The 115,067-nt window shown below is 29.7% G+C and carries 114 protein-coding genes; 59 read left to right on the forward strand and 55 right to left on the reverse strand.

Translation table 11 applies throughout. The features are described 5' to 3' along the window. Positions 1-3,215, reverse strand: a 3,215-nt coding sequence (locus ACWYN7_RS10855) for an immunoglobulin domain-containing protein (protein ID WP_462859963.1), incomplete at its 3' end; no start/stop codon positions are given. 244 nt (positions 3,216-3,459) lie between these two features. On the opposite strand from ACWYN7_RS10855, the gene ACWYN7_RS10860 reads away from it, so the two are divergent. The 23 genes from ACWYN7_RS10860 to ettA all read left to right on the forward strand — a co-directional run bounded on the left by ACWYN7_RS10860 (position 3,460) and on the right by ettA (position 23,635). Then, positions 3,460-4,806, forward strand: coding sequence for a microtubule-binding protein (locus tag ACWYN7_RS10860; protein ID WP_462859964.1), 1,347 nt, complete (start codon positions 3,460-3,462; stop codon positions 4,804-4,806). A gap of 227 nt (positions 4,807-5,033) precedes the next feature. Then, a complete protein-coding gene (locus ACWYN7_RS10865) occupies positions 5,034-5,279 on the forward strand; it encodes a CopG family ribbon-helix-helix protein (RefSeq protein ID WP_462859965.1) in 246 nt (81 codons plus the stop codon). Continuing rightward, positions 5,279-5,611, forward strand: a complete 333-nt coding sequence (locus ACWYN7_RS10870) for a type II toxin-antitoxin system PemK/MazF family toxin (protein ID WP_462859966.1) — start codon at positions 5,279-5,281, stop codon at positions 5,609-5,611. The genes ACWYN7_RS10865 and ACWYN7_RS10870 overlap by 1 nt, the downstream gene beginning before the upstream one ends. Positions 5,612-5,613: 2 nt before the next feature. Then, the gene (locus ACWYN7_RS10875) at positions 5,614-6,657 is read left to right on the forward strand and encodes a hypothetical protein (protein WP_462859967.1); all 1,044 of its coding nucleotides are present in this window, start codon (positions 5,614-5,616) and stop codon (positions 6,655-6,657) included. A 40-nt stretch (positions 6,658-6,697) separates the two neighbouring features. Further along, complete coding sequence (locus ACWYN7_RS10880) at positions 6,698-6,928, forward strand: four helix bundle protein (RefSeq protein WP_462859968.1); 231 nt, start codon at positions 6,698-6,700, stop codon at positions 6,926-6,928. A gap of 243 nt (positions 6,929-7,171) precedes the next feature. Beyond that, positions 7,172-9,133 carry an AAA family ATPase gene (locus ACWYN7_RS10885; protein ID WP_462859969.1) on the forward strand — a complete coding sequence of 654 codons (1,962 nt, stop codon included), beginning with the start codon at positions 7,172-7,174 and terminating at the stop codon, positions 9,131-9,133. Then, on the forward strand, positions 9,123-9,713 hold the full coding sequence (locus ACWYN7_RS10890) for an NUDIX domain-containing protein (RefSeq protein ID WP_462859970.1): 591 nt from the start codon (positions 9,123-9,125) through the stop codon (positions 9,711-9,713). The genes ACWYN7_RS10885 and ACWYN7_RS10890 overlap by 11 nt, the downstream gene beginning before the upstream one ends. Then, positions 9,710-10,162, forward strand: a complete 453-nt coding sequence (locus tag ACWYN7_RS10895; RefSeq protein WP_462859971.1) for an RDD family protein — start codon at positions 9,710-9,712, stop codon at positions 10,160-10,162. Before ACWYN7_RS10890 ends, ACWYN7_RS10895 begins: the two co-directional genes overlap by 4 nt. Positions 10,163-10,256: 94 nt before the next feature. Next, positions 10,257-11,492 (forward strand): DUF6638 family protein, encoded by a 1,236-nt coding sequence (locus ACWYN7_RS10900; protein ID WP_462859972.1) that lies wholly within the window; start codon positions 10,257-10,259, stop codon positions 11,490-11,492. Between the two features lie 218 nt (positions 11,493-11,710). Beyond that, positions 11,711-12,238 carry a hypothetical protein gene (locus tag ACWYN7_RS10905; protein WP_462859973.1) on the forward strand — a complete coding sequence of 176 codons (528 nt, stop codon included), beginning with the start codon at positions 11,711-11,713 and terminating at the stop codon, positions 12,236-12,238. A gap of 4 nt (positions 12,239-12,242) precedes the next feature. Then, on the forward strand, positions 12,243-12,638 hold the full coding sequence (locus ACWYN7_RS10910; RefSeq protein ID WP_462859974.1) for a hypothetical protein: 396 nt from the start codon (positions 12,243-12,245) through the stop codon (positions 12,636-12,638). Positions 12,639-12,649: 11 nt separating this feature from the next. Beyond that, the gene (locus ACWYN7_RS10915; protein ID WP_462859975.1) at positions 12,650-14,338 is read left to right on the forward strand and encodes a DUF4199 domain-containing protein; all 1,689 of its coding nucleotides are present in this window, start codon (positions 12,650-12,652) and stop codon (positions 14,336-14,338) included. A gap of 346 nt (positions 14,339-14,684) precedes the next feature. Then, the gene (locus tag ACWYN7_RS10920; protein WP_462859976.1) at positions 14,685-15,044 is read left to right on the forward strand and encodes a DoxX family protein; all 360 of its coding nucleotides are present in this window, start codon (positions 14,685-14,687) and stop codon (positions 15,042-15,044) included. Further along, on the forward strand, positions 15,037-15,444 hold the full coding sequence (locus ACWYN7_RS10925; RefSeq protein WP_462859977.1) for an OsmC family protein: 408 nt from the start codon (positions 15,037-15,039) through the stop codon (positions 15,442-15,444). Before ACWYN7_RS10920 ends, ACWYN7_RS10925 begins: the two co-directional genes overlap by 8 nt. Positions 15,445-15,560: 116 nt before the next feature. After that, positions 15,561-16,094 carry an NADPH-dependent FMN reductase gene (locus tag ACWYN7_RS10930; protein ID WP_462859978.1) on the forward strand — a complete coding sequence of 178 codons (534 nt, stop codon included), beginning with the start codon at positions 15,561-15,563 and terminating at the stop codon, positions 16,092-16,094. A 2-nt stretch (positions 16,095-16,096) separates the two neighbouring features. Continuing rightward, a complete protein-coding gene (locus ACWYN7_RS10935) occupies positions 16,097-16,345 on the forward strand; it encodes a glutaredoxin family protein (RefSeq protein ID WP_462859979.1) in 249 nt (82 codons plus the stop codon). A gap of 105 nt (positions 16,346-16,450) precedes the next feature. After that, entirely contained in the window at positions 16,451-16,888 is a 438-nt protein-coding gene (locus tag ACWYN7_RS10940) for a MarR family winged helix-turn-helix transcriptional regulator (protein WP_462860092.1), read from the forward strand. A gap of 88 nt (positions 16,889-16,976) precedes the next feature. Continuing rightward, on the forward strand, positions 16,977-17,846 hold the full coding sequence (locus tag ACWYN7_RS10945) for a pirin family protein (protein ID WP_462859980.1): 870 nt from the start codon (positions 16,977-16,979) through the stop codon (positions 17,844-17,846). A 136-nt stretch (positions 17,847-17,982) separates the two neighbouring features. Beyond that, complete coding sequence (locus ACWYN7_RS10950) at positions 17,983-18,687, forward strand: pirin family protein (RefSeq protein ID WP_462859981.1); 705 nt, start codon at positions 17,983-17,985, stop codon at positions 18,685-18,687. A gap of 121 nt (positions 18,688-18,808) precedes the next feature. Then, on the forward strand, positions 18,809-20,833 hold the full coding sequence (locus tag ACWYN7_RS10955; RefSeq protein ID WP_462859982.1) for an FAD-dependent oxidoreductase: 2,025 nt from the start codon (positions 18,809-18,811) through the stop codon (positions 20,831-20,833). A 78-nt stretch (positions 20,834-20,911) separates the two neighbouring features. Further along, positions 20,912-21,529, forward strand: a complete 618-nt coding sequence (locus ACWYN7_RS10960) for a hypothetical protein (protein ID WP_462859984.1) — start codon at positions 20,912-20,914, stop codon at positions 21,527-21,529. A gap of 178 nt (positions 21,530-21,707) precedes the next feature. Further along, positions 21,708-21,890, forward strand: coding sequence for a CAL67264 family membrane protein (locus tag ACWYN7_RS10965; protein ID WP_462859985.1), 183 nt, complete (start codon positions 21,708-21,710; stop codon positions 21,888-21,890). A 53-nt stretch (positions 21,891-21,943) separates the two neighbouring features. Further along, entirely contained in the window at positions 21,944-23,635 is a 1,692-nt protein-coding gene (ettA, locus tag ACWYN7_RS10970; protein WP_462859986.1) for an energy-dependent translational throttle protein EttA, read from the forward strand. Between the two features lie 536 nt (positions 23,636-24,171). Here the strand turns inward: ettA and ACWYN7_RS10975 are convergent. From ACWYN7_RS10975 to dnaN, 17 genes are all read right to left on the reverse strand, one after another. Then, positions 24,172-25,980, reverse strand: a complete 1,809-nt coding sequence (locus tag ACWYN7_RS10975; RefSeq protein WP_462859987.1) for a sodium:solute symporter family protein — start codon at positions 25,978-25,980, stop codon at positions 24,172-24,174. Positions 25,981-26,027: 47 nt separating this feature from the next. Next, entirely contained in the window at positions 26,028-26,903 is an 876-nt protein-coding gene (locus ACWYN7_RS10980; protein WP_462859988.1) for a sugar phosphate nucleotidyltransferase, read from the reverse strand. Between the two features lie 5 nt (positions 26,904-26,908). After that, positions 26,909-27,985, reverse strand: coding sequence for a mevalonate kinase family protein (locus ACWYN7_RS10985; RefSeq protein WP_462859989.1), 1,077 nt, complete (start codon positions 27,983-27,985; stop codon positions 26,909-26,911). Between the two features lie 8 nt (positions 27,986-27,993). Then, positions 27,994-29,625, reverse strand: coding sequence for a beta-N-acetylhexosaminidase (locus ACWYN7_RS10990; protein ID WP_462859990.1), 1,632 nt, complete (start codon positions 29,623-29,625; stop codon positions 27,994-27,996). A 36-nt stretch (positions 29,626-29,661) separates the two neighbouring features. Beyond that, complete coding sequence (locus ACWYN7_RS10995; RefSeq protein WP_462859991.1) at positions 29,662-31,188, reverse strand: hypothetical protein; 1,527 nt, start codon at positions 31,186-31,188, stop codon at positions 29,662-29,664. Between the two features lie 9 nt (positions 31,189-31,197). Further along, a complete protein-coding gene (locus ACWYN7_RS11000; protein ID WP_462859992.1) occupies positions 31,198-33,489 on the reverse strand; it encodes an FdhF/YdeP family oxidoreductase in 2,292 nt (763 codons plus the stop codon). Continuing rightward, the gene (gene fdhD, locus ACWYN7_RS11005; protein ID WP_462859993.1) at positions 33,482-34,288 is read right to left on the reverse strand and encodes a formate dehydrogenase accessory sulfurtransferase FdhD; all 807 of its coding nucleotides are present in this window, start codon (positions 34,286-34,288) and stop codon (positions 33,482-33,484) included. Before fdhD ends, ACWYN7_RS11000 begins: the two co-directional genes overlap by 8 nt. Positions 34,289-34,466: 178 nt before the next feature. Next, positions 34,467-35,663, reverse strand: coding sequence for a class I SAM-dependent methyltransferase (locus ACWYN7_RS11010; protein ID WP_462859994.1), 1,197 nt, complete (start codon positions 35,661-35,663; stop codon positions 34,467-34,469). 7 nt (positions 35,664-35,670) lie between these two features. Continuing rightward, the gene (locus tag ACWYN7_RS11015) at positions 35,671-36,753 is read right to left on the reverse strand and encodes an AI-2E family transporter (protein WP_462859995.1); all 1,083 of its coding nucleotides are present in this window, start codon (positions 36,751-36,753) and stop codon (positions 35,671-35,673) included. Further along, positions 36,753-38,030, reverse strand: coding sequence for a hypothetical protein (locus ACWYN7_RS11020; protein ID WP_462859996.1), 1,278 nt, complete (start codon positions 38,028-38,030; stop codon positions 36,753-36,755). Before ACWYN7_RS11020 ends, ACWYN7_RS11015 begins: the two co-directional genes overlap by 1 nt. A 49-nt stretch (positions 38,031-38,079) precedes the next feature. Further along, positions 38,080-38,736 carry a pyridoxamine 5'-phosphate oxidase family protein gene (locus ACWYN7_RS11025; protein WP_462859997.1) on the reverse strand — a complete coding sequence of 219 codons (657 nt, stop codon included), beginning with the start codon at positions 38,734-38,736 and terminating at the stop codon, positions 38,080-38,082. Positions 38,737-38,739: 3 nt separating this feature from the next. Then, positions 38,740-39,030: a DUF1272 domain-containing protein gene (locus ACWYN7_RS11030; RefSeq protein ID WP_462859998.1), complete on the reverse strand. Its 291-nt coding sequence runs from the start codon at positions 39,028-39,030 to the stop codon at positions 38,740-38,742. A gap of 93 nt (positions 39,031-39,123) precedes the next feature. Then, complete coding sequence (locus tag ACWYN7_RS11035; protein WP_462860000.1) at positions 39,124-39,999, reverse strand: RluA family pseudouridine synthase; 876 nt, start codon at positions 39,997-39,999, stop codon at positions 39,124-39,126. After that, positions 39,999-40,418: a VOC family protein gene (locus ACWYN7_RS11040; protein WP_462860001.1), complete on the reverse strand. Its 420-nt coding sequence runs from the start codon at positions 40,416-40,418 to the stop codon at positions 39,999-40,001. The genes ACWYN7_RS11035 and ACWYN7_RS11040 overlap by 1 nt, the downstream gene beginning before the upstream one ends. 93 nt (positions 40,419-40,511) lie before the next feature. Continuing rightward, complete coding sequence (gene ggt, locus ACWYN7_RS11045) at positions 40,512-42,209, reverse strand: gamma-glutamyltransferase (protein WP_462860002.1); 1,698 nt, start codon at positions 42,207-42,209, stop codon at positions 40,512-40,514. An 83-nt stretch (positions 42,210-42,292) separates the two neighbouring features. Further along, positions 42,293-42,886 carry an acyl carrier protein phosphodiesterase gene (locus ACWYN7_RS11050; protein ID WP_462860004.1) on the reverse strand — a complete coding sequence of 198 codons (594 nt, stop codon included), beginning with the start codon at positions 42,884-42,886 and terminating at the stop codon, positions 42,293-42,295. A gap of 113 nt (positions 42,887-42,999) precedes the next feature. After that, a complete protein-coding gene (dnaN, locus tag ACWYN7_RS11055; protein ID WP_462860005.1) occupies positions 43,000-44,118 on the reverse strand; it encodes a DNA polymerase III subunit beta in 1,119 nt (372 codons plus the stop codon). Between the two features lie 303 nt (positions 44,119-44,421). Here dnaN and ACWYN7_RS11060 point away from each other — a divergent pair, with 303 nt between their 5' ends. The 3 genes from ACWYN7_RS11060 to ACWYN7_RS11070 all read left to right on the forward strand — a co-directional run bounded on the left by ACWYN7_RS11060 (position 44,422) and on the right by ACWYN7_RS11070 (position 49,815). Beyond that, the gene (locus tag ACWYN7_RS11060) at positions 44,422-46,914 is read left to right on the forward strand and encodes a PIG-L family deacetylase (RefSeq protein ID WP_462860006.1); all 2,493 of its coding nucleotides are present in this window, start codon (positions 44,422-44,424) and stop codon (positions 46,912-46,914) included. A 214-nt stretch (positions 46,915-47,128) separates the two neighbouring features. After that, positions 47,129-48,841: a sodium:solute symporter family protein gene (locus ACWYN7_RS11065; RefSeq protein ID WP_462860007.1), complete on the forward strand. Its 1,713-nt coding sequence runs from the start codon at positions 47,129-47,131 to the stop codon at positions 48,839-48,841. Between the two features lie 2 nt (positions 48,842-48,843). Beyond that, entirely contained in the window at positions 48,844-49,815 is a 972-nt protein-coding gene (locus ACWYN7_RS11070) for a Gfo/Idh/MocA family protein (protein WP_462860008.1), read from the forward strand. Positions 49,816-49,823: 8 nt separating this feature from the next. Here the strand turns inward: ACWYN7_RS11070 and ACWYN7_RS11075 are convergent, their stop codons facing one another. Beyond that, on the reverse strand, positions 49,824-50,000 hold the full coding sequence (locus ACWYN7_RS11075; RefSeq protein WP_462860010.1) for a cupin domain-containing protein: 177 nt from the start codon (positions 49,998-50,000) through the stop codon (positions 49,824-49,826). A gap of 367 nt (positions 50,001-50,367) precedes the next feature. Between ACWYN7_RS11075 and ACWYN7_RS11080 the strand changes: the two genes are divergently transcribed. Beyond that, the gene (locus tag ACWYN7_RS11080) at positions 50,368-52,203 is read left to right on the forward strand and encodes a sulfatase-like hydrolase/transferase (RefSeq protein ID WP_462860012.1); all 1,836 of its coding nucleotides are present in this window, start codon (positions 50,368-50,370) and stop codon (positions 52,201-52,203) included. A gap of 179 nt (positions 52,204-52,382) precedes the next feature. On the opposite strand, the gene arsB is transcribed toward ACWYN7_RS11080, so the two are convergent. The 3 genes from arsB to ACWYN7_RS11095 all read right to left on the reverse strand — a co-directional run bounded on the left by arsB (position 52,383) and on the right by ACWYN7_RS11095 (position 55,150). Next, positions 52,383-53,432, reverse strand: coding sequence for an ACR3 family arsenite efflux transporter (gene arsB, locus ACWYN7_RS11085; protein WP_462860014.1), 1,050 nt, complete (start codon positions 53,430-53,432; stop codon positions 52,383-52,385). A gap of 3 nt (positions 53,433-53,435) precedes the next feature. Continuing rightward, complete coding sequence (locus tag ACWYN7_RS11090) at positions 53,436-54,068, reverse strand: arsenate-mycothiol transferase ArsC (protein WP_462860016.1); 633 nt, start codon at positions 54,066-54,068, stop codon at positions 53,436-53,438. A 233-nt stretch (positions 54,069-54,301) separates the two neighbouring features. Beyond that, complete coding sequence (locus tag ACWYN7_RS11095) at positions 54,302-55,150, reverse strand: DUF2911 domain-containing protein (RefSeq protein WP_462860017.1); 849 nt, start codon at positions 55,148-55,150, stop codon at positions 54,302-54,304. Positions 55,151-55,261: 111 nt separating this feature from the next. Here ACWYN7_RS11095 and ACWYN7_RS11100 point away from each other — a divergent pair, with 111 nt between their 5' ends. After that, complete coding sequence (locus ACWYN7_RS11100) at positions 55,262-56,026, forward strand: NAD(P)H-binding protein (protein ID WP_462860019.1); 765 nt, start codon at positions 55,262-55,264, stop codon at positions 56,024-56,026. A gap of 105 nt (positions 56,027-56,131) precedes the next feature. Here the strand turns inward: ACWYN7_RS11100 and gldG are convergent, their stop codons facing one another. Genes gldG through ACWYN7_RS11125 form a run of 5 tightly spaced genes read right to left on the reverse strand, consistent with a single transcriptional unit; the run spans position 56,132 to position 60,205 of the window. Next, on the reverse strand, positions 56,132-57,772 hold the full coding sequence (gldG, locus tag ACWYN7_RS11105; RefSeq protein ID WP_462860021.1) for a gliding motility-associated ABC transporter substrate-binding protein GldG: 1,641 nt from the start codon (positions 57,770-57,772) through the stop codon (positions 56,132-56,134). Beyond that, a complete protein-coding gene (gene gldF, locus ACWYN7_RS11110) occupies positions 57,765-58,484 on the reverse strand; it encodes a gliding motility-associated ABC transporter permease subunit GldF (RefSeq protein WP_462860023.1) in 720 nt (239 codons plus the stop codon). The genes gldG and gldF overlap by 8 nt, the downstream gene beginning before the upstream one ends. Then, entirely contained in the window at positions 58,485-59,009 is a 525-nt protein-coding gene (locus tag ACWYN7_RS11115) for a GNAT family N-acetyltransferase (protein WP_462860025.1), read from the reverse strand. It lies immediately after the preceding gene. A 33-nt stretch (positions 59,010-59,042) separates the two neighbouring features. Beyond that, positions 59,043-59,339 carry a putative quinol monooxygenase gene (locus ACWYN7_RS11120; RefSeq protein ID WP_462860027.1) on the reverse strand — a complete coding sequence of 99 codons (297 nt, stop codon included), beginning with the start codon at positions 59,337-59,339 and terminating at the stop codon, positions 59,043-59,045. A 5-nt stretch (positions 59,340-59,344) separates the two neighbouring features. Further along, complete coding sequence (locus ACWYN7_RS11125; RefSeq protein WP_462860028.1) at positions 59,345-60,205, reverse strand: SAM hydrolase/SAM-dependent halogenase family protein; 861 nt, start codon at positions 60,203-60,205, stop codon at positions 59,345-59,347. Between the two features lie 126 nt (positions 60,206-60,331). Here ACWYN7_RS11125 and ACWYN7_RS11130 point away from each other — a divergent pair, with 126 nt between their 5' ends. The 6 genes from ACWYN7_RS11130 (at position 60,332) to ACWYN7_RS11155 (ending at position 65,071) form a co-directional block, all read left to right on the forward strand. Beyond that, the gene (locus ACWYN7_RS11130; protein ID WP_462860029.1) at positions 60,332-61,285 is read left to right on the forward strand and encodes a PhoH family protein; all 954 of its coding nucleotides are present in this window, start codon (positions 60,332-60,334) and stop codon (positions 61,283-61,285) included. Next, positions 61,282-61,902: a hypothetical protein gene (locus ACWYN7_RS11135; RefSeq protein WP_462860030.1), complete on the forward strand. Its 621-nt coding sequence runs from the start codon at positions 61,282-61,284 to the stop codon at positions 61,900-61,902. The genes ACWYN7_RS11130 and ACWYN7_RS11135 overlap by 4 nt, the downstream gene beginning before the upstream one ends. 43 nt (positions 61,903-61,945) lie before the next feature. Continuing rightward, entirely contained in the window at positions 61,946-62,896 is a 951-nt protein-coding gene (locus tag ACWYN7_RS11140; RefSeq protein ID WP_462860031.1) for a phosphoribosylaminoimidazolesuccinocarboxamide synthase, read from the forward strand. Between the two features lie 55 nt (positions 62,897-62,951). Next, on the forward strand, positions 62,952-64,139 hold the full coding sequence (gene fabV, locus ACWYN7_RS11145; protein WP_462860032.1) for an enoyl-ACP reductase FabV: 1,188 nt from the start codon (positions 62,952-62,954) through the stop codon (positions 64,137-64,139). 87 nt (positions 64,140-64,226) lie between these two features. Further along, the gene (locus ACWYN7_RS11150; RefSeq protein ID WP_462860033.1) at positions 64,227-64,706 is read left to right on the forward strand and encodes a hypothetical protein; all 480 of its coding nucleotides are present in this window, start codon (positions 64,227-64,229) and stop codon (positions 64,704-64,706) included. Beyond that, positions 64,703-65,071, forward strand: coding sequence for a glyoxalase (locus tag ACWYN7_RS11155; RefSeq protein ID WP_462860034.1), 369 nt, complete (start codon positions 64,703-64,705; stop codon positions 65,069-65,071). Before ACWYN7_RS11150 ends, ACWYN7_RS11155 begins: the two co-directional genes overlap by 4 nt. Before the next feature lie 187 nt (positions 65,072-65,258). Here the strand turns inward: ACWYN7_RS11155 and ACWYN7_RS11160 are convergent, their stop codons facing one another. The 4 genes from ACWYN7_RS11160 to ACWYN7_RS11175 all read right to left on the reverse strand — a co-directional run bounded on the left by ACWYN7_RS11160 (position 65,259) and on the right by ACWYN7_RS11175 (position 68,583). Further along, on the reverse strand, positions 65,259-65,816 hold the full coding sequence (locus tag ACWYN7_RS11160; protein ID WP_462860035.1) for a fasciclin domain-containing protein: 558 nt from the start codon (positions 65,814-65,816) through the stop codon (positions 65,259-65,261). A 154-nt stretch (positions 65,817-65,970) separates the two neighbouring features. Further along, a complete protein-coding gene (locus ACWYN7_RS11165) occupies positions 65,971-66,765 on the reverse strand; it encodes a TerC family protein (protein WP_462860036.1) in 795 nt (264 codons plus the stop codon). Between the two features lie 73 nt (positions 66,766-66,838). After that, positions 66,839-67,606 (reverse strand): sulfite exporter TauE/SafE family protein, encoded by a 768-nt coding sequence (locus ACWYN7_RS11170; protein WP_462860037.1) that lies wholly within the window; start codon positions 67,604-67,606, stop codon positions 66,839-66,841. A 62-nt stretch (positions 67,607-67,668) separates the two neighbouring features. After that, the gene (locus ACWYN7_RS11175) at positions 67,669-68,583 is read right to left on the reverse strand and encodes an AraC family transcriptional regulator (protein WP_462860038.1); all 915 of its coding nucleotides are present in this window, start codon (positions 68,581-68,583) and stop codon (positions 67,669-67,671) included. A gap of 177 nt (positions 68,584-68,760) precedes the next feature. Here ACWYN7_RS11175 and ACWYN7_RS11180 point away from each other — a divergent pair, with 177 nt between their 5' ends. The 5 genes from ACWYN7_RS11180 to ACWYN7_RS11200 all read left to right on the forward strand — a co-directional run bounded on the left by ACWYN7_RS11180 (position 68,761) and on the right by ACWYN7_RS11200 (position 75,361). Beyond that, positions 68,761-70,257, forward strand: a complete 1,497-nt coding sequence (locus ACWYN7_RS11180; protein WP_462860039.1) for an aldehyde dehydrogenase family protein — start codon at positions 68,761-68,763, stop codon at positions 70,255-70,257. Positions 70,258-70,325: 68 nt separating this feature from the next. Continuing rightward, positions 70,326-70,682: a DUF779 domain-containing protein gene (locus tag ACWYN7_RS11185; RefSeq protein ID WP_462860040.1), complete on the forward strand. Its 357-nt coding sequence runs from the start codon at positions 70,326-70,328 to the stop codon at positions 70,680-70,682. A 33-nt stretch (positions 70,683-70,715) separates the two neighbouring features. Continuing rightward, complete coding sequence (gene acs / locus ACWYN7_RS11190; RefSeq protein ID WP_462860041.1) at positions 70,716-72,623, forward strand: acetate--CoA ligase; 1,908 nt, start codon at positions 70,716-70,718, stop codon at positions 72,621-72,623. 122 nt (positions 72,624-72,745) lie between these two features. Beyond that, positions 72,746-74,512, forward strand: coding sequence for an ABC transporter ATP-binding protein (locus ACWYN7_RS11195; RefSeq protein WP_462860042.1), 1,767 nt, complete (start codon positions 72,746-72,748; stop codon positions 74,510-74,512). 81 nt (positions 74,513-74,593) lie between these two features. After that, entirely contained in the window at positions 74,594-75,361 is a 768-nt protein-coding gene (locus ACWYN7_RS11200) for a DUF6503 family protein (RefSeq protein WP_462860043.1), read from the forward strand. An 89-nt stretch (positions 75,362-75,450) separates the two neighbouring features. Here ACWYN7_RS11200 and ACWYN7_RS11205 read toward each other — a convergent pair whose 3' ends face one another. The 5 genes from ACWYN7_RS11205 to ACWYN7_RS11225 are packed head-to-tail and all read right to left on the reverse strand — an operon-like array spanning position 75,451 to position 79,984. Continuing rightward, positions 75,451-76,113 (reverse strand): 3'-5' exonuclease, encoded by a 663-nt coding sequence (locus tag ACWYN7_RS11205; protein WP_462860044.1) that lies wholly within the window; start codon positions 76,111-76,113, stop codon positions 75,451-75,453. Between the two features lie 9 nt (positions 76,114-76,122). Beyond that, on the reverse strand, positions 76,123-78,033 hold the full coding sequence (locus ACWYN7_RS11210; RefSeq protein WP_462860045.1) for a DUF294 nucleotidyltransferase-like domain-containing protein: 1,911 nt from the start codon (positions 78,031-78,033) through the stop codon (positions 76,123-76,125). Positions 78,034-78,051: 18 nt separating this feature from the next. Continuing rightward, positions 78,052-78,834: a hypothetical protein gene (locus tag ACWYN7_RS11215; protein ID WP_462860046.1), complete on the reverse strand. Its 783-nt coding sequence runs from the start codon at positions 78,832-78,834 to the stop codon at positions 78,052-78,054. Next, positions 78,831-79,382: an NUDIX hydrolase gene (locus tag ACWYN7_RS11220; RefSeq protein ID WP_462860047.1), complete on the reverse strand. Its 552-nt coding sequence runs from the start codon at positions 79,380-79,382 to the stop codon at positions 78,831-78,833. Before ACWYN7_RS11220 ends, ACWYN7_RS11215 begins: the two co-directional genes overlap by 4 nt. Before the next feature lie 11 nt (positions 79,383-79,393). Then, positions 79,394-79,984: an acyl-CoA thioesterase gene (locus ACWYN7_RS11225; protein ID WP_462860048.1), complete on the reverse strand. Its 591-nt coding sequence runs from the start codon at positions 79,982-79,984 to the stop codon at positions 79,394-79,396. A gap of 216 nt (positions 79,985-80,200) precedes the next feature. Here ACWYN7_RS11225 and ACWYN7_RS11230 point away from each other — a divergent pair, with 216 nt between their 5' ends. Together ACWYN7_RS11230 and ACWYN7_RS11235 are read left to right on the forward strand one after the other, a co-directional pair. Further along, positions 80,201-80,980: a choice-of-anchor V domain-containing protein gene (locus ACWYN7_RS11230; RefSeq protein ID WP_462860050.1), complete on the forward strand. Its 780-nt coding sequence runs from the start codon at positions 80,201-80,203 to the stop codon at positions 80,978-80,980. 100 nt (positions 80,981-81,080) lie between these two features. Then, positions 81,081-82,256: a GlmU family protein gene (locus tag ACWYN7_RS11235; protein ID WP_462860052.1), complete on the forward strand. Its 1,176-nt coding sequence runs from the start codon at positions 81,081-81,083 to the stop codon at positions 82,254-82,256. A 96-nt stretch (positions 82,257-82,352) separates the two neighbouring features. Here ACWYN7_RS11235 and ACWYN7_RS11240 read toward each other — a convergent pair whose 3' ends face one another. The 5 genes from ACWYN7_RS11240 to ACWYN7_RS11260 form a co-directional block, all read right to left on the reverse strand. Next, the gene (locus ACWYN7_RS11240; protein WP_462860053.1) at positions 82,353-83,087 is read right to left on the reverse strand and encodes a head GIN domain-containing protein; all 735 of its coding nucleotides are present in this window, start codon (positions 83,085-83,087) and stop codon (positions 82,353-82,355) included. Between the two features lie 25 nt (positions 83,088-83,112). Continuing rightward, positions 83,113-84,195 carry a hypothetical protein gene (locus ACWYN7_RS11245; protein ID WP_462860054.1) on the reverse strand — a complete coding sequence of 361 codons (1,083 nt, stop codon included), beginning with the start codon at positions 84,193-84,195 and terminating at the stop codon, positions 83,113-83,115. After that, positions 84,179-84,703 (reverse strand): hypothetical protein, encoded by a 525-nt coding sequence (locus tag ACWYN7_RS11250; protein ID WP_462860055.1) that lies wholly within the window; start codon positions 84,701-84,703, stop codon positions 84,179-84,181. The genes ACWYN7_RS11245 and ACWYN7_RS11250 overlap by 17 nt, the downstream gene beginning before the upstream one ends. Then, positions 84,693-85,259, reverse strand: coding sequence for an RNA polymerase sigma factor (locus ACWYN7_RS11255; RefSeq protein WP_462860056.1), 567 nt, complete (start codon positions 85,257-85,259; stop codon positions 84,693-84,695). The genes ACWYN7_RS11250 and ACWYN7_RS11255 overlap by 11 nt, the downstream gene beginning before the upstream one ends. A gap of 99 nt (positions 85,260-85,358) precedes the next feature. Continuing rightward, entirely contained in the window at positions 85,359-86,303 is a 945-nt protein-coding gene (locus tag ACWYN7_RS11260) for a hypothetical protein (RefSeq protein ID WP_462860057.1), read from the reverse strand. Positions 86,304-86,504: 201 nt separating this feature from the next. On the opposite strand from ACWYN7_RS11260, the gene lon reads away from it, so the two are divergent. Continuing rightward, complete coding sequence (lon, locus tag ACWYN7_RS11265) at positions 86,505-88,958, forward strand: endopeptidase La (protein ID WP_462860058.1); 2,454 nt, start codon at positions 86,505-86,507, stop codon at positions 88,956-88,958. A gap of 85 nt (positions 88,959-89,043) precedes the next feature. Here the strand turns inward: lon and ACWYN7_RS11270 are convergent, their stop codons facing one another. The 4 genes from ACWYN7_RS11270 to ACWYN7_RS11285 form a co-directional block, all read right to left on the reverse strand. Further along, positions 89,044-89,469, reverse strand: a complete 426-nt coding sequence (locus ACWYN7_RS11270; RefSeq protein ID WP_462860059.1) for a hypothetical protein — start codon at positions 89,467-89,469, stop codon at positions 89,044-89,046. A 174-nt stretch (positions 89,470-89,643) separates the two neighbouring features. Next, a complete protein-coding gene (locus tag ACWYN7_RS11275; protein WP_462860060.1) occupies positions 89,644-90,516 on the reverse strand; it encodes a DUF5777 family beta-barrel protein in 873 nt (290 codons plus the stop codon). A 28-nt stretch (positions 90,517-90,544) separates the two neighbouring features. Then, positions 90,545-91,093: a YceI family protein gene (locus tag ACWYN7_RS11280; RefSeq protein ID WP_462860061.1), complete on the reverse strand. Its 549-nt coding sequence runs from the start codon at positions 91,091-91,093 to the stop codon at positions 90,545-90,547. After that, positions 91,086-91,523: an OB-fold protein gene (locus ACWYN7_RS11285; RefSeq protein ID WP_462860062.1), complete on the reverse strand. Its 438-nt coding sequence runs from the start codon at positions 91,521-91,523 to the stop codon at positions 91,086-91,088. Before ACWYN7_RS11285 ends, ACWYN7_RS11280 begins: the two co-directional genes overlap by 8 nt. 134 nt (positions 91,524-91,657) lie before the next feature. On the opposite strand from ACWYN7_RS11285, the gene ACWYN7_RS11290 reads away from it, so the two are divergent. From ACWYN7_RS11290 to ACWYN7_RS11315, 6 genes are all read left to right on the forward strand, one after another. After that, positions 91,658-92,743, forward strand: coding sequence for a LytR/AlgR family response regulator transcription factor (locus ACWYN7_RS11290; protein ID WP_462860063.1), 1,086 nt, complete (start codon positions 91,658-91,660; stop codon positions 92,741-92,743). Positions 92,744-92,881: 138 nt separating this feature from the next. Then, entirely contained in the window at positions 92,882-93,235 is a 354-nt protein-coding gene (locus tag ACWYN7_RS11295) for a c-type cytochrome (protein ID WP_462860064.1), read from the forward strand. Between the two features lie 11 nt (positions 93,236-93,246). Next, on the forward strand, positions 93,247-93,657 hold the full coding sequence (locus ACWYN7_RS11300; RefSeq protein WP_462860065.1) for an OB-fold protein: 411 nt from the start codon (positions 93,247-93,249) through the stop codon (positions 93,655-93,657). A 21-nt stretch (positions 93,658-93,678) separates the two neighbouring features. Next, positions 93,679-94,224: a YceI family protein gene (locus ACWYN7_RS11305; RefSeq protein WP_462860066.1), complete on the forward strand. Its 546-nt coding sequence runs from the start codon at positions 93,679-93,681 to the stop codon at positions 94,222-94,224. A gap of 9 nt (positions 94,225-94,233) precedes the next feature. Next, positions 94,234-95,103, forward strand: coding sequence for a DUF5777 family beta-barrel protein (locus tag ACWYN7_RS11310; RefSeq protein WP_462860068.1), 870 nt, complete (start codon positions 94,234-94,236; stop codon positions 95,101-95,103). 12 nt (positions 95,104-95,115) lie between these two features. Next, positions 95,116-95,538 (forward strand): thioesterase family protein, encoded by a 423-nt coding sequence (locus tag ACWYN7_RS11315; protein WP_462860070.1) that lies wholly within the window; start codon positions 95,116-95,118, stop codon positions 95,536-95,538. 38 nt (positions 95,539-95,576) lie between these two features. Here ACWYN7_RS11315 and ACWYN7_RS11320 read toward each other — a convergent pair whose 3' ends face one another. Genes ACWYN7_RS11320 through ACWYN7_RS11340 form a run of 5 tightly spaced genes read right to left on the reverse strand, consistent with a single transcriptional unit; the run spans position 95,577 to position 99,236 of the window. After that, positions 95,577-96,185, reverse strand: coding sequence for an IMPACT family protein (locus ACWYN7_RS11320; RefSeq protein WP_462860071.1), 609 nt, complete (start codon positions 96,183-96,185; stop codon positions 95,577-95,579). Next, positions 96,185-97,048 (reverse strand): EamA family transporter, encoded by an 864-nt coding sequence (locus ACWYN7_RS11325; protein ID WP_462860072.1) that lies wholly within the window; start codon positions 97,046-97,048, stop codon positions 96,185-96,187. The genes ACWYN7_RS11320 and ACWYN7_RS11325 overlap by 1 nt, the downstream gene beginning before the upstream one ends. Continuing rightward, complete coding sequence (locus ACWYN7_RS11330; RefSeq protein ID WP_462860073.1) at positions 97,049-97,654, reverse strand: HAD family hydrolase; 606 nt, start codon at positions 97,652-97,654, stop codon at positions 97,049-97,051. Then, complete coding sequence (gene ribD, locus ACWYN7_RS11335) at positions 97,647-98,735, reverse strand: bifunctional diaminohydroxyphosphoribosylaminopyrimidine deaminase/5-amino-6-(5-phosphoribosylamino)uracil reductase RibD (RefSeq protein ID WP_462860093.1); 1,089 nt, start codon at positions 98,733-98,735, stop codon at positions 97,647-97,649. The genes ACWYN7_RS11330 and ribD overlap by 8 nt, the downstream gene beginning before the upstream one ends. A gap of 36 nt (positions 98,736-98,771) precedes the next feature. Then, entirely contained in the window at positions 98,772-99,236 is a 465-nt protein-coding gene (locus ACWYN7_RS11340) for an LEA type 2 family protein (RefSeq protein ID WP_462860074.1), read from the reverse strand. Positions 99,237-99,288: 52 nt separating this feature from the next. Between ACWYN7_RS11340 and ACWYN7_RS11345 the strand changes: the two genes are divergently transcribed. From ACWYN7_RS11345 to prmC, 3 genes are read left to right on the forward strand one after another with little or no spacing between them, the layout of a single operon-like run. Further along, the gene (locus tag ACWYN7_RS11345; protein WP_462860075.1) at positions 99,289-99,783 is read left to right on the forward strand and encodes a GNAT family N-acetyltransferase; all 495 of its coding nucleotides are present in this window, start codon (positions 99,289-99,291) and stop codon (positions 99,781-99,783) included. A gap of 1 nt (position 99,784) precedes the next feature. Continuing rightward, positions 99,785-101,206 (forward strand): cardiolipin synthase, encoded by a 1,422-nt coding sequence (cls, locus tag ACWYN7_RS11350; RefSeq protein ID WP_462860076.1) that lies wholly within the window; start codon positions 99,785-99,787, stop codon positions 101,204-101,206. A 5-nt stretch (positions 101,207-101,211) separates the two neighbouring features. Continuing rightward, positions 101,212-102,075: a peptide chain release factor N(5)-glutamine methyltransferase gene (gene prmC / locus ACWYN7_RS11355; RefSeq protein WP_462860077.1), complete on the forward strand. Its 864-nt coding sequence runs from the start codon at positions 101,212-101,214 to the stop codon at positions 102,073-102,075. A gap of 8 nt (positions 102,076-102,083) precedes the next feature. On the opposite strand, the gene ACWYN7_RS11360 is transcribed toward prmC, so the two are convergent. Next, complete coding sequence (locus ACWYN7_RS11360) at positions 102,084-102,482, reverse strand: acyl-CoA thioesterase (RefSeq protein ID WP_462860078.1); 399 nt, start codon at positions 102,480-102,482, stop codon at positions 102,084-102,086. Positions 102,483-102,658: 176 nt separating this feature from the next. Between ACWYN7_RS11360 and dnaA the strand changes: the two genes are divergently transcribed. From dnaA to ACWYN7_RS11375, 3 genes are read left to right on the forward strand one after another with little or no spacing between them, the layout of a single operon-like run. Beyond that, positions 102,659-104,086 carry a chromosomal replication initiator protein DnaA gene (gene dnaA / locus ACWYN7_RS11365; RefSeq protein ID WP_462860079.1) on the forward strand — a complete coding sequence of 476 codons (1,428 nt, stop codon included), beginning with the start codon at positions 102,659-102,661 and terminating at the stop codon, positions 104,084-104,086. A gap of 14 nt (positions 104,087-104,100) precedes the next feature. Continuing rightward, on the forward strand, positions 104,101-104,553 hold the full coding sequence (locus ACWYN7_RS11370; protein WP_462860080.1) for a low molecular weight protein-tyrosine-phosphatase: 453 nt from the start codon (positions 104,101-104,103) through the stop codon (positions 104,551-104,553). A gap of 34 nt (positions 104,554-104,587) precedes the next feature. Beyond that, positions 104,588-105,295, forward strand: coding sequence for an SAM-dependent methyltransferase (locus tag ACWYN7_RS11375; protein WP_462860081.1), 708 nt, complete (start codon positions 104,588-104,590; stop codon positions 105,293-105,295). A gap of 24 nt (positions 105,296-105,319) precedes the next feature. Here the strand turns inward: ACWYN7_RS11375 and ACWYN7_RS11380 are convergent, their stop codons facing one another. The 4 genes from ACWYN7_RS11380 to dapF form a co-directional block, all read right to left on the reverse strand. Continuing rightward, entirely contained in the window at positions 105,320-105,916 is a 597-nt protein-coding gene (locus tag ACWYN7_RS11380; protein ID WP_462860082.1) for a peptidoglycan-binding protein LysM, read from the reverse strand. A 197-nt stretch (positions 105,917-106,113) separates the two neighbouring features. Further along, positions 106,114-107,139 (reverse strand): endolytic transglycosylase MltG, encoded by a 1,026-nt coding sequence (mltG, locus tag ACWYN7_RS11385; RefSeq protein ID WP_462860083.1) that lies wholly within the window; start codon positions 107,137-107,139, stop codon positions 106,114-106,116. Positions 107,140-107,170: 31 nt separating this feature from the next. Then, complete coding sequence (locus ACWYN7_RS11390; protein WP_462860084.1) at positions 107,171-107,695, reverse strand: GNAT family N-acetyltransferase; 525 nt, start codon at positions 107,693-107,695, stop codon at positions 107,171-107,173. Continuing rightward, positions 107,695-108,465 (reverse strand): diaminopimelate epimerase, encoded by a 771-nt coding sequence (gene dapF, locus ACWYN7_RS11395; protein WP_462860086.1) that lies wholly within the window; start codon positions 108,463-108,465, stop codon positions 107,695-107,697. The genes ACWYN7_RS11390 and dapF overlap by 1 nt, the downstream gene beginning before the upstream one ends. A gap of 130 nt (positions 108,466-108,595) precedes the next feature. Between dapF and ACWYN7_RS11400 the strand changes: the two genes are divergently transcribed. The 5 genes from ACWYN7_RS11400 to ACWYN7_RS11420 all read left to right on the forward strand — a co-directional run bounded on the left by ACWYN7_RS11400 (position 108,596) and on the right by ACWYN7_RS11420 (position 114,943). Continuing rightward, positions 108,596-109,969 carry a trypsin-like peptidase domain-containing protein gene (locus ACWYN7_RS11400; RefSeq protein WP_462860087.1) on the forward strand — a complete coding sequence of 458 codons (1,374 nt, stop codon included), beginning with the start codon at positions 108,596-108,598 and terminating at the stop codon, positions 109,967-109,969. Between the two features lie 132 nt (positions 109,970-110,101). Continuing rightward, complete coding sequence (locus tag ACWYN7_RS11405; protein ID WP_462860088.1) at positions 110,102-111,544, forward strand: glyceraldehyde-3-phosphate dehydrogenase; 1,443 nt, start codon at positions 110,102-110,104, stop codon at positions 111,542-111,544. Positions 111,545-111,842: 298 nt separating this feature from the next. Next, positions 111,843-112,052, forward strand: coding sequence for a hypothetical protein (locus tag ACWYN7_RS11410; protein WP_462860089.1), 210 nt, complete (start codon positions 111,843-111,845; stop codon positions 112,050-112,052). Positions 112,053-112,101: 49 nt separating this feature from the next. After that, positions 112,102-114,099 (forward strand): NAD-dependent DNA ligase LigA, encoded by a 1,998-nt coding sequence (ligA, locus tag ACWYN7_RS11415; protein WP_462860090.1) that lies wholly within the window; start codon positions 112,102-112,104, stop codon positions 114,097-114,099. A 100-nt stretch (positions 114,100-114,199) separates the two neighbouring features. Beyond that, positions 114,200-114,943, forward strand: coding sequence for a DUF4294 domain-containing protein (locus ACWYN7_RS11420; protein WP_462860091.1), 744 nt, complete (start codon positions 114,200-114,202; stop codon positions 114,941-114,943). Positions 114,944-115,067 lie beyond the last annotated feature (124 nt).

The following is a 115,067-nucleotide window of genomic DNA, read 5'->3' on the forward strand; positions in this document are numbered from 1 at the left end:
TGAGCATCAGCCAAAGAGCTGTGATAGGTAACCTTATTTATGCTTGGATCTTGAGAGCCTAAAATACCAGCAGTTTGCGATTCTAGATCAATAGATTGCGAAAATCCATTTCTTGCAGAACCATCAGAATTGTCGTCACAAACTTCTAAATCTTCTACAAAATTAGCAATTGGCACAGGATTTACAATTAGATTAAAAGAAGTGTGGTCTGTAAAACAGCCAGTTGTGTTATTTGTAACACGAACATAAATGGGTTGAGAATCTCGAATTGAATTTTGAAAAGGAGAATTTAATTCGTTAAGACCTGCATTTGCATCCGATTTAGAAAGGTGATAAGTTACTGTAAAATCAGCAGGATTTTGTCCGTTTAAAATGCTAGCAGTTTGCGATTCTAAATCAAAATTTTGTACAATTCCATTAGTAGCATCACCATCAATACCATTATCACATAATTCTAAATCTGGAACTTGAGTTGCTGTAGGTACTGAGTTGGTTTTTAAATACAATTCACCTGTTCCTGAACAATCGTTGTTGTTTTTATTGGTAATTTTAAAATAAATGGTTTGTCTTGTTATGTTGGATGGATATGCTGTGTTTCTATAATTAGATATGTCTGCAATTGCATTAATTACAGCAGTTCTATCTGCTGTAGTTTCGTAATAAGATACTTCTAAATCTGGTTGTAAAGCTGCAGGGAAAAATGCTAAAATTTCTGCATCAGCAGCACTAAAATTGAAATTGGTTATACCATCTGTATCATCATTTAAAGGGCCATCTGTGCCATCTGCTTGTAAAAAATCATCACAAACTGCTGGAAATTCTTTATAATAAGCAACATCTGCAGCTGCTTCAACTTCAAGATTTATTTTAGAAATTCTGTAACAACCTTTATTAGAAATTGTTCTAACCCAAGCTTCTCCTATTTGATTTACAGGATAACGTAATTTATCTGCAACTTCTGGTGTACCAGCAATAGCATCTGCTTCTGTTTCAAAATAAAGAAAAGTTTCGTTTTGGTAATTAGAAGAAATACTTATTTCGGCTTCTGTTAGATTTACCGTAGAAATTCGATCTAAATCATCATCACATTGTAATAAACTTACAAAAGCAGTTGTGTTTGGTAATGGATCTACAATTAGATCTAAAGTTACATTGGTATCACTACAATTAGGATTGTCTTTATTTTCTACTCTTACATAAACCGTTTGCGAGTTGTTTACTGTATAGTTTGCATTTTTATCAATTAAGGTAGCAGCATCATTAATACTTGCACCAGCTAAAGTGGTGTGATACGTAATATTGTATTGCGATTTATTTAAAGTTCCGTAAATTTCATCGTCTTTAGAACTTAAAACAAAGGTGTTTATTATGCCATCAGTATCACTAGAACTTTCTAAATCATCACAAATTCGATAAGGCTCTGGTTGAGTAGGAGTAGGATAATCTGTAACTGCTAAGGTAAAATCTGTAATTACAAAACAAGCATCTATGGCATTTGAGTTTTGTACTCTAGCGTAAATTGTTTCAGAAGAAAAAGCAATAGGATTTCTGTAAGGATTTGCTATAGGATTATTACCAGTATTGGCATCATCAATTGTATTAAAATATAAAACATCAAAAATAGTTGGATCTAAACTTCCTAAAATTTCTGAATTTAAATCGGCCTGAAAATCGAATGTATTAAAACCATCTCTATCTGTATCACAAAAATAAATATCATTAGGTTTATTGGCAGATGCAGCTTCAAAAACTGCTACATTAAAGGCTCCATTATATTGAGTAACTACACCACAATCGTCTGTTAATTCTATTTTTAAAGTATATTCTCCTGCATTAGAAGGTTGAATGTTGGTTAAAACTAAAGTTCCTGGATTTGTGGTAGGCGTAATGTCTGTAGGTGGATTTATACCATCATCAAACGTCCAACTATAAGTAGCTCCACTTCCTGCAATATCTTCAGAAATAATGGTTTTATCTTGGCCTATACAAAACTGAGCATCTTTATTGTTGATGGATATATTAGTGTCTGCATCTAAAATTTCTATGGGCAATAAAAGCGATGAGATAAAAGGAGGTAAACCTTGATCTGTAAGTTTACCATTTAAATGAATTGCATTTTCGGTGTAAATTACTTTATCTGCATCTTCATCAGGATTTTCTATAGCATCTAGAAAAAACGAATCTGGAATTGATGCATATATTTTTCCATCTGGGCCAAGTTGTAATGATCCTCTAAAACCTGTTCTGTTTTTAATTAGTTTTCTACTAGAAGTTATATTTCTACTTTCTAAATCGAATTGAAAAACAGAAAAACCTCCATTATAACTAGAGGCATATAGTTTGTTAGATTGTGGAGAAAAAGCAACACCATAAGGAGATTCTCCTGAAAAGCTTGAAATTAAAGTTTCTGATGAAAATTGATCCACTTTACCAGTTGCATTGTCAAAATCAAACAGAACTAAACTTCCAGAAATTGAATTTCCTGAAGCATTATAATCTGCTAATGCAATTTTTTTTCCATTAGGCGATACTTGTAAATATCCTCTTTTATCAGAAGTTGTAAAGTTTACCTTACTTTTAACAATGTTATTGATGTCTACACCAGCGTCTGTAACTTTATAACTATAAAAACTATCTACAGCAAAAGAAACAACCCAATAAACGTTACAGTCAGCTCCTTTAACAGCAGCAACTTTTTCAGACCAAATACTACTATTATCTATATTATTTTCTGGGTCTATGGCTAAGTTGGTTGGGCCTCTTGTAATTTCACCTAAACCATTGTTTTTAGACATATCTATAGTGTAAAAATTAAAACCCGGATTCGGATTATTGGCGTTACCCACAAAATCTGTACCTACTGTAAATAAATAATAAATTGTAGAAGAACCTGGTTTTGGAATAATCATACCAGATTGTGTGCTAGAAGGATTTCCTTGTAAGTTGTTTGCTAAAGTGCCATCTGAATACGTCATTAATCGATGGTCTTTTGTATACACACTTATCCCATCAGAATAAAAAAGTAATTCTCCAGATGCAGATGAAAAAGATGAACAACCTTCAGTTGTATTTAATTGCCCATCTGAGAGTGCAGTAGGTGGACTTGTACTAAAATCTAAACCTGCATTTTGACCAAAATACCAAAAGTTAGCTTCTTTTTGAGAATATAAATTTACTGCTACTAGAAATGCAAATACTGGTAATAATTTCTTCATTTAAGAATTTTAGAAATAAAGGATGTAAATATATTTAAAAACTATCGAAATTCTATTTTTTTAACATTGATAAATGCTAATGATTTGTAGGTTTATATGATGTTTTATTGAAAAATGTAAAAAATTTTGTAACAAAAATTTAATTTTAGCAACATATATTTAGTGATAATATTATTTCTTTTACTAAAAAAAAATAACGAAATTGCTTGTCTAAAAATTATTCAACCTTAAAAATTAAAAAAATATGTCTGATGAATTTGATTTACTAGAAACTAATTCTACTGAAAAAACTGAAAAGGTAGATGTTAATTGGGGTAAAGCTGTAGATACTATGAAATCTAAATTAGCACAAGAAGATGATCCTCAACAACGTCAAAAAATATTGAATGCTACCTTAGATGATGTTGTGCATATGGCAGAAAAAGACAGAACTACATTATTAGATGCCATTAAAGATCTTACAGATTATCAAGATGAAGTTGGTATTATGTTCGAAAAATTTTCTGCGTTAAATGAAACTGAACAGAAAGTAATAGACGATGCTCAAAAGGAATTAGAAAGAGCTAGAATTGAATTAGAAGACGCACAAAATAAACCAGATACTTGGTGGAATAACCTTTGGGGACGCAAATCTAAAATTAAAAAAGAAGAGCAAGAATTTGCAGAAGCCGAAAAAATTAGAGCAGGTGCTGATAATAAAGCAAAAGCCATGTTTCAAGAGCGTATAGAAAGTGCAGATATTCAAACTTTATTAAGTGAGCTTTCTTACAAATCTCAAGCAGCAGTAAGTCGTTTAAAAAACAGAGAAGTAGAAATTAAAGAAGTAGAAGAAAAGCTAAAGGATGCAATTGTAGAAGCTTCTAAAAACCATACCAAAGCTTTAGAAAAAAAGAAAGAAATAGAAGGGAAACTAGAAGAACAATATGCTTTATTAAAACAATCGCGTCAAGAATTAGACGAAATTGCAGACAAACAATCTACTGAATATTCTGAGGCAATTGGTAAAGTAACCACATTAGAGCAAAAAGTAGAAGAGTTAGAAGGTCTTAAAAATGCCTACACAACATTAGCTGCCTCAAAAGATAGTTTTGTGCACAAACACAATTTAACCATTAAAGTATTAACTTCTTTACGTTCTAATTTACAAACACATAGAGCCAAGTTAAAGTCAGATACTGAAGAAAGATTAAAGTATTATGATGGATATGTAGTTGCCTTAAAAGCAAGAACAGATCAAGAATTTGCAGCTATTTTAGAACATTTAGGGGTAAAAACTGATGAGCATATAGGTGCAACTTTAGCATCAATGCATTCTGCAAGTGCCAGAGCTCGTCAAGAAATGATGGATAATATTCCTGTTCACGAAAAAGTAATGAAAGGTGTATACAGCACTTATGCAGAAGCGTTGCAAGAAATTAGAGAAAAGGATGGAGACATTCAAAAGAACTTTGCAGACAGATATGGAATAGACATGAAAGAGATTTTCGAAGATTTCTATAAAGCTGATAAAGAGACTCCAGTTTTAGAAGATAATTCCACAACAGAAGCTCCTAAAAAAGAGGTTTCTGATGATGATGATATGTTAAGCTAATTTTTAAAATAAAATTATTTGAAGGGCGTTTCCCTGATGAAAAATCAGGGTCAGGCTTTCCATTATATCTTTTTTCAGAAAAAGAAAAAAGGATGCCATTTCAATCCTTAACGCAGGCTTACTTGCTGGCTTTTAGTTTGCTAAAATCAGATGGTTTATTTAAATATAATCTAAAATTAAAATACAAAATATAAATATATTTTATATTTGTAAAAAATAAATATAAAATGGCAACATTTACATCTTCTTTACCAGATGAACTTTTAGATAAATTGTCAACTTTGGCAAAAGAGCTAAAGCTTCCAAAAAATAGGCTTATCGAAAATGCTTTAGAAATATACTTAGAGCAAATAGAAAAGGCTAGTTATATAAAATCGTATCAGCAAGCTGCTGCAGATAAAGATATTTTAGTAGTTGCAGAAGAAGGTATGCAAGATTATTTTAATACTGTTAATAATGCAGATTCTAAGTAATGAAGCAAGGTGAAATTTGGGAATTATATTTAAATCCTACAGAAGGTAGTGAACAAAGTGGAAGAAGACCAGCTGTAATTATTAGCGGTAACATGCTAAACAAATATTTACAAGTGGTAATTGTTTGTCCTTTAACCACAAGTATTAAGAATTATAAAGGCAATTTAATTATAAAACCAAATGCAAAAAATGGTTTAGCTAAAATTTCTGAGGTATTAACGTTTCACGTACGTTCAGTTTCTAAAACTCGTTTTGATAAAAAATTAGGCGAAATTCCATTAAAAGATGTTGAGGTAATTAAAAAAACCTTAAACGATATTCTAAAGTACTAGCTATGATAACAACACCTTTAGATTCTGCTGTTTTAAACACCAAAGAACAATACGTTTTTTATCACAAAATGGTAGATTTTGTTTTAAAAGAAATCATTGTAAGAATACAGCAAGAGCAATTGTGCAGCCAACAAGAAGTGGTGTTTTTTAAGCAATATTCAGATTTACTTTTATATTCTATTGAGGCTATGCGTATTAAATATATGTATGATGAAGAAGATAATATGAAAGTAGATTTAACAGATTCTGGATTTCCTAATTATTTAGAATTTAGATATCTGTATAACGATTTAGAGCTTAGAAAACAATACTTAGATAAATTAGTAGATACAAGTATTTTAAAAGAACAATTTTTAGATACGCTTTTAAGAAAAAAGAAACCAATTAAAAAAACAGAATTGTTTAAAGCATCATCAATAATTTATTACACTTCTGTAGAAAGACAATACATTTTTAATCGTTTTGTGCAGGGTAAAATTTTAGAGGCTCCAAAGGATGCAAATTACGATTATGTAACCAGCTGGAGTTTTTACGATGTAAGTCATAACAGACCATTTATCTGTTTTATGTATTTTAATTACGATGGAAATAATGCGATTAAGGATAAAGAAAAAATTTATCAAACCTTAAAAGAAAGTGCAGATAGAGAAATGTCTTTAGATACAATGGCTTATAATATTGATCGAAAATTAACAGGAATTCAACCCAAACACATTAAAAGAATAGATCTTGGGCCTTTACACAATGTTTTTGCTAAGGATGAAAACCAAATTACACACGCAATTTTAAGCGGAATTTCAAGCAAAACAGTTTCGTTAGAATCTTATGCAGTTTCTTTAACCATTGATGAAGTTTTTTCTGGTGACACATTTACTGAAGGCGGATTTTTCTCAAAACAAACCATGCAAAAATGGAGCGATGTTATCAAACAAAAATATCTTTTTGCACCACATAGAATCATTCAGCTTTTGCACAATCAAATTCCTAGAGCATTAGACGATTTAGCAAAAGAACCCATTCAAATGGCTGACCTTAAAGTTAAGTAGGCAGTTTGCAGTATGTCAGTAATCAGTAAAAAAAATAAAAATGAGTTTTAAATCATTATTAGCATATCAAAAAGGATTTAGTTTAGCTATGGAAATTTTTCAATTGACAAAAACTTTTCCAAAATCTGAACTTTTTGGCTTATCATCTCAGATAATCCGTTCAAGCAGATCAGTTTGTTCAAATATATCTGAGGGATATAGAAAAAGGCAATATGAAAAACATTTTAAAAGTAAAATTTCTGATGCTGATAGTGAAAACTCTGAAACTTAATTATGGTTAGATTTTGCAAATGCATGTAAATATATTTCAGAAGAGAAGAAAAATGATTTACAATATAAAAGTGAAGAAGTTGGAAAACTTCTTAATTATATGATGATCAATCCTGATAAGTTCAGATAAATTAGTAAACAATTTAAAGTATAACTGATTAATAAAAATATAAAATAATAAGAGTTCAGTATTAAAGTCAGATGATGACTGCGAACTGCCAACTGAAAAACTGCCAACTGAAAAATGGAACACAACTCAACTTTCCCTATCAAACAAAACGAATTAGATGTACTTCGTGATGAAGCTACAAATTATATAAAATCCGTTCAATGGGAACAAGGTAATAAAGCAAAAAGCAGAGAAAAAGATGCAAAAGACGATTCTATTTTGTTGTATTTGTCTAGAGCAAATCATGGTAGTAATGTAGAAATAACTTCGGTTTCTAAAACTGTTTTGGCTTTAAAAAAACGATTATTGCCAGATTCAATTGCAATTCCTGTTTACTTAAATCAGACTTTATTTGCCTTGCAAGAAGGCTTAACTTTAGGAATTTGGATTAAAGATTCTTACTATGATGCATCAGGTTTATCTTCTTTAAACGAGCGTAAATCAGGCTTAAATTCATCAGGTAAAAGAGAGTTCGAAAGTAAATTACAAACAGCAACCGCATTTCAATTATTTGCAACTGCTTATAAAATTTTGCACGATTTAAAACCATCTGCTAGTGATGATTTATCTGTAATGAAACAAAAGTTTGCAGGTATTCCAGAAGTATCATTTTTATCACCTTTAAAAGGGATTGCCTGTACTTTATTTTATTTTGATAAATATCTTGCACATCCAGAAATCATAAAATCAGACAAAGATGTTATCGATTTTACAGTAGTGTATTTCGAAGCTTTAATTGATGAAATTCAGTTACGCAAAAGTAGTTTAGAATACACAGAAACTATTGTTGATAGAACTTACAAACTAGAAAATTCTGACTTTGCAGTTTCTGGTTGGGAAAACGTTTTTCAGGGTACAGCAAAAAGTGTTGAGTTTAATAAAATTCAATTCGAGCAAATTGTAGGGAACAAAGATGCCAAACATTTTGCACGTAGATTAACAGAAAGAATGCTGAGTTATGATTTTGAGGCACAGAAAAATCCGTTTCAAGAATTAGGTGGATTTATGCCCGTTTTTATGGGATATGGAATCCCTGGAACAGGAAAATCGATGTTAATTGCAGCCATTGCAACTCGTTTAAAAGAACATTGTGACAATTTAGATATTCCGTTTTTATTTCATCCAATGCCAGACACGTTAATCTCAACTTTTCAAGGTGGTTCTGCAGAAAAAATGGTAGAATGGATGAAACCCATGCAAGATCCTACAAAAATAATTTTTGCGCCTATTGATGATGCAGAAAATAATTTACAAGAAAGAACTGCACAAGGTGTTTCTGCAGGAGTTAAAGAAGTTATTGGAGTTTTCTTACGTTATACAGAAGGCGCTTACGCTGTAAATTATGGAAATTCTTCTGTAGGTTTATTTACCAATTTGCCAGAAATGTTAGATAAGGCTGTAATTTCTAGAATTCAGGGTAGATTTAAGATTGATGGTGCAAGAACTGAGCACGATTTTCTAGATCAAGATTACATTTGGTGGAAGAAATTTGAAAAAACAATTCCAGATTTTGTGAATATGCAAAACCCAAAAAACTATAATTTTTTACAAGATCAAGGTTTAACCAAAAGTATGGGCGAAATTCTAAATGCAATAGAAAAACCATCAGAAGCAAGGGTTTTAGAAGCCTATGACAAAGCAAGCCAGTATCATAAAACCAACGAACATTCATTTTTTGCAAGTTTGTATAAAGAAATTCAAAACATATTTCCTTTCTTTTCATCAAGAGATGTTAGAAACATTCAGTCTGCAATTTCTTTGCGATTAACAGATTTTGATTTAGAACAAGATTGGTTCGATAATCCTGAAATTTACTTTAAAAAAGATTATCAAACGAAGTTTAATATGTTACAAGAATTAATGAAAGCCAATATGAAAGGCCTGGATTTTTCTGAAATTAGAAGACAAGAAGTTGTCAGATATTTAGACAATGTTGCAACTATTGCAGATACCGATTTTAAACGTAAGGTTGATGCAAGAGTAAATCAATTAAATATAGATTTAGAAGCGAGAGAACAATTTGAAAATGGAAATTAAAAAGAAAATAAATAACGTTTCATCAACGTTAAAATCTAGTGGTTGGGGGAAATTAGAAGACATTAATTTCGATTATACTTTTAACAGTGGAAAATCAAAAAACCTAACTTTCGAGATTTATGGTAAAAGTGATGGAATTGCCATTTTGTTATACAATCCTAAAACAAATAAAGTAATTTTATCCAAACAATTTCGTGTGCCAGTTTATGTTCACGGTTTTTCTGATGGATTTTCGATTGAAGTTGTTGGTGGTGCAATAGATAAAAATGAATCTCCAGAAAATGCTGCAATTCGCGAAACTGAAGAAGAAGTTGGGTACAAAATAGATAAAGTTAAAAGAATAAGTACGGTTTTTTTATCTCCAGGAATTGTAAACGAAAAAGTGCATCTGTTTATTGGTGAATATTCTGATGAAAATAAAACCGAAAATGGAGGAGGAGTATTAGCAGAAGATGAAGAAATTGAAGTGTTAGAAACTGAATTTTCAGACGCTTTAAAAATGATAGCAACCGAAGAAATTATTGATGCAAGAACAATTATGTTGTTGCAATATTTACAGATTAATAAGCTGCTAAAATGAGTGGATTAGAAGAGTTTGATAATTATCAAGCTAAATTTGAAAAAGCAAGTATAGGAAGAAGAATAGTTGCGTCTGTAATAGATTTTATTATTTATTACTTTGTTTGTGTCTTTTTGGCATTAGTTTTAGATAATTCTTCAGAAAGCATTTTTAGTTTTCATTTAGAAGGTTTTTCAGCTTTAGTGGCATTTTTATTTGGTTTTTTTCTTTGGCCAATAAGCGAAGGAATTTGGGGACAAACTATTGGAAAACGTTTTATGGATATTAAAGTGGTTTCTAAAGATTATACTGATGTTAATATGGGGCAAGCTTTTGGTCGTTTTGTTTTAGGGTTTATTGATTGTTCTTTTATTAGCGGAATTATTGTAGCACTAATAAATAAAGACAACCAGAGAATTGGAGATATGGCTGCAGGAACATTTGTAATTAATAGTAAATATAAAGAATAAAAGAAGGTATTATTTTTAAATAGGTAAGAATAACTTTTAAAAAACTCAGAGATTCTCAGTGATTTTTTTCGCTGAGTCTCAGTGAAATAAGAATATGCAAAAACTAATCAAAGCCAATTTATACAGAAGCGAACTAATTCCTATTAGCGGAAAATTAGTAGAACGTTATAATAAATGTTTAGAAAAATTAGGTTTTACAAAAACCAAATTGACTTCATTTTCTATAGACGGAATTGGTTGGAGCCCAGAAATTGCAGAAGAAAAAAATGAGGTATTTTATTTAAATAATGGTGAAGCAAATCCGCATGCAATAATAATTACACCATTGCAAAAAGGTTTGCCAATTTACAATCCTTTTCACTCTTTTGATGTAGAATTAATGAAATTAGTGTTTAGAACACACGCAAAAAAAATTCAAAATATTACAAGAGATTCTGCTATTTGTATCGATTTTGATCAAAATATAGATGTGTTTTACGAGCCCTTAGATGTTTTAAATTATCAAGAGGTTACCATTAAATTTCATCTTATAGATAATTTAGAACAAGCAAAAAAAGAGCAATTAAAACTGATAGAAACGTTTCATAAAGACAATAATTTTATTGATGAAAACTTGCATCAAAAATTATTAAAATCAGCAAAAAAATATGGCGATTTAAGAGAAAGAGATATTAGTTTAGCGTCTATTATTTATACATCAGATTCATTTTATACCAAGGCGTTTGGAGGTATTTATTTGCTGAGAAACTTTATAAAACCAATTCTTGTTTTCGAAAACCAAGAAGCTTATAAAGAAGCCATAAATGACACCACTTACGATGTGTTGATGTTTCATATAACGCAACCAGAATTGGTTACTCAATTAAGAGATCATGTAATTATTGAGTGCGATTTAGCTAAGGAAATACCTACAAAAAGATACGAGCGAATTAAGAAATTTATTTTTGGAGAAGCTTTAAAAGAAACACAACATCCTGTAAATGATATTTTAAAGGATAAAATGTTGTTTAAAAGTTATTTGAATAAGGTTGATATAAAAACACGTAAAAAAGTAATGAGTGTAGAACGATATTTGGATAAAAAACAAATTAATCCAGATATTAAAATTAAAGATATTGTAGATGAAGAATTTTATTTTTCATTGCACAAACCTCATTCATCATTAAGACCAAATCATCAAGATTTAATTTGGAAACTACTAATTAATATCGCTCCAAAAGATGTGTTGTTTTGGTATTGGTATGATAAAGAAGATTTTTATGCAAATTTTAAAAATTGGCAAGAATCAAAAAAAGATTGGGTAATTGAAACAATTAAAGCTGGGTTTTAGTTCTGTAAATTGAAGCTAAAAGTTTGAAATTTGAAAATGAACTTAAAACTATAAAATTGTATATTTATAAAAAGAAAAAATAAGATTTATTTCCTGCAAGGTTTCAAAAACCTGACAGGTATACATAGACAAAACTTAAGATAATCAATTTAAAATCTATTTTTTTAAGTTACGATTTTAAACACTAAACGCTAAACACCAAACAACAAACACGAAATATGACATTAGAATTAATAATTTTCATAGCATCCATATTATTTGGAGCCGTTATTTTCTGGAGAGAATCTCAAACAAATGGAGTATATCGTTTTTTTAATAAAATAATGAACTCCAAAGAATTACAAATGAAACCTTCAGATAAAAAAGGATTTGTATATCAGCAATCATTTTTTCTAAGATTGATTTTTATTGTTGCCTTTTTTTTAATAGGAATCATTATAACTCGTTTTTTAATTCCTATAGATTTGGCAACCATTTCTTTATTTGCTTCTATGATTTTCGGAACTTTATTAGGCACTTATGTTGCAGGTTTTATTTTTAAATCATCAGAAGTAATCGAAGAACAATCAGAATCTTTAGAAGATAAATTTCAAGATGTTATCGAAAAAGGAAAAGATTTTATCGAAGATATTCAGAATAAAGAACCAGTTGCTATAGAAAAAGCTCAAGAAGAAATTAAAGAAGCACCAAAAGAAAATCAAAAAAGTGCTAGAGACAGATTAAAAGATAAAGGGTTTTTAAAATAAGGAAATGAATCAGAATTTATTGCCATCACCCCAAAATAAAAAACAATATGTATCTGTCATTGGAAAAATATTGATAAAAGAAAATGGAAAAAAGAAATATTACAAACCTAAAGAAGTTAAAAAAGCACATCAAAAAAGTAATTGGGTAGATGTTGTAGATTTTTCTTGTTGGGCAATGTGTACATTTTCTTCACATTCTGATTTTGATAAATATCACCAAGATAAAGGAGAAATCTGTAGTTATGTTGATATGAAATCAGAAATGTTGAGCAATTTTTCAAGTTCAACAAATATAACTTGGTTAGATATTCCTGACATAGATATAGATGATTCTTGGTTAGATTTTGGAAATTTATTTGAAGGAATAGGAGAATTTATTGGTGCAATATTAGATACTTAAAAAATATTAAAATGATAAAAAATTATTGGAACAAAGGAGCAAAACAAAAAAGAATAGTCATTCTTTTAAGTATATTATTTATTGGTTTACTTTTCTTTTTAAGAGACGATTATCAACCAGCTTTATTGTTTTTTAGAAAGTACATTTTTATTATATTTTTAGGTTTTACGGTTTTATTCTTCGGATTAAGAAAATTCCGAAAATCAGCAAAAACAGGAAGTAGAATCGGAATTTTATTTTTCTTAGCACTTTTTTTTGGCGCAATTTATTACATAGGTTTCCATTTTAAAATGTACAATTACATGCAAACCTACAATGTGTTTAACGATTTAAACAGAATAGAAATTGTAGAATTGCCACTAACGCAAAACGAAAGAATTCAGCCTTTAAGAAACATTTTTTCTATGGCAAACGAATCTGTAGGCGAAACCAAAGATGTTTCTCTACCACATTTGGTTAGAGTAGATGATAACAATCAATGGACAATGGCCATTCAGCCAACAGAAAAATACTATTGGCAGGGATTAAAAGACAATACAGAAGAGGTTTTTTCTGTATCAAGTACAACACCTTTTCCACGTTTTTCATCAGAAAATAGAATTCCTGTAACCTTTTCAATTGGCGAATCTCTAAAGTTTAGTAGAAATACGTACAATGCAGTTGTGCAACGTTTAAACCCTTGGATGTTATTTAATTACGAACCAAGTGATACGTATTATATGAAAAATGATAAAGGAGCTTGGGTAGAGGTGGTTAGTTTAATTAAATGGAAAGGTTTCTTTTTTCCTTATCCAACCTTTGGTGGAGTTATGATTATTGAAAACGGAGAACATACTTTTTCTGATTATTTAGAAAGAATTACCATTGGTAAAGGAACTTATGTTTCGCCAGAAGAAATGAAAAACTATCAATTTTTAACCAAACAAAATACAGTAGCAGAAAAAGTATCGCGTTTGCAAGCCGAAAGTTTAAAATTCTTAGCAGGTTTTTCAGATCCATTACCTTGGAATATGAAAACCGCTGTTAAAATTCCAGATTTAGCAGACGATCAAAATCAGCAACCTTTTGTAACCGATTTCGATTTTTCAGACACCAAAACAGGTGCTTACAGTGGTTTGTATCATTGGTTTGGTTTAGAGCCTGTAGGCTCAGAAAGAACCAGTTTAACCTTCAGCGTTTTTATACCTGCAGACGGAACAGATGCGTTGTATTTTTACGATCATGCTTCTAAAAAAGAAGGGTATGCAGGGGTTTCTGCAATGCCTTTAAAGGTAATTGAATCTCGAAAAGAATACGATTGGTCTGTAAATAAACCCGTAGAATTTAGACCTTATATTAAAAAAATTGCAGGCAGAAAACGCATGTTTTTCTTAAGTACAATTTCGGCCATAAAAAAAGAAAATGCACAATTCGATGGTTCTGCAACTCCAGATTTGGCTTTAATTGATGCAGAATACAGAGATGTAGTTTGGATAGATGCCAAACACCCAAGCAAGTGGAATGAAGAGGTTTATTTACAACTGAATGAAGCTTGGAGAAGCAGCGAAAATCAGAATATTTATTTCGAAAAAGAGAAAACCATTTTAGAGCAAAACAGAGCAATATTAGATTCTATTCAGTTGCTATCCAATCAACAACAAAAGTTAGAAGAAATTCAACGATTACAAAAACGAATAGATTCCATTAAAATGAATAACTAATGTCTTTTCGAGTTTACCAAGCAATCTTTTAGTAGATATAAATCTTTTTATTTGAAGCTATTTCCTGCTTTTCGCACTCGCTTTTTTTGCCCCAAAAAGGCAAAAAAGAGCTCAAACAATTGCTGCAATCAGGGCTAAACTTGTTTGTTTGCTTTTAGTTTGTTATATATTTTATTATTCTTTGTTTACAATATTCTTACTCATAGTTATACTTTTTCCGGTAGAACATTTATTAGAAAATCACCCTGATTTATTAAAAGTATCTTAAAATATTTCCACGGATATATTTTCCTTGGTAAATATGTTTTTAATTTGTAATTTTGTATAGAATTTAAAATCAACCAAAATGAAAACAACCAAGATAATATATTACGTTTCAACAGCATTATTAACAGCTTTAATGCTTTTTTCTGCAGGAATGTATTTCTTTAATCATCAAGAAGTTGCAACCATGTTTTCCAATTTTGGGTATCCAACTTATATCATATATCCATATGCTGTTGCAAAAATATTAGGAATTGTAGCCATATGGTTTATCCCAATTAAAACAATAAAAGAGTGGGCTTATGCAGGTTTTTTCTTTGCTTTTATATTAGCATTTTTCGCACATATAATGATTGGTGATGGCGAACAAATGGGAGCAGTTTTGGCAATGGTATTTTTAATTACATCATACATCACTAAAAAGAAAATAAGCAATGGCTAAAAATAAAAATGTTTCAGTTGTTTTATCTGAAAAAAAATATTTAGCAGAAGCAAAAGCTAGAAATCATTTTTTGGTAATAGACGAACCAGTTGTTTCTGGTGGAGATGATAATGGGCCAACTCCTGTAGAGTATTTATTAACTGCTGTTGGTGGTTGTGTGTCAATAACTTTAAGAATGTATGCAGAAAGAAAAGGTTGGGATGTGGGTAAAATAACAGTTAATCTATCTCAAAAAGAAGAATTAACACCTAATGGAATTAAAAAATCTTTACTAGAAGAAATTTCTTTCGAAAACGAAATAACTGAAGAACAAAAAACAAAACTATTAACAATTGCAGGTAAATGTCCTGTTGCAAAAATGGTTAAAGGAGAAACAGAAATAGCAACTAGTATTCAGTAAAAAAGTCTTCAGTTGGCAGTCTCAGTTTTCAGTATGTCAGTTCAAGTGATTTTTCTTTTTAGAAAAATTGAATCGAGAGCTATTAAATGAATATATAAACAGACAATTATAAAATTATGAAAAAAATATTAGCATTTGCAGGGAGCACAAGCTCAACTTCTATAAACAAACAATTGGCAACTTTTGCCGCAGAAAATTTAGAAAACACATCTTTTGATGTAATTGATTTAAGAGATTTTTCTATGCCTGTATATAGTACAGATGAAGAACAAAATGGTTTTCCAGAAAACGCAATTAAGTTAAATGCACTTTTAAATAATTACGATGGATTTATCCTATCATTAGCAGAACACAATGGTTCTTATGCAGCCGCATTTAAAAATATTTTTGATTGGAGTTCTAGATTAGAAGTAAATGTTTTTAGAGAAAAACCTTTATTCTTAATGGCAACTTCTCCAGGACCAATGGGAGGTAAGTTTGTGTTATCAGCTGCAGAACAAAGATTTCCAAGACAAGGAGCTAAAACCATTACCACTTTTTCTTTACCAAGTTTTTATGATAATTTTAAAGAAGGTAAAATTGTTAATGACGATCTTTTATCAACATTAAAAACAAAAGTTGTAGAGTTTGAAAGTAATGTAATTCAATAATTATGAAAATTATTTTATACGGAAAATCGGGACATGCCTATACTGTAGCCTTTAAAAACTTTTTAAATTCAACTGATATTCCTTACACTTATAAAGATATTTCTAAAGATGTTGAAGCCAGAGAACACAGCAAAGAATTGTATAATGGAGTTGCAAAATACCCAACTTTGTTTGTAAACGATAAAGTTTTTTTAACTCCAACTACAGAAGAATTTAATAAAATAATGCAAGATTTAAAGTTACGAGCGTAAATAATTTTAAGAGACAAGAAATAAGCAAGAATAAAATTATAAAATAATTAAATGTCAGACAGAGCTTGTCAAACTCTTTAAGTTTAAACAATGAACACTGAATATATGGGAGATATTTCAAAAGACATCAACACTAGCTTTAAAAACGAAAAGTTAAAAGCATTAATCAATATAAAATACACGTCTAATTGGTTAAATAGCAAAGAGAATGAGTTTTTTAAACCCTATGGAATTTCGCCTCAGCAATACAATATTTTAAGAATTTTAAGAGGAGCAAAAGACAAAATTAAGGTGCAAATTGTAAAGGACAGAATGATAGAAAGAGCACCAAACGCAACTCGTTTAATGGATAAGTTGTGTGATAAAAGTTTGATAGAAAGAGAACGTTGTGAACATGACAGAAGAGTAGTTTATGTTAAAATAACAAAACAAGGTTTAGCGCTTTTATCTACAATAGACGTAGAAAATACACTAACCTATTTAGATAACCTTACAGACGAAGAGGCAAAAACATTAAGCAATTTGTTAGACAAACTAAGGTAAAACAAGTTATTTTTTTAAGAAAAATAATCTATTCTGTTTTTTAATGATGCTAATTTTTTTTCAAATTTTAAAGTAATAATTGTAAATTATGAAAACCTATAAAACCACACAGAAATTAGTATCTAGTCCGCTTGTAAATATGGGACCCATAAAATTGCGTCAACCTTTACCAACACAAGGTTTAGAGAATGTAGATCCGTTTTTATTATTACATCATTATGGCCCTTATGCAATTTCAGAATTTAACAATCCATTAGATTTAGGTCCTCATCCTCATAGAGGGTTTGAACCCATAACTTTGTTGTTTAAAGGCGAGCAATTACACAGAGATTCTCTTGGAAATGAAATGATTTTAAAAGCAGGTGGAGTTCAATGGACAACAGCTGGCAGAGGAATTATTCATGCAGAAGCTCCCACCAAAGAATTTGTAAAAAAAGGTGGCGATTTAGAAGGGATTCAGTTGTGGTTAAATTTGCCTGCTAAAGACAAAATGATGACGCCTAATTATCAACATTTAGAAGAAAAACAGATTCCTAAATTGTATTCTGATGATAAAAAAATACAATTAAATATTATTGCAGGCCATCAAAAAAACACATCAGGATTAATAAAAACACAAACCGAAGTTCATGTGTTTACAGCCAATGCAGATAAAGATGGTAATCTAGAAATTAATATACCAGAAACACATCAATCTTTAATTTATCTCTTAGATGGAGAAATTTTGGTCAACAATTCTGATGTTTTAAAAAAGGGTGAAAATCAAATGATTGTTTTTAATCAAGATGGAAATACCATTCAATTTAAAGCGCAACAAAAAAGTAATTTATTGATTCTTTCAGGTGAGCCTATCAACGAAAAAATTACACAATATGGACCTTACGTAATGAATACGCAAACCGAAATTTTAGAAGCAATGAGAGATTATCAGCAAGGAAAAATGGGATATTTATATTAATCTTTGGGCGTTACCTAAAAAGGTCGCGCTTTCCATTATATCTTTTTTGTGAAAAACAAAAAAGGATGCCATTTCAATCGCTAACGCAAAATTAGTGACTCAAAATTAAGTTTAGAACAATATTAAAATAATTATCATGAAAAAAACAATTCACAAAGCAAATACAAGAGGTTATGCCAATCATGGTTGGTTAAAATCGCATCATACTTTTAGTTTTGCCAGTTATCAAGATTCTGAAAGAATGAATTTTGGAATGTTACGTGTTTTAAATGATGATGTTGTTCAGCCAAAAATGGGTTTTGGTACACATCCTCATAGAAATATGGAAATTATTTCGATTCCGATTTCTGGTGCACTTTCTCATAAAGATAGTATGAACAATCAACGCTCAATAGAAGTTGGAGAAGTACAAGTAATGAGTGCAGGTACTGGTTTAACGCATTCAGAATTTAACGATAGTAAAACAGATGAGGTTAATTTTTTACAACTTTGGATACTTCCAGAACAACAAGAAGTTGAGCCTTATTACAATCAAAAATATTTTGATATTACAGAACGCAACAATAGATTTCAGGTTTTAGTATCGCCAAAAGACAAACAGATTGATGGTTCTTTACCTATAAATCAACAAGCTTATTTATATCTAATTGATATGGATAAAAATTATACAACTGAGTATGGTTTAAAAAACGGAGCTTACTTTTTTTTAATTGATGGTGAAGTTGAAATTGCTGATGAAAAACTGCAAAGTAGAGATGCAATTGGTATTGAAAATGTAGAAAAGGTTAAAATTACAGCATCAAAAGCAAGTAAATTATTGGTAATTGATGTACCCATTTAAGTATTTTTCTTAATTATTTATACAAAGCCAAAGAATCAAATTCTTTGGCTTTTTCATTTCAAAAAATAAACATATCTTGCAAAGTATTATGCATGCATAATAAATTTAAATTTTTAGAGATATGAAGTATAAGCACATTTTTGAACCATTAGATTTAGGATTTACAACCATAAAAAATAGAATATTAATGGGGTCTATGCATACAGGTTTAGAAGAAGAAAAAAATGGAATGGATAGAATAGCTGCTTATTATGCAGAACGTGCTAAAGGAGGTGTAGGATTAATTGTAACTGGAGGAATTGCGCCAAATATACAAGGATGGACAGGTCCTTTTGCAGCAAGAATGTCTAGAGAAAAAGATGCTATTCATCATCAAAAAATAACAGCAGCAGTCCATAAAGAAGGAGGCAAAATTTGTATGCAAATTTTACATGCAGGTAGGTATGGTTATCATCCTTTTAATGTTGCTCCTTCAAAAATAAAATCGCCAATAACGCCTTTTAAACCTTTTAAATTAACAAAATTGGGTATTAAAAGAACTATCAGAGATTTTGTGAATTGTGCAGAATTATCGAGAATGGCAGGTTATGATGGTATAGAAATAATGGGTTCTGAAGGGTATTTAATCAATCAATTTATTGCAAAAAGAACCAATAAAAGAACTGATAATTGGGGAGGTGATTATGAAAATAGAATGCGTTTACCTGTAGAAATTGTAAAACAAATTAGAGCATCTGTGGGTGAAAACTTCATTATCATTTATCGATTATCGATGTTAGATTTGGTAGAAAATGGAAGTTCTTGGCAAGAAATTGTAAAATTGGGTAAAGCAATAGAAAAAGCAGGAGCAACCATTATAAATACAGGTATTGGTTGGCATGAAGCAAGAATACCAACAATTTCTACTTCTGTACCTAGAGCTGCTTTTACTTGGGTTACCAAAAAAATGAAAGAAGAAATTTCAATTCCGTTGATAACTTCTAACAGAATAAATATGCCAGAAACTGCAGAAAAAGTTTTAGCAGAAGGCCATGCAGACATGATTTCTATGGCTCGTCCTTTTTTAGCAGATCCAGAATGGGTAAATAAAGCTAAAGCTGATAAAAGTGATGAAATAAATACTTGTATTGGTTGTAATCAAGCATGTTTAGATCATGTTTTTCAAAGAAAAGTAGCCAGTTGTTTGGTAAATCCTAGAGCTTGTCATGAAACAGAATTAAATTATAATCTTACAAATAATCCCAAAAAAGTTGCAGTTGTTGGTGCAGGTCCTGCAGGTTTGGCTGCTGCAACTATTGCAGCAAAAAGGGGACATTCTGTTACTTTGTTTGATGCAGCTTCAGAAATTGGAGGTCAGTTTAATATGGCTAAACAAATTCCGGGTAAAGAAGAATTTTACGAAACCATTCGATATTTTAAAAAGCAAATTGAATTGCACAATGTAGATTTAAAACTAAATACCAAAGTATCAGAAAAAGATTTTCAAAATTCTGATTTTGATGAAATTGTATTAGCTACTGGAATTAAACCAAGAGCATTAAAAATTGAAGGAATTGAGCACCCAAAAGTTTTGAGTTATATCGATGTTTTAAAACATAAAAAGCCTGTAGGTAAAAAAGTTGCAGTTATTGGTGCAGGTGGTATTGGTTTTGATGTTTCTGAGTATTTGTCTCACGAAGGAGAATCTACAGCTTTAAATATTGATGCTTGGTTAAAAGAATGGGGTATTGATAAATCTTTAAAAGCAAGAAGTGGAATAGAAGGTATTCAACCAGAGGTTGAAGCTTCACCAAGAGAAATTTACATGTTTAAAAGAAGCAAAGGTAAATTTGGTGGAAATCTAGGTAAAACAACAGGTTGGATTCACAGATCTACTTTAAAAAAGAAAAAAGTTCAGTTTATAGGAGAAGTTACTTACAACAAAATAGATGATCAAGGTTTGCATTATAGTAAAAATAATGAAGATGTGGTTTTAGATGTAGATCATGTAATTATTTGTGCTGGGCAAGTACCTTTTAAAGAATTGTATCAACCTTTACTAGATTTGGGCAAAAATGTACACGTAATTGGTGGGGCTGATGTGGCAAGTGAGTTAGATGCTAAAAGAGCTATAAATCAAGGAGCAAGATTAGCAGCTAGTTTGTAATTAGATTTAAATTGACTTTGTAGCACAAGTTTTTAGTAAAAATAGACTCTAAACTTTTATAGACAATTAAAAAACATCATGAAATATCTATTTTTTGCAACACTTTTATTGGTAAGTAGTTTCATTTTTTCTCAAGGTATGAGAAATGGTGGAGGTGGAATGAATCAACAAAACAGACAAGGAGCAACAAGACAGGTTCAGGAATTTAAGGCAAGTGATGCTGCAGGTATTTTTTATTATGAAACTGATGAGGTCATTAAAAAAATAAAAGTTAAAGACGATCAATTAAAATTTAAAGTAAAAAAAGCTTTAAGTAATTACAATTTTAAAATTAAAGAAATTGCGTTTTTAAACTCAGTAAAATTAAACGATTTAGATAAGCTAATGGCTGCAATGAGAGATTCTCAACCTACAAATCTGCAAGACAATTCATCCAATTCTGATGAAAGACAAAATATGAGAAAAGCCATTGGTAAGGTAATTCGACCAATTAAAGATGAAATATTAAGTAATGAAGAGGTTTTAAATAAAACTTTAGAAGAAATTTTGTCTGAGAAGCAAAATAAAAAATGGCTAAAATATCAGAACAACATCAAAGAAAGCTTACAACCTAAAAGACCCGATAACAATGGGCAAAATAGAATGCAAAGAATGAATGGTAGAGGTGGTGGCTCAGGAGGAATGCGCAGACAATAAAATCACTTTTTAATTTTTTTAATTCTTAGTTATATATTAAAATTTTATTTTTTTTTTTTTTTTAATGTAGAATTAATTTTATAATTAACAGTAATATGAGTTTTACATTTTATGGGGTTCGCTTTAAAATCTCCTTATTTTTTCTCATATTTGCTGTTAAAACAAACGGATAGGAAATATGGCAATGAATAAAAATACTGTACTTGGATGGGCTACATTATTAATGATAGTAATGGGTATAGTGTTAATTTTATTAGGAGGATACAGATACAAAGATGTTGCAGGATGGGGTTTTGCAACTGTTGGTTTTGGTTTTTTCTGTATAGCTTGGGTATTTAATGCTCTTAAAGGAAGAGTATAAAGTCTACAAATTTCTGTAGCAATTTTACATTTATTTTAAAAAAACATATTAAAATGTCAGACGATAAGAAAGTCATTTTTTCCATGAATAAGGTTTCTAAAACCTATCAATCAACAGGAAAACAAGTATTAAAAGATATTTATTTAAGTTTCTTCTATGGTGCTAAAATTGGTATTCTTGGTTTAAACGGATCAGGTAAATCAACATTATTAAAAATTATTGCTGGTGTAGAAAAGAATTTTCAAGGTGATGTTACTTTTTCACCTGGTTATAAAGTTGGGTATTTAGAACAAGAACCTCAATTAGATCCAGAAAAAACAGTAATCGAGGTTGTTAGAGAAGGTGTTGCAGAAACTGTTGCAATTCTAGATGAATACAACAAAATTAACGACATGTTTGGTTTAGAAGAAGTCTATTCTGATGCAGATAAGATGGAAAAACTAATGAACCAGCAAGCAGAATTACAAGATAAAATTGATGCTGCCAATGCTTGGGAATTAGATACCAAATTAGAAATTGCAATGGATGCTTTAAGAACTCCTGATTCTGATAAAAAGATTGGAGTACTTTCTGGAGGAGAAAAAAGACGTGTTGCCTTGTGTAGATTGTTATTACAAGAACCAGAAATCTTATTATTAGATGAGCCTACCAACCACTTAGATGCAGAATCTGTACATTGGTTAGAGCATCATTTAGCGCAATATAAAGGGACTGTAATTGCTGTAACGCATGATAGATATTTCTTAGATAATGTTGCAGGTTGGATTTTAGAATTAGACAGAGGAGAAGGTATTCCTTGGAAAGGGAATTATTCTTCTTGGTTAGATCAAAAATCAAACAGAATGGCGCAAGAAAGCAAAACAGCTTCTAAACGTCAAAAAACTTTAGAACGAGAGTTAGAGTGGGTTCGTCAAGGTGCAAAAGGGCGTCAAACAAAGCAGAAAGCGCGTTTGAAGAATTATGACAAATTAATGAGTCAAGATCAAAAACAAGTTGATGAAAAATTAGAAATCTATATTCCTAATGGACCTCGTTTAGGAACCAATGTTATTGAAGCTACAGGTGTTTCTAAAGCTTTTGATGATAAGATTCTTTATGAAAACTTAGAGTTTAATCTTCCACAAGCAGGAATTGTTGGAATTATTGGGCCAAATGGTGCTGGTAAAACTACCATTTTCAAGATGATTATGGGAGAAGAAACTCCTGATAATGGTAATTTTAAAGTAGGTGAAACTGCTAAAATAGCTTATGTAGATCAAGCACATTCAGACATTGATCCTAATAAAACCATTTGGGAAAACTTTTCTGATGGTCAAGATTTGGTAATGATGGGAGGCAAGCAAGTAAATTCTAGAGCCTATTTAAGCCGTTTTAACTTTTCTGGAAGTGAGCAAAATAAAAAAGTGAATACACTTTCTGGTGGAGAAAGAAACAGATTGCATTTGGCAATGACGCTAAAAGAAGAAGGTAACGTTTTACTTTTAGATGAGCCAACAAACGATTTAGATGTAAATACGTTAAGAGCCTTAGAAGAAGGTTTAGAAAACTTTGCAGGTTGTGCAGTAGTAATTAGTCACGATAGATGGTTTTTAGATAGAATTTGTACACATATTTTAGCTTTTGAAGGCGATAGTCAAGTGTATTTCTTTGAAGGTTCTTTTTCTGATTACGAAGAAAATAAAAAGAAACGTTTGGGTGGAGATTTAATGCCAAAACGTATTAAGTATAAAAAGTTAATTCGATAGCATTAAAAAATCTTCATTCTATCAAGGCGATTTTGGTAGAATGAAGATTAACCTAGTTCAAATAATTAATAAAGCTGGGGGCTTGTCACAAAGATAATTGTTAAATCGACTTAACTTATCAGGTAAAACCCTTAATTTATTAAAGAATAATCCTTGTTTATACAAAAACTAAAAGCTGATATTTTTTAAATATCAGCTTTTAGTTTTATAGAAAAATATACTTTTATAAGTAGTTTTTTGTTCTTATCAATAATTTTAAAACCTTAAAAGTCAATTTTGTAAATACGCTTAAAAAAGGGAAAAATGCGAAGAAGAAAATCATAACGATTAAACCTTGTTCAAGAGATTTTAAATTACCAATCGAAAATATGTAAAGGCCAGAAAAATATAATACAATAGCTGTTATTACAAGTAAAAGGACTTGTCTTATGGTGTCTTTGTCCATAATATTGGGGAATTTTAAGGGTTTTAAAATAAAGCATCGAATATACGATATTTTTAAAATAATTTTAAGAGAAACATTAAAAAATTAAAATTTACAAAACATCACTTTTTATTTTCTTCCAGGTTTTAATTAATAAAACGCAAGCTATAATAGCTATAATTGTGGTTATAATAGCCGTTTTGTAATTACCATAAATCCAATAACCAGTGGTAAAAAGACAACTGTAAATTAAAACACAACCTAATAACATAGCTAAAATTCCAGAAGGTACATTCCAGTTTTTATTGGCTTCTAATAGAGTTTTATTATTAGGTATTTTGTTTAAAACTGTTTTCCACCCAGGACCTCCAGGCTCTGTTTTTAAGTAAAATTTTTCTAAAACTTCGTGTTTTTCGGGTTTAGTTAAAAAGGTAAATAATAACCATATTGCAGTGGTAATAAAAACGATTGTTGGTAATTTAGCCCAAAGAGGTAAAAATCCATCAGCACCAAAAAAGGAACTACTAATACTTTCTGATGAAAAAATTAAAGAAATTACACCAGAAACAATCATGGCAGAAATTTCGCTCCAAGCATTAATTCTCCACCAAAACCATCTTAAAATAAAAATTAAACCTGTACCTGCACCAAACATAATTATAATGTCGAAAAGTTGTTTTGCATTTTGTAAGTACAATGCAAAAAGTGCACTAAAAATCATCAATAAAATTGTAGAAATTCTGCCTACAGCAACCAAATGTTTTTCTGAAGCATTTTTTTTGATGTGTTGTTTGTAAAAATCATTCACTATATAAGATGATCCCCAGTTTAAATGCGTAGAAATCGTTGACATATATGCAGCAATTAAAGAGGCTAAAACCAAGCCTAATAAACCACTTGGTAATTTTGTAAGCATGGCAGAATACGCTAAATCATCACCTAATTTACTCTCAGAAATATTAGGAAAAGCTTCTTGAATACTAGCAATATCTGGAAATACAATTAAAGAGGCTAAGGCAACTAAAATCCAAGGCCAAGGACGTAAAGCATAGTGCATAATATTAAAGAAAAAGGTAGCCCCAATTGCATGATTTTCATCTTTGGCAGCTAACATTCTTTGTGCAATATAACCACCACCTCCAGGTTCTGAACCAGGATACCAAGAACTCCACCATTGTACAGCTAAAGGAATTATTAAAAGTGTAATAATGGCTTCTGTATTATTAAAATCGGGTAAAATAGAAATTTTATCTACCACATTTTCATGAGTGATTAAAGCCTGAATTCCGCCAATCTCTGGCAAGTTTACTAAATAATAAGCTGCACCAATTGCACCAGCCATTGCTGTAAAAAACAATAAAAAATCGGTATAAACAACACCTTTAAATCCTCCTAAAGCACTAAAAATAACTGTAACTGTGCCTGCATAAATTATGGTTTCCCAAGGTTGTAAACCAAGCATTATGCTTCCTATTTTAATGGCAGCTAAAGTTACACCAGCCATTGCAAAAATATTAAATAAAAAGCCTAAATATAAAGCTCTAAATCCTCTTAAAAATTTGGCAGGTTTACCTCCATACCGCAATTCGTAAAATTCTATATCTGTTTTTACATTCGATTTTCGCCATAATTTTGCGTAAACAAAAACAGTTAATAATCCAGTTATTAAAAAGGCCCACCACATCCAATTTGATGAAACTCCGTCTTTTCTAACAATATCAGTAACAAAATTAGGAGTATCTGTAGAAAAAGTAGTGGCAACCATAGAAACCCCTAATAACCACCAAGGCATATTTCTCCCGGAAAGAAAAAATTCGGTTGAGTTTTTTCCTGATTTTTTAGAGACATAAATCCCAATAAATAAAGTGATTAAAAAAAACGTAATGATTAATACATAATCTAATGTACTTAAATTGACCATAAAAATTTATTGATGGTTAGGCTGCTTGCAATATAGAAATTTAATAATTACCAATTTAAAGTATCTGGGAAATGCTTTTTTAAATATTCTTTAATGATGATAATATCGTCTTTAGCAGTTAAATCGGGTACGTGTTCAGAAAGCGGAATTGCCAAAAACGCATCAGGGTTATCTGCTATAGCATTTAAAACTACAGTTGGCAATTCTTTTTCATTTCGCTTAGGATGAATAGGACAATTTTTTAAATAAGGATACATCATTTTACCATCCATTTTAAAAATATTCATGCTAACTCTAATTTTACCTTTTTCGTCTTTATAATTTTCAGCTTCTTCTAAAGTCGGTTTTTCGATAATGTTTTTTAGGTGATTTTTATCATCCAAATTCATAATTGCAAAAGAATAAATTTTTTCTAAAGAAAATTCTAATGCATCTCTATCAAAAGAAATTAAAGCATTTAAATGACTTGTTTCTCTTAATGATTTTAAAGAATTTTCTGAATATAAATTATCGCTATTACAAACCGTAAATTGTTGGGTTTGTAGTTCTGGAAATTGGTCTACAGCCTGAAAAACTGCATCTGCAGTTCCAAAAGGTTTAACTCTATTTTTTGGAATGTATTGAATAGGGAAAGAGATGTTTAATCCGTTAAAATTATTGTTTTTACTCTTTTGCCCGTAAAATTCTTTAAACAACCCTCCTTTTTCATTAATAACAATATAGATGTTTTTATAACCTGCTTTTTTTGCATTAAATAAAAGATAATCCATTAGAGGTCTACCAGAATTACTTACACTAATTAAGCTTTTACTTCTATTATTTGCTTGATTAATTTCTTCATCATTTACAGATTTAGAAGTAGCAGGTTTTTTCATTCTAGAAGACATTCCTCCAGCTAAAATTATTAAATTATCGTGCATCATATTTTTTATTCAATTCTAGCTCCTTGATCTACAGCAGCAATATAAACATCTTTTGCACCTGCATTTAAAAGTGCTTTTTTTATAGCTTCTTCTTTATTTTTAGGTGATAAAACAGCAATGCTTCCTCCACCTCCAGAACCCACAATTTTTGCGCCTAAAGCACCTGCAGTATGAGCAGCATCAATCATAGCATCAATTTTAGGAACTGTTATTTTTAAAAGATTTTTTAAATAATGATGATGTTGATTCATTAAATCCCCAATTTTAACAATATCTAATTTTTCTTTTTTAAATTCAATTAGTGCTTTTTTTGTGACATTAAAATTGCCAATTGCAGCTTCTAAATAAGGTTTTAAATCAGATGAAACACAATCTAAATATTTTTGTAAATCATTAGGATTAGCAGTTTCTACTGTAAAGTTTTTTATTTTTTTCCGAACTTCTTTTATAGCCAACCAAGAATTGGTCTTTAGCCTTTTTAATAAAGCAGTTGTTTCTTTTGGAACTCCAGAATCTGCCATAATTAATCCAGTTAAAGGTGCTTTTAAAACATCATAAGAAAATACATCACCAGTTTCTAAATAAATAATATTTCCTAAACCAATACTGTATTGATCCATTTTACCTCCAGGATTGTTAAACTCTAAAACTTCTGCTTCAAAAGCTAATTGAGAAATGTTTTCTGGAGTTGCTAATTTTTCTGGACCAAAGGCTTTTAATAAAAATTGTACCCAAGCCACTGTTAATGCAGATGAACTAGAAGTACCAGAATTTATTGGAATTGTACCAGTAATTAAAATATCATAACCTGAATCTGGTATACAATTATATCTTTTTAAAACTTGTAAAGCAGATTGTAAAAAATCTTCTTTTTCTAGTTTTTCAATAGTTTCGTAAATCGGAATTTTTCTTTTTTTATTGATGTCTGGCAAATCAATATTAAAAATTTCAGTATTATTTTTTGTGGCTTTTAAAGTAATGTGTCTGTTGATGGCACAAGCAATAATTGGCAATCCTAAATAATCTTGATGATCGCCAAACAAACATGTTCTTCCTGGTGCTATGGATATAATTTCTTTCAATCTTACTATTATTTTTTTTCAACAAATTCATCAGGAGCAAAATAAATTTCTTTAGCTGTCCATCTTTTTTGTAAGTTTTTTAAAGATTTTTTAAAAGTGCCGAAACTTTTATGTTTTTTTTCTGTCCAGCCAACTTCTGCATAAGCTGCAATTCTAGGAAAAACCTTGTAATGCATTTCGCCATCAGTAGGTATCCATTCTCCCCACATTTGGCAACCCAAACCAATTACTTTATGATGATATTTTGGATCTAATTTTTCTGGAACAGGATCAAAAGCATAGGCTTTTGATAAAGGTAAATTTTTATATCGGTAATCTAAATACGTAAAAGTATGTAATGAATTTACTATTTCATAACCATTGCTTGCTGCAGTTGTTGCCAATTCTACATCGCCTTTCCAAAAATGAATAATGCTTTCTTGCGCTAATTTTTGAGTTGTTTTGGTATCATTTTTATCTTGATAAAAGTGTAAATTGTGTCCCATAATTTCGTTCCAGCCCATCATTCTTCTGCCTTTAGTTTGTAAATATTTAGAAATGGAATTGGTAAAATACACTTGTAAATCTGCAGGTGTTGCCAAGTTGTTTTCTTTCATATATTTCTGAACAAATGCAGAAGATTTCCAATGATTGTATTTTACTTCATCACCACCAATATGAATAACTTCGGATGGAAACAACTCCATAACTTCATCTAAAACATCTTTTAAAAATTCAGTTACTCTTTGGTTAGCAACATTATAAACATCTTTACCAACCCCAAATTTAATAGGAACTTCGATTTCTTTACCAGAAGTACCTAACCAAGGATAAGCTGCAATTGCAGCAGTAGAGTGCCCAGGCATTTCTATTTCTGGAACTACAGTAATATGTCTTTCTTTTGCATATTGTATAATTTCTTTAATTTCTTCTTGTGTATAAAAACCTTCATGTGGTTCTGCAGATTGAATTGGACTTTCCCATTGTAAAGGACCAATTTGAGTACTTTTTCTTTTAGATCCAATTTCGGTTAGTTTTGGATATTTTTTTATTTCAATTCGCCAACCTTGATCATCTACCAAATGCCAATGAAAAACATTCATTTTTAAAAAAGCCATTTCATCTAAAAGCAATTTTACCTGTTTCATCCCTTTAAAATAACGCGCTTCATCTAACATAAAAGAGCGCCATTTAAATCTTGGACAATCTTCTATTTTAACCACTTTTACCTCTAAATATTTTTCATATTTAGAAAAATGGGCATTGTAAGAACACAATTGTTTTAAAGTTTGTACTCCATAAAATAAACCCGTTTCATTTTTGGCGATAATTGAAATTTTATCAGTAGTTACTGTAAGTTCGTAACTTTCATCAGCAAAACTTTTATCAATCTTACATTCGATAAAATTAATTTTTAGGTCTTGAAAATCAGTAGTTTTTAAATTTAGGTGAAACTCATCATTAAAATAGTGCTGTAAATTTTGGGCAATAGTTTTTGTATCATCATTAAAAACAATTTGAGTTTCTGAGTTTATTTTTAAAGATTTATTCCCAGTAATTATTTTTTGAGGACGAGGTGTTATAAAAATTTCTTGTGCTGTAAGAATTTGAGATTGTATCAAAATTATAAAACTGAAAAAGAGAATACGTTTGATTTTCATTTTTTATGGACGTGATTATTTCTTAAAAATAAGCTTTTATTCCTTCATTTTTAAAAATGATAGATGATATTTTACACCGAAATTAAAGAAAGTACTACTTAATTGACCACCTTTTGCTTTTACATAACCACCAGCAGCTCTAAGACTTAAAGTGTTGTTTAGTTTATAGCTTAAGCCAGCACTAGGTTTTAAAATTAAACCCTCGCCAGTACTGATATCTCCACCACCAGCAGCACCAGCCAAAACTTGGCCAAAAATGGTGATTTTATTGTTTGCAATAGGATTCGTTTTTGCACCCAAACCAACAATACCTTCTGCATAAGCACCAGCATTACCAAAATTAGCAAATGCAGTTTGCCCAGCAACGTAAACATTTTTGTTTAAATCTAAATTTATTTGAAGCGAAATTTGATGTAAATTTTCTGTAGGTTGGCCATCTCTCTCAGCATCTAAATAAAGATCCTGTTTTACAATTACTTCAAAACCTTTAAATTTTCCAGAAGAAAAAGATTTGTCTGCTATAATTCCATTTCTATCAATATAATATTTTATTCCAACTCCTAAAGACGATGTATTAAAATGTGAGTTTGGAGACAGTACAAAACCTTTGTTTACAGCAATAAATAAATCATTATAAATTCTTTGTTCAATAGACAAATCTGGATAAAGTAAAAAACCACCTTGTGTGTCTATTCCTCCACCACCAGCTGCTCCAACTCCGAATTTTGCTAAAATGTTGGTGTTATTATTAAAAAGATTAAAGTGATATCCACCACCTAAAAATACATCCATAAAACCCGCTTTAATTCCATCGAAAGCACCATCTACTTTTAAAAATGCAAACCAGTTTTCGGTGATGTAAGAATCGAACTCAAAACCTGCTAATTTTATCGTTTTACCATTGTTAATCCCTTGTGTATCACCTTTAATTTTTAGTGTATTTAGGTGCAACATCATGGCTGTTTTTTTAGAGTTGATGTTCCAATCTGACTTTGCTAAATTTTTGAAATCAATCTCAGTTTCAGAGGTTTTATAATCAGCATATACAAAGTCTAAGGGGATTTCTAAACCAACATTAAATTGATGTCCTTTTATTAGACCATCATCAAAAAAGTTGACATAAGACCAACCTGAATTTAGAGAAAAACTTTTAAAATCGTAACCCAAATTAAAATGAGGCAAAATAAAAGCGCCACCACCATCTGGAGCAGATTTACCACCTCCACCACCAAAATGGAAACCAGTATCTAAGTAAAAATCATTGCCAAAATATTTTTTAATTCCGGCATTTACGCCTAAAGTAAAAAAGCCTCCTCTTTCTCCAGAAACTGCTCCGTAAATACCAGCACCTGCATAGGCCCAATCATTCAACATTAAGTTGTAATGAATTCCAGTAAACCCCATATTTTTTTCGTTTGGAATTGTTGTTTCTGGCATTTCTATAGATAAGAAATCTATTTTACCAAATGCCTTTTGACTCTTCTTTTCTGGAGAATTTTCATTTTGAGCAGATAAAAACTGATAAGAAAATGAGATAACAAATAAAATAATAAGTTTTTTCATAATTTAAAATTATCTTTTTTGAATAGAAATAATTACTGTTTTTGATGTTGGTGTATTGCTAATTTTGGCAGTACTTTTAATAGGTACTAGCACATTTGCTTCTGGAAAATAGGTTGCTGTACATTGTTTAGGAATTGGGTAAGGAATGGCTAAAAAACCTTTGGCTTCTCTTTTTTCATCATTAAAATGACTCGTTATATCTACCAAATCTAATTTTTTTAATCCGAATTTATCCATATCCTCTTTATTCATAAGAATTACTCTTCTTTCGTTTAAAATACCTCTGTATCTGTCATTTAATCCATAAATTGTGGTATTGTATTGATCGTGAGTTCTGATGGTCATCATCATAAATTGATCGTCTTTTAAAACAATATCAGAAGGAGAATTAACGCTAAAATTGGCTTTTCCTGTAAAAGTGTTTTTAAAATTATTATCTCTGGCATTATTAGGTAAATAAAAACCACCATCAACCCTTACTCTTTTATTAAAATCTTTAAAACCAGGAATTACGGACTCTATTTTATCACGAATAAAATCATAATTAGAAACTAATTTAGTCCAATTTGTTTTTGTTTTTTTTAGAGTAGCATTGGCTAAACCAGCAACAATAGCAGCTTCACTTAGCAAATCTTCGGAACAAGGTTTTAAATGTCCTTTAGATTTATGAACTAAACCCATAGAATTTTCTACAGAAATAAATTGCTCTCCAGAACGCTGCATGTCTTTTTCAGAACGACCTAAACATGGTAAGATTAATGCTTTTTTTCCGTGAATTAAATGACTTCTATTCAGTTTTGTAGAAACGTGTACTGTTAAATTACAATTGCGTAAAGCTTCTGCTGTGTATTCTGTATCTGGTGTTGCAGAAATAAAATTACCACCCATTCCGAAAAATACTTTGGCTTTCTTTTTGTGCATTGCTTTAATAGCATCTACAACATCAAAACCATGTTTTCTTGGTACTTTAAAATTGAATTCGTTTTCTAAACTATCTAAAAAAGATTGTGGCATTTTTTCCCAAATTCCCATAGTTCTATCTCCTTGTACATTAGAGTGCCCACGAACTGGGCAAGTACCAGCCCCTTTTTTACCAATACTGCCTTTTAACAGTAAAATGTTTAAAATTTCTCTAATATTATCTACTGAGTTTTTATGTTGGGTGATACCCATAGCCCAGCAAATAATCATTTTTTTATTGTTGATAATTAAATCAGCAGCTTTTTTAATTTCCTCTAGAGTTAAACCAGTTTGTGGCAATAGATATTCTATGGAATAGGTTTCTAAATCATCTAATAAATCTTCAATTCCGTAGGTTTTGTCTTTTATAAACTGATAATCAAAAACAGAATAAGGAACGTTTTCCTCTTGTTGTAACATCAATTTTAAAATAATTTTTAAAAGAGCCACATCACCATTAATTTTTACTTGTAAAAATAAATCAGTTAAATCTTGTCCAGAACCTACCCATTTTAAAGGGTTTTGTGGTTCTTTAAAATTCATTAATCCTACTTCTGGCAAAGGATTTATGGTGATAATTTTACTGCCTTTTTTCTTAGCTTTTCCCAAAGCTGATAACATTCTTGGGTGATTTGTACCAGGATTTTGACCAATAACAATAATTAAATCTGTATGATTAAAATCGTCTAAAGTTACTGAGCCTTTACCAATTCCTAAAGTTTCGGAAAGTGCAGCTCCACTAGATTCATGACACATGTTAGAGCAATCTGGTAAATTATTTGTACCATATTCACGAACAAAAAGTTGGTATAAAAATGCAGCTTCATTGCTTGTTCTTCCAGAAGTATAAAAAATTGCTTCGTCAGGAGAATCTAGAGTATTTAATTCTTCTGCAATTAATTGAAAAGCGTCTTTCCAAGAAATTTCTTTGTAATAATCTGATCCTTCAGGTAAATAAACAGGATGTGTAATTCGTCCTTTTTTTCCAATTTCATAATCAGATAATTTGGCCAAATTACTAACAGAATAGGTAGAGAAAAATAAAGGAGACACTTTATTTCTTGTAGCTTCTTCTGCAACTGCTTTTGCACCATTTTCGCAATATTCTGCTAAAAAAGCACGTTTTTCATCAGGATCTGGCCACGCACAACCTGGGCAATCAAAACCGTATTTTTGATTTAAATTTTTTAATAAACGAATACCTTTTACTGCACCAACTTCTTTTTTAATATGGCCTAATGCAGTGGCAATAGCTTTTGGACCAACAGAAGATTTCGGAATTTCTTTTAACTCTATTCCTGTTAATTTTTCTGGTGGTTGAGCATTTGTTTTTTTAGACATTCTCTAGTTTATTAATATAGTTTGGATTCGCGTAAATGGTCATTTTTTGATTTCTGGTAAAGCCTATTAAGCAAATTCCGAATTCTTTGGCAAAATCTACAGCCAATGAAGAACATGCAGAAACAGCAACAATTATCGGTATTTTTGCAATAAAAGCTTTGGTAACAATTTCATAAGATACTCTACCACTCACTAATAAATAATGGGAGCTTTTAAGAATTTGTTTTTGTAATAAATCGCCCACAGTTTTATCTACAGTGTTATGTCTGCCAATATCTTCTTTAACCGTTAAAAGTTCTTGTTGTTTATTAAAAATAGCAGCTGCATGGCTTCCACCAGATTTTTTAAATGTTTCTTGAAAATTATGCATTACTGCATACATTTTGTGCAAATTATCAGACGTAATAAAAGTGCTTTTTTGGAGGGATTCTCCTGTAACTTTTAAATCTTTTAGCTCTTTTTTTCCGCAAATTCCGCAAGAAGAAACAGACAATAAAGTACGTTTGTTTAAATACCCTTTTCCTAAATTTTCTTTTGGAATATTTACGTTGATTATTGATGGTATTTTTAAGGTTTCTTTTTCAATAATAAAGTGCAGAGAAGCTTTGTTTTTGTAAATATCTTCTGCAAATAATAAGCCTCTAATCAGTTCAAAATCATCATTAGGAGTGCGCATAACTACTGTATAAGGCTCGTTATTTATGTTAATTTGTAATGGTGCTTCTACTACCAAATGATCATCAATTTTAGAATGATGATTAGCAGATATTTTTAAACCCTGATAATTAGCTGTTTGCATATGTTTTGAAAGTTATTCTTTCTATACAAACTTAATGAAAAACTATTAGTAATAAAAAAAGTCCCGATTTTGAACCGAGACTTGGGCTTTAGTGTCTTATACCCCTAAAAATAAAACACATAAAGTGCTGCAAATATAATTAATAATTTGAATTACAAAGAATAAAAAATGTAAAATATTACAAATATGATAAGTTAATGTTAACTTTTTTACAGATAACTAATTTATGGTTATTGTTTAGATCTGTTGTTAAAAAGATAAATACGTTTCCACCATCATTTATTTTAGTTTCTTTTCTAAATTGAGCCACTGTTTTCGGAAAATTTCTACTAGTTATGTTAGCTTTTTTGCTTGGTAAAAGCTTTTTTAGTTTTTTCTTATCGTAATTTAGAACATGTTCTATTTTAAAACGTCTTCCAGGAAAATCGATTAACTGATTTGACGTGTATAAATGCGAATGTTGATGCAATTTAAAAACTTCTAATTGATTCGAAATTTGATGAAATCCGCCAGATTTTAAAATGGCTGCATTGGGTTCGTATAAATAGGTAAGTGGTTCATTATAGATTGATTCTGCTATGCTATCAAAAATAAATTCAAATTCTTGATTGTGTTTTTTAGCAAAGTTTATTGTTTTAATTTTAATTTCTTTTACATAATCTTTTTCCAATAAAAAAAGCAGTTCTTTAACCTCGTTATTTATGGCAACTATATGTACTTCTTTTACATTTTTTAAATCTTTAATGGTGTTTTTTATATCTAAAATGGGCGATACTTTTATTAAAATATGTTTGGCTTTTGTAAAAAAGAAATCAATTTTTGGAGGTACATAAGGCAAACAATCTTTAAATAAAAAGACTTTTCCTTTTGCATCGTTTCTTCTAGAAGGATCAACATAAATCACATCAAAAACATCGTCGTTATTTTTTAAATAATCGAGTCCATTTCCAGAAAAAGTAGTAATATTTTCTGTGTTTAATTGTTGATAATTATGCTTTACAATTGTTGATAACTCCTCATTAATTTCGCAATGAGTTACCTCTTTAAAATGCTTAGAAAAGTAGAAACAATCTATACCAAAACCACCAGTAATATCAATAATTTTATCACCAGAAATTAAACTTGATTTGTATTTTGCAGTAATTTCTGACGAAGTTTGTTCAATACTAATTTTAGGTGGATAATATATATATTCTGTTGCAAACCATGTTGGTAATTTACCAATAGATTTCTGTTTTGCAATTACTTGATTTGCCAATTCTTGTACAGAAATATCATCAAAAGGACTGCCTTTTAAAATCAGTTTTGTGATGTCTGATTTTAAATTATCATTGATAAATTTCTGAACTTCTTTATGTAATATGTAAGGATTCAAATAAAAACTAAATATCTTTTGTAATGGATTTTACAATTTTATTTTCTGATAAAAATTCTTTTAAAATTACTTTTAAAGCCGTGTAAAGTGGTACAGCAGTTATCATACCAACAACGCCTAAAAGTAAGCCACCAATTATAATTACTAAAAAGATCTCTAATGGATGCGATTTTGTGGTTTTTGAAAATATTATAGGCTGACTTGCAAAATTGTCTACCAATTGTGCAATTAAATAACCAATCATAATATACCCTGTTGTGGGTAAAATTTCTGTTTGAAAATCTAATTCTATATTACTGGTCATGGATAAAATACACATTAATATGGCTCCAATCATTGGGCCAACATAAGGAATTAGGTTTAGCAAAGCACATAAAAAAGCGATAACAACAGCATTGTCGATTCCAAAAATTAATAGAATAATGGTATAAAAAACAAACAAAATTGTAATTTGAATAATTAATCCAATAAAATATCTTGAGAGTAAATCGTTAATGGTTTCTAGAGATTTAGAAAATCGATCTTCTGTGCCATTTGGTATAATAGTCATGATACCATTTTTTAATAATTTATTGTCTTTCATAAAAAAGAACGAGATAAATAACACCGAAAATAGTCCAACACTTAAAGAACCTAAAGCACCTAAAACAGCATTTAAAAAATTAGGAATTTCTAAAAACTGCGATAAAAAATCTACATTTTTCAATTCGCCCAAAACGTCAATCCCTTTAGAAGAAAAATAGGAGGTAATTTGATTAAAAATTTGACGAACATTTTTTTCTAATTGTTCTACTTCTAAAAGAGATAAACTTTTGCCTTGTTCTGCTACTAAAGGAATAAACATTAATATTAAACCTGTTAGTAAACTCAACATAAAAAACATGGCTGTAATTACAGCTAATGTGTTTGGAAATTTTAGTTTTCTTTTTAAAAATAAGATGATTGGCCTTGCAATTAAAGATAAAATTGCGGCTATAATTAGGTAGATAATTACAGATTGAATTGCATATAAAAAGTACACCAAGATAAAAATTCCAAGAAGAATTCCTAAGGCCCTTAAAATTCCGTTTGCTATTGTTTTAGATGTCATTAATTATATCCTTTTACTTCTCCCATGCTTAATTTTCCTCCGTTTAAAAAAGTGTGGTTTGTTGGTAATAAAGCCCCACTTTCTGTGGTAATCCAATCTTCCCAAGTTGCAGGTCTGCCTTGTACACCTCTATTTTTTAAGTACATTTTATAGTTTTTTGGTACATAGTTTTCGTCTAAAATCCACACATAAGAATCACCAGGAGTTGTGCCTCCAGAAGTATAGGTTACTCTTAAAGCTTCTTTATTGTCTACAAGCTCTATATTTCTAACAACACCATCATCGTATAATTTATGAGGTGCAACTAACCAAAAAGAATCGTTATTAAAAATATCCCAAGCTCTTTTTACCACTTTTTCATCAGTATCTTCTTGTCTTTCGTCTTTAAAAAAAACAGTACTTTTTTCTAAATTTTCTGGGTGTAAATTCACTCTAAAATCATCCCAAGAAACATTTACAATATGGTTTACTTTATCCCACTGAAAACTTCTTTTACCAGCAAAACTCCATTCTAAAAATTTTGTTTCTTTATACGCTTTATGGTTTATGGCTTTTAAAATTTTATCAGCAAGTTGATTTGCTTTTGCATTGTAGGCTTTTACATTGCCCATATCTATTTCTAAACCAAATATAGAAAGTGTGTGTTTTGTGGGTAATTTTATACCAGCTTCTGTGTTTTTCCAGTGAGACCAAGTGCCAGAAACACCACCAATAGGAATTATAGAAGTCCACATTTTAAAAGAAGTAGGGTAGTAGTTTTCATCTAAAATCCATAAGTAAGAATCACCAGGAGTAGAACCACCAGAAGTGTAGGTTATTAAAAGAGCGTCTTTGCCTTGGTGTTTTACAATGCTTCTTTCTGTGCCTGCATCAAAAATTTTGTATGGTGCAATTAACCAAAAAGAATCGTTGTTAAAATAATCAATGGCTGTTTTTAAAACTTTATCATTTTCAACTTTTTTAGAGTTGATATACACTTCTGATTTAGCATTATTTTTGGTGTTTAAAATCACCTTGTTTTCATCCCAAGAAATTTCTACTATATTTTTTTGTTTGTACCATTTGTAAAAGTGAGCATTTCTAAAACTCCATTCTAAAATTTCGGTTTTATCAAAAGCTTCATGGTTAATTGAATTATACATTTTTATAGCCAATGCATCTGCATCTTTCCCTTTTTTACCTTTTGGTAAATCTTCATTATTCACAAAATAATAAATCGTAACAAAACCAATAATTAATAGGATAATTGCAACAGTAATCTTTAAAAACTTTTTCATAAAAAAAATGATAAATTAAAGAGCTAATTTATCATTTTTTAATTATTCCTTATTTATTTTTCTCATAATAATCTAAAATATGTTGAGGTATTTGCATTTTTTCTGGTTTACCTTGGTCTGGAATAGGAAATTCTGCAATTTGTTTAATGGGTACAATACCAGCCCAAATATCTAAATCATAATCTTCGGGTTCATCACCTACACCAACATCTCTAATTTTAGCAGAGGCAGTTTCTATGGTGAATTCTACCACTAAAGTTCTGTCTAATTCTTTTTGATACATAGGTCTTAAAGAATCCCAATGATTTGGTACCATTTGATTTACAATTCTCTTTAAAATATCGGTTTTATCAGCATCGTTTTCAATTTTTTTTAAATCGCCAAAAAGTGTTACAGATCTATAATTTACAGAATGATGCAATCCTGAACGTGCTAAAACCAATCCGTCTAAATGCATAACAGTTATCGAGGTTGATTTACTTTTTAAAATAGACAAAAGCATTCTATTGCCTGTAGAACCATGAATGTAAATCTTATTGTCTTTTCTGGCATAAGCCATAGGAATTGTTATCGGTTTTCCTTCATAAATATAGCCTACATAACATAAAAAACCTGCATCTAAAATGGAGTTTATTTTTTCTACATTGTAAGTGGCTCTATTAGCACCTCTTTTAATTCGGTTGAGTTTAGATTGTTGATATTCCATGATTTATCTTTTAGAAGGATGGATTTCTTTATATTTTTCTGAATTTAATTTTGCAGTTTCTAAATCTTTAGGGTTAAAAATTCTTTTGATTGATGCTGGGTATTTCTCAATCATTTTTGATGGACGAATTGGGCGTTCAACAAAATTACCAGCGCAACTTGGGCATACATTGTTAAAAATTTCTAGTGCACATGTTTTGCAATAGGTGCATTCAAAGGAGCAAATCATTGCATCTGTAGAAGTATTTGGTAAATCTTTATTGCAGTGTTCGCAATTGGGTCTAATTTCTAACATTCCTTATTAATTATTTTCAATAAAACTAAATAAAATAAATTGTTTTAAAGAGTTTTATTTTACTGATTAACGGAAAGTTACGAAAGGTTTAATTTAACAGATTTCTGTGAAACTTGAGAAAATTTTACTAAATTTCTTTGGTAATCCTTTAAAAATAGTAATTTTTTCTTTGGTAAACGGATGAATAAAAGATAAACTAAAAGCGTGTAAATACAAACCTTTTCCTTTTAGAATTAAGTTTGTGTTTCCATAATCTTTATCACCTAAAATTTGATGACCAATTGCTGATAAATGTTTTCTTAATTGATGTTTTCTCCCTGTTTTTGGTGATAATCTCACCAAGTTTAAAAAAACAAAGCGTTCTGATTTTACAGAAGAAAAAACTTCAAATTCTGTGGATGCTTTTTTATTATCAACCTTAAAATTGATTGAACCTGCAGAACACATTTTACCAATTGTTACTGCAAAATAGGTTTTTTGAATTTCTTTATTTATAAATAAAGCACTCAATTTTTGGATAGACGAACTTGTTTTACCCACTAACAAAACTCCTGATGTTGGATAGTCTAACCTATGGATTGGTTGTGGTTGTACAGCATCTAATTGATTGCTTTTTTTTAAGTTTTGAGGTAATGCATTTGCAATAGTGACAAACTTATTTCCGCTGACTAAAATTCCTGCAGGTTTGTATATTATCGCTAAATAATCATCTTCGAATAAAACTTCTAAATCGAGTTTTAGTCTTTTAAAAGTTGATGAATTTTCTGATTGATACAGCTCAATTTTTTCACCACCAAGAATAAATTTAGAAGTTGTTGCCAATTCATCATCAATAAAAATGAGTTCTTTTTTTATGGCTTTTTTAATGCCAGATTTTGTGGGTATTGTATTAAAAATACCCACTCCATATTCTTGAAAACGGATTGGGTATTTTACTTTTTTGGCAATATGAGTTTCTAACAGTTGCATTATTTAGCAAACAACTGACCAATATCTTTAAATGCCTTAAATTCTAAAGCATTATTTTCTGGGTCTTTAAAAAACATGGTAGCTTGTTCTCCTACTTTTCCTTTAAAACGAATACATGGCTCAATTTCAAATGTTGTGTTTGCAGCTTTTAAACGATCTGCTAAATTTTGCCAATCTTCCCAAGTTAAAACCACACCAAAATGAGGTACAGGAACATCTTTACCATCAACAGAATTAGAAATTCTCTGCGGATTAAAATCTTCTTTTTGATGAATAACCAATTGATGTCCAAAGAAATTAAAATCGACCCAGATATCTGTACTTCTACCTTCTTGGCATTGTAAAACATCTCTGTAAAATGTTCTGCATTTTTCTAAGTTTTGCACAGGAATTGCTAAGTGAAATGGTTGTGTTTTCATTTTTTTCTTTTTTTTTGTTTCAAAATTTAAAGTTTCAAAAGTTTGCGTATTTTTTCATTTTTGCTAAAAGCTAAAAGCTAATCAAACATCAAACTAAAATCCATCAGCAGTATCATCACCTCTTTTATCTGCACCACCTTCTAATTTTCCATCAGGCAAAACTAGAATAGCAGAAACTTTACCAATAATTCTTGAGGTAGTTTCATCTATAGTATAACCAAGATTTGTTAAATCTGTAATGGTTTTTTTATCAAAACTATTTGGCTCCATTTTAACAACATCTGGTAACCATTGATGATGAAATCTTGGTGCATTTACAGCTTCTTGCATGTTCATTTTAAACTCGTGTACATTTAAAATAGTTTGTAATACAGAAGTTATAATTGTAGAACCTCCAGGAGTACCAACTACCATAAAAAGTTTTCCGTTTTTTTCTACAATTGTAGGTGTCATAGAGCTTAACATTCTTTTTTCTGGCACAATTTCATTGGCTTTTGCCCCAATTAAACCAAACATATTTGGCTCACCAGGTTTGCTGCTAAAATCGTCCATTTCATTATTTAAAAAGAAACCTAATTCAGAGGAATATAGTTTAGAACCATAAGCACCATTTAAAGTTGTAGTTACAGAAACTGCATTTCCAAATTGATCAATTATTGAATAATGTGTGGTTTCATCACTCTCAATAATTTCGATATTTCCATACGAAACATCAGCAGATTTTGTTGCTTTTTTAAAAGAAAAATCAGACATTCTTTTATTACTATAAGATTTACTAATTAATTCTTTTTGTGGAATGGTAACAAAATCAGGGTCACCTAAAAAGTGACTTCTATCAGCATATGCACGTCTTTCTGCTTCTGTAATAACTTGAATGGCTTTTGTAGAATTATGGCCTAATTTATCTAATTCAAAAGGCTCAATTGCATTCATTATTTGTGCCAAACAAACTCCTCCACTAGAAGGAGGAGACATTGAAATTATTCGTAAATCATCATAATTAAAAGTAACAGGAGTTCTCCATTTAGCTTCGTATTTTTCTAAATCTTCAAGTGTCATAATTCCTCCATTATCCTGAATAAATTTTACTAAGGTTTTAGCTGTTTCTCCTTTATAGAATTCATCTTTTCCGTTTTTTTGAATTCGGATTAAAGTTGCTGCTAAAGCAGGATATTTTATAGTATCATTTTCTTTCCATTTGTGGGTAAAAGTGATAGAATCTTTGTTTACTTTATCAAATAGTGGACGATAATTATTTAACCTTTTTTCTTGTTTTGCAGTTACAGCAACACCTCTTTTTGCCAAAGCAATTACAGGTTCTAGAATTTCTTGTACACTTAAAGTTCCAAATTTTCTATGCGCTTCAAAAACTCCTGCAACAGTTCCAGGAATTCCAATAGCCATTGCTCCAACTGTGCTTTTGCCTTTTATGATGTTTCCTTTATCATCTAAATACATGTCTTTAGAAGCAGCTAAAGGTGCTTTTTCTCTGTAATCTAAAGCACCAATTTCTCCATTATTTTTTCGATAGACCATAAAACCTCCTCCACCAAGATTACCCGCAAAAGGATAAGCAACTGCCAGAGCCATTTCTGTTGCAAACATGGCATCAAAAGCATTACCACCTTTTTTTAAGATTGCTGTTCCTATTTTAGAAGCTTCAACTCTGGCAGAAACTACCATTGCTTTTTGGGTAATTAAACCCACTTCTTTTTCAGTTGTTTTTTCTTTTTTACAAGAAATTAATATTGATAAAAAGGTAAGTAGTATAAAAGGTTTAAGTTTTTTCATTGTTCTTTTTAGGTTGTGTTTTTTAATTAGAGAGATAAGATTGTACTAGATTTCTCAATTTTATCAATCAAATAAATAAGTATTTATAATGCCAAGATTTCCTTTAATTTTTTGTTGCTAAATTTTATCAAATCTAAAAAAAAAGTAGTAAAATCTTCTTCTAATTCTTTTTCTAAAAGAGTTAAATCTTCGATAGCCAAATTCATTTGAGATTTTCCTTTTGTTCTATGATTAACTCCGTTTAAAACTTTCTGAATTCCATCTTTAAATTGATAGTTATACAAAATGTTGTATTCAGTCATATACTTGATAAAATTCTGAGACTTTATGGGTAATGACGGAGAAATTTCATTAAAATAATTGTAGATAGCATCTGCATAAATAGATAAAGGAATGGCTGAATAGTTTGCCCAATTTTTGGCTAAAAAGTAATCGTAAAAAATATCGATAATAACACCATCATAATGTCTGTAACGTTTGTGCAAACGTCTTTTGCTTTTTCTAACAATTGGATGTGCATCTGTAAAAGTGTCAATTTCTCTGTGTAGAAAAATACCTTGCTGAATTTCTTCAGAAAAACCTTCGTAGTTATTGCCTCTAATATGATCTGCAATGAAATTACCAATCATAATATTCGTGTTGTTTTGCGATAAGTAGAGGTGTGCTAGGAAATTCATTAAAGTAAATGTAATCAAAAAACCACAATTAATTCTGAACTAGTTTCAGAACCATTGTGGTTTTCTATTTATTATAGATTCCTGTTTAAACAGGAATGATAAATCTAACTGTGTTAGTTATTCAGCATTACAGGCATAACTAGCATGGTTACTTGTTCACCTTCATCTGTACCATCAATAGGAGTTAAAATTCCTGCTCTGTTTGGTAAAGACATTTCAATTAAAACTTCATTTGAGTTTAAGTTGTTTAACATTTCGCTTAAAAAACGAGAGTTAAACCCAATTTGCATATCATCACCTTGATAATCGCAACTCAAACGTTCGTCTGCTTTGTTAGAGAAATCTAAATCTTCTGCAGAAATGTTTAGTTCAGTTCCTGCCATTTTTAAACGAATTTGGTGTGTAGTTTTGCTAGAGAAAATAGAAACACGTCTTACAGAATTTAAAAATGAAGCTCTGTCTACCGTTAATTTATTCGGATTTTCTTTAGGAATAACCGCTTCGTAATTTGGATATTTTCCATCAATTAATCTACAAACTAAAACAACGTTATCGAAAGTAAATTTTGCATTTGCATCATTATATTCTATGGTAACTTCGCTTTCAGAACCACCTAAAATACCTTTTAATAAGTTTAAAGGTTTTTTTGGCATAATAAACTCAGCTGTTTGGTCTGCAGTAACATCTGTTCTAGAATATTTTACCAATTTATGCGCATCAGTAGCAACAAAAGTTAAACTTTGCGAGCTAAACTGAAAAAATACACCACTCATTACTGGTCTTAAATCGTCATTACCAGCAGCAAAAATAGTTTTAGAAATAGCAGTTCCTAAAATATGCGCAGGTACAACAGTTTTACTTGGACTAGGTAAAGAAACCGCTTTCGGGAATTCATCACCACCAAAATAAGCCATATCGTATTTTCCTTGATCAGAACTAATTTCTATAGTATTCTCTCCTTCAGTTTTAAACGTTAAAGGCTGATTAGGAAAAGTTTTTAAAGTATCTAACAATAAACGCGCAGAAACAGCAATAGCACCAGTACTTTCACTTTCAACTTCTACCACAGAACTCATAGTGGTTTCTAAATCTGATGCAGAAACTTTTAATTCGTTTTCAGATAGTTCAAATAAAAAGTTATCTAAAATAGGTAAAGTGTTGTTGCTATTTATAACGCCGCCCAAAACTTGTAATTGCTTAAGTAATTGCGAACTTGATACAATAAATTTCATTGATTTTATTTTCTTAATTATTCTTACAAATATAACCTTAATAAGTGGTTTTGAAAATTAATTTATTAACAGGTTATGAGCAATTTGTTGATGAATTTTTTAGATACTATTGTATTGAATTGTTAATTTCAAATTATTATCAATAAAAATTTATGTTTTATTACTATTAATCTTGATAATTTTAATTCGTTTTCAATTTTTAATTTACAATGGATAAAACCGCTTTAAGATTGTTATAATTATGTTAAGAGTCCTGTTATTACTGATTAAAAAACTACATTTGTCTGTTGTCAACAAAGAAAAATGAAGAAAAAAATACTATCAATTTCAGTTATTTTACTGATATCAATATCGGTTTTTGCGCAAAAACCTCAAAAATTAACTTCAAATCAGATTTACGAGAAAATTCAGAAATTGAATTTTTTAGGAACAGCTTTATATATTGCTGCACATCCAGATGATGAAAACACCAGATTAATTGCTTATTTAGCGAACAAAGTTAAAGCAAGAACTGGGTATTTGTCTTTAACAAGAGGAGATGGAGGTCAGAATTTAATTGGTCCAGAAATTAGAGAATTATTAGGTGTAATTAGAACTCAAGAATTATTAGCAGCTAGAAAAGTAGATGGAGGAGAGCAAATGTTCTCAAGAGCTAACGATTTCGGATATTCAAAACATCCAGATGAAACATTAGAAATTTGGAATAAAAAAGAAGTTTTAAGCGATGTAGTTTGGGCAATTAGAACTTTTAAACCAGATGTAATTATCAATAGATTCGATCATAGAACTCCAGGTACAACTCATGGACACCACACAAGTTCTGCAATGTTAAGTGTAGAGGCTTTTGATTTGGCAGGCGATACTTTAGCTTATAAAAATCAATTAGAATATACTAAAGCTTGGCAGCCAAAACGTCTGTTTCATAATACATCTTCTTGGTTTTATAGAGATAAAGAAAAGTTCGAAGAAATAGCCAAAGATTTTACAAAATTTGATATTGGTGTTTATTATCCTTTAAAAGGGTTGTCTAATAACGAGTTAGCGTCGATGGCAAGTAGTCAGCATCTGTGTCAAGGTTTTGGTAGATTAACCACAAGAGGCGAGCAAACAGAATATGCTGAGTTTTTAAAAGGCGAACCTTTAAAGGATAAAAATGATATTTTTTCAGGAATTAACACAACTTGGAATCGTGTAAAAGGTGGTGGAGAAATTGGTGAAATTTTATATGAAATTGAAAAGAATTTCGATTTTGTACATCCAGAAAAACATCTTGTACAATTATTAGAAGCGTATACTTTAATTATTCAATTAAAAGATTTGCATTGGAGAGCCATTAAAGAAAAGCAAATAAAAGAAATTATTGAAGCTTGTGCAGGTTTGTATTTAGAGGCATCTGCAGAAAGTTCTTACGCCATTCCAAATTCTAAAATTAAGGTTGATATGGAAGTGCTAAATAGAAGTGAATCTTTTATCATTTTATCTTCGATAACTTCTACACTCGATGATAAAACTTACGCAAAACAATTACAAATACCGAACAACAAAAAGTTTAATTTTAGAGAGATTGTAAACCTTAAAAATGTAGAATATTCAGACCCTTATTGGTTAAAAAAAGAAGCGAGTTTGGGTATGTATCAAGTAGATGAGCAAGTTTTAATTGGTAATCCAGAAACCAAAAGACCTGTACAAATAGACTTTAATTTAATTATAGAAGGCATACCAATTACCTTTACTAAAGATGTTGTTAGAAGATATGCAGAAAGAGATAAAGGAGAAATTTACGAACCTTTTGAAATTTTACCTTTAGTAACCACTAAATTAAAGGACAAAGTTTTAATTTTTGATGATGAAAATCACAAACAAGTGAGTGTTACAGTAAAAGCTGGCGCAAATTTTATTTCTGGTAAATTGGCTTTAGAATTACCTGAAGGATGGCAAATATCACCAAAACAACATATTTTTAACATTGAAAAGAAAAACGATCAAGAAACTTTTGATTTTGCTGTTTTTCCGCCAAAAAATGAATCTGTTGGAAAAATTAAAGTAATTGCAACTGCCAATGGAAAAGAGTTTACCAAAGAATTGGTAGAAATTAATTACAACCATATACCAAAGCAATCGGTTTTATTAAATTCAGAAGCCAAAGTGGTACGTTTAAATATTAAAAAAGTAGGCGATAATATTGGTTATATAAAAGGAGCAGGAGATGTTGTGCCAGAAAATTTACGTCAAATAGGGTATACCGTTAATGAAATTAATCCTGCAGAAATTAATGAAGAAAATCTACATAAATACGATGCTATTGTTTTAGGAATTAGAGCTTATAACGTGGTTAAAGAATTAAAATTTAAACAAAAATTCTTATTAGATTATGTTGCAAAAGGTGGGAATTTAATTGTACAATACAACACAAATAGAGGAGTTAATGTGGGTGCTCCATATACTTTAAAGCTATCTAGAGATAGAGTTACAGATGAGAATGCAGAGGTAATTATTTTAGATGAAGAACATCCGTTGTTGAATTATCCTAATAAAATTACTCAAGAAGATTTTAAAGGTTGGGTTCAAGAACGAGGTTTGTATTTTCCAAATATGTGGAGTGAGCAATACACGCCTTTATTGGCAATGAACGATAAAGATGAAACATCAAAATTAGGGAGTTTATTAATCGCAAAATATGGTAAAGGGAATTATATATATACAGGATTGAGTTTCTTTAGAGAATTACCTGCAGGAGTTTCTGGTGCTTATAAGTTGTTTGCAAACTTGCTGGCTGCTGGAAAAGGAGAGAAGTAATCTGTTTGAAGTAATGAGATTGCTTCGTAAACTCGCAAAGACTCACTGAATGCAAATAAAAAAAATATAGTGGAAAGCAGAAAATAGCTTCAAATAAAAAAATATGGACAAACAAAAATATCCTTGGAAAAAAGAATACACATTGGTTTTGGTAGCAAATGTTATTTATTTGATTGCGTTTTATTTTATCACAAATTATTTTACAGTTTAATTTATGGAAATAGCAAGTAAATTACATATTGTAGATTGGGTTATTTTGTCTATAACTTTAATTTTTATTGTTGCTTACGGTACTTATGTTACACGTAAAAATGCCAATGTAACTGACTATATAAAAGGAGGTAATGACACCAAATGGTGGACCATTGGTTTGTCTGTTATGGCTACTCAAGCTAGTGCTATTACGTTTTTATCTACACCAGGTCAAGCGTTTCATAGTGGTATGGGTTTTGTACAATTTTACTTTGGTTTGCCAATTGCAATGGTTATTATTTGCGTGGTTTTTATCCCTATTTATCATAAGTTAAAAGTATATACAGCTTACGAATTTTTAGAAGGTAGATTCGATTTAAAAACACGAAGTTTAGCCGCAATTTTATTTTTAGTACAAAGAGGTTTGGCAGCCGGAATTACCATTTTTGCACCTGCTATAATTTTATCGGCAGTTTTAGGTTGGGATTTGCTTACGCTTAATATTATTATCGGTTTTTTAGTAATTATTTATACAGTTTCTGGAGGTACAAAAGCGGTTAACGTTACACAAAAACAACAAATGATTATCATTTTTATAGGAATGTTAATTGCATTTTTTATGATTATGAGTCAACTGCCAGCAAACATCACGTTTACTAATGCTTTAGAAATTGCTGGTGCCAGTAATAAAATGGAAGTACTCGATTTTTCTTTTGATTTAAGTAATAGATACACAGTTTGGACAGGTATTTTAGGAGGAACATTTTTAATGCTATCTTATTTTGGCACAGATCAAAGTCAAGTGCAACGTTATTTATCAGGAAAATCAGTGCGTGAAAGTCAACTGGGTTTAATTTTTAATGGTTTGTTAAAAGTGCCCATGCAATTTTTTATTTTGTTAATTGGTGTGATGGTTTTTGTATTTTATCAATTTAATCCTGCTCCTTTAAATTTTAATCCAACAGCAAATGAAGAGGTTGTAAAAACAAAATATGCACAAGAATATAAAGCTTTAGAAGCCAAACATATTGAGATTGAAAATACCAAGAAAGCCATTTTTGCTGATGGTTTTCAGGTGAGTGAAAAAGAAAAAATTCAAGAATTAAACAAAGCTGATTTAGCGTTAAAAGAAAAATCGAAAGCAATTATCGATAAGGTTGATGAAGAAAATACTTTGGATAAAATAGAGTCTAATGATAAAGATTATGTTTTTATTCATTTTATTCTAAACAATTTACCAAGAGGATTAATTGGTTTGTTATTGGCTGTAATTTTATCGGCAGCAATGTCTTCTACAGCATCAGAATTAAATGCGCTTGCTAGCACAACAGCAATGGATTTATACAAACGAAATGTAAAAGGAAACAAAAGCGAAGAACATTTTGTAAAAGCTTCTAAGTGGTTTACTTTAGCTTGGGGAATTATAGCCATTTCAGTAGCTTGTATTGCCAATTTATTCGATAACTTAATACAGTTAGTAAATATTATTGGCTCTATTTTTTATGGTAACGTTCTAGGGATTTTCTTATTAGCATTTTTTATAAAGTTTGTAAAAGGAAATGCTGTTTTTGTAGCAGCCTTAATCACACAAATGATTATTATCGGAGTTTACTTTTTAGATTGGTTGCCTTATTTATGGCTCAATTTATTAGGCTGTGTTTTAGTAATGGCAATTGCAATTATAATTCAGACTTTATTACCACAAAAACCGAATTTAAAATTAAGTGAAGTATAATTATGGAAAAGAAAACAATTAAATGGGGAATTATAGGTCTTGGTAAAATAGCCAATAAATTTGCAACAGATTTACTTACTATTCAAGATGCTGAATTGGTAGCTGTAGCATCAAGGAATCAAGAGAATGCAGATTTATTTGCAGCAAAGTACCGAGCAAAAAAAGCCTATAATTCTTACGAAGATTTGGCAAAAGATAAAAACGTGGATGCAGTTTATATTGCAACACCTCACTCATTTCATGCAGCGCATTCCATATTGTGTTTGCAACAAAAAAAGGCAGTATTATGCGAGAAACCGTTTGCAATGAATGCTACAGAAGTGGCAGAAATGATTGCTGTTGCAAAAGAAAATGACGTGCTCTTAATGGAAGCTTTATGGACATATTTTTTACCTCATTATCAATATGTTTTAGATATTTTTAAAACAAAAAAGTTTGGAAACCTTAAAGAAATTAAAGCTGATTTTGGTTTTAAAGCCGCTTACAACTTAGAAAGTAGGTTATTAAAAAAAGAAGTAGGTGGAGGCTCTCTTTTAGATATTGGAATTTACCCTATTTTCGCAGCCTTATCAAGTCTAGGGATACCAAATACTATAAATGCAAATGCTACTTTTTTTAAAACAGGAGCAGATTCATCTTGTGAGGTGATTTTTAACTATAATAACGCCAAAGCAATTTTAAAGAGCACACTTATCGAAGACACACCTACAGAGGCTATTTTTAGTTTTGAAGATGCAGTTGTAAAATTAAATACAAAGTTTCATCAACCATCAACCATAACTATTTTTAAAGATGATAAAGAAGAAATAGTCGATTTTGGATACAAAACTATAGGTTATAATTTTGAGACAGAACATTTTAATCAATTGTTAAGAGAAAACAAAAAAGAAAGCAATGTAATGACTTTCGATTTTTCTAAAAAATTGATAGAAACATTAGATGAAGTTCGTAAAATAATTGGTTTAGAATATTAATATAACCTCTATTCATCAACAGCAACACCAAAATACAACCAAGTAACATTTTCTTTAAAAGGATTCGATTGCGAGTGTAATTCCCATGGTTCAACAGCAATACAATCACCAACCTTAACAATATGTTTTGTATTGTTGATGATAAACTCAGCTTTACCACATTGTATATAAAAAACTTCAAACATGGTATCGTGTTTGTGCGTTTCTATTTTTTTGATTTGGCTTAAAAGTAGCTGTACTAAACATTATTAAATTCGGAATTTCAATTTTTTAAATAAAGACTTTTTTTAGAACATCACCTTGATGATTCGCCTTTGTGGCACCAATTTTTTTAACGTTAGTAATTTTTAATTTTTTTTAAAAATTTAATATGAAGTAACTAAAAAAATACTCAATAATAGATTATTCGTTCATAATCAGTAAACGTATTAGTTCTTAATGTTAATTTGTGGTACAAATTTGTTCTATTGTATTCTAATTGAACGCTACTAAACTAGGCTATTTTTTAGCTATAACTTTAATTTTGTTTTTTAGATTTTAAACCAATTGATGATGAAAAAAGTTACCTTCTTATTCTTGTTTTTTTTAAATTCTATAAGCGGTACTGCTCAAGAAAAACCAAATATTCTTTGGATTATTACAGATGATCAAAGAGCAGACGCCTTAGAATGTTATAATAAGGCAACAACTGGTAAAAACGAAAGTGCTTTAGGTTACGTTTCTTCTCCAAATATAGATAAGTTGGCTAAAGAAGGTACCTTATTTGTAAAAGCATATACAAATTCACCTGTTTGTGGGCCCTCTAGAGGTTCAATGTTAAGTGGGCGATACCCATTTAGAAATGGACATTATCAGTTTGAGCAAACACATCAACAGCCAGATTTTGTAAAACCTTCAATTCCGCAAACCCTAAGAAAAAATGGATACATAACTACATCTTTTGGAAAAGACGGAGCGTATATTTTTAAATGGGAAGGCAAGCAGACCTTTAAAGATGCTGGACATTATAACTACAAAGTAAGTTTTAAGCACGATTTACAAAAGAATAATGTTGGAGATTTTTGGGGGCAACCTGCATATGCCAAAGGTACATGGAAAACAATAGGTAAAGAAGAACGAATAAAAACTCCTGATGGAAAAATTGTAAAATATTTGTTTAAAAAGAAGAAAGGACAAGGAGAGATTAGTATAGAAGATCTTAAGTTAAGAAAAGAGATGGAAAAGAAATATGAAATCTTACGATCTTACACACGTACTGGAAATAAAGATTTAATTATTGGCGGAGAAAACCCAATGCCAGCAGGACAAACTATAGATGGTAAAATTGTTGAAGAATTTAAATTGTATTTAGAAAATCAGAATAAAACGTTCATTAATACTTATGGTAAAACAAAAAAAGGAGCAGACCCTAGCAAACCTTTAATGACACATTTGGGTTTTCATTTACCACACACACCTGTATTACCGCCAAAATCATTTAGAGATAAATTTAAAAAGAAGAAATACAAACTCCCAGCTTTTGATGAAAAAGAAAAAGCAACATTTACACCTCAATTACTCAAGCTTTTCAAAAATTTGAATATGACAAATATGACAGATAAAGAAAAGCAACAGGCAATTCAAGATTATTATGCGTTTTGTGCTTATGGAGATGCTTTGATTGGAGATGCTGTAGCTGCGTTTAAAGAATATTGTAAAAAAAACAAACAAGAATATCTAATAGTTTTTGTAGTTGGAGACCATGGTTGGCACTTAGGAGAACAAGGTATTGAGGCAAAATTCACCCCTTGGCGCCAATCTACTCAAGGAGCAATGATAGTGGTATCTTCTAATAAAAAAGAGATTCCAGAAGGCATTGTAAATACTAATTTTGTTGAGTATGTAGATGCTGCACCTACAATTTTAGAAGCTGCTAATATCCCTATTGATGACAAAAAATACGAATATTTAGATGGTATTAGTTTAAAAAGATTGATTCAAGGACAAGTTCAAAAACGCGATTATATTGTTGGAGAAACTAATGTAATTGTTGGCCACAGAGCGTATTTAAGATCAAAAGATTTTGCTTTTTCAATGAAAACACGCCCTAATAATTGGAAGAAATTAATACCAAATAAAAATGTGAAATGGGCTTTAGATTGTCCTGTAGAAGAAGCTGAATTGGCTTTATATGATTTAAGAAATGATCCTTTAGAAAGAAATAATGTTGCAGGAAACAAGAATTATAAAAAACTAGCAGAATGGTTTAGAAAAAAATTAGGTAATATTGTTTTAGGTGATGGAAGAGTGGAGTGCGATTGGACAAAAGAGAATTCATACAATATCAGTAATTTCGCTAAAGGAGCACATGATGGAAAATTAGAGATTCCTAGTGAGTTAGTGCCATAAATCTTAATATCAACTTGAGATAAAGTTAGAACTATTATTGGCTTAGAATCTTAACAAGATTATCTTATTTCTAATAAAATTGTGTTTCGGTTGATGTTTATATCAACTTAATTAAGTGATAAAAAAAACGGTTTGATTATACAATCAAACCGTTTTACGTGTTGAAATATGAATTTAATTTAAGCTGTTTTAGTTTTTGTAAAATATTTTTTTCGCAACCAAAAGGAAACTTTTACTAATAAAATAAGCGCTGGTACTTCTACTAAAGGACCAATAACGCCTGTAAAAGCCTGTCCAGAATTTAATCCGAAAACGGCAATGGCAACTGCAATCGCCAATTCAAAATTATTACCTGCAGCTGTAAATGCAACTGCTGTAATTTTGTCATAATCTGCACCAGTTGCTTTGGTAAAGAAAAAACCGACAATAAACATTAGCGTAAAATATACCAATAACGGAATTGCAATTAGTAAAACATCCATAGGAATTTGTACAATTAATTCTCCTTTTAAAGAAAACATCACCACAATTGTAAACAAAAGTGCTATTAAAGTTATTGGAGAAATGGTAGGTATAAACTTTTTAGTATACCATTCTTCACCTTTTAATTTTACTAAAACAACTCTACTCACAATACCTAAGAAAAACGGAATTCCTAAATAAATGGCAACACTTTCTGCAATAGTAGCTATTGAAATATCTACAATTGCACCTTCAAAACCAAAATATGGAGGTAAAACAGTAATAAATAACCAAGCATAAAAGCTGTATGCAAATACCTGAAAAATACTATTTAAAGCTACTAAACCAGCTCCATATTCGCTGCTACCTTCAGCCAAATCGTTCCAAACCAAAACCATTGCTATACAACGTGCCAAGCCAATTAAAATTAAACCTACCATATATTCTGGGTAATCGCTTAAAAAAATAATTGCCAAAATAAACATTAAAACAGGTCCTATAATCCAGTTTAAAATTAATGAGATAGATAAAATTTTGGTGTTTTTAAATACTTTTGGCAACAATGCATAATTTACTTTCGCCAAAGGCGGATACATCATTAATATTAAACCAATTGCAATTGGTATGTTTGTAGAACCTTTACTAAAAGAGTTTATAAAATCTGGAAAAGTAGGTATAAAATACCCCAGACTTACACCAATAGCCATGGCTACAAAAATCCATAAAGTTAGGTTTCTATCTAAAAAACTTAATTTTTTATTTGCCATTTGTTACGCTTTTATTTGTGAAAAAATGTAAAACATTTCAGTAGCTATTTGTATACTTCTTTCGTTGTATTTTTCAGCTTGTTGTGGTGTATTGTCAAACGCTTTTGGATCATCAAAAGTAATAGGAATACGTTTTTCTGCACCAGCAATAAATGGGCAACCACCATCAGCTTGAGAACAAGTCATAATTGCTGCAAATTCTGAAGTCGGATTAAAATCGTCTGTTAATTTTTTAGAAAACCCAATAATTGGGTGTTCATTATCCGCATATTTTATACTGTATACAGGATTATTACCTTCTGAAATGGTTTTAATTTGAAATCCTGAATTTGATAAAGTTTCTGCCACAACAGGAAATAATGCTGTAGCTTCTGTACCACCAGAATAACAAGTTACATTTTCAATAGTAAAATAAGTGGCTAAAGTTTGTGCCCATATTTGTGATAAATGACTTCTTCTAGAATTGTGTGTACAAATAAAATTGATTCTAATTGCGGCTTTTTTGCTCACTTTTTCTTGAATGTAGTCTGTTAAAGGTTGTAAAACCTCTTTACGCTCTTCTGATATAGATTGAGGATCTAATTCTAAAATAACTTTTTCAATGTCTTTAAATACTGTTGTTTCTGTAGCTGTCATTGGTATTCTATTTTATTAATTGTAATTTTACGATTAATATGTTTAAAATTTTTTTTGATATAATCAACTTAAAATAAGTTCAATTAATTATTATATTGCAATATTACGATTAATATTTAAACTGTAAAAACATTTTTAAATATTTGACCTTTTCGTAACATTGTGAATTTATAAAAAAAAACTCAAGCAAAAGCTTGAGTTTTTTAAATTTTATAAAGAATAAAAAAAGCGTTTTACATTGCTCCCCATTCTTTTAAAGAAGCTTTATTCATTTTAATATAACCTGCGTTATTTGCTTTTTCTGCATATTTTAAAGAAGCTTTTGCGGCTTTAATAGCACCTTGTTTATCTCCTGCTTTTGCATAAATTAAAGCTTGTCTGCGTAAAAACCAAAATTTTGGAGCATCAGCAGTCATTTCTACAGCTTTGTCTATCCAAACTTTTGCTTTATCAATATCTTTATCTGCACTTAAATTATAAGCAGCAGCTGCATAATAATCATCAGCAGAAGGACCTTGCATAATTTTTTCTATACTTTCAGAAACCATTGCATCTGTAGGAGTTTCAAACTGTAAACCTACATAAGTGTTTTCCCACATAATACCTAAAACAGCAGAACTGTTTGTTAAATCATCAAAAGAAATGGTAAATGTTTCAATAATCATTGGTATTTCTATAACAGGTACATTAACTTTTACAACCACTTTAGAATCGTCCCATTTTTGTGGATTTCCCCAGTTTGTGGCATCAGCATATAACATAATATCCCAAGTTTTTTTTCCAGGAATTGTATATAAAGCGTAAGTTCCTTTTTTAACTTTTGTACCAGAAACAGTAACATCTGTACTAAAAGTTACTTTTGTGTTTTGGTTGGCACCTGTTCTCCAAACTTTGCCATAATCTTCTAAACCACCAAAAATTTTTCTTCCTTTTACACTTGGTCTAGAATATTCTACAGTAACCTCTGTTAAACCTACAATTTGTTCCATTTTTTGAAACGGACTTGGAGCTGGTGTTTTAATTTGAGCGTTTGTAGAAAATGCAATTGCAGCTACAAATAATGATAATATTGTTTTTTTCATGGTTAGATTGTTTTAATTAATTGATACCAAAATTACGATTTCAAAAAGTGACTAATGTTAACAAAACCTTAAAAAGGGATTGTATCTTTGCTTTATAAATGTGGTTTTAAGATGAAAAACATTAGTATTTTAGGTTGTGGTTGGTTAGGGAAACCTTTGGCTTTGTCGTTTTTAGATGATGGATATGCTGTAAAAGGTTCTACAACATCCGAAGAAAAAGTGCCAATTTTAGAAAATTTGGATATTGAAACTTATCTGGTTGATATTTCTGAAAATGAAGAAGTTGATGCATTTTTACAATCTGATATTTTAATTATTGCAATTACATCTAAAGATATTGATGGTTTCGAAAACTTGATTGCTCAGATTCAAGAATCATCCATCCAAAAAGTAATTTTTATAAGTTCTACTTCCGTGTATGGACGTATTAATAAAGTGATGACAGAAGAAGATGAGGTTTTACACAATCATCCTTTGGTTGAAATAGAAAACTTATTTAGAGAAAATACTTTTTTTGAAACTACAATTATTCGTTTTGCAGGATTATTTGGTGGTGAAAGACAGCCAGCAAATTGGTTTAAAAATGGGAAAAAAATTCCACAACCCAAAGGTTTTGTAAATATGATTCATAGAGAAGATTGCATCGAAATTATTCACGAAATCATTGGTCAAAATTCTTGGAATGAATTGTTTAATGCCTGTGCCAATCATCACCCAACAAGAAGAGAATTTTATACTTTGGCTAAGTTGAGTGCTGGTTTTGAGTTGCCAGAATTTGAAAATAATGATGTTTATGAATGGAAAATAATTTCTTCGGATAAAATTCAGAAAGTTTTAAATTATGAGTTTATTCACGATGATTTACTTTCATTTTAAGTTTCAAAGTTTCAAAGTTTCAAAGTTTCAAAGTTTTTAAGTTCGAGTAATTTTTCATTTTTGCTAACAGCTAACAGCTAACAGCTAACAGCTAACAGCTAACAGCTAACTATATTTCTTCTTACGTAAATAATTAAAAATAAAACCGAATAAAAACAATAAAAGTAAAGGCAAAATTACATTTAAAAACTGCCAAAACGTTCGTTCTTTAAAAGCCTTTTGTTTGTCTAACATTTTAATTTGTAGTGATTTATTTCTTAGGTTGATTAACCCAGAATCATCCAACAAATAATCAACTGCATTTATTAAGAAATCTTTATTTCCAAATTGTTGGTTGGTCCATTTGTCTATGGATAAATCTGTTGGTTTTCCTTTTAAAAGTTGATTTTTCCCTACATCACCATCAGCAATAACAATCATTTTATTCTGGTTTGCATTCTCCTTAAAAAGTGATGTTTCAAAAGGTTTTACTCTGTTTTTATAAGCCGATTTAAAATCGCCTTCTAATAAAACCCCAAACAATTGATGCCCAGAAACATACTCTTTTTCTTGAGGTTCTTCTGCTATAGATTGCAATTCGATAATTGCAGGAGTTCCTATTTTTTGCGTTAAAGTAGAACTCATTAATAATGGCGTTTTTTTAATGTTATTCTTTAAGGTATCTATCTGATTTGCAAATTGCAAACGAACTGGAGCTACATTTTTGCTAATTGGATGATTTGGATTAGCGCCAACCAAAGGATGAAAAAACCAATCGAAATTTTGAAACTGAGGCTGATTGCCAACATTACCAGTTGCTAAAGGAATTTGAGCAGCATATAAATCTTTAATTAAGCTTGTGTTTATTCTAATTCCGTAAGAAAACAGCAAGTCTGTTAAGTTTAAATCTCTTGGGTAAGCCAACATTTTACCTCTATTAAATAAACTGTCTTGGTCTGCTTGTACATTGTCTAACATCCACAATGTTTTACCTCCATTTGTGATGTATTGATCTAAAACTAGCTTTTCTTTCTCAGTAAATTTTTGAGTTGGTTTTGTAATAATTGCCAAATCTAAAGAGCTTAAATCTTGTAAAGTTTGTTGCGGATTTGTGTCTACAGAATCTAATGTAAACTTTGCCAATTTGTATTTTTTAGCAACTTCGCTTAAAAAACTATATTGATAAATGTCTTGCAATTCCCCATTTCCTGTAAGAACAGCAACACTTTTTTGTTTGGTTTGATGGATGCTATTTATAGCATTAGAAAAACTATATTCTAAATTTTCGATGGCTTTTTGCAATTGCTCTTCTTGGCTTGCAACAATGCCAGTTGGCAATAAAGAAACGATTTCTGATTTGTTGCCAAAGTTGATTTCTGCCCAAGGAAAAATAATGGCTTCAGACAATTTACCATCTTCTTCTACAGTTAATTGGCTAGGCATCATCCCTTTTTTAATCAAATCTTCTCTTTGGTCATCAGGATTTTGGAAATGGATTTTAATTTGATTATTTTCTGCTGCTAACTCTTCTAAATATTGCCTGGTTTCTACTTGTAATCTTTTAAATTCTGATGGAAAATCGCCTTCTAAATAAACCGTTATAAAAAGTGGTTTTTTAACTTTTGATAAAATTGAATTTGTAGTTTCTGATAAGGTATAGCGTTTATCAGCAGTTAAATCGAAACGTTTGTAAAAAGATTGATTTGCAATGTTTAAAACCATTAAACCTATGATTAGTACACTTATATTTTTGATTTTTTTATTCATGGTCTAATCGTGTTTTAGTAATGAATAAAAAGAAAAAAGTAACACTTAAAAAATAAATAAGATCTCTGGTATCAATAACACCTCTAGAAATACTTTTAAAATGTTCGTTAATGCCCAATTGTTGAATGGTTAAACTATTATTGCCAAAAGAAGCAGCAATAGCATCAAATCCGTAGAACAAATTAAACGTAATAAAAACACCAATAATAAAAGCTACAATCTGATTTTTGGATAAAGTTGATGTAAACAAACCTATAGAAGTGTAAGTTGCAGCCAAAAATAATAAACCCATATAAGAACCAATTGTACTGCCAAAATCGATATTTCCAACAGGATTTCCTAGTTGATAAACTGTATACACATATATAAAAGTAGGAACAATAGCAATGCAAACTAGTAGGAGAGAAGCCCAAAATTTACCCAGAACAATTTGCCAATCAGAAATGGGTTTTGTTTTTAAAAGTTCTATGGTACCTGTGTTAAATTCATCAGCAAAACTTTTCATGGTAATTGCAGGAATCAGAAAAAGAAACACCCAAGGAGCTAAATAAAAAAACGGAGTTACATCTGCAAAACCAGCATTTAAGATGTTAAAATCATCATTAAAAATAAAGAGAAACAAACCATTAATCAGCAAAAAAACTCCAATAACCAAATAGGCAATTGGACTTGAGAAAAATGAGTTGAATTCTTTTTTTAGGATTGGATACATTTAGTTTATTTCTAATTTGTAAATTCGATTAAAAGCATAAGTATTACATTTTCTATCGGGCTGAAAAATAAAATTTAGTTTGTTTAACAACGCAATTGATGCTAAATTATTTTTATGTGTAAAGGCTTCTATGGTTTTTAATTTCATTTGATGAATTCCGAATACCAAAACAGATTCCATTGCTTCTGTCATTATTCCTTTTTGATGAAATTCAGGTTTTAATTTATACCCAATTTCTGCATAATTTTTATCGATATCAATTTGATGTAAAACGATACTTCCAATTATTTGAGTTTGATATTCTATCAACCAAAATATTCTTTTTTGTTTTTGAAATAACTCTTTACAAACTTCAATAAAATCTTTAGCTTCTTCTAAATTTTCTGCTCTTTTTGTACCTACAAATTTATTAATTTCTTTACTAGAACGTAAGTCAAAAACTGATTTTATATCTTTAAAAGTTGCTTCTCTTAAAAGTAACCTTTTAGTTCTTATTTCAGGAAAATTCTTAAAGGCGAAATTCATTTTTAAATTTGCTTACTGCTTACTGCTTACTGCTTACTGAATACTAACTCTTTTATCTACACTCCAAGCTTCAGGTTTTGCATTAAAATAACCTTTGGTTTGTTTCCAAGTGGCTTTAAAAAAGTCAGAATTTCTATAGTTTTCTAGGGCATTTTCATCTTCCCAATAAGAATATGTAAAAAAGATTTCTGGGTTATTTTTATCTTGATATAGTTCTAATAATTTACATCCATCAGAATTTCTGATAATTGCTTTTTTTTCGTCAAACATTTCTTGAAAATCAGCAATATATTTAGAGTGTAAACTCATTTTTACAATTCTAACCAGCATAAAATTTAAGATAAGGTTGAATATTCTGGTTTAGATTCTGAAAAAAAATCAATAATAATAGGATCTCTATATTCTAAACCTAAAAGGGTAGAAGCCCCACCAACTGTTTTTAAATTACTTCTGTAAATTGCTATTTCTAAAAAATCGGCAGAGTTAAAAAGGGCAAGTTTATTGCCATCAAACTGTCTAGAATCTTTAGAATTATCGCCAGTAATTTCGTTGTATTTATTATAGATTTTGGTAAATGAATAACGAGATGCATTAATTTTAAAATCTCTTCCTTTACCAATATCGTTAAACATTTTTTTGCTGATGTTTGTAATTAAATTCCCATAATTATCAATGTACAAAACTCCACCAATAATTTGATTTTTTGCTTGATTTACTTTTGGCTGAATTTCTACTAGTTTTTTAAAATCAAAAATTTCTTTACCAATAACAGTTAAATTACCACCTCTTGCAATAAAACAGGCTACTTTTACAAACACATCTAAAACAGGAAAACTGCTCTCAATTCTATCGTGAATATTAATTTCTACAATTTTTGTAGGATTAATTTCAGAAGCAATCATAGAGATTAATCCATTATCAGGACAAACAAAATAATGCTCGTCTAAAGCCAAAGCAATGTGTTTGTTATCTCTACTTAATTCAGAATCTACACCAATAATGTGTATGGTTCCTTTAGGAAAACTTTTGTAAGAATTTTTTAAAATATAAGCAGTTTCTGTAATGTTAAAAGGAGATATTTCGTGAGTAATATCTACAATTCTAGCATCAGCCAATTCAGTGTAAATAGCTCCTTTTACAGCACCTACAAAGTGATCTTTAGTTCCAAAGTCGGTTGTTAAAGTAATTAAAGCCATTAATTTCTACTGTTAATTAATTGTGTAAAAGTTGTTAACTATTTTAAGCAAATCTAATCATTTTAGTAGTTTTAATTACTACTTTTAGTTGAAATAAAATTGTAACAAACTATAAAAAACAATCATTTGAACGAACGCATTATAGAGTTAACGGAAATTAACCCAAAAGATTTCTTTGGTACACAGAATAGTACAATAGAGCAATTAAAAAGATACTTCCCGAAAATTAAAATTGTTGCTCGCGGATCTAAACTTAAAATTTATGGAGAAGCAGATATTTTAGATGAATTCGAAACACGATTAGAACGTTTAATTAAATATTTTAATCGCTACAACAAGTTGGATGAAAATAGTATTGAGCGTATTTTAACCTCTACAGGAAACGAAGAAAAAACAACTGCAGCCAGAAACGCAAAAGATATTTTAGTGCATGGTGTTAGTGGTAAATTAATAAAACCACAAACAGAAAATCAGCGAAAAATGGTATCGTTAATGGAAAAAAATGATATGCTTTTTGCTGTTGGTCCTGCAGGTACAGGTAAAACCTATACTGCTGTTGCATTGGCTGTTAAGGCATTAAAAGAAAAAGATGTTAGACGAATAATTTTAACAAGACCAGCTGTAGAATCTGGAGAAAATCTTGGTTTTTTACCTGGAGATTTAAAAGATAAATTAGACCCATACATGCAGCCTTTGTATGATGCTTTACGAGATATGATTCCGCATGAAAAATTAGAATCGCATTTAGAAAAAGGAGTCATTCAAATTGCACCTTTAGCATTTATGAGAGGTAGAACTTTAGATAGTGCCTTTGTTATTTTAGACGAAGCTCAGAACACAACCCATAATCAAATGAAAATGTTTTTAACAAGAATGGGTAAAAGTGCTAAATTTATTATTACTGGTGATCCAGGACAAATCGATTTGCCCAGAAAACAAGTATCTGGTTTAAAAGAATCTTTACTGGCTTTAAAAAGTATTGAAGGTATTGCACAAGTATATTTAGATGATAAAGATGTAGTAAGACACAGATTGGTTAAGAAAATAATTACAGCCTATAAAAGTATAGAAACTGAATGATTAAGATAGAAAAAGAGAAATTAGGCTTACAAGACTACTTTTACATTGGGTATTTATATCTAATTATTTTAGGTATTGTAAGCGATGCCATTTTTTATGGAATTTTTGGGGTATCCTATTTAAACTATACCACAATTTTAGATGCTTTAATTTCTCCTATCAGTTTGTTAACCAATAATTGGAAAATATCGCTCTTTTTAGGTTTTATGTTTTGGTTGATGTATTTATATTTTACCAAATGGATGTTTCGTTTTTACGCTTATTTAAGAGAAAAAAAGTGGTACAGAAAAATGTACAACATAGAAAAATGGGATAAAAAGTATGCGTTACTAAAAGAGAAGAAAAACATTATTCCTGGTATGATGTTTATTTTCTTTTTATTATTTATTTCTATGAGAACAGGTATGGGAATAGGAATGAAACATAAATATACCAATAAAGAAATTATACCTAATTATACCTTAATTTTTAAAGACAACACTAAATTAGATGTTCGTAAAATAGGCCAAAATTCTGCTTATTTTTTCTACTTTATACCTGGAGAAAAAGTAATTACAGTAACACCAATTACCGATAATTTAAAGCAAATAAAAGTACTTGAAAAGGAAACGAAATAATATTCTATAGCTTATTTTTGCATCTTTAATAACAATCAATTTAATGAATACGATTAACGAAACCAATTTTAATTTTCCAAAACAAAAGTCTGTATACAAAGGTAAAGTAAGAGAAGTTTACAATATCAATGACGAACTTTTAGTGATGATTGCTACTGATAGACTATCTGCTTTCGATGTAATTTTACCACGTCAAATCCCTTTTAAAGGTCAGATTTTAAACCAGATTGCAACCAAAATGATGAATGATACTGCAGATATTGTACCTAATTGGTTAATTGCAAATCCTGATGAAAATGTAGCTATTGGTCATTTGTGCGAACCTTTTAAGGTAGAAATGGTAATTAGAGGATATCTTTCTGGTCATGCAGCTCGTGAATATAAAGCAGGAAAACGTGTTTTATGTGGAGTAGAAATGGCAGAAGGTTTAAAAGAAAATGATCAATTTCCAGAACCTTTAATTACACCATCAACCAAAGCAGATAATGGCGAACATGATGAAGACATTTCTAGAGAAGACATTTTAGCAAAAGGAATTGTTTCTGAAGAAGATTACATCATTTTAGAAAATTATACAAGAGCTTTATTTAAAAGAGGTACAGAAATCGCAGCCAAAAGAGGCTTAATTTTGGTAGATACTAAATACGAATTTGGTAAAACAAAAGAGGGTAAAATTGTGTTGATTGATGAAATTCATACTCCAGATTCTTCTCGTTATTTTTATGCTGATGGTTACCAAGAAAGACAAGAGAATAATGAAGCTCAAAAACAATTATCGAAAGAATTTGTGCGTCAATGGTTGATAGAAAATGGTTTTCAAGGAAAAGAAAATCAGCAAATACCAGAAATGTCTGATGAAAAAATCATCGAAATTTCGAACAGATATATAGAATTGTACGAACAAATTACTGGAGAAACCTTTGTAAAAGCATCAACAGAAAATGTGTTACAAAGAATTGAAGAGAATGTAAAATCTTTTTTAAAAAGCAACTAACTTTCATAGACCTTTCAGGTTTTTTAAACCTGAAAGATCTTTATAAATTAAAAAAATGATTATAGAACCAAGAACAAGAGGATTTATTTGTTTAACATCACATCCAACTGGTTGTGAGCAAAACGTAATCAATCAAATAGAATATGTAAAATCCAAAGGCAAAATTGAAGGTGCTAAAAAAGTGTTAGTTATTGGTGCATCAACAGGTTTTGGATTAGCATCTAGAATTACAAGTGCATTTGGTTCAGATGCAGCAACAATAGGTGTTTTCTTTGATAAACCAGCTACAGAAGGCAAACCAGGTTCTCCTGGATATTACAACACTGCTGCTTTTGAAAAACATGCTCACAAAGCAGGTTTGTATGCAAAAAGCATTAACGGAGATGCCTTTTCTAATGAGATAAAAGAGCAAGTTGTAAATCTAATAAAAGAAGATTTAGGTCAGGTAGATTTAGTAATTTACAGTTTAGCATCACCAGTAAGAAAACATCCAAATACAGGTAAAAGATATAAATCCGTATTAAAACCAATTGGCGAAGTTTTTACCAATAAAACTGTAGATTTTCATACAGGTAATGTATCAGAAATATCGATAAATCCTGCAGAAGGCGATGATGTAGAAAACACAATTACTGTTATGGGTGGTGAAGATTGGAAAATGTGGATGGATGCTTTACAAGCAGAAAACCTACTTTCTGAAGGCGCAACAACTGTGGCTTACTCTTATATTGGCCCAGAAGTTACAAAACCAGTGTATAGAAATGGAACCATTGGTGCTGCTAAAGATCATCTAGAAAAAACAGCTTTTGAAATTGCTGATGATTTAAAATCGATTAACGGAAATGCTTATGTTTCTGTAAATAAAGCTTTGGTAACTCAAGCTAGTTCTGCAATTCCTGTAATTCCTTTATACATTTCTTTATTGTTTAAAGTGATGAAAGAAAAAGGAATTCACGAAGGTTGTATAGAACAAATACAACGTTTGTATAGTGAACGTTTATTTGGTGGTGATTTAGCTTTAGATGATAAAGGTAGAATTAGAATTGATGATTGGGAAATGCGCGAAGATGTTCAAGCAGAAATTGCTGAACTTTGGCAAAAAGCAACTACCGAAAATTTATCAGAAATTGGAGATTTACAAGGCTACAGTAATGAATTTTTTAACCTATTTGGCTTTAAAGTTGATGGTGTAGATTATAATGCTGATGTTAACGAGGTTGTAAAAATACCTAGTGAACAGTAAAATATTTTCCTGCAAGGTTTTTAAAACCTTGTAGGTATTTCCTTTTTTCATCTTAAACTTATTATCATAAGTTAAATAAAATTTTAATTGAAAGCAGTAACCATTAAACAACTTAAAGACGAATTATCTCATAAATCTGCTGATGAGTTAAAAGAGTTGTGCTTGCATTTATCAAGATTTAAAAAAGAAAATAAAGAGTTATTAACTTATTTATTATTCGAATCTTATAACGAAGAAGGTTATATTCAATCTATTAAAGATCAAATGGATGAGCAGTTTTCTGATATAAATACCAAAAGTTATTTTTACATCAGAAAAAGTGTGCGTAAAATTTTATCGCTTACCAAAAAGTTTATCAGATATTCTAAAAAGAAAGAAACAGAAACTGAATTGCTTTTGTATTTCTGCAAAAAATTAAAAGAAATGAAGCCTTCTATAAACAGAAGTCAGCGTTTGCAAAATGTGTTTGATGCTCAAGTAAGAATGATAAAAAAAGCGATTGAAAAATTACACGAAGATTTGCAATACGATTATCAATTGGAATTAGATGAATTGTTAGAGAAATGAAAAAAGAAAGACCAATTTTACAGGATTTAGTAAGTAAAAGTACAACAGAAACAGAAGTTTTTCAAAACTCAGTTTTAAGACCAATTATTAAAATGCAACACCATTTGTTAATTGCATTTTTTAATACGTATTTAATAAAAAGAAAAGTTGATTTTACAAAGCTATCAGAACAAAAGAAAAGAGCAAAAATAAAATCGGTTTTAGAAAAAGATTTACAGTTTATAAATCAAATTTTAGGTACTGTATTAGGTCATTTTTCTTTGGATGAATACAAAATATATCAAAACAATTCCTCCGAATTTAATAGAAGGATTAAACAAATCATCATCAAAAGACTGCAAGATTCTATAGATGAACTACAATAAAAAACCGCTACAATTTAGTAGCGGTTTTCATTAATCAACCAAAAAACTTCTACAATCACATTTGTAATCCATTCTAAAGGATTTTCTAGAAGTATTTCATTAAAATAATAACTTTGAATGTATTTTTGTTAAATATAAAGTCATAATAAGTAAACAAAAAATAAATTTATTTTTGGGGATGTTTATTTTATTTTGGCATTACAACTGTGTCTATGGCATGTACAACTCCATTAGAAGCCTCCACATCTGTAATTATAACTGTAGAAACATTTCCTTTTACATCTGTTAAAATTACTTTACCTTCTTTTAAAGAAGCAGTTAAAGTTCCACCTTGTACAGTTTTAATTATAAACTGCCCATTATTCGTTTTAATGGCATTTACAACATCTTTAGCTTTAAATTCTCCAGCAACAACATGATAGGTTAAAATAGCAGTTAACATATCTTTGTTTTCTGGCTTCAATAGTGTAGTTACAGTGCCTTCAGGTAATTTGTTAAAAGCGTTATTTACTGGTGCAAAAACCGTAAATGGGCCTTCTCCATTTAAAACTTCAACTAAATTAGCAGCTTTTACAGCAGCCACTAAAGTTGTAAAATTGTCATTAGAAGCAGCAACACCTACAATTGTTTTCTCGCTTTTTGTACTGTTGTTTTTTTTGTCATTTTTTGGATCTGTATTAGAAAAAGTTGGTAAAGAAATTACAATTGCCAAAACAGTTGTAGATAATAATTTTTTAAAATTCATAATAAGTATTTTTAAGTTTAGAACAAAATTAAGGTATTATGGAGTTTAAAATGTTTAATAATATGTTAAAAATATTAAACAAAAATATTTTTATAATTTTCATAACAAAAAAAAGACGCTCTAAGCGTCTTTTTAATTGATAATGATTAGAAAATTATTTTTTTTCTGAAAGTAATTTCTTTTGATATTTTCCTTGAACAACATCAACAATTATTAAAATTGCCAATACAAAATAGAAAGTTGTTTTACTCATTGGTACAATTTCTTCCCCAAAAAGTTTTAAGTGTGCTAAATGACCACCTTCTGTAATTAGCATAATACCAACTATAAAAAGGATGAACAATCCTAGTACTTCGTACATTCTGTTTTTAGATAAAAAAGTAGAAATTCTATCTGCCATAATAAGCATTAATAAACCACTAATTACAATAGCAATTGCCATTACAATAAAAGCAGTTGTAGGGTTTTCAATTTCGCTTGTTAAACCAATTGCGGCTAAAATTGAGTCGAAAGAAAAAACCAAGTTCATAATTACAATACTTGTAATTACTGCATTTGCAGTTTTAGATTTTTTTTCAGTAGCCATTTCATCAACCTCTAACCCTTTTGTAGAAATCATATGCCAAATTTCTTTAATGGCAGTGTAAATAATAAAACCACCCCCTAAAAGCACAATAATACTATGACCATTAAAAGCAAAATGAACAACATCGTCAATTCCTCCTGATAAAAAAGAAAAAGGTTCTTGAAAAAAATCGATGATAGAAACCAATAAAAATAACAGAATAATTCTAAGCACAATGGCTATTAAAATTCCTGTTTTTCTAACTTTTTTTTGATCTGCTGCTGGTGCTTTTTTAGATTCTAATGAAATGTACAACAAATTGTCGAATCCTAAAACGGCTTGTAAAAGCACTAGCATTAATAAGGTAAAAATAATTCCTAACATTTTTATTTTTTTTGGATGAGGTTCAAATATATTTTTATTGATTTAATTATACAATGGAAACCAATTTTATTTGTTAAAAAAGATATTTCCATAAAATTCTAAGGCTTACAAAGGCAATTAAAATAGCAGTTGCCTTTTTTAGTTGAATGGGTGTAAAATAATTATTACTCATTCTGCTTCCAAATTGTCCGCCAATAAAAACAGTAATTAATAATATTGATGTTAAATTCCAATCAATAAAAAAATCAGGATTAGCATATTGCCCCAATAAACCAGCAATTGAGTTTACTAAGATAAAAAAGCTAGCAGTGGCAGCTATTTTTTTTGGAGTATCCCAATTGGTGAGATGTAACAATGGCGCTAAAAAAACTCCACCTCCAATACCAACCATTCCAGATATAAAACCAATACTACCTCCAAAACTTAAATTTGTTAAGATGTTTATTTTTTGATTTTTTTCATCATTAGAAATAATTCTTTTAGAAATCCACATAGAAATGGCAGCAAATAATAAAGTAACTCCCAAAAGTATAAAAAAGAATTGCTGATTTATTTTTAAATAGCCACCCAAATACGCCAAAGGAATACTCATAAATACCAAAGGCAATATTTTTTTAAAATCTATTTTTTTTTGTTGATAAAATAACAATACGTTTCCAGATACTACAACAATATTGCAAAGCAAAGCTGTTGCTCTAATTTGTGTAAACAGAATTCCGGTTAACGCTAAAATTGCCAAATAACTAGAACCACCTCCAAAACCTACTGAAGAATATAAAATAGCCACTGTAAAAAACAGTAAAATAATGAACCAGTTGTTTAAAAATAAGTCTATTATCAAATTTTAAATTTACTTAAAGTAATGTTACTAAGTAAATTAAAAAATAGCGAATATAAAAATTATTAATCTATAGATTTTTTAAATTGTTGGGGTGTCATTAATTCCAATTTTTTAAACTGTCTATTAAAATAACTAGTGCTGTTAAAACCAGATTTGAAAGCAATTTCAGAAATTCGTAAGTCTTTAGATTCTTTAATAAGTTTTTTAGAAAATTTAATTTTTTCAGAATTTACGTAATCAATAGGAGAAATCCCCAAAGTGTTTTTAAATTGTTTATGAAAATGTGAAGCACTCATATTGGCTTTTTTAGCTAAATTTTCTACATTAATATCTTTATTGGTAAGGTTTTTTTTAATGAACTGAATTACGCTACCAATTCTTGTATCGTTAAAAACTTCATTTTGGTCATTTAAAATTAGAAACTTAGCCTTAGTTTGTAATAATCTTACAATTAATTCTTGAATCATTAAATCGAGAAGAACATCTTTAGATTTATTATTGTTAGTAAATGTGTATGTTAAACGTTTTACTAAGTGATTTACATCAGTGTTATTTATTAAATGAGAGGCTGCATTGTCTAAAGTCCATTTATTATTTTCATTTTCTATAGCTACATTATGGTTAAATTTATCTACAACTTCATTAATTTTTGAACTATCAATACCTAAAGCTAAACATTGAGTTGGCGTGTTTATTTTAGCATCTGGAAAATCTATAACCATTTCTTTATTAGAGGGCATTACTACAGATTCACCTGGGTAAAAATCAAAAGAAGATAAGCCATCAAGGTGCATTACTTTTTTACCTGTGAGCATGCTAGCAATAATTGGGTAATCGAATTTTAAGGATACTTTTTCTGCATATTTATATGTTTCGTAGATGTTTAGTTCTGCAAAATCAGAATTATAAGTAGTTCTGTTTTCTACCAAAGTACTTAACCTTCTGTTCTTATGGTGCGACTTTAAAAAGTTAGTCATAATCTAAATAAAAAATAATTTAATAATAGAATTGTGCTACAATATAATAAATATGTTCAAAAAATAATGATATTAATAAAATAACTTTGTAAAATATGATGATATTTCATTATTTGGTCTATAATATTATAGATAGTATAATTAAAAAAACATAGAATATTAACCTTAAACAAAATTATGAGTTATTCAAAACCTACATTCAAAACTACTTATACAAACTTTATTAATGGTAAATTTATAGCACCAATTGAGGGAAAATACTTTGAAAACACTTCTCCAATAGATGGTACTTTAATAGCAAAGTACCCAAGATCACAAAAAGAAGATATCGAATTAGCATTAGAATCTGCTAATGCCGCAAAAGAATCTTGGGGAAATACATCTGCTATAGAAAGGGCTTCACTATTAAATAAAGTTGCAGATATTATAGAAGCCAATTTAGAAGAATTTGCATTAGTAGAAACTTGTGATAATGGTAAACCAGTCCGCGAAACGTTAAACGCAGATGTTCCTTTATCAATTGATCATTGGCGCTATTTTGCGGCCTGTATTAGGTCTGAAGAAGGAAGTGCTACAGAATTAGATGCAAATACGCTATCAATGAACATTAAAGAACCTTTAGGTGTTGTTGGCCAAATTATACCTTGGAATTTTCCATTATTAATGTTATCGTGGAAGCTGCCTCCAGCACTAGCAACTGGTAATTGTGTGGTTTTAAAACCAGCAGAACAGACCCCATCTTCAGCAACTTTGCTTATGGAAAAAATTGCAGACGTTTTTCCTCCGGGAGTCATAAATGTTGTACACGGTTTTGGTCCAGAGGCAGGTAAACCTTTGGCTTCTAGCTCAAAAGTAGATAAGGTTGCCTTTACAGGAGAAACCACTACAGGGCAATTAATTATGCAATATGCGTCTAAAAATCTAAACCCTGTAACCATGGAGTTGGGGGGTAAATCTCCTAATATTTTCTTTGAAAGTGTGATGGATGAAGACGATGCTTTTTTAGACAAAGCCATTGAAGGCGCAGTTTTATTTGCATTTAATCAAGGAGAAGTTTGTACATGCCCATCAAGAATTTTAGTACAAGAAAGTATTTATGACAAATTTATGGAGCGTGTTGTGGCTAGAACAAAAGCAATTGTTCAAGACAATCCTTATGATGTAAATACCATGGTTGGTGCTCAAGCATCTAATGATCAGTACGAAAAAATTCAATCTTACATAAAAATTGGTAAAGAAGAAGGAGCTAAAGTTCTATGTGGTGGAGCTGCAAATACAGAAGGAGATTTAGCAAACGGTTTTTACATTCAGCCAACAATTTTAGAAGGACATAATAAAATGAGGGTTTTTCAAGAAGAAATTTTTGGACCTGTAGTTTGTGTAACAAAATTTAAAGATGAAGCAGAAGCTCTAGAAATTGCAAACGATACTTTATATGGTTTAGGTGCAGGAGTTTGGACTAGAGATGCGCATCAATTATATCAAATACCAAGAGCCATAAAAGCAGGTAGAGTCTGGGTTAATTGTTATCATTCTTATCCTGCACATGCCCCATTTGGTGGATATAAGAAATCAGGTTTTGGTAGAGAAAATCATTTAATGATGATGGGGCATTATAGACAAACCAAAAACATGCTAATTTCTTATGACAAAAATAAATTAGGATTCTTTTAGTAGTTCGTTTTAATTTTTTAAAAGCTGAATTATAGACTAATTCAGCTTTTTTATTAACTTTAACCATTATGAATCGAATAGATATAACAGAAGAGGCTAGAAAAATTGTTACACAACTTAAAGATAAACATGGAGATTTAATTTTCCATCAAAGTGGTGGTTGTTGTGATGGCTCATCACCAATGATTTTTGAAAAGGGAGAGTTGTACTTAGATGAAAGTGATATTTTTTTAGGTACTTTAGAAGGCGTTCCTTTTTACATGAATCAAGACCAATATGAATACTGGAAGCACACGCATTTAACTATCGATATTACAAAAGGCAGAGGCGCTAGTTTTTCTTTAGAAATTCCTTTAGGAATCAGATTCATAATACATTCTAGATTATTAACAAATAAAGAAATCAATTTTTTAAATATCAATTAGATATGCTAAATTGCTAAGTATAAAAATCGTAAAATGAGTAATTATCACATAAAAAATTTCCCAGAATATTATCAAGTTTATCGTAATTCTATAAGAAACCCAGAATTGTTTTGGGAAGAAATTGCAGAAGAACATTTTGTTTGGCAAAAGCGATGGGATAAGGTGTTGAGTTGGGATTTCTCAAAGCCAGAAATCAAATGGTTTGAAGGTGCAAAACTAAATATCACCGAGAATTGTATTGATAGACATTTGGCTACAAGAGGAGATAAAACCGCTATTTTATTCGAGCCAAATAATCCAGAAGAACCAGCAGAACACATTACCTATCAACAATTGTCAGAACGTGTAAACCAGTTTGCAAATGTGCTAAAAGAAAATGGCATTCAAAAAGGAGATCGTGTTTGTATTTATGTACCCATGATTCCAGAATTGGCAATTGCCACTTTAGCATGCGCAAGAATTGGGGCAATTCATTCTGTGGTTTTTGCGGGTTTTTCATCCACAGCATTATCAACAAGAATTAATGATGCAGATTGCAAAATGGTGATTACCTCAGATGGTTCTTATAGAGGTTCTAAAACCATCGATTTAAAAGGAATTGTAGATGAAGCTTTAGAAGCTTGTCCATCAGTAAAAACAGTTTTGGTAGCAAAAAGAATCAACTCTAATATTACAATGAAAGAAGGTCGTGATCAATGGTTACAACCTTTGCTAGACAAAGCATCCACAGTATGTAAAGCAGAAATTATGGATGCAGAAGATCCATTGTTTATTTTATACACTTCAGGGTCTACAGGTTCGCCAAAAGGAATGGTACACACCACAGCTGGTTATATGATTTATACAGCATATACCTTTAAAAATGCATTTCAATATAGAGAAAATGACGTGTATTGGTGTACTGCAGATATTGGTTGGATTACGGGTCACTCATATATTGTGTATGGCCCATTAGCAAATGGAGCAACTTCTGTACTATTTGAAGGTGTACCAAGTTATCCAGATTTTGGTCGTTTTTGGGAAATTGTAGAGAAACATAAAATAACTCAATTTTATACAGCACCAACAGCTATTAGAGCTTTGGCAAAACACGGAACAGAATTGGTTGATAAATACGATTTATCATCTTTAAAAGTATTAGGTTCTGTAGGTGAACCCATAAACGAAGAAGCTTGGCATTGGTACAATGATACGATTGGTAAAAAGAACAGCCCTATTATAGATACTTGGTGGCAAACAGAAACAGGAGGAATGATGATTACACCAATTCCGTTTGTAACCCCTACAAAACCTACCTATGCAACATTGCCATTTATTGGAATTCAACCTTGTTTGATGGATGAAAACGGACAGGAATTACAAGGCAATCAAGTAGAAGGGAGATTGTGTATTAAATACCCTTGGCCAAGTATGGCTAGAACCATTTGGGGAAATCATCAACGTTATAAAGAAACCTATTTTTCTGCTTACGAAAATAAATACTTTACAGGTGATGGCGCTTTGCGCGATGAAGTTGGCTATTACAGAATTACAGGTAGAGTAGATGATGTGATTATTGTTTCTGGGCACAATTTAGGAACTGCACCAATAGAAGATGCTATTAATGAACATCAAGCTGTTGCTGAATCTGCGATTGTTGGTTTTCCACACGATATTAAAGGAAGTGCTTTATATGGATACATTACTTTAAAAGATTCAGGTGAAGACAGAAATCACGAAAATGTAAGAAAAGAAATCAACCAATTGATTGCAGATAAAATAGGACCAATTGCTAAATTGGATAAAATTCAGTTTACAGAAGGTCTTCCAAAAACACGATCAGGAAAAATTATGCGACGCATTCTACGTAAAATAGCTTCTGATGAGTTAAATAATTTGGGCGATGTTTCTACGCTTTTAAATCCAGAAGTTGTAGAAAGTATTATTAAACAGCGATTGTAAATTATTGTTTTTAATTTTAAATTCAGACCTGTCAGGTTTCCAAAACCTGACAGGTCTTTTTGTAAGTTTGCACATCTGTCATAATAGTTTCTAATGGCATATAAATTGACAATTACTAATTTATGCAGCATTATAAAGAATCATCACAAGAAAAAAAGAAACCAAAAGTTACTTTAAAACAAGCTTTTAAAACCATTATTTGGCCCAGAAGAAATTTAGTTTTTTTAGGTTTAATTTTAATTATCATCAGAAGTTTGTCTGGGTTTGTATTGCCCTTACAAAGTAAAGTTTTGTTCGATGAAGTTGTACCCAATAAAGACTTTAATCAATTGTATACATTAGTAGCCATTGTACTTGGAGCAATTTTAATACAAGCAGTTACCTCTTTTTTGTTGACAAAAGTGTTGAGTATACAAGCACAATATTTAATATCAGAATTAAGAGCAGAAGTACAAAAGAAAGTTTTAACATTGCCAATTAGTTTTTTTGATAACACAAAATCTGGAGCATTGGTTTCTAGAATTATGAGCGATGTAGAAGGAGTAAGAAATTTAATTGGTACTGGTTTAGTACAATTAATTGGCGGTTCTTTTACAGCAATAATTACATTGGTAATTCTAATAAAAATGAATGTTTGGATGACACTTTTTACCTTTGTTCCTTTATCAATTTTTGGCTTTATTGCGTTAAAATCTTTCAAATATATTCGTCCTATTTTTAGAGCTCGAGGCAAAATTAATGCAGAGGTTAAAGGGCGTTTAACAGAAACTTTAGGCGGAATTAGAGTAATAAAAGCCTTTAATGCAGAAGAGCAAGAAAGCAAGATATTTGAAAAAGGAGTTGCAGATATTTTTACCAATGTTAAAAAAAGTATGACAGCAACTGCAATTATGACAAGTTCATCTACTTTTTTAATAGGTGTAGCCACTACAGGAGTTATGGGTATTGGAGGTTATTATATGATTCAAGGTACAATGACCTTTGGAGATCTATTTAAATTTACAACTCTTTTGGCATTTATGGTAGCTCCAATTGTGCAAATGAGTAATATTGGTAGTCAATTAACAGAAGCTTTAGCAGGTTTAGACAGAACTGAAGAGTTAATGAATATGACTGCAGAAGAAGACAATGAAAACAGAACAATTGCTTTAGAAAACGTAAAAGGAGAAATTAATTTTGATGATGTTTCTTTTGCTTATGAAGCAGGGAAACAGGTATTGCATAATATCAATTTTAAAGTTCCTGCAGGTTCTGTTACTGCTTTGGTTGGGAGTTCTGGTTCTGGTAAATCTACCATTGCTGGTTTATCAGCAACATTTTTAAACCCTAAATCTGGTACAATTACTATTGATAATCAAGATATGTCTAAAGTAAAACTATCTAGTTATCGTAAAAATTTAGGTGTTGTTTTACAAGACGAATTTCTGTTTGAAGGTTCTATCAGAGAAAATATTCTATTTCCAAGACCAAATGCAACTGAAGAAGAATTGCAAAATGCAGTAAAAGCTGCTTATGTAAACGAGTTTACAGACAGATTCGATAATGGCTTAGATACCTTAATTGGAGAAAGAGGTGTAAAATTATCTGGAGGACAGAGACAAAGATTGGCAATTGCAAGAGCTATTTTGGCAGATCCTAAAATTCTTATTTTAGACGAAGCAACTTCTAGTTTAGATACAGAAAGTGAAGCTTTAATTCAGAAAAGTTTATCAGAGTTAATTAAAAATAGAACTACTATTGTTATTGCTCACAGATTAAGTACCATTAAAAAAGCAGATCAAATTTTGGTGATAGAAGCTGGTAAAATTGCAGAAAGAGGAACCCACCAAGAACTTATAGACGCAAAAGGCAGGTATTTTGATTTGTACACCTATCAAGCTAAGATTTAATAACACTAATTGCACTAAAGATTTCCTTATTTTTGTAAGTAATCAGAATCAATTCGACTTTCTTAAAACAAATTCAAACAAATGAAAAAAATACTTTTATTGCTGGTAGTGCTTTTTGCTATTTCTTGTAAAAACGAGAAGAAAAATCAAACAAAAGAAAAAGCAAGAAAAGTAAATAAAAAAGAAAATTTTCCTGATGAACTAGGTAAAGTTTTTGAAAAACATGGAGGGATAAATGCTTGGAGAAAAGCTCAAGTTTTATCTTTTAATAAAGGAGAAGAAGTACATACTGTTGATTTACATTCAAGAAAAACAGTAATCAATCACCCAAAATATTCTTTAGGTTTTGATGGACAACAAGTTTGGTTAGATGAAGAAAAAGAAGGTGCTTATAAAGGGAATCCTACTTTTTATTACAATTTGTATTTCTATTTTTATGCAATGCCTTTTGTGTTAGCAGATGATGGAATACTTTATGAAAAAGCCGAAAATGTTATTTCTTTTGAAGGCGTAGATTATCCTGGTTATAAAATTTCTTACAAAGCTAATATAGGTAATTCTTCTGATGATAATTATATTGTTTATTACAATCCTGAAACATTTCAGATGGAATGGTTAGCATATACTGTAACCTTTAATTCTAAAGCACCTAGTGAAAAGTTTAAAATAATTAAATATAACAAGTGGGTAAATGTAAACGGAGTTATTTTACCAAAAGAATTGATTTGGTACAAACAAGACGAAAATGGAAACCCAACTGAACCTGCAAGACCTGCAACAGAATTTACTTTACCTTTATTAAGTCAAGGTAAATTGGCTGATTCATTTTATGCTAAACCAGTTCAATAATTTAGATTTTATTGTTGATAAATTGATAGAATCTTATAAATAGAATTATAAAACCTCGAAAACAATAATGTTTTCGAGGTTCTCTTTTTTTAAGATAGTAAATCTTTAAATTTTAAATCAGTTGTTTTGTTTAAGCGAGATAGAATTTTTAAAAAGGCAATTGCAGTAATATAAGCATCTCCACTTGCAGTATGTCTATCACTTTTAGAGATTTTTAGTTCATCACACAAATCATCTAAAGTATAATGTTTTTGATCATTTTGATAAACAGCGTGTTTCGATTTTTTAAAAAGAAAACCAGTATCAATTGATTTATTTACCAAGTTGGGTAATTTGTTCCTTTTTAATATTTCATTAATCATTTGTACATCAAAACCCACGTGATGACCAACTAAAACCGCATTTTCAATATATTTTAGAAATAGTTTTAAAGCTTCTAATTCGCTTATTTTATCCATTTCACCGTATTTTAAAATTCCGTGAATGGGCACAGTTTCTGCTTTAAAAATTTCTTGTTTTATATAAACCTCAAAAGAATCTTTTACATTAATAATATTGTCTATTATAGAAACTGCACCAATAGATAAAACTCTATCTTTTTTCATAGAAAAACCAGTAGTTTCAGTGTCAAAAACAACAAATCGGGTTTGGTTTATTGGCAGTTTTTCTACATTTAAAAAAGCATTTTTATACTCTAAAAAATACTCAGGTAATACTTTTTTTTCTTTTTTTTGAAACCAATTAAACTCCATAGTATAATTTTATTTAGATAAATTAAATCGAATAGAAAGTACTTCTTGTATTTCTCTAATAGGTTTAAAACATCTTTTTAGTTTCAATTTTTCTTCTTTTGTTAAAGATTCTAATTTTATAAATTTACCAGAGTCGTTATGCAAAATACCTTGTTTGGTTTTAAACTTTAGCAAGGCTTTAAAAGCATAAGAACAAGATTGGTACAATTCTTTATTTTGTGGTTCAATTTCTGCTAACTTTTCAAAACGTTTGGCAGTGTTGTTAATTTCGTAAATATTATTAGATAAAGTTAAAAGTCTTGCAGCATTTATTAAAGGCATTAATGCTCTTTGTTTAATATTAAAAGAATCTTTATGATCTCCATTATTTTCTACTAAAAACTGTTTAAAAAAACCTAAGGGTGAAGGGCTAGCAATAGCTTCCTTACCAAGAAAATTAAAGAGCAAACTTCTTTCGTTTAGGGTTTTGAAAATACTTTGTGTTAATTCTTTTGCCAAAGAAGCACTACCATAAATGTGATTAAAATCAAAGAAAATAGAAGATAATAAAATTGCTTTTTCATCAACATTTATAATCCAGCTATTAAATTGTTCTTTCCATTCAGATAAAGATAAACACCATTTTGGGTTGTTTGCCATCATTTCTGCTGGGCAATATTCAAACCCTATTTTATGTAAAGACTTTGTAATATAACCCGCTAATTTTAAGAAGAAATTTTTAGTTTCTAAGTAGTTTTCTGTTGTAGTATCTTCAAAAATTAAGGCATTGTCTTGGTCTGTATATAAAAGTTGTTCTTCTCTACCTTGGCTACCCAAAGCAATCCAAGAAAACTTTACAGGTGGTGGTGATTGCATTTTTTTTAAAGAAATTTCAACAACTCTAATAGTAACACTATTGTTAATTTCTGATATTATTTTGGATATATGAGAAAGCGGAATATTCTGTTCTAAATAAGATTTTAAAAGTTGGTTAGCCTTGTTTCTAATTTTACGCAATTCACTGGTTCTTTTAGCCCTTTTTATTTCTTTTAAAATTACTGTAGGGTTATTTCCTAAAGAGGCTAAAACATCGTAGTTGTTTAAAATTCCTATTAATTTAGAGTTGCTTGTGCCATCTACTGTAATACATAAATGACTAACTTTATGTTTAATTATTTGTAGTTGAGCATCTAAAACCGTTAAGTGTTTAGGCTGTGTAATTACTGGTGATGACATAATTTCTGAAACACAAGTATCAATCGAAAAAATGCCAGTTGCTATTTTGTTTTTAAGATCACTATTAGTAATAATTCCTTTTGGAATTTTGGCTTCATCAACTACAACAATACAGCCCACTTTTTTAGAGCTCATTTTAATAGCTGCTTGTTTAATATTAGAATTTACGGTGCAACTTAAAGGGTTTTTCGTATATTTTACTGAATGTAAATTAGAGTATTTTAAACTGTCTTTTACAATATAATCTGTAAAAACATTGCTGCTTTGCTCGGTTGTATAAGGGTCAAAAGATTTTGAAGCAAATGAAGTAATTAAATACTTGTTTATCTTTTTATTGTTTTCTGATACTGATTGAAAAACAGCTATAGGGATGCCATAAACTATAGATTCTTCATTAGCAATTGCATCTAATAAATAGTTTTCTTTACTAATTAAGGGTCTTAAGCCAAAAATATCTCCAGCATCACAAATATCAATTAAAACACGTTGTTTTTTAGCATTTTGAAATAAACTAATTCCGCCATTTCTAACAATATAAAAGTGTTTATGATTGGTTTCATTTTTATTAAATAAAACTTTGCCTTTTTCTAAATAAACAATGTTTATTTCTTTAGCAATTTCTAATAATTTACTTTTTGATAGCAAGTTAAAAGGAGGGTAGTTTTTTAAAAAATCATAAACGCGTTCTGCAATTGAGTTTTTCATCCTTTTTTATTTTTAAAACTATTCACTTTTACTAATTGGTGTTTTTTCTAAATCAAAAACAGCAGTACTAATATTAACCTGAAACCAATTTTTAAACATTTTGTAATTACGTCTTTGTGGCCAATTTCTTTTATCTGTATGCCAACCTTCTAATTCCATCATAAAATATTTATCAAATTTCTTTTTTAAATAGGTATCTACATCTTCATAGCTAGCGTTATTTATTAAATAAATATTTATATCCTTTAAGTCATTTTCATCTATGGTAGCATCTGGGTAAATAGTATTTTGCCAATCTATAAAAGGTTGTAAGGGTTTTAAAGCAATTGCAGACCTGTTAATATAGTTTTCTTCAAAATCACTTTTTAAAGGAACAGTTTCGTCAGAAATAGTACCAGTTAACAGGTTTAGCATATAATCATCTTCTTCTGCTGTTTTTACTTTAAAACTAATTGAATCTTTATTTACTTTAATATCAAAGTCAACTATAAAATCGGTAAATTCTTTATATTTAATGGTTTTTTCTTTTACCATTTTTTTAAGTAAAGGAAAATGAAGAGGATCATCTTCTTTAGCTACAGAAATGATCTCTTTAAACTCATCTTTGTCAAAAATGGACTTTAAATTACCGTAATTCCAGGCGTTTATAACAAAATCAAAAATTTCTTCTTGATGCTCAAAATCATTGAGGTTATCTACAAAAGGAGAAATAAATTTCTCTATTAATGAAGAGTATTTTTCTTCAGGTTTTTGACTTGTTTTATGGTCTGCAACTAATTTTACTACTTTATTTTTTTTCATTTGTTTTTTTTTACATGCTGATGAATTTTAGAATAAACATCACAATAATAACTATGAAACCTCGAAAGCAAAACGTTTTCAAACTTTTCGGTTTCTGTTAAGATGGATAAATCATATAATTTAATAGCGTCAACTTCTTCTTTTTGAATGATTAATTCAGAAATAGGAACTTTTAATTCTGCAATAAAAACATGATGATGTTCGTTATCTTGAATTCCGTTTTTGTGTTTTACTTGATGAATTCTTGTGCCAATTTTAATCAAATCAGCTTCATTTAAAGTTAATCCAATTTCTTCAAAAACTTCTCTTTTTGCTGATGATAAAATTGATTCTCCTGCACCTATATGTCCAGCAACAGAAATATCCCACAAACCTGGAAATACTTTTTTAGTCAATGCTCTTTTTTGTAGCAATATTTTTTCATCCGAAGTAAATAACCAAATATGTACAGTGGCATGAAACCATCCATTTTTATGCGCTTCCGATTTTAAAGCGGTTTTGCCTGTTGGTTTTCCATCCGGAGTTAAAATATCTATGAATTCATCCAAAGAAAAAAAGTTTAAGTAAGTTCAATTTTAGAATTGCTGCCTTCAAAAAGGTGCATGTATTCTTCTGTTTTAAAAACGTCTTCGTTAAATCTAGAGGTTCTTTTTTTACTATGTTGTTGTCTTACAATACTTCTGGCAAAACGTCTAATGCTCTCTTTTGTGGTTAAAATTATACCAGGTACAGGTACGCTTTTTCCATTTTCATCTTTGGCAACCATGGTAAAATAAGAAGAATTACAATGTTTTATTTCGCCAGTTCTAATGTTTTCAGAAGTTACACGTAAACCCACAACCATAGAAGTTCTACCAGTGTAATTTATAGAAGCTTTTAGAGTAAGTAATTCACCAACTTCTATAGGGTTTAAAAAATCTACTTTGTTTACAGAAGCTGTAACACAATAATAGCCAGAATGTTTAGATGCACAAGCAAAAGCAATTTGATCCATTAAATTTAGAATATGACCTCCATGAATTTTTCCACTAAAATTAGAGTGAGATGGAAGCATTAACTCATTAATAGTTAATTGAGATTCGCTAATATGTTTAAAGTTTGTTTTGTTTTTTGTCATAAACCAAAAATACAATTCTTTTTTTTCTGACATTCTTTTTAGCTTAAAAAGTAAAGATTTTCAAGTAAAAATATTCCTTTTTACAGCCTCGTTTTTCCCTCTCAGCCGGTTTTTATTGTAATAAGGTTAGTTAATGGCTTTATTTACAATGGTTTTAGATTTATGCTATCATCAAAAATAGTGTAAAGCAATCACAAATAACATCTAAGAAATTAAGCCTAATTATATAACCAACTAAATTAAAAACAAATGAAAAAACACTACATTTTTAAACTTTTTTTATTACTTATACCAGTTTCAGCTTTTTTATTAATGTCTAGTTCTGGTGGTAGATCAGATGCTAGATCTGGCTCTCCTGGAGATGGTGGTGCAACTTGTGCTGCATGTCATAGTGGAGGTAATTTTAATGCTTCTGTAGAAATTACATCTAACATTCCAGATTCAGGTTATTTGTTAGATACAGATTATACAATTAATGTAAACACAACTTCTAGTTCTTCTGCTCATGGTTTTCAACTTACAGCAGAAAGTAATTCGAATGCAAAAATAGGAGCTTTTACTGCAGGTTCTGGTAGTAGAACTGTAAATAGTAATAAAGCAGTAACACACACTTTTCCATCAAGTTCTGGAGATTGGTCTTTTACTTGGAGATCACCTTCTACAGATTTGGGTAATGTAACATTTTACACTGCTGTAAATGCGGCTAATGGAAATGGTAATGCTTTTGATGGGGGAGATCAAGTAGTAACAGCAAGTACATCTTCGCCTTCATTAAGCATTAAAGAAGCTCAACGTTTAAACTTTGATTTATATCCAAACCCAGCTTTAGAAAATGTAACCATTCAGTTACCTTCTGGTTCAAGTAAAGCTACTGTTCAATTTTATAATTATATAGGTAAATTAGTTTTAACAAATAATGTTACAGAATTAAATAGTAAAATTAACGTAAGTAGTTTATCAAAAGGTATTTATGTCTTAAAAGTAGTTTCTGATGATAAAATTGGAAGTCAGAAATTTATTAAAAATTAAACCCTTTTAGTTCAAATGATGAAAACCGGTAGTATTTATGACTATCGGTTTTTTTTATGCTTTAAAAAAGCTAAATTTGTTTAGCTATAAAAACCAAGAAATGAATTACATTTTATTTGATGGAGATGTTAGAAAATCCCTTTTACCATTTACCTACACCAAACCAGTTGCAGATTTAAGAGTGGGAATTTTAACCATTAGAGAAAAATGGGAAAAATATTTAAGCCTAACTACAACAACCATAACAGAAGAATATTTAGAAGAAAAATATCCGATGGTAGAAATGGCAGAGAATATTTTAATAAATGCCTCTTTTTGTCCAACAAATAGTTTGGTAGAAAAAGTGAAAAATTTATCAGAAAACGAAGCCATTTTTAAAGGTGATGATGTAATTGCTTTTTTTACTTCGGATACACAAGATGAAGTAAATTTTGAAGAATACACTGCAATTGAGTTTGATGAAGACATTATTCAGATAAAAAATACTTGGGATATTTTTTCACTAAACAATAAAGCCATTCAAGAAGATTTCGATTTGCTTACAGAAGGACGAACTTCACAGCCAATTCCTGAAGGAGTACAATGCATTAATAAAGAAAATATTTTTATAGAAGAAGGTGCTAAAATTTCTTTTGCAATTTTAAATGCATCTAATGGACCAATTTATATTGGTAAAGATGCAGAAATTATGGAAGGTTGTGTAATAAGAGGTGCTTTAGCAATGTGCGAAAAATCAGTGTTAAAATTAGGCGCAAAAATTTATGGCGCAACTACCTTAGGTCCTTATTGCAAAGTAGGAGGAGAGGTTAATAATTCTGTATTATTTGGTTATTCTAGTAAAGGTCATGATGGGTATTTAGGAAATTCTGTTTTGGGAGAGTGGTGTAATTTAGGTGCAGACACAAATAACTCTAATCTTAAAAATAATTATGCTGAGGTAAAATTATGGGATTATGAAACAGGTAGATTTGCAAAAACAGGTTTACAATTTTGTGGTTTAATGATGGGAGATCATTCCAAATGCGGAATAAACACCATGTTTAATACAGGAACTGTTGTAGGAGTTTCTGCTAATATTTATGGAAGTGGTTTTCCAAGAAATTTTGTACCATCTTTTAGTTGGGGAGGTGCATCTGGTTTTACAGAATATAAAACCAACAAAGTTTTTGAAGTAGTAACAGTAGTTATGCAACGTAGAAATTTAGTTTTTGATGATGTAGAAAAACGAATTTTACAACATGTTTTTGAAGAAACCCAACAATACAGAAACTATTAAAAATTAATAACTGATTTTTAAAGTTATAAAATAAAAAAGACCTAAAGTGAATTTACATCTTTAGGTCTTTTTTTATTATTTAAATCATATTAATCTCTAATTCCTATCAATTACATCTCCAGAACCCACAGATTTAGTATCTATATATTTAGGGTTACCTTTGTAATACACACTACCAGAACCTACTACTTTTGCTTTAATTTTGGTTTTTACGGTAGTTCTTATACTTCCAGAACCAGCAATAGTTGCGTTTAAAGTATCTGTGCTTAATTCATATGCTTTTATGCTTCCAGAACCTGCAATAGAGCAATTTAATTCGTTAGATGTACCTTCTAATTTAATGTTTCCAGAGCCACCAATGTTTGCGCTAACTTCATCTGCATCAATGGTTAAAGTTATGTTTCCAGAGCCACCTAAAGATGTTTTTAAATCGTTGGCTTTAATAACACCTTCGTTGGTAATATTGCCAGAACCACCTAAAGAAACTTTATCAATATCACTATACGTAACAGTTACCGTTAATCTTTTTGTAGTATAAATATTGGTGTTTTTTTGATATTTTATTTTAAGAGTATTACCACTTACTTCAGTTTCTACATAAGGTATAATGTTTTCTTCGCCTTCTATTTTTATGTTCCCTTCTTTTCCTTCTATCAAGATCACATCAAAAGAACCTCCAACAGAAACTTCATCGTAATCGGATGTAGTTCTGTTAACAGTAACCACATTTCCATTTCCTTTTATTTTTTTATTACTTCCCCACCAGCTTTGGGCATTAGTAGATAAACTTAAAGTAATTGTAAATAGTAATAAAGTAATTTTTTTAAGCATAATTTTATTTTTTAGTAGATTGTATTTAAAATTTTTCTTTGATGGATACTCCTCCATACTGAGATCTTATTTTTATTCTAGCATTAGAATTTCCTTTACCAAATTTACCTTCGTAATATTTTTTTGTTGATTTAGATATTTTTTTAAAAAATTCTATTTGATCATCATCATATCTAAAACCAGCATATTGTAAGTCTAGCACAAAATCGAAAACAGCATCTTCATCAACATTAATTTTTATACCTGCATATTGTCCGTCAATAATCACGCTTTCAAAACCTTTTGCTAGTCTATCAACAGAAACACTACCATAATCTGTTTCTATATTTAAATTTTTATAAATAGTACCCAAACGCATACTTGCATAATCTGAATTTCCATTTACATTTTCAGCTTCGCTAATGCTTACAGAACCATAATCTGCGTTAAAATTGATGTTTTTTACTTTGCCAAATTTTATAGTTGAGTAGTCTTCATTTACTTTTAAATCTTCGGCTTTATCAATGGTAATTTTAGAATAATCTACATTAACATTACCCGTTTTCATAAAACTTACTGTAGAAGATGAGCAGTAATCTAAATTAATAGTATTGTTGTTTGCAGATAATTCGCCCACTGTAATTTTACCATAATCGCAATTAATATTTGCTTTACCAGATAAATCGCCTAAAAATATGTTACCATAATCGTTATTTAAATCTACGCTATTGGTTTTAGGCATTTTTACTTTGTAGTTAATTTTATAACTAAGGTTGTTACTTTTTTTCCAAAAAGACCAGCTTTTTTGTTCTTTTTCAAAAGTTGTTTTGGCAGATACAAAACTAGAAGAGGCATCAAATTCTACATCAATTGTAGATAATTTATCTTCTACACTTTCTAAACTGTTACCTTTAACAGTAATGGTTACTTCTATTTCTACGATGTTTTTATTCCAAGTAGTAATATTTAAATTTCCATACCTATTGTTTAGGGCAACTTTAGCATTGCTATTTACTTTGTATTCTTTTTGTATTACTTTGCTTTTTTCTTGTTTAGTACCAGTGTTATTTGCTACTGCAATGAGTGGGAAAAGTAAAAATAGTAAGGTAATTTTATATATAAATTTCATCATTTAAAAGGTTAGGGTTCTTAATCTGTTCAATTTGTTGCAATACATTTTCTAATATTTCTAAGCGTTGTTGGTAATTTCTTATCATAGAATTGATAATTTTTGTTTTATTACCTTCTGCATTTAATTCTAAAATAAACATTCTATAGTTGTCTTCAAGATCTTCTAAATGATCTAAAGCTTCTTCTATAATGCTTTCTGTTTCTAGGCTTCTGTTTTTTTCTACGGTTTTTAATTCTGCATTAATTGTACTTACAAAATAATCTTGTACTTCTTCTAGTTTAGGAGATACATCAGCAAGATCCATTACTCTTTTTTGATGTGAGCTACCCAACCAAAAGCCAAGAACTAATACAACAGATGCTGCAACAGAAAGCCATTTCCAAGAAGTTCTATTTATTTTTTTTGGGTGATTTAATTTACGTTCAAAACGTTCTAAATGCCCTGAATGTGGTTCTTGAAAATCGAAATCATTTTCAGAAAAAAAGTTATGTAATTTATCTTCCATAAGCTTGTGCTTGTATATTTTGCGCAAGTATAACTTGCTTTAATTTTTTCTTTGCTCTAGAAACTGTGGTTCTCACATTTTCGTTTGTGTAATTTAATATTTGTGCAATTTCTTCATAATCAAATCCTTCTATTAAATTAAGAGTGAGCACAACTCTATAATTTTCTTTTAATCCTTGTAAACTGTTTAAAACCAATTTAGGATTTAAACCTGTGTAATTTATAGCTTCATCTTCAATTTCATCATTAGGTACAACTTCCATTTTTACTTCTTCATAACGATTGTTTTTCTTAAGTTGTGTTAAGCTTTTATTGATAACAATTCGTTTTAGCCACGCACCAAATGCAACTTCCCCTTTGTAGGAATTTAGCTTTATAAACGCTGTTAAAAATGCTTCTTGCATAATATCTTCAGCTTCGTAACTGTCTTTTAAAATTCGGTGGGCTGAGTTGTACATTGCTTTGTAATAAGCATTGTAAATTTTCAGTTGCGCGTTTTTATCAGACGATTTACAGCGTTCTAAAAGGTTGGTTATATGTGGTTGATTAGCTTCCAATTAAAAACTTCTATTCTAAAGACAAAACTTTATTTGACTTGTGACAGTTTTTTAAAAATAATATAAAAGTTTTTAATAAGAGTAATATTAGTGCTTCGTTTATAGCTTTTTAAGAAATTGTGTAGCTTTTTCTTTGTTCGTTACTTTTTCTAAGTTCCAACTCAAATTATAGCTTATTTTATCGTTTATTTTTAATTCTTTTTCAGGACTTAAACATTCTAATTCACTAAACATATCATTTCCAAAAATAGTAACAGAAGTCCCTTTATCTGGATAAATCTTCTCTTCTTCAAAATTAAATTTTTCTATAAAAAGAGTATCATTTAAATAACCTGCTACCCAATTTCTGGAGTCTGTACCTATTTTTTGAGGAAATTCATCAGAAGATTTTAAAGTTAAAAGATTATTTTTTACGGATGCATTTTCTTCTGCATAATTTTGGGCATCTGGCCATTCAGAAATGGTAAAGCCATTTTTAAAAATACTATTTTTGGCTAATTTTGTATAACTAACATTTGGCGTTTTAATTTTTGATAAACTCCAAATAGTTAAAGGAATTTTCTCTAAAACTGGGGTTAAGGCAGGTTTTATTTTAATCAATTCTTGATTGATTTTTACAGTTGTATCAAATTCATTTATTGTAATTTTTCTAATGATTTGGATTCCTAGTAAATTGCTAATCGGACTTTTTAAAACTACACCGTTTTTTAAAATTGTTGCTTTATATTCACTTGCATTTATAAAAGGATCAGGCACATGTCTGGAGCCAGTTATCAAATGAAAATAATCTTCGGAACAAGGTAAAACTCGATTGCCACCAATATTAGGTGCTTGTATAATGTTGTTTTCTTTAAAATAAGCACCGTTTTTAAATGTTAATCCTTCTAGAGTTTTGTTTTCATAAAAGATATTATCAGCATTTAAAAAACCAAAATGTAAAATTCTACCAACTTCTGGAACAACAATTATTTTAATTTCTGAATTCGAGATTTCTATTGCTTTTTCCCAGCCTTTGTAAAAAATAGTTTTAACTCTTATTGTCATGTACTTTTTTCTACAAAAATGATAAAAAAATAATTGAGAATATGTATTTTATATGAATTGGCACAACAATTGTTTTTAATAATTGAGATAATCAGTCGTAATTTTTTATATTTATGATTATCAATACTTTAGTTTTAATATAGAGATATTGGTTTTGATGTAAAGAACATAATCAATGTCAGAATGACAGATATATAGCAAATGAGCAAATCAAAAATTATAAAGTTAGACAGTTTGTCTTTTCAGGATATTATGAGCGAAGACTCTGAGTTAATTCCTTTAATGACCCCTGAGGATGAGGAAATTATAAACAAAGAGAGTGTGCCAGAAACTTTACCAATATTGCCTTTAAGAAATACTGTTTTATTTCCGGGAGTTGTAATTCCTATTACAGCAGGTAGAGATAAATCGATTCAGTTGATAAAAGATGCAAACAAGGGCAATAAAATTATTGGGGTTGTAGCGCAACGTAATGAAGATGAGGAAATACCAAGTTTAAAAGACATTCATAGAACTGGAGTTGTAGCACAGATTTTACGTGTTTTAAAAATGCCTGATGGTAATACAACCGTAATTATTCAAGGTAAAAAACGTTTTGAAATTGATGAGTTAATTCAGACAGAACCTTATTTAAGAGCTACAGTAAAAGAGTCCTTTGAAAATAAAGTAATAGAAGATAAAAAAGAATTCGATGCTATTATCGATTCTATTAAAGAACAGGCTTTAGAGGTAATTAAAGAAAACCCAATGTTGCCAAGTGAAGCTTCTTTTGCTATAAAAAACATACAATCGAATTCGTTTTTGGTGAATTTTATTGCATCCAATATGGATTTAAGTGTGATGCAAAAACAAGTAATTTTAGAAAAAGACAATCTAAAAGAACGAGCATTATTAACACTTAAAAACTTAAACAAAGAGCTGCAAAAATTACAATTGCGTAACGATATTCAGTCTAAAACTCGAGAAGATTTAGATCAACAACAACGTGAATATTATTTAAATCAGCAATTAAAAACCATTCAAGAAGAATTAGGAGGTGTTTCTAATGATCAAGAATTGGAAGAAATGCGCAAGCAAGCCAAAACAAAAAAGTGGAGTAAAGAAGTAGGAGAAACTTTTGAAAAAGAGCTGAGTCGTTTAAAAAGAATGAATCCGCAAGCTGCTGAATATGGTGTACAAAGAAGTTACTTAGAGTTGTTATTAGAATTGCCTTGGGGAATTTTCTCAGAAGATAAATTCGACTTAAAACGTGCTACCAAAGTTTTAGACAGAGACCATTTTGGATTAGAAAAAGTAAAAGAAAGAATTATCGAGCATTTGGCTGTTTTAAAGTTAAGAAACGATATGAAATCGCCAATTATCTGTTTGTATGGGCCTCCTGGAGTTGGTAAAACTTCGTTAGGAAAATCGATAGCAGAATCTTTAGGACGTAAATATGTAAGAATGTCTTTAGGTGGTTTACGTGACGAAGCTGAAATAAGAGGTCACAGAAAAACATATATTGGTGCAATGCCTGGGCGTTTAATTCAGAACCTAAAAAAGGCAGGAACATCAAACCCAGTTTTTGTTTTGGACGAGATTGATAAGTTAGGACAAAGTCATCAAGGAGATCCATCTTCTGCCATGTTAGAAGTTTTAGATCCTGAACAAAATGAAGCTTTTTACGATAATTATTTAGAAGTTGGTTACGATTTATCTAAAGTACTTTTTATAGCAACAGCTAATAATTTAGGACAAATTCCTTGGGCTTTACGAGATAGAATGGAAATTATAAATGTTACAGGTTATACTATCGAAGAAAAAGTAGAAATTGCCAAAAGACATTTATTGCCTAAACAATTAAAAGAACATGGATTAACTACCAAAGATTTAAAATTAGGTAAAAAACAAATAGAGCAAATTGTAGAAGGATATACTCGCGAATCTGGTGTTCGTGGTTTAGAAAAGCAAGTAGCTAAAGTGGTGCGTTTTGCTGCCAAAAGTATCGCTTTAGAAGAAGAATATGAGGTAAGTTTATCATCAGAAAAAGTAGAAGAAATTTTAGGAACACCAAGAAACAGAGATAAATACGAAACCAATGATGTTGCTGGTGTAGTTACAGGTTTGGCTTGGACTTCTGTTGGGGGTGATATTTTATTTATAGAATCTATTTTATCTAAAGGTAAAGGAAACCTTTCTATAACTGGTAATCTAGGAACTGTAATGAAAGAATCTGCAACAATTGCTCTGCAATACATAAAATCTAATGCTGAAGAATTTGGTATAAACCCAGAAGTTTTAGAGAAATATAATGTTCATATTCACGTACCAGAAGGCGCAACTCCTAAAGATGGACCAAGTGCTGGTATTACCATGTTAACTTCTTTAATTTCTTCGTATACACAAAGAAAAGTTAAGAATAAATTAGCAATGACTGGCGAAATTACTTTACGTGGAAGAGTGTTGCCTGTTGGCGGAATTAAAGAAAAAATATTGGCTGCTAAAAGAGCAAATATTAAAGAAATAATTCTTTGTGAAGATAATAGAAAAGACATTTTAGAAATTAAAGAAAGTTATTTAAAAGGATTAACTTTTCACTATGTTTCTGATATGAAACAGGTAATCGATATTGCTTTAACAAAGCAAAAAGTTAAAAATGCTAAGAAATTAGTTTAGTCTTTTAATACTTTTAAATTAAAAAAAAAACTCTTATTCTAATTACAGAATAAGAGTTTTTTAGTTTTATTTAAGGCTTAAATATTTATTCTACAATAAAAAATCGAGGATCTGAATTTTGGATATTTCCATTAGCATCTGTTGCACTAATTATTACACTATAAGTTTCAGTTTTACTAGGTGTAAAACTCTCCGAAATAATAAGTTCAGTTTGCATATTTGCTGAGCTATTCACAGTTTTTTCAAATACTATAGTTCCATTATTGTCAAGTACTTTTAAATGCATAAATGCAATTTTTGTTTCATCTGTTCCAATTGCTTTTATAAATACTTTATCTGCCTCTGGCCAAGCACCTCCCCAATAGCCAACATAATTTTGATTTACTTCTGGACTTTCAATTGCGATTGTTGGGGCAATAGTGTCTAAGTTCTCTTCAACATCATTTGAGCAACTTGAAATTAGAATTCCTACTGCTATTAAGAGAATTAATTTTATATTATTATTTTTCATTTGCTAAATTTAAATTCCGATTTTTTTTTTAAAATTATCAATAAAAGGAAGGGGCAAATATATAGCTAACTTTAACTTTTAGGTATTAACTTTAAGTTAATTAATGGAGAGGTTTTATGTAAAGAATCACTTGTAAATTATCATCCTAAGAAATTAAAAATGAAATTCTATTTGCTATAATTTCTTCTTTTTAGTCTGTAATACCCATGTAGCATTAAATCCAAAATGGAAATTACCGTCTTTAGCGTTAAAATTATTTCTAGTTTGGGTGATAAAAGTATCTTCTGCAAAGTTTCTAGCATTGGTCATCTGAAATTGTAACATTAAATGGCTCAATTCCCAATTAATACCAATCATAAAAGCATTGTAATTTTCTATGGATGTTATTGGATTTGTAACATAAAAATATTCTGATACTATAGATGCATGACCACCAATTTTATGTCTACCTCCAAAAGCAATTGCAAATTGATTTTTAGTATCATTAATTAACGGATTTTCTGCTCTTTGTATAAAAGTGGGTGCAACTTGTAAAGAAAGTTCAGTATTTATTTTTCTAGCAATTAAAACTTGACTGGTAAAAGCATATTTACTAGAAGTTGATGTGTTGATTTGTTGATAATAATCATTATACATGCTTTCTACTTTTCTATGCGAAAAACCTTGAACTAAAGTAATGCTAACTACACCTTTGTTCGAGTTCTGACGTTGTTTTAAAAGTTTATATTTAAAAAATCCATCAGTAATTTTGTCATAATTAGTATAGCCTAAACCAAAGGTAAAATTATCAGAAAAAGCATAATCTAAACCATAACGTATGCTAACTTTATCCGCTAAAAAACGTTGTCCTTTAAAATCTGGCATGTTCCAATATCTATTGTAAAAAGCAATTTCTAAAATTCCTTTTTTACGTGTTTCTATAGAATGTCCTAATCCAATTCTGGTAGTTTTAAACGTAGCAATTTCATAAACAGGTTTGTCTGGAAATTCTTTTTCTAATTTGTCTAATAAACCCTGTGCGTTTAGAGAAGAATGCACTAGTAGCATACACAAAAAGAACAGTTTAAAAATGTTTTTATTCTTCATAAGGTTTGTATTGAAAGTTAAACTTTATAGAAATGGTTTTGGCAATATTACTAGATAAAATTGGCGGAATTTTAATTTCAAAATCGTTAACTAAAAGCTCAAAAGTACCAGAAAGTGTATAATTACCATCGTTGTTTACTATGGTGGTTTTAATATCTATTTCTTTTGTAATTCCATGAATGGTTAATTTTCCGCGAATAATTTTGGTTTGATTTTGATTGGTTTTTATATCAAAATCAATAATTTTTCCTTCAAAATTTGCCTTTGGATAAATGTCAGATTCAATATAACTTTCATTAAAATGCTCGTACATTAAATCCTTTTTAAAAACAAAAGCACGCATTAACATACTAATTGCAATTTCTTGTTTTTTTATATCTAAAATGCTAAGAACTTGATTGTTTTTGGCTTCAATATTTTCAACAGAAGTATAAGAGAAGAAAGAAATTTGACCTTGTCTTGCAATAAATTGATTTTGTTTTTCATTAAAATCAGCAAAAGAAATAATCAGAAAAAAAAGTGGTAATAATTTATTCATTGATTGGTAAATCTATTGAGCAATTTAAAAATATAACATCTTTTAAAAATCCTTTGCAAATACCTTTTACTTTAATTTTTTGATGTTGTTTTAGATGATGTAATTTTTCTCTTTGATTTGGGTTGATATCGCAAATTACTCCAAATGTTTCAGAATTACTATTTAAAATAATGGTATTTCTATCATTTAAATAGCTAATTTCTTTAATTGTACCTGTAATTTCTATAATTTTTCCTGTGTATAATAGGTTTGCTTTGGCTTCGTTATTGGCATAATAATTTACCAAATCTGTTGCTTTTAAATTGTATTCAGTAACTTCATTTTCAACGTTTTTGTTACTCAATTTAAAAAAAGGCTTCGTAAAATATAGAATACTCAGTAAAATTACTAAAAGAATAGTTATGCTATAAAAGATGCTTTTTGCTTTCATATGGCATCAAAGAAAATGAAAACTATTGTTTTTAAAAAACAAAACCTTCTGAAAGCGAAAAAAATGCTTTAAAGAGGAATAAAATCTTGACAATAAGAAAAGAATAGTGGTATATTTCAACATTCTATTTTTAAATGAAAAAAGACAAACTTTATTTTTTAACTTTTTTATCTATTGCAGCCATTTTTCTTTTGGTTGCTATGTTTGCTTCTAAATATTTTATTAAAGTTAGTGCTAATCAGTTGATAGAAGTGCAAGTAGAATCTAGTAAACGAGAAGCAAATGAAATTGCAAAACTGATCGATTTTCAATTATCATCTGGTATAAAAAAAGAAGGAATTGTAAAAAACGTTCAGCAAATTATAGAAAATACTAATACAGATAGTTGGTTTATTAGTGTTTTTAATTGGAGTGGAAAAGAGGTTGCAAACCCTGATAAAACCAAAGTGGGGCAGTTGGTTAGCTCAAATCAAACTTTATTGGCTTCTTTAAAAGAGAAAAACAATTCTGATAATTTGTACGATTTATTGGTAAATTCAGATACAAATTCATCTTCAGAAATTATTCATATTTCGCCCATTAAAAATTCAGATTTAATTATAGCTGCCAACGTAAATATTAAAAGTATTTCGATTCAAATGAATACTTTAAAAAGCAATTTTTATTTGATTTTTCTGGTGATGGGAGTTTTAATAATTGTGCTTTCGTTTTTAGCAGTTAGAGTTATTGGTAGTGCTTATGAAAAACAATTGGAGTTAAGAAATACCAATTTAACATCAGAAGTTGTAAACCTTTCTAAATTAAATACAGATTTGGTTTCTTACAAAGAAAAAGTAGCAGAAATACCTAAAGAAACTGTAAAACAAGAATCATCAGAAAAAGAAAAAGAACGAATTCTTACCTATGTTAGAAACGAGTTAGTGCCCATTGCAACAAAAGATATTGCTTTTGTGTATACAGAAAACACAATAACGTATGTGGTTTGTTTTGATGGTAAAAAATCTACAACAAATTTAAGTTTAGATGATATGTATACAAACTTAAACTCAACCTTATTTTTTAGAGCTAACAGACAATTTATAATAAGTATAACAGCCATTGATAAAATTATTAAATACGGAAATAGTCAGTTAAAAATTTTATTACAATCTAAAACATCCGAAGAAATAATTATCAGTAAAAACAAAGCTGCCGAATTTAAACAATGGCTAAGTATTTAGTTTTTTTAGTGAGTTTCTCTTTCCTTTTTAACTTATTTTTTTCCCTTTAAACCTTTTTTCTTTCTCTTTCAAAGAACTTAATAGTTTATAAACAGTTGTAAATCATTTATTTTACGGTAACACTAAAACCGAATTTAAATGAACAACCTACTAAAATTAAGAAATGCTTTGTTGCTCTTTTCTGTATCCATTTTACTTGCTTCTTGTTTAAAAAACGTAGAAGAGACAATTGAAGAAACACCAGAAACAGATCCGTGTGCAACAATTACCTACACTCTAAATGTAAAACCAATTATAGACAACAATTGTATACAATGTCATGGAACAGGTGGTAATTTTCCAAACTTAACTACTTATAATGGCACAAGTGCAAACGCAAGCAGCGTAAAAGCAGAAGTGGTAAGCAGAAGAATGCCTCAAGGAGGTTCTTTAACAACTGCAGAAATAGAAGCGATAAGTTGTTGGGTAGATGCAGGCGCATTAAATAATTAAAATTAGAAGCTATGAATAAAAAGAAAATAATTTTATCAGCTCTAGTTGTTGTAATTCTTGGTGCATTTTTAGGATATAAAATGTACAATAAGCCACATAGAAACATAACAGAAACATCTGCAGATATTAGTGTTTCTGCAAATGCAATTTTAGAAGAATTTTCTTCGGATGAAAAAACGGCTAACAGTAAATACTTAGAAAAAATAATAGCTGTAACTGGTACTATTTCTACGATAAAAATAGAAAAAGGTAAAGGCATCATCACTTTAACAACTCAAGATGATTTTGGTGGCGTACTTTGTCATTTGTCCGAAAATGCAACAAAAAAAATAAACACTTTAAAAACGGGGCAGGTTATCACTGTAAAAGGAATTTGCACAGGTTATTTGATGGATGTTGTTTTGGTAAAATCAGAATTTTAATTAAAAAAAAAATACAGAAATATGAAAATTACACTTACGCTAATTTGCTGTTTTTTATGGGTTTCAATTACTCAAAGTCAAGGAAAATATTTAACAAAAAATGGGGCTATCAATTTTTTTTCTAAAGCACCAATGGAAGATATTACAGCAGATAACAACCAAGTTTTAAGCATTATTGATGCAGATAATAGTAAAATGGCAATATCCATTTTAATGAAATCTTTTCTGTTTGAAAAAGCATTAATGCAAGAACATTTTAACGAGAATTATGTAGAGTCAGACAAATATCCGAAAGCAACTTTTAAAGGCGAAATTTTAGATTTTAATACAGTAAATGAAGTTGTTAGTACAAAACAAGTAAAAGGAGTTTTAACCATTCACGGAGTTTCTAAAGAAATGGTTATTGCTGCAAATATGATTAAGAAAAACAACACAATTCTAGTTTCTGGTGATTTTATGATAAACTTAGAAGACTTTAACGTAAAAATACCTGCAATTGTAGCTAAAAATATAGCCAAAAAAATTAAAGTTACTTTCAATTTCAATCATCAACCATATCAAAAATAATTCTGCACAATGAAAAAAATATTCTTTACCATTTTTCTGATTTTTATCCATAATTCAATTTTTTGTCAAGACGATTTATTAGATATTTTAGAAGATGAAACACCTAAAAGTACAATAGATAATATAGTAACATCAACATTTAAAGGCACCCGAATTTTAAACGGTCATTCTATAGAAAATAGAAAAGACAGCGAGTTAGAATTTATAATTTCGCACAGATTTGGTGCTATAAATTTAGGCTTTGATGAGCTTTTTGGATTAGACCAATCTAACATTCGTTTTGCTTTAGAATATGGAGTAACAGACAATTTAACAGCAGGTTTTGGTAGAAGTAGTTTCGAAAAAACTTACGATTCTTTTTTAAAATATAGTTTAATAAAACAACGAAAAGGAGAGAATTCATTTCCGGTAGCCATTTCACTTTTTGGAAGTGTTGCCGTAAAAACTATTAAAGATTACGATCCTGCAGATAAAAGAACTTTTGCAGAAAGCTTGTTTTATGTTGGGCAAGTTTTATTGGCAAGAAAGTTTAGCGAGTCTTTTTCGTTTCAAGTAACTCCAACTTACATCCATAGAAATACAGTAAAAATAGCAGCAGATCCACACGATATTTTTGCTGTTGGTTTTGGAGGTAGATTAAAATTAAGTAAAAGAGTTTCTTTAAACAGTGAGTATTATTATGCTTTTGATAAATCTGAATCTATAAATGCTAGAAATTCACTGGCTTTTGGTGTAGATATAGAAACTGGCGGACATGTATTTCAATTAATTTTATCGAATGCCATTACAATGATAGAAAAAAGTTTTATAGCAGAAAATACTGGTAATTTTTTTGGAGGTGATATTCATTTTGGCTTTAACATTTCAAGAACATTTTAAATCGAAAAAACTATGTTTCAAAGAACTTATAGGGTTAAAGGAGAAGATGTAAACGATTTTATGGTGATGCAAAATGCAGCTTATTTAAACTATTCATCTAAAATATTAGAAACTTTTTTATATGTAAACGGATTTACAAAAATTAAATTAAACAACCTACAAGTGGGTTTGCAGAAAAAGAACGATCAAATTATACAACACAAAAGGTTATTGTTTACAGAAGCTTTTTCTGTGAATTTAGCTTGCGAAAGTATCGTGTTTAGTAATTATAAAATGAAGGTTTCAATCCGTTTTTATAATAATAAAAAAGAATTGTGCACAACCATCACAAGAGAATTATTTTGGTTCGATTATACTGCTTGGACAACAATTTGCCCTCCAAAATCGATTCGTAAATATTTTTTAGAAGCAAAAGAATTTAAAAAAGTAGGGTAAACCATTGTGGTTTGCTGTTCATTGATTGATCTAAATATTTAATCAAGAAGTTTAATATCAACTTTATAGAGGTTGTCAAAAATGTCAAAAATGGTTTGTGCTTCTTTTTTTCTGATGGATATGGTGTATTCACAAGAAAGCTCCATTTTTTGAGCTACAAGGTTGATGTTTTTCTCTTTAATAATGCGCATTACTTTATTCATTAAATCATAACCAAAATTCAATTTATAAAAAACATCGATTGTTTTTTCTACAATTTCACAGGCTTCTAAAGTAATTTGTGCAGATGTTTTATAAGCGCTAATTAAACCACCAACACCAAGTTTTGTGCCTCCAAAATAACGAACAGAAACTACTAAAATATTGGTAACTTCAAAAGATTGTATTTGTCCGTAAATTGGGAGTCCTGCAGAATTATTAGGTTCGCCATCATCATTTGCTCTATATTTAATGTCTTCAATTCCTAATTGGTAAGCATAACAAAAATGACGAGCAGCATGATGAGTTTTTCTTAAGTTTTCTAAACAATCTTTAACATCATCTTCATGTAAAACAGGAAAAGCATAACCAAAGAACTTACTTCCTTTTTCTTTAAAAAGTGTTTCTTTAGAAGGGTTTACAATTGTTTTATAACTATCATTTTCCATTAAGCCAAAGCTACAATTACAATTCCTAAAATTGCTAATGCTACACCAATTTTATTTTTAACACTAAATTGTTCTTTAAAAACCACAATACCAACTAGTGTAGAAAGTAGTACAATACCTACATTATTAACGGTAAAAAGAGTAGAACTTTCAAAACCTTCAGTTTGCAAAGCTTTAATTAAAAACACAATAGAAAAGTAATTTGGGATTCCTAAAATTACACCAGCAATAATGTTTTTAATGCCAAAAGGTTCTTTTTTCTTTATGGTTTTTATTATTAAAATAATAGCTGCAAAAATTGCAGCAATACCAAATAAACTACCAGAAAAAATAGAAACTTCGTTTTTTGGTACATAATTAGATTCTACAAATTTTAAAACAGTATCTATAGCCCCAGAACCTAAAAACAAAAGAACAGGAAAAAACAAACCAGCATTTTTAGAAGTTGTAGATTTTTCTTTAACAGAAGCTAAATAAACCGCAACTAAAGCAATAATAATTCCTGCAATTTTTAAAAAAGTAACAGATTCATTGTATAGAAATACGCCAAAAAAAACAGGAATAACAACCGACATTTTTCCAGCTACTGAAGTTACAGAAACGCCATTTTTTTGTGCAGTCATGGCCATTACAAAAAATATCGAAACAAATAATGCACCTAAACAAGTAGCACCAATAAACCAAGGTTGATTCGGAATTTCTGCAAAAGAAAAACTGTTTTCGGTAAATGCAAAACCCATGATAAAAGCAACAATATAATTTATAAATATTGCCTTTAAAACATCTATTTTAAAAATGCCAAAATATTTAAAAATAACAAATAATCCTGTAGAAAAAAGGATACTCAATAAAAGGTAAATCAATTAAATATTGGTTTTAGAGAATAATTGGGTTACATCTTCTTGTTTTGGAGTTAAATTCCAAGTTTGAATGCCTAATTTATTGGCAGAATCTGTATTTTCTTTTAAATCGTCTACAAACAAAGTTTCTTCTGCAACTAAATTATTTTCGTTTAAAACAAACTCATAAATTTCTGAATCGGGTTTTCTAAAATGAATTTCATGCGATAAATAAAATTGCTCAAAACAATCTTTAAACTCGTTAAAAAAAGTTTCGCCAACAGTATCTATTACTGATTTTATATGTAAATCGTTGGTGTTGCTTAATAAAAATAATCTGTATTTTTTACTAGTAGCTAATTCTTTTAAAAAGTCTAAACGTCTCTGAGGAAAATCTAACAAAACAGCATTCCAAGCAGCTACTAAATCTGTTTTATTGATTTCAAATTTATTGTAATAGAAGTTGATAAAATCTTCTGTTGTCATTAATCCTTTTTCATATTGATGGTAAACATCGATCATTTCTGGAGTAATTTCAGTTACGCCTAAAGCAGCCATCGCTTTGTAAGTTCCTTCTTTATCTAAGTTGATAAATATGTCTCCAAAATCGAAAATTATATTCTTAATCATTGTTGTAAATTTTTAAAATATCGTTTTTTATTTTTCTTTCTGATGTAATTTTTGCTGATAAAATTGGCGATTTTATTCCTGTTTTAAAAGTGTTATCACCAATAAAAACGTTAGCTTCATCCCAAAGATTAGCATCTATAAATGTTTGTAAAGTTTGTGTACCACCTTCTATAATTAAAGATTGAATTTTATGTTTTTGCAAAACAGTACAAATTTCTTGAGCTAAATTTTGATTAAAATCAATACTTTCAAAAACCAGTTGATGTTCTTTAGTTTTATCTATTATAGAAACATCATTTATAAAATCACTTTTATTAAGGGCTACACTTTTGGCATCATATAAAATGATGGTTTTTATACTTTTGTCATAAATATTCGCTGTTATTGGTATGCGTAAATTTTTATCTAAAACAATTCTAATTGGGTTGTTGCCAAACCAAGTTCTAACATTTAATTTAGGATTATCTGCAAAAACTGTATTTGTGCCTACTAAAATTGCGTGTTCTTTTGCTCTTAGTTTGTGTACAATTTGTTGCGAATATTTGTTAGAAATCCAAACTGGGGCTTGTGTGTCTTTTTCTAAAGGAGCAACAAAACCATCTTTAGTTTCTGCCCATTTTAAAATAATATAAGGTCTTTTTTTATCTTGAACCGTAAAAAATCTTTTATGATGTTTTCTGCATTCATCCTCTAAAACACCAACAATCACATTAATTCCTGCTTTTTGCAAACGTTCAATTCCTTTTCCTGCCACCAAATTGTTTGTGTCTTTGCAACCAATAACAACATTTTTAAATTGATATTTTGCTAATAAATCTGCACAAGGTGGAGTTTTACCAAAATGCGAACAAGGTTCTAAGGTTACATAAATTGTGGCATCTTTTAAAACAGATTTATCTTTTACAGTGTTTACAGCATTTACTTCTGCATGATTTTTTCCGTATTCAGAAGTAAAACCCTCTGCAATTATTTTATCATTTAAAACAATTACAGCACCAACACTTGGATTTGGTCTTGTAGTACCAAATCCGTTTTTAGCGATTTGTAAACAGCGCTTTATGTAAATTTCGTGATTAATGATTTTTGTTTTTTTAATGATGAATGGTAAACAAATGGACTAAAATTTAATTTTTATTTCTTCGGTTTTATCCACAATAAATTCTTTTTTAAAACCAAAAACAACATACTCTAGATTCCCTTTTATTCTAACATTTACTTTTTTAGAGATAAAAGAATTAATCAAACCACCTAACACTCCGTTTTTATCAGAATTCAATAGTTTTTTAGTCGATATTTTTGCGGTTAAAGGAATCGTAAATTTATCTTTTGCAGGTACTTTAAATTCATCAGAAAAAACCTGAGCAACTTCAATGTTATTTACAAGTATAACAATATCATCCGTAGAAATTTTACCACCAACATCATTCGGATTTTCGAAAAAAGCATTGGCTTGCAATTGTATGGTATCTGATGCAAAACTTATAAATTTTACATCATCAACCTTTATAAAAATGGGTTGTTTTTTTACTGAACAACTAAAAAATAGTATCAATAAACTTAAAAAATAGAATGCCTTTTTCATCAAAAGTATTTAAAAAAATAGGTAACTTGCTCTTGCAAAAATACAGTAATAAATGACAAGTACAGATTTTATCATTAGAGAAATAGAATCAAAAGATAATTTACAATTGGCCAATGTAGTTAGAGAAGTTATTCTAGAAATGGGCGCACCAAAAGTGGGTACTGCTTATGAGGATAAAGCCACAGATGCCATGTTTGAAACTTATCAAAAAGAAAAAGCAGCTTATTTTGTTGTAGAATATAATAACGAAGTTGTGGGTGGAGCAGGGGTTGCGCAATTGGATAATTTTGAAGGCAACACTTGCGAACTACAAAAAATGTATTTTTTGCCCATTGCTAGAGGTAAAGGTTTGGGAACCAAATTAATTTCGGTTTGTTTAGAAAAAGCCAAAGAATTCGGTTTCGAAAACTGTTACTTAGAAACTTTACCTTATATGGAAGCTGCAGTAAAATTGTATAAAAAATATGGGTTTAAAAATTTAGAAAAACCAATGGGTAATACTTGCCATTATTCTTGTAACGTTTGGATGCTTAAAGAAATTGAATAATATGATTTTTTATGTTTTAGGAATTTTACATTTTATTTTATTCAGTTGGGCATTCTACAATGTCTTATATTTTGGCGTAAAACCTTCTAAATCGTTAAGCTGGGTATTAATCACTTTTTTCTTTCCTTTTGTTGGTGTTTTTGGCTTTATTTTATTCGGAATTAACAGAAGAAAAATAAAGTTTTTTGAGTTAAAAGAAACCAAAAAAAGAAAGAAACACATAAAAGAATTTTTTAAAAATAAGGGCGATGCAAATCTCGATATTTTAGAAAATACGAAACAAAAAAAAATATCTCAACTCATTTATGCCAACACAAATTGTAGTGTAGAAAATGATAATGAAGTTGTTTTATTAAAAAACGGAAAAGAAACTTTTATAGCCTTAAATAAAGCGTTAAAACAAGCAAAAAACTTTATTCATTTACAATATTATATGATTGAAGATGGACAAGTTTTAAATGAAATTATAGAAATTTTAGAGCAAAAAATTAAAGAAAATATAGAAGTTAGATTTATTTACGATACGTTTGGCAGTTATAAATTGAGTAAAAAATCGAAGCGAAAATTAAAAGATATTGGGGTTAAATTGTACCCAGAAACTCCTTTTGCCTATGGTACTTTTTTATTTTCTTTAAACTACAGAAATCATAGAAAAATTGCTGTAATCGATAATGAAATTGGTTTTGTTGGAGGTGTTAATATTTCTGATGAATATATAAATGATGATGATTTAGGTATTTGGCAAGACACTCATATCCAGGTAAAAGGTTGCGCAGTAAATAGTATTCACAGTACTTTTTTAAAGGATTATTATTTTGCAACAAACAAAGATTTATCAAATAATGATGCCTATTTAACGCCTTGTAATGTAAAAGGAAATACCAAATTACAAATTGTTTCAAGTGGGCCAGATTACGAGCAATCTGTGGTTATGCAGCAGTATTTAAGCTTTATAAACTTGGCAGAGAAAAGTATTTGTGTTTTAAATCCTTATTTTATTCCCACATTTTCAATTTTAGAAGCCTTTAAAATTGCGGCTTTAAGTGGCGTAAAAGTTACTTTATTATTACCCAAAAAAGGGGATTCTAAAATTGCCAATTATAGCATGTATTCTTATTTTGAAGCCTTGTTAAAAGCGGGGGTAGAAATTTATTTGCGTGATGATTTTTCTCATAGTAAAGTAATTTTTATCGATGACGAAATTATTTCAATAGGGTCTACCAATTTCGATTGCAGAAGTTTTGAGCATAATTACGAACTAAATGCAATTCTTTTTGACAAAGACAAAACTTTAGAGGTAAAAGAAGAATTTAACGAAAGAAAAAATAAAGCCCATAAATTAGATTTTGCCACCTTTAGAAAAAGATCTATTAAACAAAAAACATTAGAACGTCTTTGCCGTTTTTTTAGCCCATTATTATAACTGATATGATATTAAATGAATTCCGAAATCATTTTAAAAATGAGCTTTCAGAAGTTTATCCCACAACAGAAATCGCTTCTTTTTTCTTTTTGCTGATAGAAGAATATTTAGGTTTACAAAGAATTGATACTGTTTTAAAACCTGATTTTAAAATTGATGAAGCTAAAGTATCAACTTTAAACAAAGTTTTAAAAAGATTAAAAAAGCAAGAACCCATTCAATACATTATTGGCAAAACCGAGTTTTATGGTTATCCTTTTTTGGTTGATGAAAATACTTTAATTCCAAGACCAGAAACAGAAGAATTGGTAGAATGGATTATTAATGAAGTAGAAAAACTAACTTTAGAAAATAATAAAATAACTAACATTTTAGATATTGGTACAGGTTCTGGTTGCATACCAATTGCATTGGCTAAAAATTTAAAAAATGCTACAATTTCTGCTATTGATGTTTCTTCTGATGCTTTAAAAATGGCTAAAAAGAATGCAGAATTCAATAAAGTAAACATAAACTTTATTGAAAAAGATATTTTAAAAACTAATATTTTACCAGAAAGTTATGATATTATTATATCTAATCCACCTTATGTTAGAGAACTCGAAAAAGCGGAAATTCAGAATAATGTTTTAGAAAATGAACCCCATTTAGCGTTGTTTGTTTCCGATGATGATCCTCTTATTTTTTATGATAAAATTGCTGAATTGGCAAAAAATCACCTTACTAAAAATGGAATTTTATTCTTTGAAATTAATCAATACTTAGGATTAGAAACTGTAAAGATGTTAAAAGAAAAAGCTTTTAAAAATATCGTATTGAAAAAAGATTTGTTTAAAAATGATAGAATGATAAAAGCAAATGTTTTATAATTTTAATTCTAATACCCCAAGCTTTCTAATAAATAATCAGGGCATCTTGTAGGTTTTTTAGTTTCCATATTCATAAAAGCCAATACAGTATTTCCTGTGCAAATTAATTCATCGTTCTGATTGGTAATTTTATAATCAAACTCAATTTTTACCATAGGCTTTTTAACTAAGCAAGTTTCAATAGTTAAAAGATCATCATACATGGCAGATTTTAAAAAATTACATTTTAAAGAAATTACGGGAAGCATTATCCCACTAATTTCCATATCTTTGTAAGTGACCCCCAACTTACGCAGCCATTCAGTTCTGCCCAGTTCAAAAAATTGAGCGTAGTTTCCATGATAAACTACACCCATTTGGTCAGTTTCAGAATATCGAACTCTAGTTTTTGTTAAAAATTTTTTCAAACGATATGTTTAATTTTTTGTGCAGTCTACGTAAAAAATAATTAATAATCAATAGTAATTTCATTTTTTTATGATGAAATTTATTCACACTTTTGTGGTGCTTAAGAAAAAGGGTTCACAGGTTCTTGTGAGAGCCAAAATATTAGAATTTTAAAAAAAATTACACAGTAAATTAAATGAGTAACACCGCTGATTCCGTTTGGACTGACTGTCTGTCTTTTATAAAAGACAACATTAAGCCACAAGCTTACAAAACTTGGTTTGAACCAATAAAACCGGTAAAACTTTCTGGAGAGGCATTGACTATTCAAGTACCTAGTAAATTTTTTTATGAATGGTTAGAAGAGCACTATATTAAACTTTTAAGAGTTGCATTGGTAAGAAAATTGGGGAATGATGCCAAATTGATTTACGATGTAAAAATGGAAAACAATTATAGTAGTAACAGACCGCAAATTGTTAAAATTCCGAGTTCTAATAGAGATCCATTAAAGCCTCAAAAGGTTACTGTTCCTTTAGAATCTAATAAAAGAGAATTAAGAAATCCTTTTATTATTCCAGGTTTACAAAAAGTAAAAATTGAGTCTCAGTTAAACCCAAATTATAGTTTTGCAAACTTTATAGAAGGCGATTCTAATAGATTAGCACGTTCTGCAGGTATGGCTGTAGCCAATAAACCAGGTGGAACTTCTTTTAATCCATTACTAATTTATGGAGGTGTTGGTTTAGGAAAAACTCATTTAGCACATGCTATTGGTGTAGATATAAAAGACAAATATCCAGATAAAACTGTTTTATATATTTCTTCAGAAAAATTTACACAACAGTTTATAGATTCAGTAAAATCGAACACAAGAAATGATTTTATTCACTTCTATCAAATGATAGATGTTTTGATTATTGATGATGTTCAATTTTTATCTGGTAAAGCAGGAACACAAGATGTATTCTTTCATATTTTTAACCATTTACATCAAAATGGAAAACAGGTAATCTTAACTTCGGATAAGGCTCCTGTAGATATGCAAGATATAGAACAACGTTTGTTATCTCGTTTTAAATGGGGGTTATCAGCAGAATTGCAATCGCCAGATTACGAAACACGAATATCTATCTTACAAAATAAATTGTATAGAGATGGTGTAGAAATGCCAGAAGATATTATTGAGTACGTTGCAAAAAACATAAAATCGAATGTTAGAGAATTAGAAGGTGTTTTAATTTCTATGATTGCACAAGCCTCTTTTAACAGAAAAGAATTCTCTTTAGAGTTGGCCAAACAGATTGTAGATAAGTTTGTTAAAAACACTAAAAAAGAAGTTTCTATAGATTACATTCAGAAAGAAGTTTCTAAATACTTTGATATGGATGTGGCTACTTTACAATCTAAAACTCGTAAACGTCATATTGTACAAGCTCGTCAATTGGCAATGTATTTTGCTAAGAGATTAACAAAAACTTCTTTAGCAAGTATTGGTAATCAAATTGGGCAAAGAGATCATGCAACTGTATTGCACGCTTGTAAAACAGTAGACAACCTAACAGAAACTGATAAACAATTCAAAAAATACGTCGACGATTTAACAAAGAAGTTAACGTTTTAAAACTTAAATTTTAAATGATAAAAGTACTAATGGTTTGCTTGGGGAATATTTGTCGTTCGCCATTAGCAGAAGGTATTTTACAATCTAAAATTAATTCGGATACTATTTTTGTAGATTCTGCTGGTACAGGAGCTTATCATGTTGGTAATTTGCCAGATGAACGCTCTATAGAAGTTGCTAGAAAATATGGTATAAATATTACCAACCAAAGAGCAAGAAAATTTACCGTAAAAGATTTTGATAATTTTGACTTTATTTATCCCATGGATGAAAGCAATTATCGAAATATTATTGCCTTAGCAAGAAATACAGCTGATAAAGCAAAAGTTAAAATGATTTTAAACGAGGTGTATCCTAATGAAAATGTATCAGTTCCAGATCCTTATTATGGAGGTAAACTAGGTTTTGAAAATGTGTATAAAATGTTAGACCAAGCTTGCGAAATTATTGCTGAAAAATTGTCTTAATATATTTATTAAATTAGTCTCTTAAAACTACAAAATGATTGGTAAACTCTATTTAATTCCGACTACTTTAGGTGATGAAACTGAACCTTTAGAGGTAATGCCTATATCAGTAAAAAAAGTAATCGAAGAAATCAATTATTATATTGTAGAAAATGAGAAATCTGCAAGGAGGTTTATCAAAAAAATATCACCTAAAAAACAGCAGCCCAATTTAACTATTAAGTTGTTAGATAAATATGCTGTAGAAGAAGAAACGCAACAATATTTAGATGTTTGTGAGCAAGGTTTTAATGTAGGTTTATTATCTGAAGCAGGTGTGCCAGCCATTGCAGATCCTGGAGCAAGTATTGTAAAATTAGCTCACGAAAAAAACATTCAAGTGGTACCTTTGGTTGGGCCAAGTTCTATTTTAATGGCAATGATGAGTTCTGGTTTTAATGGGCAAAACTTTGCTTTTAATGGCTATTTACCCATTGATAGAAGTGATAGAAAAAGAGCTATTAAAGAGTTAGAACGAATTTCTGGGGATAAAAATCAATCTCAAATTTTTATTGAAACTCCTTACAGAAACGAAAAAATGTTAGCCGATTTAAAAGCAATTCTATCTCCGCAAACCAGTTTGTGTATTGCAGCAGATATTACACTGTCATCAGAATATATAAAAACAATGACCATAAAAGATTGGAAACATCAACAACCTAATCTGCACAAAAGGCCAGCAATATTTATTATTCAGAAATAGTTAGCATTAAAAGTTTATCAACTTTTAAACTGTGGCCAACCTGTCTGCTTCTATATTAGAAACATCGTAATTGGCAAATCGTTTCATGTAAGAACGAATGGTTGCGCCATAAGCATCAGAAAAACCAATAGCTCCATTACTTCTTAAGAACTTTTTTACGTTTCCTGCACCACCTAAATGTGCAGCTGCTAAAATTCCTGATTCTGTAATTAAAACTCCGTTTATGGTTTTACCAACAGAACGTTTAATGTCTTTTCTTAAAATCCATTTGTTAACTTTACACAAAGCCATAAAAGCTTTTTCTTGTTGTTCAGGATTTTGTAAAAAAGCAGAAGTATCATAAATTTTAAATCGCTCTAAAGTTGTTCTACCAAATTGGTATTTTCCTAAATAACCAAGTGTATTTACCACATGATATTTACCTTGAGATTCTTTAAAAGCAACAGCTTCTTTAAAAGCCACGTAATTTTTTTCTAAATAAGGGATATTATAATCAACATAAACAGGTAGCATTTCTGTTTTTGTTATTTCTGTAGTTGTATTAACAGAGGTTGTATTTACTGCAGTAGCATTTACAAAAAGTACAAATACAATTGTTATTAATAAAAACTTTTTGATCATAAAAAATCATTTTAATTTCGGTCTGCAAATGTATGACATAATTTGAATCTACTGAATATCAGTCTATTAATTTCGTCGAAATTGTAAATTATATAGATAAAAGGTCGTTTTCTTAGCAGAATTGGAAAACTATTACGTTTCCTTTTGTGAAAAAAATAATTTTTTTTGACATTTTATGAGATAATTTTTTAGAAAAATTACCTGTTTACTCCTTTTTCGTTCAACCATTTTTGATATTTGGCTGCATTTCTGTTGTGTTGTGCTAAAGTTTTGGCAAAAGAATGATATCCAAACTTATCTACATTTACACACATATAGTAGTAATTATGCTTTTGTGCATTTAAAACACCATCTATAGAAGAGATGTCTGGCATTGCAATTAAAGTAGGAGGTAAGCCTCTATTTTTATAGGTATTATAAGGTGAATTAATTTGTAAATCGGCATTTAAAACTCGTTTTACAACATAATCTTGTCCTTTTACTTCTTTAATGCAGTAGATTATTGTTGGGTCTGCTTGTAAAGGCCAACCATTATTTAATCGATTTAAGTACAAACCAGCAACAATGGGTCTTTCTACTTTTTGTGCGGTTTCTTTTTGCACAATAGAAGCCAAAGTAATTACATCTTCTTTAGACAATTTTAAAGCTTTTGCTTTTGCAAGTCGAGAGGTATTCCAAAATCGATTATACTCTCTTAACATTCGATCTCTAAATTTATCTGCAGAAACTGTCCAATAAAATTCGTAACTATTAGGAATACAGATTTGCAACACCGATTTTTTATTCATTTTATTTTTTGATAAAAAATCTTGATCTGTAAAAGAATTTAAGACGGCAATAGAATCCATTTCTAATTGCTCAGCAATTCTACCCGCAAATTTTTCTAGAGTATCTTGGTTGTTAAACGAAATTTTTAAAGGGGCTTGGTTGCCACTTCTTAGCATATTAACCAAATCGTTATTAGACATTCCTTTTTTTAATAAATAACGACCAGTTTTAGGTTTAGAAAAGTTTTTTTTGGCAGCTACCCATAGAAATGTATTTGGGTTTTTAGAGTGGTCTGCAATTTTTTCTTTTACATCAACCATGCTGTCATTAGCTTGCACATATAATATATAATCTTCGGTTATGGCTTCACCAAATATTTTTTGATAATAGTTGTATCCTAAAACTCCTCCTAATAAAAAGACAAAACCTAATATGTATAAAATTTTTTTACCCAATTTATTTTTATTTTTTGTGATGATTGCAAAATTACTCTTTTATCAATTGAAATAAAATTTCATCTTTAAACTTTCTGTTTGATAAAATCCAATCTTTTTTAAGACCTACTTTTTTAAAATTATGTTTTTTAAATAAGGCCAAACTCTTCTCATTATCAGAAGTAATATTCGCATACAATTGATGCAAATTTAAATAAGAAAAAGAATAATTAATTAATAAGGATAAAGCTTCAGAAGCATAACCTTTATTTTGATAATAAGGATGAATTAAAATTCCAATTCCTGCTCTTTTATGCTGAGGATTAAAATCGAACAAATCAATCATTCCTACAGGTTCTTTATTTTCTTTTTCTTCGATAACCAAACGCAGTTGTTTGGTTTCATAAATATCTAAATGCGCATTTTCTAAATATTGTTTTAACACATATCTAGAAAAAGGGGTTTGTGTATGGCTAACTTCCCAGAATAATTCGTTGTTTTCTATGGTGTGTAGAAAATTTAAATCTTCTGGTTCTATAGCTCTTAAATTAAGTTTTTTACCTTTTAATGTTTTCATTAGATTACAATATCTCCTTTAAAAACAAATTCAGCAGGTCCTTTTAAAAATACATTGGTATATTTTCCATTTTGTTCTGTAAAAGATACTTCTAGCAAACCACCTTCTACAGGTAAAGAAATGGAGTTGCTTTTTGTTTTCTGTGTTTTATGCATGGCAATTGCCACTGCTGTAACTCCTGTACCACAGGCCAAGGTTTCATCTTCTACACCTTTTTCATAAGTTCTAACTCTAAAGGTATTTTCATTAATTTGTTGCGCAAAATTTACATTACTTCCTGGGGCTGCATAAGAATATCTAATTTTTTTACCATTTGTAAAAACAGGATAATCATCTAATTCATCAACCATTTCTACATGATGTTGTGTGCCTGTGTAAGCAAAAACGGAATTTTCTTTAACATCAATCTCATCAACATCAATCATATGAAGACTAACAATACCATCATTTATTTCAGCAAAATGTTGCCCATCAAAAGCTAAAAAAGTAGTCTTTTTATCAATGATATTTAAAAATTTTGCAAAAGCAACTGCGCATCTACCTCCATTACCACAAAAAGTCTGACTACCATCAGCATTAAAATAAATCATTTTAAAATCGTACTCCTCATCATTTTCAATTAAAATAATGCCATCTGCACCAACACCAAAATGTCTGTCACAAATTTGTGAAATTTTGTCAGTATTGTTTTTTGGAAAGATTTTTGTTCTGTTATCTATCATCACAAAATCATTTCCTGTTCCTTGATATTTATAAAACGTCAAATTCATGGTGCAAATGTAATGATTTTGTTAACAAAGATTGGCTGTTAAAACGTGGTTAAAAACCGTTAAAAACCAGTTAAACAGATTTTTTGAAAATGTTAAAATTGTATATTTGAATAATTAAAAATTTAGAATTATGAAGAGATTTTTTAGTTTACTAGGCATGGCAATTTTGGGAGGCGCTCTAACACTAGGAGGTTACAAATTGCTTTTTAATGATACTGTAGTGATAGAAAGAACACTACCAAACAGTGCACAAACAGTGCAAACAAACTTTAATACAGCATACGAATCACCAAGGTTAAATGCAGCAACTATAGATTTTACTTTAGCCGCAGAAAAAACAGTAAATTCTGTAGTACACGTTAAAAACACAACCATAAGAACACAAACAAATCCTTTAGATATTTTCTTTGGTAATGGAAATGGACAAAGAAAATTTGAGCAAGTGGGTACAGGTAGTGGAGTTATTATTTCGTCTGATGGATATATTGTAACCAACAATCATGTAATTGATAATGCAAATGATATTCAGATTACCTTAAACAATCAAAAGAAATACAAAGCAGAATTAATTGGTGCAGATGCTAATAATGATATTGCTTTGTTAAAAATTGATGCAGATATGGAATTACCATATACACCTTTCGCAAATTCTGATAATATTAAAATTGGTGAATGGGTTTTAGCAGTGGGTAATCCTTATAATTTAACTTCTACAGTAACAGCTGGTATTATTAGTGCAAAAGGTAGAGATTTAGAAGGGAATAGAAATATAGAATCTTTTATACAAACAGATGCTGCAGTTAATCCTGGAAATAGTGGAGGAGCTTTAGTAAATATTAGAGGAGAATTAGTAGGTATAAATACTGCAATATCATCTAAAACTGGTTCTTTTGTGGGATATTCTTTTGCAGTTCCTTCTAATATCGCTAAGAAAATTGTAGATGATTTATTAGAATTTGGAGTTGTACAAGAGGCAATTTTAGGCATTGCAGTAGATACTGATTATACAGAAGAAGGTGTTAAAGTAGGTAAGGTGTTTTATGAAGAAGGTAAAAAAATGGAATTAAAAGAAGGAGACATTATTAAAAGTATCAATAATGTAAAGATTTCTAAATTCTCTGAGTTAAAAGGACAATTAACTTCTAAAAGACCAGGAGACAATATTAATGTTACCATTGAAAGAGATGGAGATTTAATCACCAAAAATATTGTTTTAACTAAAAAAGTAAAACAAATTATCGCGGAAACTTTTGGATGGCAATTAAAAGACTTAACTTCAAAAGAAAAGAAAAAAAGAAATGTTACCAAAGGTGTAAAAATTGAGTACACTGCAGATAAAAGAAACGATTTATCTGGCTATATCATTACAAAAATTAATGGTAAGGAAGTAGACAATGCAGAAAAAGCAGCGCAACTTATAGATAATTTATCGAATTCTAATTACAGAAATAATTTAATAGAACTTATAAGTTTATCTGGCGAAAAAGAAAGATTCCGTTTTTAAATAGTATTAAACTTTGTAAAAATCCTGATTTTTTAATCAGGATTTTTTTTATGCTAAATTTTATACGAAATCGATTTCGTATTGTAAAAAAAAGAAATACTTTTGCAGAAACATTAATCAATTAATTAAGCTATGTCATTAACTCTGAATTACGAAAAAGAAGTTGTTTTGCAAGCACAAACAAGAAAAGCCACAGTAGAATTTATTAATATCTTAAATAATTTATGGTACGATAAATCTATAGAACTAGTACTTTTTAGAAACCAATTGCAAGACAAAAGAGCCAGTGAAATTTTAAACCTTATCAATTATGCAAAAGAGTTTGTAAATAAGAAAATTACAATCGAAGATGTGTTAAGTATTGCCAAAGCAATTGAGCAAGTAGATTTGCCAGCATCTAAATTAGATATTGGTAAGTTGGCTTATGAATGTTATTTAAATCCAAAAGCCTGTGTAGATAAAGTTGCTTTTGTAAAAAAACAATTAAAAAATGTAAAAGAAGCCAAAAATATCACACCAAAAGATGTAGTATTATATGGTTTTGGTAGAATTGGTCGTTTATTAGCAAGAGAATTAATGACTAAAATGGGTAAAGGATCTCAATTAAGATTAAGAGCTATTGTAACTCGTGGCGAAATTTCGCAATCAATCTTAGAAAAAAGAGCCTCTTTATTAAGTGTAGATTCTGTTCACGGAGATTTTTTAGGAACAGTACAAACCGATTTAGAACACGAAGCTTTAATTATTAACGGAACAACAGTTTCCATGATTTCTGCCAATAATCCAGAAGACATCGATTATACAAAATTCGGAATTAACGATGCTTTAATTATTGATAATACAGGTGCTTTTAGAGACGATGTTGCTTTGGCAAGACATTTAAAAGCAAAAGGAGCAAGTAAAGTTTTATTAACTGCACCAGGTAAAGGAATTCCAAATATTGTACATGGCGTAAATCACAAACAATATAACCCAGATAAAGTAGATATTTTTTCTGCAGCATCTTGTACAACAAATGCAATTACGCCTATTTTAAAAGTATTAGAAGACAATTTCGGAATTAAAAAAGGCCATCTAGAAACCATTCACGCATATACAAACGATCAAAATTTAGTAGATAACATCCATAGCAAATACAGAAGAGGTAGAGCTGCAGCTTTAAATATGGTAATTACAGAAACAGGTGCAGGTAAAGCAGTTTCTAAAGCAATTCCTGTTTTAGAAGGTAAATTAACATCGAATGCAATTCGAGTTCCAGTTCCAAACGGATCTTTAGCAATCTTAAACTTACAATTAAGAAGACCAGTTACAACAGATGCTGTAAATGCAATTATAAAACAAGCAGCATTAGAAGGCGATTTAATAGAGCAAATAAAATATTCTTTAGATAATGAATTGGTGTCTTCAGATATTATTGGTTGTACAGCACCATCAATTTTCGATAGCAAATCTACCATAGCAGATAAAGAAACCATTGTAGTTTATGTTTGGTACGATAATGAATATGGCTATTCGCACCAAGTAATTCGTTTGGCAAAATACATTGCAAAAGTAAGACGTTTTACCTATTATTAAAATAGAGCATCCTTAATTATAAATAGTTAACTTAACAATATCCTCGAAATTTTTATAATTTCGGGGTTTGTTTTTTTGTAGCTATTTCCAGCTTTCCATTATATCTTTTTTTGCGAAAAAACAAAAAAAGGATGCCATTTCAATCTGGGCTAAACTTGTTTGCTAACTTTTAGAATTGTATTAAATTTTACTATCATAAAAACAAGTAAAGTAATTTTAAATCAACTTTAAATTCATTATTCTTTTACTTATTTTTATCAAAAAATTAGAAATTAAATATTCTATACAACTTTAATAAATGAGTGTTCAAAATAAACTGCCTTATTATCAAATTCCAGAAGCGCCTAAAGAATTTACAGCAGGCACAAGTGCAAGCAGAATGGTAGATGGTTTAGGGTTTAGATATTACTGGGCAACAGAAGGTTTATTATATGCTACACTCATTAAAGTAAATGATGATAAGCATTATAAAATGACTTGTATAGAAAAAGAAAAAGGAAAAAACTAAAAAACTTGTTTAAAAGGTACTAAGCAAGATTAATTTTTTTATCAAAAGAATGACTATTCAACAAAAAATAGAATCACTTCGTGATGAGTTAAACACACATAATTACAATTATTATGTGTTAGATAATGCTACAATATCAGATTTTGAATTCGATATCAAACTCAAAGAATTAGAAAAATTAGAAAAAGAAAATCCAGAATTTTTCGATTCAAATTCACCAACACAGAGAGTAGGAGGTACCATAACCAAAAACTTTAATACAATTACCCATAAAAACAGAATGTATTCTTTAGACAATTCTTACTCAAAAGAAGATTTATTAGACTGGGAAAAACGAGTACAAAAAGTTTTAGGTACAACAGAAACTGAATATACTTGCGAGCTTAAATATGATGGAGCATCTATCAATTTAACCTACGAAAATGGTCAGTTTGTAAAAGCGGTAACAAGAGGAGATGGTTTTCAAGGAGATGAAGTTACCAATAATATAAAAACAATTCGTTCTATTCCATTATCCATAAAAAAAGACTTTGTAAAAAACTTCGAAATGCGTGGCGAAATCATTTTGCCATTAGAAGGTTTTAGTAAAATGAATGCAGAACGTGTTGCAAATGGAGAAGAGGCTTATAGAAATCCGAGAAACACCGCAAGCGGAAGTTTAAAATTACAAGACAGTACAGAAGTTGCCAAAAGACCTTTAGATTGTTTGTTGTATCAAGTAGTAACAGAAGAGCGTAAATACAAAACACATTTTCAGAGTTTAGAAAATGCCAGAAAAGTAGGTTTTAAAGTTCCAGAAACAATCACTTTAGCAAAATCAATTGATCAAGTTTTTCAATTTGTAAATTATTGGGATGCAAAAAGACACGATTTACCTTACGAAACTGATGGTGTTGTTATAAAAGTAAACAATTTACAACAACAAGAAGAATTAGGGTATACATCAAAAGCGCCAAGATGGGCTATTGCTTATAAATTTAAAGCAGAACAAGTATCAACTATTTTAAACGAAATTACATATCAAGTGGGTAGAACAGGCGCAATTACCCCAGTTGCAAATTTAGAACCAGTTCAATTGGCAGGCACAACTGTAAAAAGAGCTTCTTTGCATAATGCAGATCAAATAGAAAAATTAGATATTAGAGAAAATGATACTGTTTTTGTAGAAAAAGGAGGAGAAATTATTCCAAAAATAATTGCTGTCGATTTTACAAAACGTCCAGAAAACTCTGCGCCAACAATTTACGCAACTCATTGTCCTGAATGTGGAACCCAATTGGTAAGAACAGAAGGTGATGCTAAACATTATTGTCCAAATGAATTTGGATGTGCGCCTCAAATTACAGGTAGAATTCAGCATTTTATCAGCAGAAAAGCTATGGATATTGATGGTTTGGGTGGAGAAACTGTAGACTTATTACGTAAAGAAGGTTTAATTCATAATTATGCTGATTTATACGATTTAAAAGTTGAGCAAGTTATTCCGTTAGAAAGAATGGCAGAAAAATCTGCTCAGAATATGATTAACGGAATCGAAAAATCAAAAGAAATACCTTTTGAGAAAGTATTATTTGCACTCGGAATTCGTTTTGTTGGTGAAACTGTTGCTAAAAAATTAGCAAAACATTTTAAATCTATTGATAATTTAATGACAGCCGATTTCGAAACTTTAATTGCTGTTGATGAAATTGGCGATAGAATTGCGCAAAGCATCATTAATTTTTCTAACGACTTAAATAATATCCAACTCATACAAAAATTAAAATCTGTGGGAGTTCAATTAGAAGTATCAGCAGAAAGTTTAGAAAATCAAACAGACAAATTACAAGGACAAATATTTGTGGTTTCTGGTGTTTTTCATCAAATGAGTAGAAACGAATTAAAAAAAGCCATAGAAGATAATGGAGGTAAAGTAAGTTCTTCAATATCTAAAAAAACAAACTTTGTGGTTGCTGGCGATAATATGGGGCCATCAAAATTAGCTAAAGCAGAAAATTTAGGAATCAGTATTATATCAGAACAAGATTTTATATATAAGATTAGTTAAATAGATCTTGGCAATCTTTTTGATATATATAATGACACCTTATGCTATTATTTAAAATCAACTAAACACGATTACAAATTGTTTCGAGAACAATTATTAAATGAAAAAAATCCTCTACATATATATAATACTATTTTCAATTACTTCTTTTTCTCAAAAAAAGGAAGAATTAGATTCGTTACCTATTAATTATGATGATTATATTTTAGTAAAACCAGGAGATAGTATCATTATTAAGTTAGATGAAATAACCTTATTGCCAAAACACAAGTTTAAATCTAAAAATGATATTCGATATTATTTATGGTTTCGTAGAAAAGTGTTTAAAGCATATCCTTATGCGCAATTGGCATCAGAAAGATTAGACTCTTTAAATGTACGTTTAAATAAAATTGAGTCTAAAAGTAAACGAAAGAAATATACAAGACTTGTTCAAAAATACATTGAAGGTGAATTCACAGACCAAATAAAAAAAATGACCAGAACAGAAGGTCGTATACTTATAAAGTTAATCTATCGTCAAACAGGCAAAACTGCTTTTGATAACATAAAAAATTTAAGAAGCGGTTGGAAAGCATTTTGGTATAACACCACAGCAAATGTTTTTAAACTGTCTCTTAAAACAGAATATCATCCAGAATTTGATAATGAAGACTTTTTAATTGAAGATGTTTTGCAACGAGCTTTTCAAGATGATAAGTTAAAAAGACAAGATTCTAAGCTAAATTTCGATTTTTCAAAAATAATTTCGGAAAGAAAAGCAGAAATAAACGTCGAAATCTACAAACAGATGTTTGCCAAAATGCGTAAAAAGAAGAAATCTATAAAAAGACGCACTCAATAATATTCGATAAATTTAGAATTTTAGACTACTTTTTAAATTTATACTCCCATTTTCAAGATTGATTTCATTTCCTGATTATTAAAAACCGATATTAATTGTGTTGATTTTTGTTTGTTTGTGGTGA

This window comes from Polaribacter sp. M10 (assembly GCF_054968445.1).

Bases quoted from the DNA above. Each gene is read 5' to 3' on its own strand.
- dnaN (WP_462860005.1), bottom strand. From the start codon at position 44,118: ATGAAATTTATTGTATCAAGTTCGCAATTACTTAAGCAATTACAAGTT.
- ACWYN7_RS10965 (WP_462859985.1), top strand. From the start codon at position 21,708: ATGGCAATGAATAAAAATACTGTACTTGGATGGGCTACATTATTAATG.
- ACWYN7_RS11165 (WP_462860036.1), bottom strand. From the start codon at position 66,765: ATGTTAGGAATTATTTTTACCTTATTAATGCTAGTGCTTTTACAAGCC.
- ACWYN7_RS10955 (WP_462859982.1), top strand. From the start codon at position 18,809: ATGAAGTATAAGCACATTTTTGAACCATTAGATTTAGGATTTACAACC.
- ggt (WP_462860002.1), bottom strand. From the start codon at position 42,209: ATGAAAAAACTTAAACCTTTTATACTACTTACCTTTTTATCAATATTA.
- ACWYN7_RS10930 (WP_462859978.1), top strand. From the start codon at position 15,561: ATGAAAAAAATATTAGCATTTGCAGGGAGCACAAGCTCAACTTCTATA.
- ACWYN7_RS11070 (WP_462860008.1), top strand. From the start codon at position 48,844: ATGGAAAAGAAAACAATTAAATGGGGAATTATAGGTCTTGGTAAAATA.
- ACWYN7_RS11035 (WP_462860000.1), bottom strand. From the start codon at position 39,999: ATGCAACTGTTAGAAACTCATATTGCCAAAAAAGTAAAATACCCAATC.
- ACWYN7_RS11040 (WP_462860001.1), bottom strand. From the start codon at position 40,418: ATGAAAACACAACCATTTCACTTAGCAATTCCTGTGCAAAACTTAGAA.
- ACWYN7_RS11300 (WP_462860065.1), top strand. From the start codon at position 93,247: ATGAATAAAAAGAAAATAATTTTATCAGCTCTAGTTGTTGTAATTCTT.
- ACWYN7_RS11340 (WP_462860074.1), bottom strand. From the start codon at position 99,236: ATGAAAAAGGCATTCTATTTTTTAAGTTTATTGATACTATTTTTTAGT.
- ACWYN7_RS11315 (WP_462860070.1), top strand. From the start codon at position 95,116: ATGTTTCAAAGAACTTATAGGGTTAAAGGAGAAGATGTAAACGATTTT.
- ACWYN7_RS11155 (WP_462860034.1), top strand. From the start codon at position 64,703: ATGAAAAAAGAAAGACCAATTTTACAGGATTTAGTAAGTAAAAGTACA.
- ACWYN7_RS11345 (WP_462860075.1), top strand. From the start codon at position 99,289: ATGACAAGTACAGATTTTATCATTAGAGAAATAGAATCAAAAGATAAT.
- ACWYN7_RS11095 (WP_462860017.1), bottom strand. From the start codon at position 55,150: ATGAAAAAAACAATATTATCATTATTTGTAGCTGCAATTGCATTTTCT.
- gldG (WP_462860021.1), bottom strand. From the start codon at position 57,772: ATGAATAAAAAAATCAAAAATATAAGTGTACTAATCATAGGTTTAATG.
- ACWYN7_RS11400 (WP_462860087.1), top strand. From the start codon at position 108,596: ATGAAGAGATTTTTTAGTTTACTAGGCATGGCAATTTTGGGAGGCGCT.
- ACWYN7_RS11205 (WP_462860044.1), bottom strand. From the start codon at position 76,113: ATGGAGTTTAATTGGTTTCAAAAAAAAGAAAAAAAAGTATTACCTGAG.
- ACWYN7_RS11215 (WP_462860046.1), bottom strand. From the start codon at position 78,834: ATGAAAAAAAATAAAGTAGTAAAATTAGTTGCAGACCATAAAACAAGT.
- prmC (WP_462860077.1), top strand. From the start codon at position 101,212: ATGATATTAAATGAATTCCGAAATCATTTTAAAAATGAGCTTTCAGAA.
- ACWYN7_RS11180 (WP_462860039.1), top strand. From the start codon at position 68,761: ATGAGTTATTCAAAACCTACATTCAAAACTACTTATACAAACTTTATT.
- ACWYN7_RS10900 (WP_462859972.1), top strand. From the start codon at position 10,257: ATGCAAAAACTAATCAAAGCCAATTTATACAGAAGCGAACTAATTCCT.
- ACWYN7_RS11075 (WP_462860010.1), bottom strand. From the start codon at position 50,000: ATGTTTGAAGTTTTTTATATACAATGTGGTAAAGCTGAGTTTATCATC.
- ACWYN7_RS10945 (WP_462859980.1), top strand. From the start codon at position 16,977: ATGAAAACCTATAAAACCACACAGAAATTAGTATCTAGTCCGCTTGTA.
- ACWYN7_RS11270 (WP_462860059.1), bottom strand. From the start codon at position 89,469: ATGAAAAATAATAATATAAAATTAATTCTCTTAATAGCAGTAGGAATT.
- ACWYN7_RS11000 (WP_462859992.1), bottom strand. From the start codon at position 33,489: ATGTCTAAAAAAACAAATGCTCAACCACCAGAAAAATTAACAGGAATA.
- ACWYN7_RS10895 (WP_462859971.1), top strand. From the start codon at position 9,710: ATGAGTGGATTAGAAGAGTTTGATAATTATCAAGCTAAATTTGAAAAA.
- ACWYN7_RS11280 (WP_462860061.1), bottom strand. From the start codon at position 91,093: ATGAATAAATTATTACCACTTTTTTTTCTGATTATTTCTTTTGCTGAT.
- ACWYN7_RS11380 (WP_462860082.1), bottom strand. From the start codon at position 105,916: ATGATCAAAAAGTTTTTATTAATAACAATTGTATTTGTACTTTTTGTA.
- ACWYN7_RS11235 (WP_462860052.1), top strand. From the start codon at position 81,081: ATGAATTACATTTTATTTGATGGAGATGTTAGAAAATCCCTTTTACCA.
- ACWYN7_RS11090 (WP_462860016.1), bottom strand. From the start codon at position 54,068: ATGACAGCTACAGAAACAACAGTATTTAAAGACATTGAAAAAGTTATT.
- ACWYN7_RS11065 (WP_462860007.1), top strand. From the start codon at position 47,129: ATGGAAATAGCAAGTAAATTACATATTGTAGATTGGGTTATTTTGTCT.
- ACWYN7_RS11245 (WP_462860054.1), bottom strand. From the start codon at position 84,195: ATGAAATTTATATATAAAATTACCTTACTATTTTTACTTTTCCCACTC.
- ACWYN7_RS11200 (WP_462860043.1), top strand. From the start codon at position 74,594: ATGAAAAAAATACTTTTATTGCTGGTAGTGCTTTTTGCTATTTCTTGT.
- ACWYN7_RS10915 (WP_462859975.1), top strand. From the start codon at position 12,650: ATGATAAAAAATTATTGGAACAAAGGAGCAAAACAAAAAAGAATAGTC.
- ACWYN7_RS11175 (WP_462860038.1), bottom strand. From the start codon at position 68,583: ATGACTAACTTTTTAAAGTCGCACCATAAGAACAGAAGGTTAAGTACT.
- ACWYN7_RS11320 (WP_462860071.1), bottom strand. From the start codon at position 96,185: ATGGAAAATGATAGTTATAAAACAATTGTAAACCCTTCTAAAGAAACA.
- ACWYN7_RS10910 (WP_462859974.1), top strand. From the start codon at position 12,243: ATGAATCAGAATTTATTGCCATCACCCCAAAATAAAAAACAATATGTA.
- ACWYN7_RS10860 (WP_462859964.1), top strand. From the start codon at position 3,460: ATGTCTGATGAATTTGATTTACTAGAAACTAATTCTACTGAAAAAACT.
- ettA (WP_462859986.1), top strand. From the start codon at position 21,944: ATGTCAGACGATAAGAAAGTCATTTTTTCCATGAATAAGGTTTCTAAA.
- ACWYN7_RS11230 (WP_462860050.1), top strand. From the start codon at position 80,201: ATGAAAAAACACTACATTTTTAAACTTTTTTTATTACTTATACCAGTT.
- dnaA (WP_462860079.1), top strand. From the start codon at position 102,659: ATGAGTAACACCGCTGATTCCGTTTGGACTGACTGTCTGTCTTTTATA.
- ACWYN7_RS11030 (WP_462859998.1), bottom strand. From the start codon at position 39,030: ATGTTAGAAATTAGACCCAATTGCGAACACTGCAATAAAGATTTACCA.
- ACWYN7_RS11140 (WP_462860031.1), top strand. From the start codon at position 61,946: ATGAATACGATTAACGAAACCAATTTTAATTTTCCAAAACAAAAGTCT.
- ACWYN7_RS11410 (WP_462860089.1), top strand. From the start codon at position 111,843: ATGAGTGTTCAAAATAAACTGCCTTATTATCAAATTCCAGAAGCGCCT.
- ligA (WP_462860090.1), top strand. From the start codon at position 112,102: ATGACTATTCAACAAAAAATAGAATCACTTCGTGATGAGTTAAACACA.
- ACWYN7_RS11390 (WP_462860084.1), bottom strand. From the start codon at position 107,695: ATGAAAACATTAAAAGGTAAAAAACTTAATTTAAGAGCTATAGAACCA.
- ACWYN7_RS11260 (WP_462860057.1), bottom strand. From the start codon at position 86,303: ATGACAATAAGAGTTAAAACTATTTTTTACAAAGGCTGGGAAAAAGCA.
- cls (WP_462860076.1), top strand. From the start codon at position 99,785: ATGATTTTTTATGTTTTAGGAATTTTACATTTTATTTTATTCAGTTGG.
- ACWYN7_RS10925 (WP_462859977.1), top strand. From the start codon at position 15,037: ATGGCTAAAAATAAAAATGTTTCAGTTGTTTTATCTGAAAAAAAATAT.
- ACWYN7_RS11120 (WP_462860027.1), bottom strand. From the start codon at position 59,339: ATGCTGGTTAGAATTGTAAAAATGAGTTTACACTCTAAATATATTGCT.
- dapF (WP_462860086.1), bottom strand. From the start codon at position 108,465: ATGAATTTGACGTTTTATAAATATCAAGGAACAGGAAATGATTTTGTG.
- ACWYN7_RS10885 (WP_462859969.1), top strand. From the start codon at position 7,172: ATGGAACACAACTCAACTTTCCCTATCAAACAAAACGAATTAGATGTA.
- ACWYN7_RS11290 (WP_462860063.1), top strand. From the start codon at position 91,658: ATGAAAAAAGACAAACTTTATTTTTTAACTTTTTTATCTATTGCAGCC.
- ACWYN7_RS11295 (WP_462860064.1), top strand. From the start codon at position 92,882: ATGAACAACCTACTAAAATTAAGAAATGCTTTGTTGCTCTTTTCTGTA.
- ACWYN7_RS10980 (WP_462859988.1), bottom strand. From the start codon at position 26,903: ATGATGCACGATAATTTAATAATTTTAGCTGGAGGAATGTCTTCTAGA.
- ACWYN7_RS11285 (WP_462860062.1), bottom strand. From the start codon at position 91,523: ATGAAAGCAAAAAGCATCTTTTATAGCATAACTATTCTTTTAGTAATT.
- ACWYN7_RS11225 (WP_462860048.1), bottom strand. From the start codon at position 79,984: ATGTCAGAAAAAAAAGAATTGTATTTTTGGTTTATGACAAAAAACAAA.
- ACWYN7_RS11185 (WP_462860040.1), top strand. From the start codon at position 70,326: ATGAATCGAATAGATATAACAGAAGAGGCTAGAAAAATTGTTACACAA.
- ACWYN7_RS11370 (WP_462860080.1), top strand. From the start codon at position 104,101: ATGATAAAAGTACTAATGGTTTGCTTGGGGAATATTTGTCGTTCGCCA.
- ACWYN7_RS11195 (WP_462860042.1), top strand. From the start codon at position 72,746: ATGCAGCATTATAAAGAATCATCACAAGAAAAAAAGAAACCAAAAGTT.
- ACWYN7_RS11135 (WP_462860030.1), top strand. From the start codon at position 61,282: ATGATTAAGATAGAAAAAGAGAAATTAGGCTTACAAGACTACTTTTAC.
- ACWYN7_RS11420 (WP_462860091.1), top strand. From the start codon at position 114,200: ATGAAAAAAATCCTCTACATATATATAATACTATTTTCAATTACTTCT.
- fdhD (WP_462859993.1), bottom strand. From the start codon at position 34,288: ATGCAAACAGCTAATTATCAGGGTTTAAAAATATCTGCTAATCATCAT.
- ACWYN7_RS11015 (WP_462859995.1), bottom strand. From the start codon at position 36,753: ATGACATCTAAAACAATAGCAAACGGAATTTTAAGGGCCTTAGGAATT.
- ACWYN7_RS10890 (WP_462859970.1), top strand. From the start codon at position 9,123: ATGGAAATTAAAAAGAAAATAAATAACGTTTCATCAACGTTAAAATCT.
- ACWYN7_RS11115 (WP_462860025.1), bottom strand. From the start codon at position 59,009: ATGAATTTCGCCTTTAAGAATTTTCCTGAAATAAGAACTAAAAGGTTA.
- arsB (WP_462860014.1), bottom strand. From the start codon at position 53,432: ATGGCAAATAAAAAATTAAGTTTTTTAGATAGAAACCTAACTTTATGG.
- ACWYN7_RS10990 (WP_462859990.1), bottom strand. From the start codon at position 29,625: ATGAAAATCAAACGTATTCTCTTTTTCAGTTTTATAATTTTGATACAA.
- ACWYN7_RS11210 (WP_462860045.1), bottom strand. From the start codon at position 78,033: ATGAAAAACTCAATTGCAGAACGCGTTTATGATTTTTTAAAAAACTAC.
- ACWYN7_RS10960 (WP_462859984.1), top strand. From the start codon at position 20,912: ATGAAATATCTATTTTTTGCAACACTTTTATTGGTAAGTAGTTTCATT.
- ACWYN7_RS11050 (WP_462860004.1), bottom strand. From the start codon at position 42,886: ATGAATTTCCTAGCACACCTCTACTTATCGCAAAACAACACGAATATT.
- ACWYN7_RS10870 (WP_462859966.1), top strand. From the start codon at position 5,279: ATGAAGCAAGGTGAAATTTGGGAATTATATTTAAATCCTACAGAAGGT.
- ACWYN7_RS10905 (WP_462859973.1), top strand. From the start codon at position 11,711: ATGACATTAGAATTAATAATTTTCATAGCATCCATATTATTTGGAGCC.
- fabV (WP_462860032.1), top strand. From the start codon at position 62,952: ATGATTATAGAACCAAGAACAAGAGGATTTATTTGTTTAACATCACAT.
- ACWYN7_RS10950 (WP_462859981.1), top strand. From the start codon at position 17,983: ATGAAAAAAACAATTCACAAAGCAAATACAAGAGGTTATGCCAATCAT.
- ACWYN7_RS10975 (WP_462859987.1), bottom strand. From the start codon at position 25,980: ATGGTCAATTTAAGTACATTAGATTATGTATTAATCATTACGTTTTTT.
- ACWYN7_RS10875 (WP_462859967.1), top strand. From the start codon at position 5,614: ATGATAACAACACCTTTAGATTCTGCTGTTTTAAACACCAAAGAACAA.
- ACWYN7_RS11020 (WP_462859996.1), bottom strand. From the start codon at position 38,030: ATGAAAAAGTTTTTAAAGATTACTGTTGCAATTATCCTATTAATTATT.
- ACWYN7_RS11160 (WP_462860035.1), bottom strand. From the start codon at position 65,816: ATGAATTTTAAAAAATTATTATCTACAACTGTTTTGGCAATTGTAATT.
- ACWYN7_RS11310 (WP_462860068.1), top strand. From the start codon at position 94,234: ATGAAAAAAATATTCTTTACCATTTTTCTGATTTTTATCCATAATTCA.
- acs (WP_462860041.1), top strand. From the start codon at position 70,716: ATGAGTAATTATCACATAAAAAATTTCCCAGAATATTATCAAGTTTAT.
- ACWYN7_RS11080 (WP_462860012.1), top strand. From the start codon at position 50,368: ATGAAAAAAGTTACCTTCTTATTCTTGTTTTTTTTAAATTCTATAAGC.
- ACWYN7_RS11275 (WP_462860060.1), bottom strand. From the start codon at position 90,516: ATGCTACTAGTGCATTCTTCTCTAAACGCACAGGGTTTATTAGACAAA.
- ACWYN7_RS11375 (WP_462860081.1), top strand. From the start codon at position 104,588: ATGATTGGTAAACTCTATTTAATTCCGACTACTTTAGGTGATGAAACT.
- ACWYN7_RS10995 (WP_462859991.1), bottom strand. From the start codon at position 31,188: ATGAAAAAACTTATTATTTTATTTGTTATCTCATTTTCTTATCAGTTT.
- ACWYN7_RS11250 (WP_462860055.1), bottom strand. From the start codon at position 84,703: ATGGAAGATAAATTACATAACTTTTTTTCTGAAAATGATTTCGATTTT.
- ACWYN7_RS10920 (WP_462859976.1), top strand. From the start codon at position 14,685: ATGAAAACAACCAAGATAATATATTACGTTTCAACAGCATTATTAACA.
- ACWYN7_RS11025 (WP_462859997.1), bottom strand. From the start codon at position 38,736: ATGGAATATCAACAATCTAAACTCAACCGAATTAAAAGAGGTGCTAAT.
- ACWYN7_RS11240 (WP_462860053.1), bottom strand. From the start codon at position 83,087: ATGCTTAAAAAAATTACTTTATTACTATTTACAATTACTTTAAGTTTA.
- ACWYN7_RS10940 (WP_462860092.1), top strand. From the start codon at position 16,451: ATGGGAGATATTTCAAAAGACATCAACACTAGCTTTAAAAACGAAAAG.
- ACWYN7_RS11125 (WP_462860028.1), bottom strand. From the start codon at position 60,205: ATGGCTTTAATTACTTTAACAACCGACTTTGGAACTAAAGATCACTTT.
- gldF (WP_462860023.1), bottom strand. From the start codon at position 58,484: ATGTATCCAATCCTAAAAAAAGAATTCAACTCATTTTTCTCAAGTCCA.
- ACWYN7_RS10865 (WP_462859965.1), top strand. From the start codon at position 5,034: ATGGCAACATTTACATCTTCTTTACCAGATGAACTTTTAGATAAATTG.
- ACWYN7_RS11100 (WP_462860019.1), top strand. From the start codon at position 55,262: ATGAAAAACATTAGTATTTTAGGTTGTGGTTGGTTAGGGAAACCTTTG.
- ACWYN7_RS11305 (WP_462860066.1), top strand. From the start codon at position 93,679: ATGAAAATTACACTTACGCTAATTTGCTGTTTTTTATGGGTTTCAATT.
- ACWYN7_RS11330 (WP_462860073.1), bottom strand. From the start codon at position 97,654: ATGATTAAGAATATAATTTTCGATTTTGGAGACATATTTATCAACTTA.
- ACWYN7_RS11405 (WP_462860088.1), top strand. From the start codon at position 110,102: ATGTCATTAACTCTGAATTACGAAAAAGAAGTTGTTTTGCAAGCACAA.
- ACWYN7_RS10880 (WP_462859968.1), top strand. From the start codon at position 6,698: ATGAGTTTTAAATCATTATTAGCATATCAAAAAGGATTTAGTTTAGCT.
- lon (WP_462860058.1), top strand. From the start codon at position 86,505: ATGAGCAAATCAAAAATTATAAAGTTAGACAGTTTGTCTTTTCAGGAT.
- ACWYN7_RS11060 (WP_462860006.1), top strand. From the start codon at position 44,422: ATGAAGAAAAAAATACTATCAATTTCAGTTATTTTACTGATATCAATA.
- ACWYN7_RS10935 (WP_462859979.1), top strand. From the start codon at position 16,097: ATGAAAATTATTTTATACGGAAAATCGGGACATGCCTATACTGTAGCC.